This window comes from Pseudomonas sp. FSO-7, assembly GCF_059579345.1.
On the sequence record NZ_CM184193.1, the window covers coordinates 4,075,174 to 4,190,516 of the forward strand.

Sequence of the window (115,343 nt, forward strand, 5' to 3'; positions counted from 1 at the left end):
CAGATCGTGAGGCGCAATGTTGTCGCCCAGTGCATACGCCGACAGCATCTGGCTGGCCTGGCCGGTTTGTGCATTCAGTTGAGTGGCACCCGATTTCAGCAAATCGACAAAGTCGGTGCCCTGAGGCCCCATCGGCCCGTCCGCCAAGGCAGCGGCCGGTGAGAGATCGGGGGTCAATGCAATAGGCGCAATGGCGGCGGTCATGTCACTTTCCAATTTCAAAGGCTTTGAGCGTCATTTCACGCAAGCTGTTGTAGGAACGGATATTGGCTTCATAGGCACGGGTGGCCGAGACCAAGGTCGCCATCTCCCTGGCGGCTTCGATGTTGGGGTAATGCACCATGCCATTCTGGTCAGCCATGGGATGGCTCGGCTCATGGACCAAGCGGCTGTCGCTACGCGCTTGAGCGTGAACCCGCGGCTGCTGCAACCCCAGTTGGCCGGCAAAGCTGGTGGGTGGAGATACGCTGAGCAATGGCGAACGTTCGCCCGGCCCTATTGCCACGTTGGCGATCGCCAGGTTGTAGCTGGCGACTTCCGCCCGAGAACGCTCATACGCCATGCTCCCGCGAACGATCTCGCTGATGTTGTCCAACGGCATGCTCAGCGACCTCCCCGGACAGCCAACTGCATCAATGCGAACTGGCGTGATACGCCGTCTGCCAAGGCCTGGTAGCGACCGCTCGCGGCGGACATCTGCGCCACTTCACCGTCGAGCGCCAATGGCGTGCCCGGGGTATAGCTTTGCAAATACGGCGTCAGCTCGCTGTCCTGCAGCGAACGCAAGGCCTGGCCGAACAACTCAGGGTCGTTGTGCAAACCGCGCAAGGCGGCCATCGGCTCGTAGCCGTTGAGGCGCATCGCCTTGCCCCCCGGAACGTTGGCCATGGCGATATTGTGCGCCGCGACCTTCGCCCGCAGTTGCTCCAGGCTCATGGCAAAGCGCACGGTCTCTATTGCAAGATTCATATCGGTTGACATCAATCTTCCTTATTGAACGATGAGTTCGGCGTGCAAAGCGCCCGCCTGTTTGATGGCTTGCAACACGGTGATGACTTCTCGGGTGCTCAATCGAACCTGATTGAGGGCTTTCACCAGATCCCCCACCGTCGCGCCCTCGGCCAACTTCACCGGGCCGTGTTCTTCTTCATTCACCGTCAGCTCGGTGTCGGGTACAACCACCGTGCCGACGCTCGGCCCGGTGCGGGCCACCCACGAGGGCTGCGATACCTGGAACTTGGTGCTGATCACGACACTCAGCGAACCCTGGGAAATGCTCACCTCGCCCAATCGGACATTGGCGCCCGCCACCACCGTGCCGGTGCGTTCGTTGACCACCACCCGGGCGGCGTAGTCCGGCGCCACGGAAACGTTCTGCACCCGCGAAATCAACCGAGGGACGGTCATGCCGGCGGTCACGGGCACTTCCACTTTGGCGGCATGCACGACACGCACACCGGGCACGCCCAACTCACGGCTCAAGGCATCGGCGATACGTTGCGCGGTGGTGTAGTCCGGCTCATTGAGAATCAGCACCAGTTTTTTCGAGACCTCGTCGTTTTCCGAAAAGGCCGAACGCTCGACGCTGGCGCCCCGAGGGATGCGCCCCACGGTCGGATGGTTCTTCTGCACGGAATTTTGGTTGGCCTCGAAGACGTACCCGCCCACCGACATCGGCCCTTGGGCCAGGGCGTAGAGTTTTTCGTCCGGGCCATACAGGGGGGTCATCAGCAAGGTGCCGCCGAGCAGACTGCGGGCATCGCCCAGGGAAGAGACCTCGACGTCCAGCTTGTCCCCCGACTCGCTGAATGAACGCAGGTTACCGGTGACCATCACCGCCGCCGTGTTGCGGGTATTGAGGTCTCCATCAGCGACATTCACGTTGAAGTTCTTCAGGGTGTTGACCAACGACTGGCGAGTGGCCCGATTGCGGTCGGTATCGCCAGTGCCGGCCAAACCCACTACCAAGCCGTAGCCGATAATGGAGTAGTCCCGCACGCCTTGAATGCGTGTGAGTTCTTTGATCCGCACATCAGCCAACGTCGGCTGCAGCCAAAGGGCAAGCAGCAGGCCCGCAAGCAGTCGAGCAACTATTTTCATAAGATTCGCAGCCACTTGAGCACCCGAAAAACGATGTTCTGCTTCTGCGCGTCGGTCACCACACCGTCACCGACGATGTCGATTTGTGCGTCTGCCAGGCGATAGGAAAGCACCGTGTTGTTGTAGGCGATGTCATCGGGCCGAACGAGACCGGTGATCCGCACCTGCTGTTTTTCATCGTTGACCGTCACCCGTTGCTCGCCGCTGACACGCAACAAACCCTCGGGCAGTTGTTCAATGATCCGTACCGAAACGTTGGTACGAATCTGTCCGCTGCGGTTGGTCTGGCCATTGCCGTTGGTATCGCCTCTCAAGCCCAGGTTCGCTTGATGGGTGTTGCTGTCCAGGCCCGTGCGCGCGGAAATGTCGGTATTGCTCTCGGCCCCGGTGCCGGCCGCACTCTGCGCCGTGGTCGACTCCACCACCAGCACCGTCAGGGTGTCGCCCAGATGGTAACCACGGCGGTCCCCGGTCAGGGAGCGATAGCCATCGGGGTTGATCAGGCTCTGCGCGCCAGCCATACCCGGCAGCAACAGCATCAGCAGTGCTGCCTTGCGAACGTTACTGGTCCACATGAACCTCTCCTTTACCGGCGACCACCGCCAACAGGCTCGATTCGGCGCCGTCCAGCATCACCGGTACCCGCTCTCCCAACACACCCGGACGCAGCGCCTTGCCTTCGGTGCGCAGCATCAGGCCCGGGCCATAAACCACCACGGTCACCGGCGCATCGCGGTACACCAACGGCTCGGCCTTGAGGTGACGCTTGAGCACCGGCATGCCGGCATTGACCGACTGCGTCAGCCACTGCCCTGCAAGGTCGTTGGGTAAATCACCGAGCGCCAGTTGCGCCGCCGCCAGGTCCACCCGCTCCAGGCGCGGTTGAGCATCGGCCACGGCCTGGTCGGCACGCCCATTGCGACCGTAGACCCACGCCTGCTTCCAGGCCTGGACCTTGAACCACACGGTCACCACGCTGGGCCGCTCGTGACCGCACAGCGTGCCACTCAACGCAACCGACATCCGGCTGCGAATGCCCTGGCTCAACAGCCTGATCTGCGGATGCGCCATGGCCGGCAGCTCACCCATGGGCGTGAGCTGCAACTCAACCTCAGGCATGGCCAACTGCGTCTGGATACGTTGGGTAGCCATGTCCAAGGCATGACTTGCCGCCGCTGCATCGCAACTGGCAGCGGGCGCCGCTTGGGCATACCCCGCACTGGCGAGCCACAGCCCGAGTCCGGCCAACCAATGGCTATTCATCAGGATCAACGGCGCAGGTTATTGATGGTTTCCAGAATCTGATCACTGGCTTGCAGCAATCGCGCATTCATCTGGTAGGCACGTTGGGCCAGCACCAGCCCGCTCATTTCGTCGATCAGGTTGACGTTGGACATCTCGACATAGCCTTGCAGCAACACGCCCTGACCATCCCGACCCGGCTCGGCATAAATGGCTTCGCCGCTGGCCTGTGTCGGTCGATAGAGGCCGTCGCTGAGTTTGCTCAATGCTTCGGCGCTGGCGAACTTCGCCAGTTGCACCTGACCAACGCTGATGATCTCGCCAGTCTCGGTGATGGTCGCCTGGACCTCCCCGTTCTGCTTGATCACCAGGTTGCGTGCGTCCGGCGGTACGCGCAGATCGGCCGTCAGCGTCTGTCCATCCGGCATTGCCAGTTGACCTTCGCTGTCGAGGTGAAAACGCCCCGCGCGGGTGTACGCCAACTCACCCGTCGGCAACGCCACTTCGAAGAACCCGTCGCCCTGGATGGCCAGGTCCAGCGCGTTGCCGCTTTCGCGGACGGTGCCTGGGCTGAAGACCTGGCTCGGCTGCGAAGCCTGGATGCCCGCACCGGTCAGCAGGCTCTCGGTCATGCCACCGCCATCGTCGCGTGTCCCGACTTCGCGAACCATGTCGTGAAAGTCCACCTGGCTGCGCTTGTAGCCGATGGTCTGCATGTTCGCGACGTTGTTCGAAATGCTGTCGATCCATGCCTGGTTCGCGGTCAGCCCGGAGCTGGCAATACTTAATGAGTCAATCACAAGCACATTCCTTGGTCAGTTCTTGCCAATTTGGTTGATACCGCTGTTGAGCATGCCGTCGTAGGCCGACAGCGCTCGCTGCATGGTTTCGACATGCCGCGACACTTCCATCATCTTCACCATGTCGGTGCCCATGGCCGCATTCGAGCGTTCCAACAGCCCTTGATGCACCACGAAACTTTTGGCGGGGGTGATCCCGGTACTGGCCGCATACAGTCCATCGCCAACGGCGAGTAACTGCTGCGGATTGTCCACGCGGACAATGCTCAGGCGCCCTACCGGTCGATCATCGACACTGACTTCGCCACTCTCATCGATCTTGAGTACCCCATCCGCCACCTGCAGCGGACCGTCGTCGGCCAATACCGGGTATCCAGCCCTGCTGACCAGATAACCGGCCTTGTCGACCTGGAAACGGCCATCGCGACTCAACAACACGCCGCCCGGTGTCTTGATCGCAAACCAGGCATCCCCCGCCAGCGCCAGGTCCGTGGCCCGCCCGGTGTGTTGCAACGCACCGCCGTCGGTGCTGATCCAGGTCTGCGCCTGGATGTCATCCAGCCCGCCGGCGACACCAGGGCCGGCCACGTTGGAAGCCATGACGTTGAAGGTGCGCTCGGCCTTGTAGCCAACGGTATTGGCGTTGGCGACGTTCTGCGACACCGCTTTCAGATTGTCGATATCACGCTGGATAACCCCAGCCAGTTGCATGATCAAATCGCTCATGGGGACTCCAGGCTGGGGAAACCGGGCAGGTCAATCATGCCCGCCGAGGTGACGCGGGCGTGCTGCCCCACCTCATTGACCGACAACACCGCCATGTGCGGCACCGCACGCGACATGAAGGCCCGCAAGACCCGGCGCAACGGTGCCGCGCACAACAGCACCGGCTGCTTGTTGCCACTGAGTTGCCGTTCGGCTTCCCGGGCGACGGTGGTGACGAAACGCTCCAGTTCCTGGGCCGGCAACAACGCCGATTGCAGGCCTTCGCGAGGACGCGAGGCCGCCAGCATGTAGCCTTCCAGTTGCGGTGCGATCGTCAACACGTTGAGCTCGCCGTTCTTATCCACCAGACGCTCATACAGGGCCGCCCCCAGGCGCTCACGCACCCGCTCGGCAAGGTCTTCGGCGTTCTTGTTGCTGCGTCCCGCATCCACCAGCACTTCGAGAATCGTCTCAAGATTGCGGATAGACACCTGCTCGCGCAGCAACAGTTGCAGCACCCGCTGGATGTCCGAGTAGCTGAGGACCTGAGGTACCAGTTCATCCACCAGGCTGCCCAAGCCCGCGCGTTTTTTCTCGATCAGTCGCTCGGTCTCGGCACGGGTCAGAAACTCCGGCGCATAGCGGCGGGCCAGCTCGGACAAATGGGTCAGCAACACGGTGTCGGGCTCGACCAGGGTGTACCCCGCCGTGCGCGCCTGGGCCCGTTGCGCCACTTCGATCCAGAGCGCCTTGAGCCCGTAGGTAGGTTCCTTGGTGGCCCGCCCTTCGAGCACCAGCGTTGCGCCGCCGGGGTTGATCGCCAGTAACTTATCGAACTCCAACTCGCCCGCGGCAATCACCGCGCCCTGTACACAGACCTGGTAGGTGCCGTTGGCCAGCTTCTTGTCGGCGTGCACGTTGAGCGATGGCAAGGCAAAGCCATAATCCTTAGCGAACTGCTTGCGCAGGTTTTCGATGCGCAGGCTCAAGGTGCTGGTAGCGGCGAGGACGTGAGCCGCGAGGTCGGCACTCAAACGCAGTTCAAACGCATCGGTGTTCATCAATGCGTAGACGTCGCTGGATTCGCTGTCTTGCCCGGACAGCAGGTCCTGCTCCGGGCCCTCGCCTGCGTTGGCCTTGCCCCGTAACTTGCGGTAGGAAAACCACGCCGCCGCGGCAAACGCGCAAAACAGCATCATCAGTGGAACCAAGGGCAACCCTGGCATCATCGCCAGGAACAGCGTGACCAGCGCCACCACCACCAGGGTCTTGGGATAAGCCGACACCTGGCGCCCCAGCTCTGGCCCCAGCCGAGCATCGGTCGCGGCGCGGGTGATGATGATGCCCGCCGCCACGGCGATAATCAGCGACGGAATCTGCGTCACAATGCCGTCGCCAACCGTCAGCAACGTGTAGTGATGCAACGCATCGCCCCAGCTCTGGCCCTTTTGCAGAATGCCGACCGAGAGGCCGCCGATGATGTTGATCGCGATGATCACGATGCCGGCAATCGCGTCGCCCTTGACGAACTTGGAGGCGCCATCCATGGCTCCATAGAAGTTCGACTCACGCTCCAACTGGCTGCGCCGGCGCTTGGCTTCTTCCTGGTCGATGATGCCCATGTTCAGGTCAGCATCGATGCTCATCTGCTTACCCGGCAACGAATCCAGGGTGAAACGAGCGGCGACCTCGGCCACGCGCTGGGCACCGCTGGTGACCACCACGTATTGCACCACCACCAGGATCAGGAAAATCACAAAGCCGATCACATAGTTGCCGCCCACCACGTGGGTGCCCACCGCCGCGATGACCAGCCCGGCATCGCCATCGGTGAGGATCAGCCGCGTCGCGGAGATATTCAGGGCCAGGCGAAACAATGTGGTCATCAACAACAGCGACGGAAAGGTCGAGAAGCTCAACGGCTTATTGATGTCGAACGTCACCAGCAGCACCATCAGCGCGACGGCAAAGTTGGTCAGCAACAGCAGATCCAACAACCATGTTGGAATAGGCGTGAACAACACCAGCAAAATGCCAATGACCGCCACGGCCAGCAGCAGATCGCTGCCCTCGGAAAGCAGGCGCGACAACAGTGGCTTCATGGCGCAAGCACCTTATTGCCTGGCAGCGCGATCACCCAGCGATAGATACGCGCGACATCGGCCTGAGTCGAATCCGGAATCGCCGAATCGACCCGCGCCAGGGCGTGCAGCGCCCGCGCCAAGGGCGGACGACGCAAAATCGGCACCTGGTGCTTCCGCGCAACATGACAGATACGCCGTGCATGCAAGCCACGCCCCATAGCCAGCACCTTGGGTGCGAGCATGCTGGACGGCCGATACTGCAAAGCCACCGCGTAATGCGTCGGGTTGGTGATGATGACGTCAGCATCCTTGACTTGGCCCAGCGCGGCAGCCTTTTTCAGCAGCGCCTGCTGGATGCCTTTGCGCTTGGCGCGCACTTCAGGATCGCCCTCGCGGCGGCGATGTTCATCCTTGGTTTCCCGACGACTCATGCGCATCTGCCGCCCAAACTCGCGTCGCGAATACCAGATATCAAACAGCGCCGCTGCGGCCATCACCGCCAGCACAGTAAAGCCCAACTGCATCAGCAATTGCTTGCCGGCCTGGGGCAACTCCAGGGGCGATATCGTCGCCATGCCCAACAGCTGCGGCAGCACGCTTTGGAACAGGTAATACAAGACCAACGAAAACAGCGCGCCCTTGACCAGCACCTTGATCAGCTCGACGAACATGCGTCGCGAAAAGAGTTTCTTGAGGCCCTGGATCGGATGGAGTCGCTTGAAGTCGGGCTTCAAGGCCGTCATTGAAAACACCGGACCGCTGAACAGCAGATTCGTCAGGATCGCCATCAACACCAGCGCACCAATCAACGGCAACAACCCGTACACCACCTGTCGCAGGCTATAGCCGCCCTGCTCGCCCAGGTAACCAAAGCCTTGCCCCAATTGCCCGGCATTGCCCAGCCACCAGTGGGTGTGAGCGGCAATGACACTCGCCAAGGGATAAGCAATGGCCGAAAAAACCATCAGGAACGTCAACAACATGATGAAGGACAACAGATCGGGGCTGCGAGGCACCTGCCCTTTCTTGCGGGCCTCTTCGAGTTTGTAGGGCGTGGCCTCTTCGCTCTTGTCCTGCTGATCGCTCATTGAACACCCGCCGGCGACAGGGCAAACCGCAAGGCGTTTTCAATCAGCAGCGGCAAACGCTGGACGATCATCGGCAAGGTCAGGATAAAAATGAACATGCCCACGCCCAACTTGAGGGGCAAGGACAGGAAATAGACATTGGCCTGGGGCATGGAACGGGACAAAAACGCAAACGCCACATCGATCAGCCACAACCCGAGGATCACCGGCACGACAATCATGAACGCCAGCAAAAACTGCTGCGTCATGACCGTCGCCAAAGACACGGACAACGTGGTCAGCGACACACTGCCGGGCGGAACCGCCACCAGCAACTGAGCGAACACCCTGAGCAAGTCGTGATGCAAATTGAGCACGACAAACAGCGCTCCCAACGACCAGCTGAGTAAATCAGCCATCAAACCAGTCATGTTGGAAGTACCCGGGTCAAAGACGCCCGCGGCATTCAAGCCGATTTGAGTGTCGATCAACTTGCCGGCCATATCGACACCGGCATGGGCGGCATGAAAACCGAACGCCATCAATACACCCAGCAACAACTCGCCCAACACCACCGGCAGCGTGAAGACGGGGGCCTGGGTGAGCGTCACGCTGCCGACCAACACGGCGGACAACGCCAATGCCAGGATCAACCGGACGGTCAATGGAATGCGCGAAAAAAACAGGATCGGCGAAACCACCACGAGCGGAATCAACCTGACCGACACGAGAAGCGCATTGAGGAAGAAGGACGTCAGCACACACTCACACCAAAAAACGCGGCTAGAAGCTAGCGGCCTGAGTTAATGCACTGAGTGCGAATTGTTTGAGGACCGTCAACATCCAGCCACCAAAAACCAGCAGCATGACGACGGTCACGATCAGCTTGGGGATGAAGGTCAGGGTCATTTCCTGGATCTGGGTCGCGACTTGCAGGATGCTGACTAAAAGGCCAACGATCAGGATGGCCAGAAGTAACGGAGCAGCCACCATCGCCGAGGTCAGCAGCGCTTCTTTGAGCGCGTAGAGCATGAAATCCTGCGTCATCCATAACCCCAACTGGACTAGATCCTAAGGTGCGCCTTGGGCGCGCTATAGCCTAAATGGCAGATCGCCATTGTTTTGCCATGGTAGCTATATAGTGTCAGGGGATGCAACAGGATGTTACGGGGTGGGGACGAATGGTGGTGGCGGCTTGGATATCGAGGGAAACCCCGGGAAGAGAACCGGGGACAGACCACGACTGAGTTCCTGTAATCGGTCCGCCCCATAATCGTGTTCTACCCCGTTTTTTACCCGTTCCGGCGACTCGAATGTTTGCTGTCTCGGTGAGTCGTTAGCTATTGGAGTGTTTTGATCCCTCAGGTCTAACCGTCATGACTTTCACTACATCGTCAATCACAGCTTTGCTCATCTCCATTAAATAGTGAGCGGCCCAGGCATGGCGGTCCGTTTTCCTTTCGAAGGTTGCGTCCTCTGCAAGTCGGTAGGCGAGATGCAAGAGATCTGATGCTTGTTGCAACGCTTCATTCAACGGGACACCGCCATTAACACGGAACAGCGGACGATCGGAGCAATAATGGAATGGGGTGTAGCCGATGGTTTTTGCTTCTGCTCGTTCGGTCATTTGCGATCTCCACTGACTGAGATGCAGCAGGACCGCGATACAGAGCGGCGGAGCAGATGAGGCCGTTTTCTTGATCTATTGATATGCATTGTTCAACTCCCTTGATTCGAAGAGCTGCCGCATCCGTTACCAAGCGAATGGGTGGCAGCTGTGCGCAGGTTGGTAAACCGGGGAATCAAGGAAACCGGCACGTCAGAAGACGTCCCACGCACAGCTGCCATAAAACAAAATCGCAGGCCTGAAAGCCTGCAATCCTGTCTGTGCACTGTTACGCCTTATTCCACCGGGTTACCAAGCCCGGTCGCTGAATGTGCAGCGACATCCAGAGCGTAACGCGACAGAAAACCTCCGGCGAGAGGCTTAGGGGCAGAATAGTGCTTTTGGTGGGATTTTCAGAAGTTTCCTACGTGAGGACCCGATGCGCGCAGATCCCTCCGGGACAGACACGTTTTGCGGACGCAACTCAAATTCTCGAAGAACCTTGGAGAGACTTGAGCGCGCGTTGTGAGCAGAGGTACAACAAGAGGTGCGGGTATTGGAGTAGATTTGTGGGGATCCCTCAGGGTCTGTCCCCGTTTCTCCCTGCCAAGGGGGCTTCAGGCTTTTCCCATAGGGTGTATTCTTGACCCATCATGCACGAAGCGACGATCCGCTCCCCATTGCGCCCCCCATAACAGCGCCTTGCAGGCCGGATGACTTACAGCGAGAGAAAAGCAATGAATCAAAACGCGCTCCACCAAATTCGCGCTGTTTATGACGATAAAACCATTCGCGTTTATCAAGCCTATTCCGATGCTATTGCCGACAGCGCGTTAACACGCGGAACATTTGTTTCGCCGCCCTTTAAAATGGAGCGCATGACGTGGATTAAGCCATCATTTTTGTGGATGATGTATCGGGCCGGATGGGGATTTAAAGACACTGGACAAAACCGAATTCTCGCTATCGACATTACGCGTAAAGGATTTGAATGGGCGCTCTCCCATAGTATCCCGAGCCACCGCCCGACTATGAGCGATGAAGAATGGAGACTGCTAAAAAATAATTCGCCGGTACGGATTCAATGGGACCCTGAGCGCGATTTATTTTTACAACCACTTGAGTATCGAACAATTCAAATCGGCCTCAGTGGCGAGGCCGTTGATCTGTATGTAAATGAGTGGATTCAGCGAGTAACCGATGTGACGCCACTAGCGCATGAGGTGCATGACCTCATGCAAAATAAAAAAATTAATGAAGCGCATGAAAAATTACCAACGGAACTAATCCTCACTATATAACAGCCTGCAATGAAACAGCCATCTCCAATGCGACCTTCGAGTAATTCACGCCACCATCAAAAGCCGGCTGCTGCTTCAACTCATCTAACGCATACACCACACTAGCTTTGCAACCAGGCTGAAAGAGCTGAGCATCGCTCTTGTTATTCACATAAATACCGACAGCGCGCACCGAGCCATCCTCCAACTTTAAATCAACCATATTATTCACTTGACGCTTATCTTGACCGCCAACATAAGCCCGCAAAATCACTCCAGAAATAAATAACAATGGCATTTGCCCCTGATAGATGCTTCGCCACCAGTCTGATGATCCAAAAAGCCCATAAGTTCCTTTAAGCCCTAGAAGCGGACGAGCCTTATCCAACGTTAAACTTTGAGTCAGAGACATTCTTTCACGATTCGCTTCCAAGTCATCCTGAAGGCGATAAACCAGTTTCATTGGTATATTATCTTCGCTTAGGTTTATAATAACCGGAAAACTCATTTAGGCAACCTCTCAAAACGCACAAGATTCTGGTTAAATATATCTAATGCAACGCCTTTGCCAAGCTGAGTATTCATAACACCACTTCCATTATTGATACTCTTAACATTCAGAGCTTCTACCTTGAAGCGTGCATTTGTAAGGTTCCACTTTCCTATTTGAGTGGACATTTCGGGAAATGCTAAAGACGCTGGCTTATTGGCCGCAATTCCTATTCCTTGAAGATTCGTCGATGTTCCTGGCTGCGTTGTCAGCCTTACCAAAACCCCATCATATTCTCTTGAATACGCTTCAAACGGAGATAGGGATGTCTCTCCAGTACCAGGCAAGCGACCTGTTTGCTGCAACATTTCAAAATGTTCTTCCGACATAGTTCGATAAAGAATTTCATTACCATGGACATCAAAGTCTAATACCGGACTCAAGGAATCCGTAGATCTTACATATGGAATGCCAATTCCAACATCCGAACCAATTTTTCCACTAATTTGCGTAACACTTGGAACTGGCGCGCCCAGAATATCAGCTATAGGTACATCATCATCAATCAATTGAAAATTTGACAAGGTAGTGAAGCGACTACTGCCTCCACTCAAGGCTTCCGACTGTACCACCCGAGAAAGCGCGAAATCTACCCTGCTGGACAACCAAGACGACGGCGCAAGCAGCCGGCCCGCGAACATTCCGCCTGGAACCGCCATTGAGGCCGCCAGCACGTCCTGGTTCGCCTGCTCAAACGTTCGTCCGCTCAACTCAGCCCATCCAATAGGAATGGCATTCGCTCCAGCCCAGATACCGTTGACCCCAAGCGCAACACCGTTATGAATAACGGAGTTAATCCCGTACACCATGTCTAGCGCTACGTTACCCGTATCGAAACGGGTGGGGGTGGTACCCATCAGATCCGTATCGGCATACACACTAGCTGAGAACAACGGCTCAGCCACATCGAAGACAGCTCGCCGCAGGTTATCAGGCAATACTCCACCGTTCTTTTCAGCTTCACGAGCGAGATGAGTAGCCTCCGCCCTCGTCAATGTGTCGGGTAATTGCCCGCTATCCAACATCTCTTGGAACTGGTTGGTAGCAAGCGACGCTGAAAAATCATTGGAGGGAATATCGCTGTTTTTTTCTGTAGAGCGCGCCTGCTCCCATCTCTGGAAAGCACCATTAACAATTTTTTGCCGCTCACTGTCACCCGATCTTGGACCAAAGAAATTGCCCTCCGGCAGCGAAGCTTCAATCAAACCATTCCCTATCGCATTACCAAAGGCATCTGCCGCTACTTCTGCGTAGTCCAGCTTACCCCCTCTACCAATCAAGGCCTGCACGCTGGAACTGACCTGGGCGCCAATGACCCCGTTCGTGAAGTTGGATTTGAAGTTATCGGTAGTCAGGCCCAACCCTTTGCTGATCCGAGCGGTGGCCACCGAAGCCAGCGCCGACGTGGCAATTGAGCGCCAACTGAAGCTGGTGTCCAGGCCGACAATTTTGCTGGCCCCGTAGTTACCGAAAGAGTTCAGCACGGCGGCAGTGGCGATTTTTCCATAGCTGCCCGTTTGCGCCAGTTGCTGGGCCGTCTGGCCGCCCGAGACCAGATTACCAACTCCAGCGCCAATGCCTGCGGCGAGCCCTCCCATGGCAACTTGCCCCCAGGAAAAACCGTCGGTCACCCCCATGGCATTACCGGCAAGTTGGGCGGCAGCGCTGCCGGCCATGCCACCCACCACCGCGGCACCGAAACCAGCCCAACCTGCCGCACCGCTGAGCGCGGCGACCCCGGCCCCAGCAATAGTCGCACCTCCAGCAGCCCCCACTGCCACCAACGCCGCCCCTGCCGTAAACACCGTCGCCACCACAGCCACCACCACCATGACGACACTGGCGAGCCCTTTACTCTTCTTTTTCTTCGGCTTTGGCGGTTGGTAGATCGGCACCGGCGTAAGATCGCCAGTCACTTCGTTTTGATCATAGGCCTTGAAGGTGTCGGCGTTGTTGGCATTACTGCCGGCAACGTTGGGGATGATCAAGCTTGTGCCGCGATCCAAAGCATCACCGACGCCTAATCCATTAGCGTCGGCGATGAGGTACCACATGCTCGAATCGCCCCAAGTCTTCTGGGCGATGCCCTGCAGGGTGTCGCCCTCAACGATTACATAATTACCAGGCGTGCGCGGTACTTCATCGGGCGAGACAGATGCGATGGTGTCGTAAATCTCCGGTGCACTGTTATTGCCGACACTTGCTAGTACGTTGCCATTATGAAGAACATAACGTTGGGAAGTGTAATCGTAACCGTCCATGCGCGTAGTCAATTGACCATTTCGATCCGCAGTAAAATATCGAAGGAAAGTCGCTTTCCCGCTCGCATACGCCGTAAGCAGTTCGCCGCGAGCGCTGTAGGTCATGGTCGTCAGGCCATTGGTTCCTCTATTAACAGTTGCCTGGATCTCGCTTTCCTTCCATGTCTCAAACCCTGTAAGAGTCGTGAAATTCTCCCCCCACATGGTCCGACTACCATTCTTGTCGTATACGCTATAGCGATAGTGAACAGAACGTCCCGCAGCGTTATATCCCACGAGAGAATCACGTTCCACGCCATCAGAACCGATCTTTCGTGTCTCGTTGAAGAACGTGTATTGAGAGGCCGTCCAGCTGCTACCGCTCCAGCGGGTTACCAACTGATTATTGAGCTGCCCATCCCCACGATAGGTGTAGGTGGTACGGGTGCGCTCACTGCCATTGACATCCTCTTGGGAAATGCGGTTATTGCGTACGTCATACTGGGCACTGAATATCTGGCTGGCCTCGCCGAGCAGCGCCCCATAGGACGTATCGGGGTTAGTCGACAGGTTTCGGATCGAGGCCCGCTTGGTGGTGGTGAGCAGCGAACCAAGGTCATTATAGGTGTAGTTATTCAGCACATATTCGTGACTGGGATAACCAAAGAAATCGATAGTTTTTACATACTCCTCAGAAGACGCTCGATTGCCTGCAGCGTCGTATGTATAAACCTTACCCTTCCCTTTACCGCCTATGACACCGGCGGCCACTTGCCCGCCACTGTTGAGAAAGCCGTCCTCAACCAACACCCGGCCTTCCAGGTCATATTTAAACCAATTGTCAATTACCGTGCGTACGCCGGCCTGGTTGGTGGTATCCATTGCGACACGACGCCGATTGCCCAACCCGTCATAGCTATAATCAATACGGGCGGTTATAGGGCTCGCGAGGTCAGTACCGGCAGGCGCTCTTACCCCTGCCAACCTGCCCAATGCATCATATTTGTAGAGCGTTTCAGCGTTGGTATTGAAGGTACTCGAGTTCAACGCGAAGCTGGCGGAGTTGAATTCACGTACTTTATTCCCGGCCAGATCATATTCCGATCCCGTAGCCGACCAGTTATCTGTGGGACCCTCGGTCACTAACTTGGTCAAGCCATTGGCAAAGTATTGGTAGATTTTGTCAGGGCCTCCGGCGACCTGCTCTTTAGCCACCTCACCAAAAGCATTGTAGGTATAGGTATAGGTGTGTCCGCCCCAATCCTTATGCCCAACCAGCCGAGAAACATCCCCGACCGAGTATGTCCAAGTCTTGGTGCTTCCCATCTCGTCCTGTTCAAGGGTCTTGCGATTGAGCGCATCGTATTCATAGCTGAACATCACCCCTGACTCGTTATTGCTATGGGTGATATTGCCGCGCTCATTATAAACCGTGTATCGGGTATTCCCCGCCACACCGGACATATAGGACGCCCCTTGCCTACCGTCTTCCACGTTTTTCAGGGTTTCCGCTGTCTCCGCTGTGCCGCTGATTTCCGCATACAACCGCCCAGCCTGGTCGTATTTGTTGGTCAGCAAGGTGACCTTGGCACCGCCACGAATGATGCCGTGGTTGATCTGCCGGTCCATGGCATCGTAGCTGTCGACCAGCACGGTGCCCAAGGCATCCTGGGTAGCGACGCGGTTGCCATTGGCGTCATAGCGATATTGTCGCGAAGTGCCGAGAGAGTCGACGTCGCGAGTCAGTTGGCCGGCCTGGTTGTAGACGTGCTGGCGAGCACGTAGCAAGGTGTTGGTGGCCACGCCTGCATAAGGCCCGACCAGATCGACTTCCTGAATCAGTCGACCGAGGGCGTCGTAGCGCTTCTCGTGAATCGGGTTGGCGGTGTAGCTGGTACCGTTCTCCCGCAGGTTAGTGGTCATCGGCAGGGTTTCGGTGAGCACCTGGTTGGCGTGGTTATAGGTGTAGCTGGTGACGTAGCCCCGGGCATCGGTACGACTGAGCACATTGCCCCAGCGATCAACGGTCTGCCGGATGATCGGGGTGCTCAGGGTCAGGGTGGCGCTGTTCAAGGTGTCGGCGCCGAGGTTGGCCTCGAACGCCGGCAGGTGTTGCTCGAAGGTGCGACCAAGCACGTCGTTACGCATGTAGGTGATGCGGTCGTCGGTGGTGATGCTCCAGTCGCCCAGTACCGTGCTTTTGCTGACTTTTTCGGAAAGGTCATACTTGAACGCGGTGACATTAGTCGCGTTGCTGTAGGATTCGAGCCGACCGACCTGGTCATAGTTGAAGATTTCTACGGTGCCGCCATTGACCTGCTTGCGGGTGACCTCACCGAAGCGGTTATAGAGCGCACTTTCGCGTGCAGACATCTGCGTCCCCAACCCCACCGTGTACCAATCCACCGTGGCAGTCTGCTGGCCGAGCGCGTCGTACTCGAAGGTACGGCGAATAGTGTGATTCATTGGCATTGGCACGCCAAACGGCGTCATCCAGGCACTCATGGTGACATCGATCTGACGACTTTCCTCAATGCGCCGGCCAGCCACATCAACCTTGTAGTTCTGCGCAGAACCCGCCGCGTCGATCTCAAAAATCTCATGCCCGGCGGCGTCGTAACGAGTGCGGGTGATCTGGCCCAGGCCGGCCTGTACATTGCCGGCACTGTCGGTGCCTGCCGCGCGAATCTCGCGGATTTGCTGCCCGAAGGCGTTGAGCAGGAGCGTGGTGGTCGGGGACGCGATGACGTCGGCATTGGCAAAAGGGTCGACCACACCGTTCTTGGCGGTGGCCCGTGCGGGCTCGGTGACCTTGATCACCTGGCCAAGGGCGTTGTAGTCCGTGCTGACGACGTTGCCTTGGGCGTCAGTGACCGTCTTGACGTTACCCACACCATCGTAGGTGTTACGGCTGAGCGACAGATCAGCGGTCACCAACGTGGCACTGACCGCTCCCGTGGTGGCGTTGATGCTCTGCTGCCAGAAACGCGCGCCCTCTATGGTGGTCTGAGTGAGACGGCCCATGGCGTCGTAGCTGAAGCGAACGCTGCGGTCGTTAACGCTGGCCGTCGGCGCCGCCGGCAGCGCATTCTCGTTCCAACTGGCGAGCCTGGTCGCGTAGTCGGTCTGCCGGGTCAATTGACCGAGGGCGTCGTACTCCATACGGGTGTAGTAGCCAAGGGCATCCACACTGCCGATGCGCTGGCCGCCCACGTCGTAGTAGTACACTGTGCTGGCGCCGGTCTGCACGGTGGCGCCGCTGGCGTTGCGCGCCACCTGGGTCTCGCGCACCAGTTGCCCGAAAGCGTCATAGCTGTAAAGCGTGGTAGGCGCCAGGTTGGTCAGGGTTGAGGTGGCGACATTACCGGTGAAGGTAAACAGGCTGACGACATTCTTCTGCACCGCGGTCTTGCGCCCGAGGGCGTCGTAGCTGGTGATCAGCGTACGGTCCTGGGTGGCGTCGGGGATCAGCGTGGTGGCGGTGACATCGGTCGCGAGGTAATAACCCCTGGCCGGCGCAGCCTGGGTCAACGCATTGGCGTAGCGGACGGTACGAGTGGTCTGGCCCAGGCCATCGTAGGCATAGGCGGTTACGCCCTTGAGCCCATCGATGTCGTAACTGACCCGCCCCAGCGCATCGTAGACCTTGTAGCTGTCGACGAAATCGGTGGCGGCCACCCCGCTGTTGTTGACCCTCACGCGGTTGCGCACCGCGTTGCCGAGGCCGTCGTAGGTAACCTCCGTGCTGACCTGGAAGGTGTTGGCGGTGCCGTCCGAGGTCTGCTGGTAGCGGCCGCTGAGCTTGTTGTACCAGCCTGGGCTGGTGGTGCGGATCTGTCGGCCGACGCTGTCGTAGGCGTAGGTGGTGGTACGCGCCTCAGTCAGTTCGTCCAGTGCCGGATCGGCGGTGACACTGGCCCGCAGGCGGCCCTCGGTACGGCTGGTGACATTGCCCAGGGCATCGTAGGTATTGCGGGTGACCAGGTAACGACTCACCGCCGACACCACGCCGGCCTCGGTGATGCTCGCCACCGCCACCGCTGGTGTGATCTCTTCCACCAGGCGGTTGAGCGCGTCGTAGTTGTAGGTCCAGACGTGGCCGTTTTTGTTAGTCAGGGTCTTGCGATTGCCCACCGCATCGTAGGTGTAGGACTCGACCTTGCCGGCGGCGTCGGTCACGGTTTTTTGTTGACCGGCGGCGTCGTAGGTGTAGGTGGTGGTGCGGTCGCTGGTGCTCTCGGGGCGCAGCAGCGTTTGCAGACGTTCAACGCTGAGGGTATCACCGGCGGAATTCGCACCAGTAAGACCGGCCGAGGTCCAGTTGGTCAGTCCAGCGCCCGCGTTTGCATTGACGTTAAGGACCTGTCCGGTCGCGGTATCGATCAGTTCCAGCGAATCGACTTCGACCAGGCGGCTAGGATCGCCGCTGCTGTCAGCGTCGTAGTTGTACAGCAGCAGAGGCACCGCGCTGACACTGCCCTCGAAGAATTTGTTCGGACTGGCACTCGCATTGATCGGGTTCGTGCCACTGATGGTGCCTTCGAAGGTCCGCCAACCCATCTCCGGCGTCAGCTTCACCCCACCCACTGCGCTATAGGCATAGGTACCGCCGTAGGGGTTGGCGATCGCGTTCCCGGCACTGTCGTAACTCACCACGCCGGCGTAGATGCTGCCTTCTCCCGTCACCTGACGGAGCCTGACACGTACGGTGTAGGTCTTGGCCGGATTGATGGCGATTTTTTCCAGCGCGGTCAGCCCGCGAGTGTTACCTGTCAGGGAAAGCGTCCGGCCGTCGCTGCTGCCGTCCGTTGGAAGCTGAACCCGCGTGGCGTACTGGACTGTCTTGGTAAGCCGGCCGTTGGCGTCGTAAACATTTTCGGTAACAGCACCCTGGGCGTCGATCACGTAGCGCTGACGACCCACCGCGTCGTAGACAAACTGAGTACGGCGGTCTGCGCTGTCAGGACGCAGCAGCGTTTGCAGACGTTCAACGCTGAGGGTATCACCGGCGGAATTCGCGCCAGTAAGACCGGCCGAGGTCCAGTTGGCCAGACCGGCACCTGCGTTTGCATTGACGTTAAGGACCTGTCCGGTCGCGGTATCGATCAGTTCCAGCGAATCGACTTCAACCAGGCGGCTGGGATCGCCGCTGCTGTCAGCGTCGTAGTTGTACAGCAGCAGAGGCACCGCGCTGACACTGCCCTCGAAGAACTTGTTACGGCTGGCGCTTGCGTTGATCGGGTTTGTGCCACTGATGGTACCTTCAAAGGTCCGCCAACCCATCTCCGGCGTCAGCTTCACGGCTGCGGCTGCGTTATAAACGTAGGTACCGCCGGAGGGGTTGGCGATCGCGTTCCCGGCACTGTCGTAACTCACCACGCCGGCGTAGATGCTGCCTTCTCCCGTCACCTGACGGAGCCTGACACGTACGGTGTAGGTCTTGGCCGGATTGATGGCGATTTTTTCCAGCGCGGTCAGCCCGCGAGTGTTACCTGTCAGGGAAAGCGTCCGGCCGTCGCTACTGCCGTCCGTTGGAAGCTGAACCCGCGTGGCGTACTGGACTGTCTTGGTAAGCCGGCCGTTGGCGTCGTAAACATTTTCGGTAACAGCACCCTGGGCGTCGATCACGTAGCGCTGACGACCCACCGCGTCGTAGACAAACTGAGTACGGCGGTCTGCGCTGTCAGGACGCAGCAGCGTTTGCAGACGTTCAACGCTGAGGGTATCACCGGCGGAATTCGCACCAGTAAGACCGGCCGAGGTCCAGTTGGCCAGACCGGCACCTGCGTTTGCATTGACGTTAAGGACCTGTCCGGTCGCGGTATCGATCAGTTCCAGCGAATCGACTTCAACCAGGCGGCTGGGATCGCCGCTGCTGTCAGCGTCGTAGTTGTACAGCAGCAGAGGCACCGCGCTGACACTGCCCTCGAAGAACTTGTTACGGCTGGCGCTTGCGTTGATCGGGTTTGTGCCACTGATGGTACCTTCAAAGGTCCGCCAACCCATCTCCGGCGTCAGCTTCACGGCTGCGGCTGCGTTATAAACGTAGGTACCGCCGGAGGGGTTGGCGATCGCGTTCCCGGCACTGTCGTAACTCACCACGCCGGCGTAGATGCTACCTTCCCCGGTCACCTGACGCAGCCTGACACGCACGGTGTAGGTCTTGGCCGGATCAATGGCGATTTTGCCCTGCGCGGTTATTGCACGAGTATTACCTGTCAGGGTCAGCGTGCGACCATCACTACTGCCAACCGTCGGCACCTGAATCGGCTTGGCATAACGTACCGTCTCGACCACCCGGCCATTGGCGTCGTACTTGTTCTCGCTGACATACCCCAGGGCGTCGACAGTGGCACTCACACGACCGGCATCATCATAGACATACCAGGTGCTGTTCCCCGCCGCATCGATCTTGCGCGTGACCTGATCGTTGTCGTCGTAAGTGTATCGGGTAGTCAGGTTCAGCCCGCTTGGGTCTTGGCGCTCACTGATGCGCCGGCCCAGCTTGTCGAATGCGTACAGGGTAACCTGCTGGCTGGGACTGGCCGCCGTGCCGCGCATCACCTGCACTTGTTGGCCAACACCGTCGTAACTGTAACTGGTGGTGAGCTTCAGGCCGTTGGGATCCTGGGTCACCCTCAGCAATTGACCTTTGAGGTCATAGGCGTAGTCGGTGACGCGTTGCTCGACTTTCCCTTCGGCGTCAACGACCCGCACCTGGCGCCCCTGGCCGTCAAAGCTATAACGGGTCACCGCGTTGTTGGCATCGGTACGGGTCAGCACGCGGTTGGCGGCGTCATAGCCGTAACGGCTGATCCCGCCCAAGGCGTCGGTCACGGTGAGCAGCCGCCCAGCCTCGTCATATGCATTGGTGGTGGAGCGGTTCAGGGCGTCCTGGGTGGTGACGAGCTGACCTTCCTTGTTGTAGCTATAGCGGGTCACCGCACCGGTGCCATTGGTGATCGTCAGGGTCTGGCCATGACGGTTCTTGAGGGTCACCACACGGACGCCGTCGGGAGTGGTTACGGTCAGGCTGCGCGCGCTGTCGTTGTAGGCGTAGGTGGTGACCTTGCCCAGTGCATCCGTTTGCTTGAACACTCGACCGAAGGCGTCGTATTCGCTGGTCTGCCCCTGGTTGAGTGGATTCTTTAGGGTGATGACTCGACCATTACTGGCATAGGTCGTGGTACTGACCAACCCACGACCATCGATTTGGCTAATCACACGGCCAAAGGCGTCATAAACAGTAGCGCTGCTACGCGCCAAACCACCAACATCGTCGATACGGCTTATCTGCTCGCCACGCTTGTTGTAGGTGATGCTGCTGGCGACCGTGTTCCCCGTGGAGATCGTGCGGGTGACGGACGTCTGATTGCCGTAGGCGTTATAGCCATAACGGGTCACGTAGCCCAGGGCATCGGTCGTGGACGTCAACAGGCCACGGTTGTCGTAGTCATACACACGCCGATTGTCATTGGCCGCGTTGCGGATCGCTTGCACCAATGTTTTCAACTGTGCATTCAATACACCGCCCGACAGGGCGGCAGTGTCCGCCGCACCCAACCGACCTGTGAAATCAGTCCGCTCACGGACATCGCCAAAGGCGCTATAGACCGTTTCGCTGACCTCGCCCATTGCGTTGACAACGTGAGTCAGGCGCCCTGCCGCGTCGTAGTAGGACGACGTCCGGTTACCTACCGCATCAGTGACGCTGGCTACCCGACCGGCAGCGTCATATTGATAGGTCAAACCGTACTGCGCATAGATCGCAGCCACTTCGGTGGTGCTCATGCCAGTCGTGATGCGCGCCGACGCTTCACCGAGCAGCTTGCCAATGGTTTGGCCAAAGGCGTCATAACGGGTGCGGGTGCTGCGCTCTTCGGTGGTGCCCTGGGCTTGGGTTTCACGCACCAGGCGCCCGGCCGAATCGTATTCATACGCCGTGGCCGTGCCATCGGTGGCGACACGCAGGGCTACGCGTCCTTGATCGTCAAACGTCGTGGTCGCGGTTTGTGCCGCACCCGCCACCACGCCGCTCTTGATTGTCGCAAAGGTCGTCGCAGCGGAAATCGCGGCGATATAGGCCGTGGCATAACGAATGGTTTTCTGGGTATTGCCCGCTTCGTCGTACACCGTTTCAGTGACGAACTGTTTCTCATCGACACTGCCGATCTGCCGACCGGCCGTGTCGTAGAAATACCAACTCGTCAGATCACCCGCGGAAGGTGGGCGCAAACCAACGAGGGTGCCGGTGGCCCGATTCGCGAGCGCCGTCGCGTTCGCATAACGAATGCTCTGTGTCAGCCGACCTGCGGCGTCATGACGGTCTTCACGCAGATAACCTTCAGCATCCAACTGACCAATCTGATGCCCGCTGGCGTCATAGAACAATCGTGTGGTGCGATCACCGGTCTGCTGTGTGATCAGTCGGCCTTTGCCGTCATAAGTGAAGGTGGTCAGCGTCCCGCTGGCATCCGTGCTGGTGCTCAGCCGACCGGCATTGTCATAAGACAAAGTGGTAAGACGATCCGCAGAAGCGCTCTCCGGACGAACGTCATCGACCTGCTTTTTGAGCACCTCGGTGCCGTTGTACCAAGCCGAGGTGTCGACCAGGGTTGCGTAGCGTTTTTCCTGGACCCGCTGCCCGGCGGCGTTATAACTGTACTCAGTCACCGCGCCGAGGCCATCCACCAGGGCACTGACCCGCCCGGCCTCGTCGTAGAACGTATAGCTGCGCACACCCGTCGCGTCCTGGACCATGATCTGCCGGCCGGCATCATCATAGACATACGAAGTGGAGCGCGATGCCAGGCCGGCTGCCGTCTGCGTCAGGCCAAGCAGTTGGCCTCGGTCGTTGTAGGTCTGCGTAAGGGTCATGCCGGCGCTATTGGTCACTGCCACGGTACGGCCGGTACCGTTATAGGCGGTCGTCCGGGTGCCAGCCGAGTCGGTCTGGCTGATCACGCGCCCCAGGCCATCGTAGACAACCGAGCTGAGGATAATTTTCCGGCTACGGTCTGCTGCGCGGACTACGAGCGTTTGCAACAGCTGGCCATGCTGGTTGTAAACGTACTCGGTTACGCTGGTGCTGCTCTCCTGAATACCGGCGCCGGCGGCACTGACCGAGCCGTAAGCGACACGACGACTCAAATTGCCGCGGTAGTCATAACTCAGCTCGGTGAGGGTCGAACGGGTGCGATCTCGCGAACCGGCCCAGGTCACCAGTTGCGACTCGGTCAACACATCCTGCGGTGCAAGCCCGGTCAACACGAACAAGGCATCACCGTAGGCGATTTCCTGGGTTCTCAACCCCTGGGCGTTGTAGCGGTACTCCGTGACCTGGCCACGCCCATCGACCATGAAGCGCACCCTATTATTACTGTCGTAGGCCAGTCGGGTGACCTGGGCGGTGCTGGCCGGCGGCTCTGTCCAAACCCCGGTAGTGGTGTTCAGGGTTGCTGTCGCGGTGTAGCGGATTTCATTGAGCAACTGGTTACCAGCGCTGTAAGTACGCGCAACGGTGGCACCCGTCGCATCGCGCTCCAACAGCACATTACCGTTCACATCGTACTGGTAGGTAACGGCGTTGCCGCGCCCATCCGTGACCTTGATGACATTGCTGTCCGAATCATAGACATAACGCGTGGACAGGCGCTGCCCATCCACCGCCGGGGTTTGCACTTCAATCAAGCGGTCGTTGGTATCGTAAAAGTAGCTCCACTGCTGGCCTGAGCCATTGAGCACATCCGTACGGTTACTGGCGAGGTCGTAGCTGAAGGTGGTGGTCCCCGAACTGTCGGAAACCGTCTTGACACGGTACTCGCCATCCAGCAACTGATAAGTGAAGCTGGCCGAAGTGCCGTCACTTTGCGCGACACTGGCGATACGGAAGCTGGCCCCGTCGTAGGTATAGTCAGTACGGTAGACGTTGCCATCGGCAATGCTGTTGTCTTCCGGACTCAGATCGGTACTGACATTGATCAGCCGTCCCTGGGCGTCATAGCCGTAATACACCTGCTGGGTCAACGCACCGCCCGCAGCGTTGCGCGTGTCGACGCGCGCCAGCTTGCCGGACGCGTTGTAATTCAGGACCAACTCTTGACCGGAACTGTCCTTGACCGAGTTCAAGCGTCCATTGGCATCGTAACCGTAGCTGATTTGCGTGCCGTTGGCGTCGGTGACCGACAACAGCCTGCCATTGGCGTCGTAACGTTCGACGGTCCGTCGAGAGCCGTCCGTCCAGACCATCTGACCGGCACCCGCGTCCCAGGTAACGGTGTCATGGGCACCATCGCCCTCGGTCGATTGATAACGACTGCCGTTCCATTGATAGACCGTCTGATGCCCGTCGCCCGTCGTACGCGTCACCTGGCTGCCGGAAGTGTTCACTGTGCCGGTCAACAGCAGGCTGCGTTCGCCGTCCCAGCGCCAGCCATCGGCATCGCCATCGCTCAGGCCGCCCTGGGTGTTGTAGGTGCGGGTGTGCAGCAAATCCTGGCCCAGGCCGGACAGTTGCTCGTCGGTAAAGCGCAGCACCAGGTTGCCGTTGCTGACGTTGACCAACGCCTGCCCCCCGGCCTGTCCCAGGTTGCCTTGGCCGCCAACACCGCTGCCCCCCAACGAATTCACCGAAGCATTGAACAGCCCTAATCCATTACCGGCGACGATGGCGACCATGATTCCCTTAACTCCCCGACGAAGCTGAGCCGCCCACGCGGCTGAAACTTAGCTGTCGGCCCAACGGCCAAGCAGCGCTACTGTCAGTGCTTATGCTCGGCTTTCGGAAAAAGTTTAGGGGGGAGGAAAAATATTTTATGCAGCATTGAAATCGGCTGTTTAGCGCATGACAGGCCGCAGCCATCAAGGCAATAATCGCTCGGGAGAACCGCCTCCCCCGTCTTCCGATCGCCAAAAAAGAATCCATTCATGAGCACTGATAACACGTCTGCTGAACAGAACCGCTTGGCGCGCCTGCTCACCTTTCTGGGGCATGATCCAACCAACCTGACGCTTTTGGCCGACGCGTTGGCACTGGCCATCGATCTTGGCGACGTCATTCATGGCCAACAATTGGTCGACCATATGAAGAGCCAGGCGATCGAAGAACCTAACGTCTGTGCGCTGGCGGCCCATGTGTCCTTGCAGGTCGGCCAATATGCGTCAGCGGGCGCGTTTGGTGATAAGGCAATCGCAGGTGGAATCAAGCATCCAGCCGTTATCTTCAACACCGCCCAGGGCCATTTTTACAGCGGCGATTATGCGGCCGCCCATGCATTGCTTTCACGCCTGAGCGAGGAATCGCAAAGCCCCGCACCGCTACTGATGATGCATGCACGCGCATTGCATCAGTTGGAGGAAACCGAACAGGCCGAGGTCTTGGTTGCGCGAGCGTTGCTGCTGGAGCCGGAAAACATCGACATTCGTGGTCTGCTCGCCCTGCTGCAATACGAGAATGACAACTACTCTCCGGCGTTGATCACTGCCCACGAGACGCTGGCGGAGAACCCCGATCAACTCGACGCGTTGATCGCCTGCGCCTCAGTCCACTTCCACCAAAACAACATCAGCGCATCACGCAACACTTGGCTTCATACAGTCGCCGCGCATCCCGAATGTGGCCGGGCATGGTCCGGGCTGGCTCGACTGGAATTCAACGAACTGGAATTCGACGCGGCTGAAGAACACCTCAAAACGGCGGTCCAGTTCATGCCGGACCACATCGGCACCTGGCACCTTCTGGCCTGGATCTACATCTTGCGCGAGGACAGCATTCAAGCCCGCCAAGCGCTCGACCGCTCTTATGCCCTGGACCGTAACTTTGGCGAGACCCATGGTGGACTGGCGATCGTCGACATCATGGACGGGATGACGGAACGCGCCCAAAAAGGTATTCGTCGCGCACTCAAACTCAAGCCGGACGGCCTGTCGGCTCACTACGCCGAGGCCCTCCTGCTTCGGCAAGCCGGATATCCAGAAAAGGCAGCTCAGCTAATCGATCAGGTTCTTGACCGGACGAGACCCGATAGCAGCGACACCGGCAGGGTCTTGATGGAGAACTGGTTGCAAACACACCAGAACAAAATCCCCGACCGTCATCCAGATCAACACTAAGCCATCGCACACGGAGCCCAATATGCTGGACGCATCGGAATATTTGCACCTGGCGATCAACGCCAGCCAGAACGGCGACCATCACGCCGCCCTGAATTATTTGAACGCAGCACTTGAACTAGAGCCGAAAAACGCAGCGGTTCATTACTTTCGCGCCGCCGAACATGCTGAACTTGGCCTGCTGGGACGTGCCCACGCGGAGATGATCGAGGCACTTGAGCTAGATCCCGAGATGGACATAGCGCGCTTTCAATTGGGCTTGCTCAGTCTTCAGCTATCGAAATTGGACGACGCCCGCAACGCCTTCAACTCACTGCAGAACACATCGCAGGATATGAGTTTGAGGGAGTTTTCCGGTGCCTATCTGGAATTGCTCGACGAACGCATACCGAACGCCATCACCCGGCTGACTCAGGGCCTGACAGACTGTCCCAACCCGGCATTAAAGGCTGATATGGAGCGAGTGCTGGCCAGTCTTGCAGACACCGCCTCCCTCAAAAGTCCTGAGACTGCCGAACCGGCGGTATTTCTGGGTGCCTACCGCAACACCTTCGAGACGTCCTGATGAGCAAGATCGATTCGACTCGCCTTTCCCAGGTCCTGGCTGCGCTGGCCAAACCCAAGGAACGAGTAACATCGAGCGCAACAAGCAACGCCAGCGCCGCCAAGGTCAAAAAGGGCGAAAAAGACCTCGAAGTACTGCGTGTACATCTGCAAAGTCGTCTTCGAGATCTTAAGAAAAATACTGAAGACTTCCACGAGGCGGCTCCAGTCATTACGGTGCAGGAAATCCTGCGCTGGGAGTTTGGCGAAAGCATTCTTGAACATCCCGAATTCGGCAACATCTCAAGAAAAGTCGCTGAAACCATGATGGAAGATCAGGCGCTGGAGAAAGCCATCTACGGGATTGTTGATCGGATGGTTTCGCCTGAATCCTGAAGGGAAGCGAGATTGATCGACCACCGCAGATCCCTTTGTGGGAGCGAGCTTGCTCGCGATAGCAATGGATCAGTTTGCAGTGATGTCGGCTGTACCGCCGTCATCGCGAGCAAGCACGCTCCCACAGGGATTTGTGCACACAGGGAAATTTGTGGTTGTTCGCAGGCGTCCCTGTCAGGGAATCAACATCTGCACCTGCCCCGGCACGACGATCTTGATCACCCCGGCCCAGGTGCACATCAAGGTGCTGCATGTTGCCCAGCAACAGCGTCGGTGCGCCGCCGGGGATCCCCGGGGTCGCGGTGGCCGGGATGCAGGGCATGGGGGGCAGCACGCCCAGGGCAGCCACGGTGGGGTTCGCCAGGCTCATGTACATGCCGAAAGTGGTGATGTGCGGTGCCACAGACTTGCGGGCATCCCATCGCAGTGGCTCCTTTGAAAGCGACAAACCCCAAAACCTTAGCTCGCCCCGCATCCGATGCGCACGCCGCCATGCATCAAGCCCGCTGATTATCCTGCAACACGCTAACCTATAAGACCCTGGCGTGCTTGTGACGCCTCCCACGCGCCATTAGATTAGCCAATGATCGATGGCCTCCAAAATAAGCAGAAGGGATAAGCATGGCGTTTACTGATCAGTCCACCCGCGTGCGCGACGGTGAAGAACTCGATGCCAACCTGATCGACCCGTACCTCAAAGCCCACATTCCCGGGCTGACCGGCCTGCCACGGATCAGCCAGTTTCCCGGGGGCGCGTCGAACCTGACCTACCTGCTGGAATACCCCGAACAGGAATTCGTCCTGCGCCGGCCGCCGTTCGGCCACAAGGCCAAGTCCGCCCACGACATGGGCCGTGAGTTCCGCATCCTCAACCAATTGCGCGAAGGTTTCCCCTACTGCCCCAAAGCCTACGTGCATTGCACCGACGAGTCGGTGATGGGCGCTGAGTTCTACGTGATGGAACGGGTCAAGGGCATCATCCTGCGCTCCGACCTGCCGCCGGAACTGGGTTTCGATGCGGCCCGCACCGAAGTGCTGTGCAAGAGCTTCATCGACCGGCTCGTCGAGCTGCACCGCGTCGATTACAACGCTTGCGGCCTGGCCGACCTGGGCAAGCCCGAAGGCTACGTGGCCCGGCAGATCCGTGGCTGGAGCGACCGCTACGAAAAAGCCCTGACCCCCGATGCGCCGAAATGGGAGGCGGTCAAGGCCTGGCTCAACGACAAGATGCCCGCCGATCACCCGACGTCGAGCATCGTCCACAACGACTACCGCTTCGACAACGTGATCCTCGACCCGGACAACCCGATGCAAATCATCGGCGTGCTGGACTGGGAGCTGACCACCCTCGGCGACCCGTTGATGGACCTGGGCAACAGCCTCGCCTACTGGATCGAGGCGAACGACCCAGCACCGGTGCAACTGATGCGCCGCCAGCCGAGCCACGCCCCCGGCATGCTGACCCGCCGCGAGTTCGTCGATTACTACGCCGAGCGCGCCGGGATCCGCATCGACAATTTCGACTTCTACTACACCTACGGCCTGTTCCGCCTGGCCGGGATCGTCCAGCAGATCTACTACCGCTTCTTCCACGGCCAGACCCAGGACAAACGCTTCGCGCAGTTCGTTCAGATGAACAAACTGCTGGAGCAGATGAGCCTGCAGGTCATCGGTAAATCCACGCTCTGAGCGCCCTATAACAAGGAAACAGCATGTCCAAGACTCAGTTGTTCGACCTCGACGGTAAAATCGCCTTCGTTTCCGGCGCCAGCCGTGGCATCGGCGAGGCCATCGCCAAACTGCTGGCCCAGCAAGGCGCCCACGTGATCGTTTCCAGCCGCAAGCTCGACGGTTGCCAGCACGTGGCCGATGCGATCATCGCCGCCGGCGGCAAGGCCACCGCCATCGCCTGCCACATCGGTGAAATGGAGCAGATCAGCCAGGTATTCTCCGGTATCCGCGAGCAGTTCGGGCGCCTGGACATCCTGGTGAACAACGCCGCCACCAACCCGCAATTCTGCAACGTGCTGGACACCGACCTGGGTGCCTTCCAGAAAACCGTGGACGTGAACATCCGCGGCTATTTCTTCATGTCGGTGGAAGCCGGCAAGTTGATGCGCGAAAACGGCGGCGGCAGCGTCATCAACGTGGCGTCGATCAACGGCATCTCGCCGGGGATCTTCCAGGGCATCTATTCGGTGACCAAGGCTGCGGTGATCAACATGACCAAGGTCTTCGCCAAGGAATGCGCGCAGTTCGGCATCCGCTGCAACGCCCTGTTGCCGGGCCTGACCGACACCAAGTTCGCCTCGGCGCTGGTCAAGAACGACGCCATCCTGAAAACCGCCCTGGCGCAGATCCCCCTCAAGCGCGTGGCCGACCCGAGCGAAATGGCCGGCGCGGTGTTGTACCTGGCCAGCGATGCATCGAGCTATACCACGGGTGTGGCGTTGAATGTGGATGGTGGGTTCCTGTCCTGACGGCGAGCCCTATGAATTTCCTGTGAAATCTCCTGTGGGAGCGAGCTTGCTCGCGATAGCGTTTCATCAGTCATACAGGTACTGGCTGACCCACCGCTATCGCGAGCAAGCTCGCTCCCACAATGGATTCTCTGGAATCGCATAACTGAATATTTATTCCAACATTTGCAATTAGCGAATATTTATTCCATAAAGAGCCCTCCTGAAAACAAAAATTCAAAGGGCTTTTTCTCATGCGCGAACTCGGCATCGGTCTAATTGGCACCGGCTTCATGGGCCGTGCCCATGCCTTGGCGTTTCACAACGCCAAGGCGGTGTTCGACCTCCCCCTGAACCTGACACTGGCGGCCCTGGCCGACGCCGATCCACAGCGTGCCCGGCAATGCGCCCAAAGCTGGGGGTTCGAGACGGCTCACAGCGACTGGCAGCAGCTGATCGATGACCCGAAGGTTCATCTGGTCGCCATCACCACGCCCAACCACCTGCACTTCCCGATGGCCATGGCGGCGCTGGCGGCGGGCAAGCCGGTCTATTGTGAAAAGCCCCTGGCGGTGTCCCTGGAGCAGGCCGAGCAGATGCGCCAGGCGGCCAAGGCCGCCGGGGTGGTGACGCGGGTCGGCTACAACTACCAGCACAACCCGATCATCCAACGGGCGCGGGACCTGATCCAGCGCGGGGAACTGGGGCGGATCATCAGTTTCCAGGGCGAGTTCAGCGAAGACTTCATGGCCGATCCGGCCTCACCGTGGTCATGGCGTTGCGAAGCGGCCCACGCCGGTGGCGCCCTGGCGGACCTGGGCAGCCACTTGCTGGCCATGGCCCGGCACTTGTTGGGCGATGTCGAGGCCGTGTGCGCCGACAGCCAGACCGTGCACAACCAACGCCCCGCCAGCGTCGGCGGCAGTGCCGAACAACGGACCATCGCCGTGGATGACCAGGTTCACGGGCTGCTGCGTTTCGCCAATGGCGCCCGAGGCACGGTGAGCAGCAGTTGGCTCAAGCACGGCTACAAGAACCACCTGAGCTTCGAGATCAGCGGCACCCTCGGCACCCTGGCGTTCGATCAGGAACGGCTCAATGAACTGCGCCTGTGTCGCGCCGGCCAGCCAGGCTTCCAGCGCCTGCTGGCGGGCCCGGATTTGCCCGGCTATGCCGCGTTCAGCCCGGCTGCCGGGCACCAGTTGGGCTACAACGAATTGAAAACGCTGGAGGTGCAGGAACTGATCATGGCCCTCGCCGGCCAGGGTGGCAGCGGGACGGATTTCGACGAGGCCTGGGAAGTGGAGCGACTGGCGGCAGCGATCCGCATCGCGGCGCGGGAGGAGCGGTGGGTGAACATCAGCGAGCAATGACATGCTGACCAAGCCGTTTAGGGGGACGGCTCTTGTGGCGAGGGGGCTTGCTCCCGTCGGATTGCGCAGCAACCCCAAAGAGGTTGGGCGCAATCGATCTGACAACCGGAGTGAAGGGTTTTTGGGGCTACTTCGTAGCCCAGCGGGAGCAAGCTCCCTCGCCACAGGGTGCTTTGTTCAGTGTCGATGTGGGGTGTGCAGTTCAACCAACCGTCCCGCAAGTGCCTTGGCCTGACTCGCCACATCCGTCACCGCCGTGCTTTCCCACCACATCCCCCGCAGTGGCGGGCCCATGGCGAACAGCCGGTCGGCAGGCACGCCCCGAGCATCCAGCACCGCCCCATCGGCACGCGCGGCGATGCCCAGGGCCAGCGGCCCCGGCTGGATCAGCCCTCGGGCCAGCAGTTGTTGCGGCAACGGTCGCGCAACACGACGCCAGTCATATTCGATGCCGCTGGAGTTGATCAGCGCGGCGCCCTGCACCACCTCCAGTCCAGCCTCGCCCCGTCGACGAACGTTAATGGCCACCAAGCCTTCGGCAGACGTTGCCAGCCCCATGAACGACGCCGCGTGAATCCGCAGCCGCCCTTCCCCGTGCAGACGCGCCACCAGCTCCGCACTCAACGGTGGCGAGCGATGATGATGGCTCTCCCACCAGGGCCGCACGTGCCGCACGAACTGCCGGCGCTGCACATCGCTGGCCTGGTTCCACAAACGCCCGATGTGCGCGCGCACGGTGTCCAGCGGCGCTTGCCAATCGATGCCCTGGGCTTGGGCCTGGCGGCATTGCTCGCGCAGGGCTCGCATCAGTTGGCGTGGCGAACGCAGGCTGTGATCCTCGGCGAGGAAATCCACCCAGGCCGGCGGTTGGCGGCGTACATGGGGCAGCAGGCCGTGGCGGGAAAACACGTCGATCGGCCCGCGATGCCCGGCCTGTTCCAGCGACACGACGGCATCGACCATGGTCAGCCCCGAGCCGATGATCAGCACCGTGGACTGCGGGTCGAGCTGACGCATTGCAGCCACATCCCAGGGATCCAGGGCCGCGGCATTCAAGCCGCTGGATTTGGTTTGCGGGGTGCGCGCCGCCGGGAACATGCCGGTGGCCAGTACCGCGAAACGACCACGCAAGACCTGACCGTCGTCCAACGTCAGCATCACGGCGTCGTCGGCAAGCCGCAGGTCCACGGCTTCCCCGCGCACATGCTCGGCGGTCGAACCGTTTTGTGCGCCCAACTCACGAGCCTCGGCCAGGCGTTGCTGCACATAGAGCCCGAATATCCCCCGGGGTGGGAACAACTCGCTGATCGGCACGTGCTGTTGATCCGACTCGGGCCAGCCGCCGGCTTCGATGAACGCGGTGAGCCATTGGGTCAGGTCATCGGCGTTGTCCGGGTCGACGCTCATGCGCGCCGCGTTGCCGTTCAAGGTGTGGCCCAGTTCCACGGCACTGTAGGCTTCGCCCCGGCCCAATTCACTGCGCGGCTCGATGATCAGTACCTCGCGCCGGCCCGGCAGGCGCAGCAACTGCGCGGCCAGCATGGCACCGCTCAGGCCGCCGCCGATGATCAGGATATCGGCTTCGCGGATGAGCCCGCTGCCCTGTCGCTCCAGCGCTGTATCCATACCGCTCTCCCCAGGCATCAAATCACCACGTTGCGTACGAATCTCGCCGCCACCGGGCCATCGTTGCGATAGGCATGGGGCTGGTTGCTGGCGAACATGAAGAACTCACCGACGCCTATGCAGCGCTCTTCGCTGCCCAGCAGCAACGTCAGGCAGCCTTCGAATACATAAAGTTGTTCGCTCCATCCATCTGCGTCGCACTCGGAATGGTAATGCTCGCCCGGCTCCAGCCGCCATTCCCAAAGTTCTACCTCACGGCTGGCCGTGGCCTTGGCGAGCAACACAGCTTTGCTGCCCGGGATCACACCGGTCCAGACCAGTTCGTTGATGCGGCTCGGGTCGCGGGCGTCGGGGGCCTGGATCAAGTCGCTGAAGGCGACATCGAGGGCTTCGGCGACCCGGTCAAGCGTCGTCAGGCTGACGTTCTTTTCGCCGGCCTCGATGGCCACCAGCATCCGCCGGCTGACTCCCGACAGCTCGGCCAGCGCCGTCTGGCTGAGCTCGGCGGCATGCCGCAGACGACGGACGTTCTGGCTGACGTGTTGCAGGACGGAGGCCCGCTGGCCGGATTCTTTGTGCACTATATTGCTCACATGGCTGGGTTGCGCATTATACTGCCCAACTTCGGACGCATTGTGCGTCCGCCTCAAGTGGCGCGCAAGGTCATGGTATCGGTGAACTCCCCCAAAGCTTCCTCCCGTTTCCCAAGGTTCAGCAAGGCCGAATGCGTGCTGGTGCTGATCACCATGATCTGGGGCGGGACGTTCCTGTTGGTGCAGCATGCCATGACGGTCAGCGGACCGATGTTTTTCGTTGGCCTGCGCTTCGCCGCCGCCGCCGCGTTTGTCGCGCTGTTTTCCTGGCGGCAGCTGCGGGACCTGACGCTGTTCGAACTCAAGGCCGGGTGCTTCATCGGCGTGGCGATCATGCTCGGTTACGGCCTGCAGACCGTCGGCCTGCAAACCATCCCCAGCAGCCAATCGGCGTTCATCACCGCGCTCTACGTGCCGTTCGTGCCCTTGTTGCAATGGCTGGTGCTGGGCCGTCGACCGGGCTTGATGCCCAGCCTCGGCATCATGCTGGCGTTCACCGGGCTGATGCTGGTATCGGGCCCGGCCGGGGCCTCGCTGAACTTCAGCCCCGGTGAAATCGCCACGTTGATCAGTGCCATCGCGATTGCCGCCGAGATCATCCTGATCAGTGCCTATGCCGGCCAGGTCGATGTGCGCCGGGTGACCGTGGTGCAACTGGCGAGCACGGCGGTGCTGGCGTTCCTGATGGTGGTACCGACCCAGGAAGCGATCCCGGATTTTTCCATGTTGCTGCTGTTCAGCGCCGTGGGCCTGGGGGCCGCCAGCGCAGCGATCCAGGTGGCGATGAACTGGGCCCAGAAAAGCGTCTCGCCCACTCGCGCCACGCTGATCTATGCCGGCGAACCGGTGTGGGCCGGCATTGCCGGGCGCCTGGCCGGTGAGCGGCTGCCAGCGATCGCGTTGTTCGGCGCGGCGCTGATCGTGGCGGCGGTGATTGTGAGTGAGTTGAAGACCCGCAGCAAAAGTGTTGTTGAGGTGGATGAGGTGGATGAGGTGCTTGAGCGCGAGCAGTGAGGCCGGTCACCTGCAATGGTGATTGACCCTGTGGCGAGGGAGCTTGCTCCCGCTGGAGCGCGCAGCGGTCCTAAATCAGTTGACTCGATCTACCTGGCACACCGAGTCGGCTGGTTTGGGGGGCTGCTGCGCAGCCCAGCGGGAGCAAGCTCCCTCGCCACGGGTGATGCGCATGGCGCGCTATTGCGTTACCTCCAACCATCGGCCCAGCGGCCCCAGTACCGTGGCGGATTCTGATGCTGCCTCCCCCTCACCCACACAACGCAAAGACAGAAAACTCAACCAGCTTTGTAGGATTCTGCGACACCCTCACGGTTGGTGATCGGGAATACGCCACGTATGATCCCTCACAACCTTCCGCCGAATAGAAGCCTATGTCACTGATAGTTCTATTGCTTTTGCCCTTCATCGGCAGCTGTGTCGCGGCGCTGCTGCCGCATAACGCCCGTAACGCCGAATCGCTGCTGGCCGGCCTCGTAGCCCTGGCCGGCACGGTTCAGGTGGCCTTGCTGTACCCGCAGATCGCCGACGGCGGCGTGATCCGCGAGCACTATGAGTGGTTGCCCAGCCTGGGCCTGGACTTCGTGCTGCGCCTGGACGGTTTCGCCTGGCTGTTTTCGTTGCTGGTGCTAGGCATCGGCACGCTGGTGTCGCTGTACGCCCGCTACTACATGTCGCCGGACGACCCGGTGCCGCGTTTCTTCGCCTTTTTCCTGGCGTTCATGGGCGCCATGCTCGGGCTGGTGATTTCCGGCAACCTGATCCAGATAGTGTTCTTCTGGGAGCTGACCAGCCTGTTCTCGTTCCTGCTGATCGGCTACTGGCACCACCGCGCCGACGCTCGACGCGGTGCCTACATGGCCTTGATGGTGACCGGGGCCGGCGGGCTTTGCCTGTTGGCCGGGGTGATGCTGCTCGGCCATGTGGTGGGCAGCTATGAACTGGACAAGGTCCTGGCCGCCGGCGACCTGATCCGTGCCCATGCCCTCTACCCCATTCTGTTGCCACTGATCCTGATCGGCGCCCTGAGCAAAAGCGCCCAGTTTCCCTTCCACTTCTGGCTGCCCCACGCCATGGCCGCCCCCACGCCGGTGTCGGCGTACCTGCACTCGGCGACCATGGTCAAGGCCGGGGTGTTCCTGCTGGCGCGGTTATGGCCGTCGCTGTCGGGCAGTGAAGAATGGTTCTACATCGTCAGCGGCGCGGGGGCCTGTACGTTGTTGCTGGGCGCCTACTGCGCGATGTTCCAGAACGACCTCAAGGGCCTGCTGGCCTACTCCACCATCAGCCACCTCGGGCTGATCACCCTGCTGCTGGGCCTGAACAGTCCGCTGGCGGCCGTGGCGGCGGTGTTTCATATCCTCAACCACGCCACGTTCAAGGCCTCGCTGTTCATGGCCGCCGGGATCATCGACCACGAAAGCGGCACCCGCGACATTCGCAAGCTCAGCGGCCTGGTGCGGCTGATACCGTTCACCGCGACCCTGGCCATGGTGGCGAGCGCGGCCATGGCCGGGGTGCCGCTGCTCAATGGCTTCCTGTCCAAGGAAATGTTCTTCGCCGAGACGGTGTTCATCTCCGCCACGGCCTGGGTCGAGCTGGCGTTGCCGATCATTGCCACCATTGCCGGGACCTTCAGCGTCGCCTATTCCCTGCGTTTTACCGTGGACGTGTTCTTCGGCCCCACCGCCACCGACCTGCCCCATACCCCTCACGAACCACCGCGCTGGATGCGTGCGCCGGTGGAGTTGCTGGTGTTCACCTGTCTGTTGGTGGGGATTTTTCCGGCCCAGGTGGTCGGCTCATTGCTCGCGGCCGCCGCGTTGCCGGTGGTGGGCGGCACGCTGCCCGACTACAGCCTGGCGATCTGGCACGGCCTGAATGCGCCGATGATCATGAGCCTGGTGGCGATGTCCGGCGGTATCGTGCTGTACCTGCTGTTGCGCAATCAATTCAGGCAAGGGCACATCAAGCACCCACCGTTCATTGGCCGGCTCAGCGGCAAGCGGCTGTTCGAGCGCTGCCTGGTGCTGATGATGCGCCAGGGCCGGCGCCTGGAACGGCGGATCAGCACCCGCCGCCTTCAAGCGCAGTTGTTCTGGCTGGTCCTCGCTGCCGTGCTCGCCGGGCTGATCCCGATGCTGCACAGCACGCTGGTCTGGGGCGACCGGCCGAAGATCCCCGGCTCCATCGTGTTCGTCACCCTGTGGCTGCTGGCGATCGCCTGTGCCCTGGGCGCCGCCTGGCAGGCCAAGTATCACCGGCTCGCGGCCCTGACCATGGTCAGCGTCTGCGGCTTGATGACCTGCGTGACTTTCGTCTGGTTCTCCGCGCCCGACCTGGCCTTGACGCAACTGGTGGTGGAAGTGGTGACCACGGTGCTGATCCTGCTGGGCCTGCGCTGGCTGCCACGGCGGATCGAGGATGTATCGCCGCTGCCCAATAGCGAGCGCCGCGCGCGCATCCGCCGCCTGCGGGACTTGCTGCTGTCCATCGCGGTGGGCGGCGGCATGGCGCTGTTGTCCTATGCGATGCTGACGCGACAGACGCCCAACGACATTTCGTCGTTCTACTTGAGCCGCGCCCTGCCCGAAGGCGGCGGCAGCAACGTGGTGAACGTGATGCTGGTGGACTTCCGTGGCTTCGACACCCTGGGGGAAATCACCGTGCTGGTGGCGGTGGCCCTGGCGGTGTTCGCCCTGCTGCGACGGTTTCGCCCGCCGAAGGAAAGCATGCAGCTACCGGCGCAACAGCGCCTGCTGGCGCCGGACGTGGTCACCGACCTGGTCAACCCACGCCATGCCAGCGACACCGCCCTGGGTTTCATGATGGTGCCGTCGGTGCTGGTGCGCTTGCTGCTGCCGATTGCCCTGGTGGTGTCGTTCTACCTGTTCATGCGCGGCCACAACCAACCCGGTGGCGGCTTCGTGGCCGGGTTGGTGATGTCCGTGGCGTTCATCCTGCAATACATGGTCGCCGGCACCCAGTGGGTCGAGGCGCAAATGAGCCTGCGACCGCTGCGCTGGATGGGCACCGGGCTGTTGTTCGCCACCGCCACCGGCCTGGGGGCGATGGCCGTGGGTTACCCGTTCCTGACCACCCACACCTGGCATTTCGAATTACCGCTGCTGGGGGATATTCATCTGGCCAGCGCGCTGTTCTTCGATATCGGCGTGTACGCCGTGGTCGTCGGTTCCACCCTGTTGATCCTCACCGCCCTGGCTCACCAGTCGGTGCGGGCCCATAAGCCGGGCCTGCAAGCCAAACCCGTCGCCCCCGTCAAAGGAGCCACCGCCTGATGGAAGAAGTCATCGCAATCGCAATCGGCGTACTGGCCGCCTCCGGTGTCTGGCTGGTGCTGCGGCCACGGACCTTCCAGGTGGTCATGGGCCTGTGCCTGTTGTCCTACGGCGTCAACCTGTTCATCTTCAGCATGGGCAGCCTGTTCATCGGCAAGGAGCCGATCATCAAGGACGGCGTGCCCCAGGACCTGCTGCACTACACCGACCCGCTGCCCCAGGCACTGGTGCTGACCGCCATCGTGATCAGCTTCGCCATGACCGCGCTATTCCTGGTGGTGCTGCTGGCGTCCCGGGGCCTGACCGGTACCGATCATGTAGACGGTCGGGAGCCCAAGGAATGATCTTGACGCCCCATCTGATCGCCGCGCCCATCCTGCTGCCGCTGCTGACCGCCGCGTTGATGCTGATGCTGGGCGAGAAACACCGCCCGCTCAAGGCCCGGATCAATCTGTTTTCCAGCCTGCTGGGCCTGGGCATCGCCGTGCTGTTGCTGTACTGGACCCAGGACCAGGCCCTGCCCGCCTCCATTGGCGTGTACCTGCCCGGCAATTGGCAGGCGCCGTTCGGCATCGTCCTGGTGGTCGATCGCCTGTCGGCGCTGATGCTGGTCCTGACCGGCATCATCGGCGTTAGCGCCCTGCTGTTCGCCACCGCTCGTTGGGACCGCGCCGGTGCCAGTTTCCATGCGCTGTTCCAGATCCAGCTGATGGGCCTCTACGGCGCCTTCCTGACGGCGGACCTGTTCAACCTGTTCGTGTTCTTCGAGGTACTGCTGGCAGCTTCCTACGGTTTGATGCTGCACGGGTCAGGTCGGGCGCGGGTATCGTCGGGGCTGCATTACATTTCCATCAACCTGCTGGCCTCGTCGTTGTTCCTGATCGGCGCGGCGCTGATCTATGGCGTCACCGGCACGTTGAACATGGCCGACCTGGCCCTGAAAATCCCGCTGGTGCCGGAGGCCGACCGCGGCTTGCTGCACGCCGGGGCAGGCATTCTCGCGGTGGCGTTCCTGGCCAAGGCCGGCATGTGGCCGCTGAACTTCTGGCTGGTGCCGGCCTACAGCGCCGCCAGCGCACCGGTGGCGGCACTGTTTACGATCATGACCAAGGTCGGCGTCTACACGATCCTGCGCCTGTGGACGTTGCTGTTCTCCGGCCAGGCCGGCGCCTCGGCGTATTTCGGCGCCGACTGGCTGGTCTACGGCGGCATGGCGACCATCGTCTGCGCCGCCATCGCCATTCTCGCGGCCCAACGCCTGGAGCGCATGGCGAGCCTGAGCATCCTGGTCTCGGCCGGGATCCTGTTATCGGCCATCGGCTTCGCTCAACCGAACCTGGTGGGTGCGGCGCTGTTTTACCTGGTGAGTTCGACCCTGGCGCTCTGCGCGCTGTTCTTGCTGGCCGAGCTGATCGAACGTTCGCGCTCGGCCAACGAGCTGTCCCTGGACGACGACTTCGACACCTTGCCGCGACCGCTGGAATCCTTGCAGCCGCCCAAGGGCATCAACCTCGATGACGAGCAGAAAGCCGTGGTCGGGCAAGTGATTCCCTGGACCATGGCTTTCCTTGGCTTGAGCTTTATCTTTTGTGCGCTGTTGATCATCGGCATGCCGCCGCTCTCGGGGTTCATCGGCAAGCTGAGCCTGTTGAGCGCCTTGCTCAATCCCCAGGGGCTCGAGGCCAGTGCCGGGGCGCCGGTGTCAAACCAGGCGTGGGGCCTGTTGGCGTTGCTGATCCTGTCGGGGCTGGCCTCGTTGATCGCCTTCTCGCGCCTGGGCATCCAGCGCTTCTGGACGCCGCAAGAGCGACCGTCACCGTTGCTGCGGCCGTTCGAATGCCTGCCGATCATCGTGCTGCTGGGCCTGGGCATCGCCCTGGCCTTCAAGGCCGAGCCGTTGCTGCGCTATACCCAATCCGCCGCCGATGCGCTGAACAACCCGGAACATTACGTGATGTCGGTACTCGCCACCCGCGCCGTACCCAACCCCGAAGCCCGCGCCGCGTTGCGGGAGGTGCAGCCATGAAGCACCTGTTTCCCGCCCCGTGGTTGTCCCTGGCGCTGTGCGTGCTGTGGCTGGTATTGAACGTGTCCCTCAGCGCCGGCCATCTGCTGCTGGGCGCCGCACTGGGCTTCCTCGCCCCGTTGATGATGCGCCCGTTGCGACCACGCCCCATCCGTATCCGCCGACCGTGGGTGGTGTTGCGCTTGTTCCTGCTGGTGGGCCGCGACGTGCTGGTGTCCAACCTGGCGGTGGCCTGGGGTGTGCTGAACGCTGGGCGTCGCCCGCCTCGCTCACGGTTCATCAAGGTGCCGTTGGACCTGCGCGATGCCAACGGCCTGGCCGCGCTGTCGATGATCACCACGGTGATTCCGGGGACCGTCTGGTCGGAACTGGCCCTGGATCGCAGCATCCTGTTGATGCACGTGTTCGACCTGGCAGACGAGGCGTCATTCATCGCGCATTTCAAGGCCACCTACGAGCGCCCGTTGATGGAGATTTTCGAATGAGCCCGTTGCTGTCCAATGCGATCCTGTTGAGCCTGTTCCTGTTCTCCCTGGCGATGGTGTTGACCCTGTGGCGGCTGTTCAAGGGCCCGTCGGCCCAGGATCGGGTACTGGCTCTGGACTACCTGTACATCGTGGCGATGCTGATGATGTTGGTGCTGGGCATCCGTTATGCCAGTGACACCTATTTCGAGGCGGCGCTGCTGATCGCCCTGTTCGGCTTTGTCGGCTCGTTCGCCCTGGCCAAGTTCCTGCTGCGTGGCGAGGTGATCGAATGACCGGCGAACTGTCGATGTGGGTGGAAATCCCGGTGGCGATCCTGCTGGTGCTCGGCGGCCTCTTCGCCCTGGCCGGAGCGATCGGCCTGGTGCGTTTGAAGGACTATTTCCAGCGCATGCACCCACCGGCCCTGGCCTCTACACTGGGTGCCTGGAGCGTGGCACTGGCCTCGATCATTTATTTCTCGGCGCTCAAGTCCGGGCCGGTGTTGCATGCCTGGCTGATCCCGATCCTGCTGTCGATCACCGTACCGGTAACCACCCTGCTGCTGGCCCGAGCGGCATTGTTCCGCAAGCGCATGGCCGGGGATGATGTGCCCGCGGAAGTGAGCAGCCGCCGAACCGACTGACAGGTATCTCGAGCCGGTACAGCTTTTGTGGCGAGGGAGCTTGCTCCCGCTGGGGTGCGCAGCAGCCCCGAGACCTGCCACCTCGGTGTGTCAGGCTGACATGTGTTCAGCAATTCTGAGCTGCCGGGTTTGGTCGATAGCTGACCGCCAGAACCTCCGTTACTTATATGAGTTGAGTCAGCGACAACACTCGAAACGGTAACAATGGAACGCTTAATATTGGGCGGCAAATATTTGTGCCAAATACATCCGCTCAGGTCATACCCATCAGGCAAACTGGAGCACTCGGCCAATAACAGGTCCGCCTATGAGAACTTCTTTTTTAACGAGGATGATTGTTTGGCTGACATATGGGCTGGCCCTGAGCGGTTGCAGCCAACTCGAGCCACATTCACGAGCAAGCTGGGAGACAGATTCACGAGTGTCGACCGAAGAAGTTATGTCATGCGCGCAAAAAACCATTCAAGCTTTATCAGTTATGAATCCCAAATGGGAAACGACTGTGACTCGACTGGACATTCATGACGGGACACTGGAAACAGGCGACTATCCAAACACTAATGCAACTGGATTAAGAACCCGTGTCACTTTCCAGCCCGAAGCACATCAACTCATAGTGGACATTAAAGGTAGCGGCCCCTACTACATGGATCTTGGGGCCAAAGAGGGCGCATTCCACTTCAGGCGCAGCATGGAAAATTGCCTAGCAAGATAGTCTCTCAGAGGAAGAGCAATGAAGAAAAAATCATTCTTTTTGGTTGCTTTTTTGATGCTTTCAGGGTTTTCCACTGGCGTTTTTTCTCGCGAAATCGAGTGGAAGGAGAATGCGTCGGTTGTGAGGACTATAGAAGATCCAAAAGTAATGATCGAGCGCACAGAAGCATTCAATAAAAGCTTGAAGCGCAAAGGCTACTCAGGCGCCATAAAAGACTGCTCTGACATCTATGACTTCCCTGTTGGGGTTGCAAGAGGAAACCATAGTTTTGGCAGCATTTGCACTTACCAGCATGATCAATCCATAAAAAAGGTTTTTGTTTGCAACGATCTGATGGTGGGACATTTTGCGATGCTGAATGAATTTACGGATACGGACCGGTGGAAAGCCAAAGCCGTTTATGAGAACTGTTATGGCGGATAGGCTGACTTGTGTTCGGCCTTTTTGAGGCTGCTGCGCAGCCCAGCGGGAGCAAGCTCCCTGGCCACAAAGATTGCGGTTGGCTGGGTTTGTCTGCAATTACATGCAGCCCTGGGTGAGTTGGAAACTCAAGCCCACGCCACCGTCAGCAACCCAGCCCCAAGCACCACGCACAACGGTGAATAGACCCAGGTGTCGAGCCTGGCGAAGGTCGAGCCTTTGACCTCCTTGAAGAAACCCACCAGCTCCGACTCGCCAATGGCCCGGGCGAACATCAGCAAGGCAATCGCACTGATCAGCCATTGCAAGGCCCGGTGGGTGACCGGCTGCGCCAGCAGGCCGACCCGCAGGCACACCAGCAGTGCAATCATCAGCAGCGCCAGGGCCACCAGCAAAGTCAGCCAGCCCGAGGGGTCGAACGCCGGTCGCAGCGCCTCCCCCTGCTTCACCGGCACCTGGGGCACCACCGCCAGGGCCGCCCATCGCCCGCCGAGGGCCCAATACAAATGAATCAAGCTGATGGTCGCAAACACTGCGACCAGCGACCGAGCCAAGAAAAGCGTCATTCGCCAGCCTCCTGAAAAAGGTTGAACAATCATCCTAGCTCGAATTTGGCATTTTGCTGGACGGGCGCAGGTTGCCAGTTTCCAGTGAATGATTCATTGCCCAGGATCAAGCGTTCAACCCGCTGGCATGCGTGCCGCCCTACACCCTACAGGCCGGCGGACACCTTGTCGGCGACCTCCTTGGGCAACCAGGCCTGCCAGACCTCAGGGTGGGCCTTGAGGAACGCCTCGGCGGCTTCACGGGGTGGCGTGCGCTTCTCGCTCATGTCGGCCAGGGCCTTGTTCAACGGTTCGATGGGCAAGTCGACCTTGCTGAAGAACTCGGCAATCTCCGGGTATTGCTTCTGGAACGGCACGGAGACACCGATCGACAACTTCGAGGCCAGTGAGCGGGTCGGCTTCGGGTTGGGGTTATCGGCGTCGGTCAGGGTCTTCCAGGCCTCGGCATCGAACGGCGGTTCTTGCAACTGCACCAGCTTGAAGCGCCCAAGCAGCGGCGTGGGCGACCAGTAGTAAAACAGGATCGGCTTGCCCCGGCGGATCGTCGAGCTGATTTCCGCATCCAGCGCCGCCCCCGAGCCGCTGCGAAAATTCACGTAGCTGTCAGACAAGCCATACGCCTTGAGCTTCTGTTTGTTGACCACCTCGGAGGTCCAGCCGATAGGGCTGTTGAGGAAGCGGCCCTTGTCGGGGCTCTCCGGGTCCTTGAACACGTGCTTGTAGCGCGCCAGGTCCTCGACACTGCGCAGGTCCGGCGCCAAGGGCTTGATGCCCTTGGCCGGATCGCCCTTGATGACGTACTCGGGCACCCACCAGCCTTCGGTCGCGCCTTTGACCGTATCGCCCAAGGCGACCACCTTGCCTTCGGCCTCGGCCTTGACCCACACCGGGCTGCGGCCGGCCCATTCCTCACCGATCACCTGGATGTCGTTATTGGCCAGGGCGGTTTCCAGGGTAATGGTGGTCCCGGGCAAGGTATCGGTCTGCAATCCATAGCCCTTTTCGACGATGACTCGCAGGATATCGGTGATCAGGCTGCCACTTTCCCAGTTCAAGTCGGCAAAGTGGATCGGCGCTGTGGCGGCCGACGCCGGAAGGGGTGAAACCAACACAGCGAAGGTGGCCCAGGCAGCCAGCCACTGTCGAACTCGTTTCATGCTTTGCACCTCATGCCAGATACAGCAATCGCTGAACGGCCCTGCGTAACCGAACGCAAGCCTTGAATAATTCAGTCAATTGACTGTAGCCGAGGTTCCAGCGAGATCTTGCGAAACTGTCAGCAGTTGGGGCGTAGAGGCTCTGAAACGATCACTCACTGGCCTTGAACGTCACCAGCTCGCCCTTGCGCCACTTGGCGGCCTTGGCGGTGACCGCCTTCAAGGTCTTGGTCAAGCCTTCCTGCAACTGTTCGTTGGCCGCAAACACGGTCACAACGCTGTGGCCTTCCTTGAACAGGATTGCCTGACCACCGGGGGTCGTGACGAACGCATAATCGCCAAGGCCATAGACCGTCAGCTTGATTTCGCGAAAGCGGATTTCAAACTTGCCACCTTCGCGACTGGGCAATACCGCTGCACGAAAATGATCACCGACCTTGAGCTCGAGCCTGGGCTTGTCATCGACCACCAGGGCCGACTCGGTGTCGATTTCGGCGACATAAATACCTTCGGCGGTCTGCTCGGTGATGTAGACGAAACGTGACTGGAATTGCTTGACCAGTTTTGCCCGCAGGTCACCAAGTACAAATAACGCATGCATGTCGAGATTACTTACTGCCAAGGAAACATCCCCATTTTTAAAAAAGACCCGCCCTGCGCAAAGGACGGACCACGAGAACCCGTACCGACTGTAGTGTCGTAATGGACCTGTCACTGAAATTCGAAATGAACGGCGCGCCCTGTCCCGGGCCGAGAGCAGACTAAAGGTTGCCGCGCTCGCCGTCTTTCCCGGGGGGTCGCCAGAGGCTGAAGGAAAACGCCACTCTGAGCATCGGAAAAGATGGGACTACTAACTTTAGGGAAATTTCTCACTTAAAAAAGCATTTTTCTGACATCGAGCCCAAAAAAAATTGCTTTAGATAGGCGCAACCGTCCACACGACGCTGCCGATTCTAGAGCAGCCGAAGGCGTGGAGACTACTCGAAGTACCCGGCAATTCGTCGGTAAACCATGAAAAGGAATTCAAAATGGTCACTTTCACCACCCAAGCCCTCCCCGCCGCCTCTTGCATCGTTGAAACGGCCAACGGCATTGACGGGGTCGATTGCCTGCCAATTTCGTTGATTCAACCGCGTTATCGAGTCGTCTTGGCCGGCAAGTGTTTTTTTCACATAGAAGAAACATCGACTGGACGTGTAAGAGGATTCCGAACCGACCATAACGAGGCCTGCTACTTGGCCAGGCGTCTGGAACACAGCGCCTGACCGCCTATTTGCCCGTCCATGACTTAACTCAGCCACCGACGGGCAACTGCTGCCATACTGCCCGCCCAGCGAAGTCCGTCGTTCATCGGCGGATCGCGCACCCACAATGGTTTCGAGGAGCAGGCGCGACGTGACGGAATTTGATATTGGCGAGTTTTTTATCCGGGGCGAGGCCAGAGAAGTCGAAGGCGAGTTCCAGGCCGTCATCGTGATGCGTGCCAAGCCACCGTTGACCACCGTCACTTGCCACCAGGTGGAGAAGGATCGCTGGTTCAAGACTTCGCAGCTCGCGTCCGAGGCCGCCAGGGAAGCGGCCAAGGCGCTGAAGACCGCCGTGGATGAAGGGGCCTTGAAAGCCTGATTCCAATCGAACTCCTGACGAGCGCTTGCCTCAGATGAAGGGAGGCAACCGAGGCGCCATGACGGCGCCCGCTCAAAGGAGTCCCCCATGGAACAGCCATCCTACGAACTCACTACCCTTTTCGACCAACTGGGCCTGCCCTCGGACGACAAAGCCATCGACGACTTCATCATGGCCCACCCGCTGGCGCCGGAGATCAAGCTGGTGGATGCCGATTTTTGGGAGGAACACCAGAGGCTCCTGCTCAAGGAATGGATGCGCGCCGACGGCGAAGAAGCGGTGGTGGTGGATCAACTGAACGTGCGCCTGCACGGCGGTAAGTAACCCCAAGAGCGATCACAGCTTTTTGTGGCGAGGGAGCTTGCTCCCTCGCCACAGAGGCGCGCTTGTCGCAAAAGCGCGCTTGTCATATGGCCTAGCGCGGTTTCTCGGGTTTATAGCCCAAGCGCAAACCACCCCAATGCCGCCCCTTGAGCATGATCGGTACGGAAAGGTCGTGCATCAACTCCCCCGTATCCCGGGTGTAGGTCTGGAGCAGCACCGGCTGCTGGTGGCTGCCGCAGCGGATCCCGGTACGATCGGAAAATTTGCGCTTGGTGCGATTATTCAACGTGTCCACTTGGGGATCGCCGGTCAGCGGCTGGCTGAAGACCTTATTGTGGGTCGGCACATAACCCTGCTGGGTGCAGGCAATCGCAAACACCAGGCCCTCGTGGCGGGCCAGCAACGGTTCCTGGATCGCCGGCAGGACCTGGTCGGTGTAGCGGTCGAAACGGGTCTGGTATTTGGCCGGTTGGGTATTGGGGATCGGTTGGTAGTTACGGTCGAACAGGTCCTCCAGACTGACACGGCCCTGGTCGATGTCGGCCTCGAACTGCGCGGCGATCTGGCTCGCCCCTTCCCGCGCCAGGTCGTAGACCCGTTGGTGATAATCGTCGAGCCCTACTTCGGCCAGGCGTTCGCTGATGGTTTCGGCCTGGCCTTCCATCTGCACCGCCGCCTCGGCCAGGCGCTGGGTCTGCTGGTCGCTGATGGACAAGTCGCTGCGCATCTGCTCGATCGCGTGGAACAGGCTGTCGAGTTGTTCGCGATTGGTGTCGGTGCCTTGGGCGATGGCGCTGACCTGGGTTTCGACGCCGGCGGCGAGCCGGGCAATGTTTTCCAGGTGCTGGCCGGTGTGCTCGACCTGCTGCACGCCGCTGTCCAGGTCAGCGGCCAGCTGACGGATCTGCTCCACCACCTGGGCGGTGCGCTGCTGGATGTCGGCCACCATCACCCCGACCTCGCCGGTTGCCGCAGCCGTGCGCCCGGCCAGGCCGCGCACTTCATCGGCCACCACCGCGAACCCGCGACCATGCTCACCGGCCCGGGCCGCCTCGATGGCCGCGTTCAGCGCCAGCAGGTTGGTCTGGCTGGCAATCGATTGGATCACCAGGCTGACCCGCTGGATTTCATCACTGCGCACGCTCAAGGCCTCGATCAACTCACGGCTGTCGTTGGCGCGCTGACTGAGCTGGTGCATGCGGCTGATGGACTCCACCAGTTCGCTGCGCCCGGCCACGCTGCTGAGGTGGGCCTCGCTGGCGGCGCCCAGGGCCTGCTGGCTGAGTTGCGAAGTGGCCTGTTCGGTGGCGATCATCGATTCGGCATTGCTGACAATCTGCGCCGCCGCATCGAGTTGGGACTGGACCTTGCCGGCCAATTGCTTGACCGAATAAGCGACGCCGGCCGCCGACAGCGCGTTATGGCTGGTGGTGTAGGACAGGTCGCGGGTCAGTTCGGCCAACGTGTCGGTCGTGGAGGTGGGTGCCGCGGCCACGCGCGAACGCAGGCGCGGCAACCAGACGATGAGCATGACCAGCGGCAGGCCCAGGTACAGCGACCAACCGCCCAGGGCCATGCCGCACAGCAGCAAGGCCAGGGTGAGACTCTGCAAGGTCGGCGTCAGCCAGCGCGCCGCGCCTTTTGTTTCGGGTACCGAGGCCGGCACCGCACCCGCCAGCGTTCCGTCTGTCGCCATGTTCGTCACCCACACTCTCGTTGTTATGACCGCATTAAACGCCACTACGGAGCCATTATCCATGGTCCATTAGTCGTGTTATTGCAGCAGATCAACGGGAGCAGACGAACGCGCACGGGCGAAAGCAAAAGATCGCGGCCTTCATTAAAAGGTCGCGATCTTTTTTCGGAAAACGCGAATCAGGCCTGACGCTGGTGCTTGTCGATCTGTTCGTGACGTTCCTGGGCTTCGATGCAGTACTTGGTGGTCGGGCTGATCAGCAGGCGCTTGAGGCCGATCGGCTCGCCGCTGTCGTCGCACCAGCCGAAGCTGTCGTCGTTGATGCGGTCCAGGGCCTGCTCCAGTTGAGGCAGCATGCGCTGGTCGCGATCGATGGCGTTGACCAGCCAGGTACGCTCTTCTTCTACGGAAGCAGCGTCCGCCGGGTCGGCCGGGGTGTCCAGGCTCTCAATGGCGATTCGGTTCTGTTCGATGCGCTCGTGGGTTTCGACCTTCATGTTCTGCAACAGCTTGGTGAAGAAAGCCAGCTGCTCGGCATTCATGTAGTCATCCGCCGGCATGGCCAGCAACTTTTCCTTTGTCATTGATTTCTCTATAAAAAAACGTGCATTAAGGCGAATTATGGAGCGTCCCGCAGCGCAGCTGCCACGCTCATCGGGAAAGGCGCCGTCTATTGCAAGCGCCACCCGGCACTCAATTTACGAGGGGCGGCAGTCTAAGGCCGAGTCGAGGCCTCAGCAACTGAAAACATAGGGAAAATGTCCGACAACCCCCTCAAATGTTCTCTGACAGGCTTTTGGCCGTCATCGGAGTGCGTTTATAACAAGAAATTCGGTGCAATAGCTGTATTAAGAAGACAAATGGCAACGCCACGCGGGTCAGGCGTGGCGCTTTGTCGCAACCCTTCGAGTATCAGCGCTTGAGTTTGCGCTTGTTGCGGTACTGGTCGATGACCACCGCCACCACGATGATCAAGCCCTTGATGATGTCCTGGATGTAGGCATCGACACCGACGAAGGTAAAGCCGCTGGCCATCACCCCGAGGATCAGCGCGCCGATCACGGTCCCGGTGATACGCCCCACCCCGCCCGCCAGGCTGGTGCCGCCGATCACCGCCGCCGCGATCGCGTCCAGCTCATAGGACATGCCCATGCCCGCTTGCCCGGTCGCCGCCCGCGCCGAGGCCACCACGCCGGCCAACCCCGCCAGCAACCCGGCGATGCTGTAGACGATCACCAGGTGGCGCTTGACGTTGATGCCCGATGTGCGCGCCGCCTGCATGTTGCCACCGATGGCGTAGGTGTACTTGCCGTACTTGGTGTAGCGCAGGGCGATGTGGAAGATCACCGCCACCACCAGGAAGATGATCACCGGCATCGCGCCATGGCCGATGGCGGTGTAGGAATCGGACAACATGCTCACCGGCTGGCCTTCGGTGTAGTAGCGCGCCAGGCCACGGGCCGAGACCATCATGCCGAGGGTGGCGATGAACGGCGGGATGCCGGTAATGGCAATGATACTGCCGTTGATCGCCCCGGCCAGCAGCCCTACGCCGAGCCCCGCCACCACCGGTATCCACACCGGCAAATCCGTCAGCGAGGGAAACACCGCCCGGGCGAAGTCGGAGGTCTGGGCCAGGCTGGCGGCAATCATCGCCGACAGCGCCAGCACCGAGCCGGACGACAGGTCGATACCGGTGGTGATGATCACCTGGGTCACGCCGATGGCCAGCAGGCCGATGATCGACACTTGCAGGATCATCAGCACCAGGCGCTGGGAGTTCATCAGGAAACTCTGGTCACGCATGATCCAGCCGAACATCTCGAACACCAGGCCGATGCCAATCAGCACCAGGAAGATGCTCAGCTCCGTCGGCAGCCGCCGCCGGGACCTGGTCGGTGCTGCTGCGGGTTTGTTTTCCAATATCGCGTTCATAGCCACTTACCTTTTTTATCTGGACTGACGGGCATCAGGACAGGCCCGAGGCCAGTTGCATCACTCGTTCCTGGGTCGCTTCGCTGCGGTCGAGGGTGCCCATCAGGTCACCTTCGTGCATCACCATGACCCGGTCGCTCATGCCCAACACTTCCGGCAGCTCCGAGGAAATCATGATCACCGCCATGCCTTCGCTGGCGAGGTAGGCGATCAGCCGATAGATCTCGGCCTTGGCGCCGACGTCGATACCACGGGTCGGCTCGTCGAGAATCAGGATGCGCGGGTTGGTCATCAACCAGCGCGCCAGCAGCGCTTTCTGCTGGTTGCCGCCGGACAAGGTGTCGATGCACTGTTCCAGCGACGGGGTCTTGACCCGCAGCTTCTTGCACATGTCCTCACACAGGGCGCGCAAGGCTTTCTGCTGGATGAAGCCGTTGCCGACGTAATGGGGCAGCACGGCCATCTCCATGTTTTCCAACACCGACAGGCAGGGGAACAGGCCACTGAGCTTGCGGTCCTCGGTCAACAGGGCGAAGCCTTTCTCGATGGCCATGTGCGGATCGGTGATGCGCACCGGTTGGCCGTCCAGCAGGATCTCGCCGCCGGTGCTCGGGGTCACGCCGAAAATCGCCTCGGCCACGTTGGTCCGGCCCGAGCCCATCAACCCGGCGATGCCGAGGATTTCCCCGGCATGCAGGTCGAAGGACACGCCTTTGAAGATGCCGTCCAGGCTCAGGTCGCGCACCGACAGCACCAATTCACCGATGGGTTGCTCCCGCACCGGGAACAACTGGCTCAGTTCGCGCCCGACCATCATCGAAATCAGGCTGTCGCCGTCCATGCTGTCGGCCCGTTGCAGGCCGATGTAGGCGCCGTCGCGAAACACCGCCACTTCATCGGCGATGGCGAACACTTCGTTCATTTTATGAGTGATGTAGATGATGCCCTTACCCTGGGACTTGAGGTCGGCAATGATCGAAAACAGGTGGGCGACTTCGGTCTCGGTGATGGCCGAGGTCGGTTCGTCCATGATCAGGATGTCGGAGTCATACGAAACAGCCTTGGCAATCTCCACCATCTGCCGTTCGGCGATGCTCAGGTTGCCTACCTGCTCCTCGGGATCGAGCTTGATGCGCAGGCGCTCCAGCAGCCGGGCGGTGCAGCGGTGCATCTCGCCATGGTCGACCATGTGCAGGCCGTTGAGTTGCTCGCGGCCGATCCAGATGTTTTCGGCGATGCTCATGTGGGGCATCAGGTTCAGTTCCTGATGGATCATCGCGATGCCGGCCTGCAACGCCGCCAGCGGCGTGTCGAACGTCACCGGCTTGCCGCGCAGGCGCAGTTCGCCGGCGTCCGGCTGGTAGATGCCGGCGATGATCTTCATCAAGGTGGATTTGCCCGCACCGTTTTCACCCATCAGGGCCAGTACGGAGCCGGGGCGTACCCGCAGTTGGACATCGGACAGGGCCACCACACCGGGAAAGCCCTTGCTGACGTTGACGACTTCCAGCAGGTACGGCTCATCAAGTGATACATCCGGCTGGAAAGTCATCGCCGGGGCGCTCGAAGCAGTCGCTGAAGCGAACATGATCAGGTACTCCCTCGGCAAGGTCGGCGTGGCAACCTTGCCTGCTTATTGTTGTGGTGGGACCGGGTTGAACGTCATTTGAACTGATTGACGTTTTCCGGCGTGATCAGGCGGTATGGCACCCAGACGGCCTGCTCGACCGGCTGCTTCTTGACCATTTTCACCGCTGTGTCGATCGAGCCATCGGCCTGGCCCTTGGCGTCCTGGAACACCGAGACCGCCATTTGGCCTTTCTTGATGGCGTTCAAGCCGTCCGGCGTGCCATCGACCCCGGCAATCAATACGCTGCCTTTCTTGGTGCCCGCTTGCTTGAGGGCCATGGCGGCGCCGATGGCCATCTCGTCGTTGTTGGACACCACGGCCTGGAAGTCGCGGCCCTGGGTCAGCCAGTCGTTGACCAGGGTCATGCCCTTGTCCCGCGACCAGGTGCCGGTCTGTTCCTGTTCGATCTTGATGCCCGGGTACTTGGCCAGCACTTCCTTGACGCCCTTGGTGCGGTTGGTGGTGGAGTTGTTGGCCAGGTCACCTAGCAGAATCACGATGTCGCCCTTGCCGCCCATCTTGTCGGCCAGGTATTGCATCTGCATGCGCCCGGCCTCGAGGTCATCGGAGGCCACGGTAACTACGCCTTCCGGCAACTTCGGATCGTCCGGGCGGCGGTTGACGTACACCAGCGGAATGCCGGCCGCCACCGCAGCCTTGGTGATGCGTTGGGTCGCGGCGGTGTCCACCGGGTTGACGATGAGCGCATCGACCTTCTGGCTGATGAAGCTTTCCACCTGGCTCAACTGCTTGACCACGTCACTGCGCGCATCTTCGAACTGCAGGGTGACGCCGTCCGGCAGGGACTTGGCTTTCTTGTCCATGGATTCGCGCAGGTAGGTCAACCAGGTGTCATCGAACTGGGACATGCTGACACCGATCTTCAGGTCCGCCAGGGCAGCGCCGCTGGTGAGCATCAACGACAGGGCCAGCGAGGCGATACGGGTCTTGGTCTTCATGAACGGTCTTTCTCCACTTTTTTGTTGGTTTTATGGATAAGGCGTGACGGATCAGGAACGGGGCAAGCGCACGATGGGCGCGCCGGGCATGCAACAGACCACGGCGCCGTTGCGCTGGATACACAGGGATTCGAACAGGGGAAGGACTGCAGACAGATGCAGCAGACGTGGCAGGTGAAACGCAGAACGGCTGAAGGTTTTCATCGACGGTACCTAGCTGTGTTTCTTGTTTTTGTTTCGTCTGTCGTCCGTTCAAGGCTGGCTTGGCGGGAGGCAGACAGGGTTGTCGGTAACCTGGAATCGACTTTATTGGAAAATATTTTCCATATCAACTCATTTTAGAATTTTATTCGTTTTTTATTCCATGCCCTACAGGCACGGTTAAACACACCACCTCGCCCTGCTCGGCACTCTGCCTGGCCGCGTCGAGGATGCGCGTGGTCGCCAGTGCATCACGGGCCTCCACCGGCAGGGGGCCTGCGCCCTGCAACGCGGTTTGCAGCTGTTGGTAGAACGCCAGCCAGCAGCCACGTTCGGAAGTCACCCGCTCGCGCTCGGTGCCGTGTTCGAACCAGCCCCAACGCCGATGTTCTTCAGCCCCCCAGCGTTCGCCCTCGGTCGCCGGGCTCAAGCCGGCCAGTGCCTGGGCCTCTTGCCCATCCAGGCCTTCGACGGTGTAGCAGCCCTGGGTGCCGTTGACCCGAAAGCGCGGGCGCGCTGCGTTTTGCACGCAATTGCCGCTCAGGTGGGAGATTACGCCGCTGGCATGGGTCAAGGACATGAAGAAGCCGTTGTCGAACACCTGGCCCGGCTGCCGGTAGTCCAACTCGGCGTAGACCCTGGTCACCGGCCCGAACAATTGCAGCGCCTGGTCCACCAGATGGCTGCCGAGGTCGCGCAGGAATCCCCCACCGCTGCCCTTGCCCACCGAGGTCGGCGAATAACGCTCGACACTCGATTCAAAACGAATGACTTGCCCGAGAGCACCGGAGGCCAGCAATTTGCGCAGGGTCAGGAAATCCGAATCCCAGCGACGATTCTGGTACACGCTCAAGGGTACGTTGCGACGCTCGGCGGCCACCACCATCGCCTCGGCCTGCGCGGCGTCAGGGGCGAACGGTTTGTCGCTGACCACCGCCACGCCGAGTTCGATGGCCTGCATCACAATGGCCGGGCGCCCCTGCAAAGGCGTGGACACCACCACCGCATCGACACCGGCCGCCACCAGTTGTTCGAGGGTGTCGAAGGCCTGGGCATCCGGGTGATCGCTGGCCAGTTGCTGGCGGCGCTCGGCGGACCGGGTCACCACACCGACGAACGTAGCGCCTGGCAGGCTGCTGATCAGCGGCGCATGAAAGAACCGCCCACCCTTGCCGTAGCCCACTAGTCCGATTCGCATGAAAGCTCCTTATTTGGATATAACACCGCCCTGTGGGAGCGAGCTTGCTCGCGATGACACCAGGCCTGCCAGCATCGATGTCGCCTGACCCACCGCTATCGCGAGCAAGCTCGCTCCCACATTTGACTGCATACCCACAGGGGGAATGCATTTAACCGTAGAAACGCGGCCGCTCGGGCAGTTCGACCTTGACGATCTGCCCGCGCTGCTGCGCTGCCACACAGGCATCCGCCGCCACCGCCGCGGCAAAACCATCCCAGGCCGACGGCCCGCCCACTTGCCCGGCACGCACGCCGTCGATGAAGGCCTGCAATTCGACGTCGTAGGCGGCGATGAAGCGATCCTTCCAATCCATCAGGATCGCGTTGGACAGCTTGGCGCCGCTGCGCAGTTGCACCTGGGACGGTTCCGGCAGCTTGGCGATGCCGGTCTCCCCCACCACTTCGCACTGGATGTCATAGCCGTACTGGCAATTGACGAACACCTCGACGTCGATACGCGTGCCCCGGGCGGTTTCCAACAGGACAATCTGCGGGTCCCGCAAGTGCGCCAGGGCCTTGCTGGTCTTGCGCGGAAAGACCACCTGCACCGACACGTAGTCATCGGCCAGCAACCAGCGCAACACATCCAGCTCATGGATCAAGGTGTCGGTGATCGCCATGTCGGTCTTGTAGTTTTCGCCCACGCTCGGGTTGCGGTGGGCGCAGTGCAGCATCAGCGGCTCACCGATCTGGCCGCTGTCGATCACCGCCTTGAGCGCCCGATAGCCTTCATCGTAGGGGCGCATGAAGCCGACTTGCACCAGGCGCTTGCCGTGGGCCACTTCGGCGTCGACGATCTTGCGGCAGCCTTCGGCCGTGACCGCCAGGGGCTTTTCACAGAACACCGGTTTGCCCGCCGCAATCGCCGCCAGCACGAATTCTTCATGGCTCGGGCCCCAGGAGGTGACCAGGATCGCCTCCACGTCCGGCGCCTTGATCAACGCATGACCGTCGGGGTAGACCTCGGCGGTCAGCTTGAGATCGGCAACGACCTTGGCCGCTTGTTGCAGGTTGATGTCGGTCACCGCCACCACCTGGCTGTTGAGCAAGGTCTGGCTGCAACGACGGATATGGTCCTGGCCGATGGCCCCGGTGCCGATGACGCCCAGCTTCAAAGACATTTGGAACTCCTTTCGTAGGGTTGGGGCAATCAGTATTGACGGGCCTTGGCCAGTCGTTCGTTGAGGGTCTTGGCGACGGCATCGGTGCGGGCGCTGGTGGACACTTGCGCCACGCCGACCCGCCACCACGACAGGTATTTGTGGATCATGGTCTTGGGCAAAACCTTGATGTCGATCAGCGTCGAGACGCTCTGGCGCCGCGCATCGGCCAGGGCCGCGTGCAGTTCGTCGAGGGTCTTGACCTTGTAGGTCTTGCAGCCATAGGCCGCGGCACTCATGGCGAAATCCACCGGCACGAAGGCGCCGTCGAGCTTGCCGGTCTCGGGGTTGCGAAAACGGAACTCGGTGCCGAAGCTGTCCATGCCGTGTTCCATTTGCAGGTTGTTGATGCAACCGAACGTCATGTTGTCCAACAGCACCACGTTGATCTTGCGCCGCTCCTGGATCGAAGTCGCCAGTTCCGAGTGCAGCATCATGTAGGAGCCATCGCCGACCAACGCGTAGACCTCTTTGTCCGGCGCGGCGAGTTTCACCCCCAGTGCCGCATTCACCTCGTAGCCCATGCACGAATAACCGTACTCGACGTGATAGGTGTCCACGCCCTTGCTGCGCCAGCTGCGCTGCAAGTCGCCGGGCAGGCTGCCGGCGGCGGCGACGATGATGGCGTCATCCGCCAGGGCTTGGTTGAGCGTGCCCAGCACCCGGCTCTGGGTCAGGCAGGAACCGGTGAGTTCGATGAATTCGCGAAACACCGCCGGGTCCATGTGGTCGTTGATTTCCGGGACGAAGTCCTCGGCCTGGAAGTCCGCCTGGTAGACCCGGTCCACTTCCGCGTCCAGTTGCGCCTTGGCGTCGGCGATCTGCCCGGCCCATTCGGCGCGATAGTCGCCCATCGCGGCCGACAAGGCCTCCAGGCCCGAACGGGCGTCGGCCAACAGTTGCACGCCATCGAGCTTCAAGGCATCGCATGGGCTGATGTTGAGGTTGAGGAACTGCACGTCGGGGTGCTGGAACAGCCATTTCGACGCGGTGGTGAAATCACTGTAGCGGGTGCCGATGCCGATGATCAGGTCCGCTTCCTTGGCCAGCAGGTTCGCCGCCAGGCAGCCGGTTTCGCCGACGCCGCCAACGTTCAACGGGTGACTGGACACCACCGCACTCTTGCCGGCCTGGGTCTCGGCGAAAGGAATGTCGAAGCGCTCGGCAAACGCCTGCAACGCCGCGTTGGCGCCGGAGTAGCGCACGCCGCCGCCACAGATGATCAGCGGCTTGCGCTTGCCCTTGAGCAGCGCCAGGGCATCGCCGAGCATCGCTTCGGTGGCCGGGCGGCGGTCGATGCGGTGCACGCGCTTTTGCAGGAAGTAATCCGGGTAATCGTAGGCTTCAGCTTGCACGTCCTGGGGCAGCGCCAGGGTCACCGTGCCGGTTTCGGCCGGGTCGGTCAGCACCCGCATCGCATGGATCGCGGCGGTCATCAGTTGCTCGGGGCGGTTGATGCGGTCCCAGTATTTGCTCACGGCCTTGAAGGCATCGTTGGTGCTGATGCTCAAGTCGTGGAACTGCTCGATCTGTTGCAGCACCGGATCTGGCTGGCGACTGGCGTAGACATCGCCGGGCAACAGCAGCAACGGAATGCGATTGGCCGTGGCGGTGGCCGCGGCGGTCAGCATGTTCGCCGCACCGGGGCCGACCGACGAGCTGCAGGCGTAGATCTTGCGCCGCAGGTGCTGCTTGGCAAACCCGATGGCGGCATGGGCCATGCCCTGCTCGTTACGGCCCTGGTGGACCACCAGGTCGCCGCTGTCCTGCTCCAGCGCCTGGCCCAGGCCCAGCACGTTGCCGTGGCCAAAAATGGTAAAGACCCCGGCGACGAATTTGCTCTGGACGCCATCGACCTCGATGTACTGGTTATCGAGGAATTTCACCAGGGCCTGGGCCATGGTCAGTCGTGTTGTGGTCATGCTTGCACCTTTTCAAACGCAACTCGGTCAAGTGTGGGAGCGGGCTTGCTCGCGAAAGCGGTGTGTCAGGCGACATCAATGTTGGATGTGCGACCGCTTTCGCGAGCAAGCCCGCTCCCACATTGGGATCTTCATCGGGTCAACGATCAGGTCAGGCCTGGGAGCTTTGCAGATGATTCATGCTCGCCCCCAACGCCTGGCGGATGTCGGCCAGTTCATGGACACTTTCGGCAAACGGTTCGAAAGACAGATAGCCCGCATAACCACCGGCCCGCAGCGCCTCGATCTGCGCAGCGTTGCCGAGGATGTCGGCCTCGCCCACCAGCACCCGATGACCATCACGGATAGTGGCCAAGGGGGCCTGGGCATCCTCGACACCAGAGATGTGCACCAGCCCGGTCAGGTCGGGGAAAAATTCCTGCTCGCCCGCCAGATGATGGTGAAAGGTGTCGTGCACCAGGCGGAATACATCCAGCCCGCCAATGCTCTTGATCGCTTCCACCGCCGTGCGCTTGCGCCGCAGCGAGCACTCTTCGAACCCCAGGGGCTCGATGAACCCGTAGATGCCAAAGGCCCGCAGGATCGGCGCCAGTTCACTGAGGGCGGTACGCAGCCCCGCCGCCCGTTCAGCCTCGCTGCGCGGGTCGGCGCGGTCGTTGAGCGGGCACATCACCAGCCCCTCGGCGCCGCATTCGCGGGCGTAATCGGCCAATCGCACGGCCTGGGCGCGGCGCTCCTCGTTCCATACGTCAAAGGGGTACAGGGCGTTGATCGACAGCACCTTGATCCCGCGCGCCTCGCATAACGCTCGCACTTGGGCCGGCGGCATGCCGTCTTCGATCTCGACGCCCTTGAGGTCGTTGCGGATCTCGATGGCATCGGTTTTCAACGCCAGGGCCAAGTCGATGAACGCGGGCAGTGACAGGCGTGGAGCAACCATTCGGTTCAAAGCAAAACGCAGGGGCTTGTTCATTGTTGTTCTCCCTCCGGCAGTCATTCGAAAATACGTTATTGGGCAGTCGGCATGCTGAATTCAGGCCCCTTCGCGATGCTGTCGGGCCAGCGCTGCATCACACTTTTGTAGCGGCTGTAGAAGCGCAGCCCTTCTTCGCCGTAGGCATGGTGATCGCCGAACAGCGAACGCTTCCAACCGCCAAAGGAATGCCAGGCCATGGGCACCGGAATCGGCACGTTGATGCCGACCATGCCGACCTTGATGCTGCGGGCAAACGCCCGGGCGATGCCGCCGTCACGGGTAAAGCAAGACACGCCGTTGCCGAATTCATGGGCGTTGATCAGTGCCACTGCCGTGGCGAAGTCCGGTACACGGACGATCCCCAGCACCGGGCCGAAAATCTCTTGCTGGTAGATGCTCATCTCGGCGGTGACCTGGTCGAACAGCGTCGCCCCGACAAAGAACCCCTGCTCGGCCCCCGGCACCTTGAAGCCACGGCCATCGACGATCAGGCGCGCGCCTTCGGCCACGCCGGCGTCGATGAAACCTTCCACCTTGGCCTTGTGCTCGGCGGTGACCAGCGGCCCCATGTCGGTGCCGGGCTGCTGGCCGTTACCGATCTTCAACTGGTCAATGCGGGGCAACAGTTTGGCAATCAATTCATCGCCCACATCACCCACCGCCACGGCGATGGAAATCGCCATGCAGCGTTCGCCGGCCGAGCCGTAGGCCGCACCGATCAACGCATCCGCCGCCTGGTCGAGGTCGGCATCGGGCATGACGATCATGTGGTTCTTCGCCCCGCCCAGGGCCTGGACGCGCTTGCCGTGCGCCGTACCCTGCTGGTGGATGTACTCGGCGATGGGCGTGGAGCCGACAAAGGAAATCGCTTCGATGTCCGGGTGCTGCAACAGCGCATCCACCGCCACCTTGTCGCCTTGGACGACGTTGAACACACCGTCCGGCAGGCCGGCTTCCGTCAGCAAGCGGGCCATCAGCAAACTGGCGGAAGGGTCACGCTCCGAAGGCTTGAGGATGAAGCAGTTGCCGGCGACCAGCGCCAGGGGAATCATCCACAACGGCACCATCACCGGGAAGTTGAACGGCGTGACCCCGGCGCAAACGCCCAAAGGCTGGCGCAGGTTCCAGTTGTCGATGCCACCGCCGATGTTGTCGCTGAAATCGGTCTTGAGCAGGTTCGGCGCACCGCAGGCGTACTCGACGATCTCGATGCCACGGGTGACTTCACCGTGAGCGTCGGACAGCACCTTGCCGTGTTCACGACTGATGATCTGCGCCAGTTCGTCGTGGTGACGATCGAGCAGCTCCTTGAACTTGAACATCACCCGCGAACGGCGCAATGACGACTGCTCGGACCAGGCCGGGAACGCCGCCAGCGCCGAAGCCACCGCCGCGTCGACGGTACTCGGTTCGGCCAGGGCCACCCGGGCCTGCACCGCCCCGGTGGCCGGGTTGAAGACCTTGCTGAACCGCGCACCGTCGCTGTCCTGCACTCGACCGTTGATGTAATGGCCTACTACCGGGGCGTCACTCATTGTGCTTGTCTCCGTGCGAAAAGTGGAATTCAGAGGTCGAGCAGCCAGCTGTGCTGCGGGTCGTTATGGAACTGCCAGACCCGCTTCGGGCCGGCCATGACGTTCAGGTAATACGACTCGTACCCGTAGGGCACGCTGACCGGGTGATACCCCTTGGGCACCACCACCAGGTCGCTGTTTTCCACGGCCATGGCCTGGTCGATGCTGCGGTCGTCGGTGTAGACCCGCTGGAATACGAAGCCTTGGGACGGGTTGATCTGGTGGTAATAGGTCTCTTCGAGAAAGCTCTGGTGCGGCAGGTCGTCGGTGTCGTGCTTGTGGGGTGGGTAACTCGACGAATGCCCCGACGGCGTGCGCACTTCCACCACCAGCAGTGAATGGGCCGGTTCGCTGTCCGGCAGAATGTCGCAGACATAGCGGGTGTTGGCGCCCTTGCCGCGCACGCTGCGCTTCATGCTGTCCGGGCGAATCAGCCGTGGGCCGTATTCGTTACCCGCCGAACCCGGCGCGGCACACACTGCGAGCTGCACATCGCTCAGGGCAGTGACCTGGGCCTGGCTGCCGGGCGGTAGGTAAGCGGCATAAGGTGACTTGTCTTCGAACACCGATTGGCGGTCACCGAGGTTGTCCCAATCGAAGGCGCCCTGCCCCGGCGCCTCCCCCTTGAGGCTGATGCGACCACTGAGCAGCACCAGGCACAATTCCTTGTCTGCGGCGGCCACCGGCAGGGTTTCCCCCAGGCTCAGGCGGTAGGCGGTGAACCCGACGTATTCCAGCTCACCCGCTGGCAACTGGACCATGGTTTGGCCGCTGGAATGGCTCTTGATCAACAGGCTCATGCCAGACTCCTTTCTTGCAGCAAGGCACGCAGGGTGTCGTAGCCCTTCTTGGCGTAGGCATAACTCGGCGCTACGGCAGGGTCCTGCTCGGCTTCCACCACCAGCCAGCCTTGATAGTCGGCGGCCAGCAGTACATCGAGCAACGCGGCGAAGTCGATGTCGCCATCCCCCGGCACGGTGAAGGTGCCGTTGATGATGCAGTCGGGGAAGCTCCAGAGGTTATTGCGCGCCAGTTGCACCACCGGTTTGCGCACATCCTTGAAGTGCACATGACACACGCGCTCGATGTGTTTGCGCAGCACCTGCAACGGTTCGCCACCGCCCATGTAGCAGTGGCCCGAGTCGAACAACAGGCCCACTTCGCTGCCGGTCAGGGCCATCAGCTTGTCGATGTCCGCGGGCGATTCGACGTAGGCGCCCATGTGGTGGTGATAGGCCAGGCGCACGCCGTGGGACAAGGTGAAGCGTGCCAGTTCGGTGAGTTTGTCGGCGTAGGCTTGCCAGGCGTCATCCGTATGGAAGCGCGGCCGCTCGACCAATGGAATCCGCTGGCCCTGGATCGAGTCGGCGACTTCGCCGTAGACCAGCACCGTCGCACCGTTCTGCGCCAGCAGCTCGACGTGGCTGGCGATGGCGTCGATTTCCTCCGCCGCCGATCGCCGGGCCAGCCGACTGGAATACCAGCCGGAGACCAGCGCCAGGTCATAGGGCCGCAGCACATCGCCGACGCCCTTGGCGTCCTTGGGGAACTTGCCGTTGAGCTCAAAACCTTCGTAGCCGATTTCCTTGCCTTCGCTCAGCGCCGTACTCAACGGCGTCTCGCCGCCCAACGACGGCAAGTCATCGTTGCTCCAGGAAATCGGGTTGATGCCAATTCGAATAGCGGGCATGGCTGCACCTTTTATTGTTGTCTCTAATGTTCAACCGATCACCTGTGGCGAGGGAGCTTGCTCCCGCTCGGCTGCGAAGCAGTCGCAAACCTATGGATGCGGTTTGCCTGTCGAATCGGGGTGGCTGACGTTGGGACTGCTTCGCAGTCCAGCGGGAGCAAGCTCCCTCGCCACAAAAGCCCTGTCCATCAAGCACGGGCACTGCGCCACGCCTCGATCAATTCCACAAACGTCCCCTGCACCTGCCGGATCAGCGTTTCATCATCGATTTCCCCGGCCAGCCAGGCCCGGCTCGGTTCCTGGAAGATCGTGCGGCCCACGGCGAAACCGCGGCAGGTGGTGCTCTTGCTGGCCTGACGAAACCCTTCGGCCAACGCGGCGGCCGGGGCATTGAGGCCCAGCAGCACCACGCCACGGCAATATGGGTCGCGCTGTTGGATCAGCTCATCGAGCTGCTGCCATTCATCCGCGCCCTGGGCTTCGATCTTCCACCACGCCGGGAAGATGCCCAGGTTGTAGAGGCGCTTGAGGGCGCGATAAAGCACGTCCGGGTGCGGTGACGGATGATCCTTGGGCGGAATGACTTCCAGCAGCAATTCATGGCCGCTGACTTGGGAGGCCTTGTACAACCCCATCAGTTGCGCCTCTTGCTCCAGGCGCAGCAGCGGTTCGTCGTCAGGGTGAAATTGCACCAGGCACTTGATGATCTGCTCCTGTGGCCAGGCGATCAGGTTGCTGCCGATGGAGCGCCCGTGCTCGAACACCAGTGGCCGCGAACCTTGCACTTCCACCGGCCGCGCCACCCACCAACCACGTCCGGTGGCCGCGTTCAGCGAATCCTGGCCGAAGCGCTGGTCGGCCAGCAGACCGACGTCGGCCTCGATGCCCTGGCGCCGCAAGTCAGCTTCGACCCGCGCCACCGCCTGGATGAACAACTGCTTGAGTTCGCCGATGCTGCTCAACTCGCGGCCGCCCTTCTGGGCCAGTTCCACCAGTTGCCCGCGATGGTCGAAGGCGAAGATGAACAGCTGTTTCCAGGTCTTGCGGGGCACGCTGACCTGGTGCAGCCGTTGCAGCACGACATCCTGGTCCGGCCGAGTGATCGGCACCGGGCTCTTGAATAAATAGTCGAGTTCGGCCCGGGTCGGCATCGCCGGGGCGCAGGCGTGGCGCGACACCACCAGCCCCCCGCAGGCATTGGCCAACTGGCAGCAGCGTTCATCGCTGGCATCCTCCAGCCAGCCGGCGAGAAATCCCGACATGAACGCATCGCCGGCACCCAGTACATTCAAGACTTCGACCCGTACGCCAGGGTATATGGCCCCCTCTTCGAGGCGGGCCGGGATGGCGCCATGGATCACCGTGCAACCTTGCGGGCCGAGCTTGACCACCAGGGTCGCCGCCGTCAGCGAACGCACGGTGCGCAGGGCCGTCAGCAGGTCTTCGCTGCCGCCAGCGATGAGAAATTCTTCTTCGGTGCCGACGATCAGGTCGAAACGCGGCAGGATACTCTGCACGTGCTGGCTGACTTTCTGGTCGGCCACAAACCGCGTTTCTCCATCGGCCTTGCCCGCCAGGCCCCAAAGCACCGGCCGATAATCAATGTCGAGGACGCGCTTGACCTGATGTTTTTGCGCATAGTCCAGCGCCTGGATACTGGCTTTGTAGACGCCGTCGGTGGAGAAATGCGTGCCGGTGATCAACAAGGCCTTGCTGGAAGCAATGAAGGTTTCGTCGATGTCTTCGGCGCGCAGCGCCATGTCGGCGCAGTTTTCCCGGTAGAACACCAGGGGAAAGGTTTCCCGGTCCTTGATCCCGAGCAGGACCATGGCCGTCAGGCGTTCGGGATCGACCTTGATGCCACTGACATCGCAGCCTTCGCGGGCCAGGGACTCCACCAGAAAGCGGCCCATGTGATCGTCCCCGACCCGGCTCAGCATCGCCGACCTGAGCCCCAGGCGCGCCGTGCCGAAGGCGATGTTGGCCGAGGAACCGCCCAGGTACTTGGCGAAGCTCGAAACATCTTCCAGGCGCGCGCCGATTTGCTGCGCGTAGAGGTCGACGCCCAGGCGTCCCAGGCAGATCACATCCAATTGACGCCCACTGGCAAAACGAGTCTGGCCCATGCTGGCTCCTGTTATTTTTATCAGCCTGCGCTTGTCGCCGACACCGGCGCCAACGCTGTTGGTGAATGCAGACTAAAACGAGCAGTGCGCAATAATCAATAATTATTCTATAAATTTTTTACGTGGAATATTTTTTCCAATACGCTATGGCCGAAGCCAACCAGACGCAGTGCATCGTTTCAGCACCTGCTGCAACATTTGTCCGCCCATGATTTTCCCTGCGCCTACGCTGTAGACTGCGACCAGCCAACCTATTGTCGAGGGCCGGCCTTTTTTCGGGCCGCCCTATAAGAACAAGCCAGAAGGATTTTCTATGACCCGCCCCGATGATCTGCCGGCGCCGTCCGAGAGCGCGTCCGAACCCGCCCTCCCGAGCCCACCGATCAATGCCGAGCGCCTGCTGCAACTGATCACCGACGAATACGAAAGCCTGCCGCGCCAGCTCAAACGCATTGCCAGCTACATGAGCCAACAGAGCGACCGGATCATGGTCGACCGCATCAGCGACATCGCCCGGGAATGCGAAGTGCACCCCTCGGCCATCGTCAGGTTCTCCCAGCGCTTCGGCTTCAGCGGCTTCAGTGAAATGCAGGCGTTGTTCCGCGAGGCCTACACCCACAAGACCACCCCGGTACAGAACTACCAGCAGCGCATCCGCAGCATGATCGCCAACAAGTCGCAGAAAGCCAGCGGCGGCGACCTGGCCCGCGAGTGCGTCAATGCAACCCTGTCGGGCATCGAGCGCCTGGGACTGGAGCTGGACGACCAGGCGTTCGAAAAGGCCGTGGACCTGGTGGTCAACGCCGACAACATCTATGTGGTGGGCGTGCGCCGCTCGTTCGCGGTCGCCGACTACCTGGTCTACAACCTGCAACACACCAACAAGCGCATTCACCTGGTGTCCGGCCTGGGGGGCAGTTACCGCGAGCAGATGCGCAGCGTGCGGGCCAACGACCTGGTGATTGCCATCAGCTTTACGCCCTACGGCAAGGAAACCCAGCACTGCCTGCGCATTGCCCAGCATCACCAGGCCAAGACCCTGATCATCACCGACAGCAACCTCTCGCCCCTGGCCAAGCGGGCCAACGCGGTGCTGCTGGTGAACGAAGGCAGTTCGTTCGCCTTCCGTTCGTTGAGCGCCACGTTGTGCCTGTGCCAGGCGTTGTTCATCGCCGTGGCTTATCGGCTGGAACTCAAAGTCGATGAAATCCATGAACAGGTCGGGTTCGAGGATTAACCCCCGTTCCCATGAATCGCTGAAGGAGAAACCATGAAACTGATCGGCATGCTGGACTCGCCCTACGTACGACGCGTCGCTATTTCCGCCAAGTGCCTGGGGGTTGCCCTGGAGCACGAGTCGGTTTCGGTGTTCAGGCATTTCGAACAATTCCAACGCATCAACCCGACGGTCAAAGCCCCTTCCCTGGTGCTGGACGACGGCACCGTGCTGATGGACTCCACGTTGATCATTGACTACCTGGAGGCCTTGGCCGCGCCTGGGAAAAGCTTGATGCCGGCCGACATTGGGCAACGAGTGCGCTCACTGCGCCTGCTCGGCCTGGCCTTGGCGGCGTGCGAGAAATCGGTGCAGATTTACTATGAGCGCAACCTGCGGCCGGCGGAAATTCAGCATGCGCCGTGGGTTGAACGGGTGGAAGGCCAACTGGCGGCGGCCTATGGAATGCTGGAGCAGGAACTGGAGAAACAACCGTTGAGTACCGACGGCTCGATTGATCAGGCCGGCATCACGGTGGCAGTGGCGTGGAGTTTCACCAACCTCGTGGTGCCGGACCAGGTGCAGGGCAAGGCTTTCCCGTTGATCAGCGCGTTTACGGCCTATGCCGAAGGGCTGGAGGCGTTTGTCAGCACGCCGATGGAATAACGGACGAGCGCGACTTGTGTGGGAGCGGGCTTGCTCGCGAAGGCGGTAGCACATTCAACATCACCGTCTCAGATGGACCGCTTTCGCGAGCAAGCCCGCTCCCACAGGGGATTTGGGGTGAAGGCCAGATTTGTGAACATCCAGAACAGTGTGGGAGCTGAGCTTGCTCGCGATAGCGGTGGGTCAGCTTGCATGGATGCTGAATGTGCCGTCGTCATCGCGAGCAAGCTCGGCTCCCACAGGGTTCACTACAAATCTCCGTAGGTAGAGAAGGCTTATTCTCAGGCCAGTTCCACTTCCTTTGTTTCAACGGCCTTCGGCGCCACCTCGAAGCGATCTTCCAAGAACGGCGTGATGTCCAGCGGCAAGGGCTCATTGTTCACCAGTTTGTCCAGCAACACGCCTGTGATGGCCGAGGTGAGGATGCCGGTGCGGAAATGCCCGCAGGCGTTGAGATAGCCCTGCACCCCGCGCATCGGCCCCAGGATCGGCAGTTCATCGGGCGACCCCGGGCGCAGGCCGGCCCAGGTGCGTTTCAGGTTGATGTCGAGCAATTGCGGAATGCAGCGCACCGCGCCTTGCACCAGCCCTTCGATCTCCGGATAAGTCGTGGTCACGTCGAAGCCTTTGTCTTCGGTGGTGCTGCCGATGAGGATTTCACCGTTGTCTTTCTGCGCCACGTAGCAGTCGCTGGTGGTCAGGCAGCCGTTGAGGATTTTCGGCATGCGCTCGGTCAGCAGGATCTGGCCCTTGACCGGCTTGACCGGAATCCGCACGCCAGTGGCCTGCTCGCTCAGGTCCGCCGCCCAGGCGCCGGCCGCGTTGATCAGGGTCCGGCAATGGAAAGTCCCCGCCTCGGCGGTTTGCACCCCGGTCACCCGCGTGCCGCTGCGCAACACCTCGGTCACGCTGGTGTTGAAGAACATATCGACGCCGTTCTGCCGGGCGCCTTCGGTGTAGGCGTCGGCCAGGCGGAACGGGCTGACCTGGTGGTCGCAGAGAAACTCCAGCGCGCCCAAGGCTTCATGGCTGACATTCGGCTCCGACTCGCGCAAGGCCGCCTGGTCAAGCCAGCGCACCTGGTCTGCCAGGTGGGGAATGCACGCGACGATATGCTCGGCGTACAAACGGTCTTCGTCGTCGTAGATCACGAACTTGAGCCCGGTCTCCTCGAACTTGAAATCCATGCCGTGGCGGTCGATCAATTCGCGGTGCAACTGCGGATACATCGCGTTGGACTGCAAGGCGAAATCGAAGAACGACTGCGGCAGGATGTGCGGCGTGCTGGCATCCACCGCCACGGCGGCGCCCTGGGTCTGGCGCTTGCGATTGGCCGACATCATGCGAAAGAAGATCACCCCGCACCCCAGGCCCACCGATTCACCGATGGCCCATAGCCCACCCGCCGAGGCGCGGGTCGCGTTGCCGGGACGCTTGGCGTCGATCAGGGCGATCTTCAGGTGTTTGCGCTTGGACAGTTGATAGGCGCACGAGGCCCCGATCACACCGCCACCGGCGATGACCACGTCATAGTCCTTAATCATGGGAAACGGCCTCCGTGCCGACGTTCTGGAACGCTGAAAAGGGAATCGGATCGATGGGGAAACGCGGCCGCAGCCAACCCACGTCGGCGCGCCCGGTGGCTTCGCGCAAGCGGTCGCTGCAGTAGCCGACGCACATCCGCCCCTGGCAATCGCCCATGCTCACGCGGGTGCGCATCTTCAGGCTGGCCATGTCTTGCACGCCTTGCTCCAGCGCCCGGTCGATGTCGGCGCGGGTGGCGTGCTCGCAACGGCAGATCACCGTGTCGGCGGCCGGCAATGCGGTCTGCCCGGCACCACGCTGGGTGTAGCGATCCACGGCGGCGCGAAAGCGAATGATCCGCTGCAGTTGCGCCTGGTAGCGCTCGCGGTGGGCCAGGGCCGTGGACGGATCCAGCACATTGCGTTGCATGAGGATCGACAACGCCGCGATGCGCCCGCTGAGCATGGCCGCTTCACCGCCACGGATCCCGCCCATGTCGCCGGCCAGGTGAATGTGCGCTTCACTGCTTTGTTGCCAGGCATCGGACACGGCCCGCAAATAGCCGTCCTCGCTGAAACCGTGCTCCAGGCCCATCTGCTGGCTCAATTGCGTGCGCGGGATAAACCCGTAGCCAACCGCCAGGGTCTGGGCCGGCACCTGTTCAGCGCGTTTGAGGTCGGGTTCCCAAGTCGCGGAATAAGGCGCGACGGTGACGTGGCTCAACTCACCCTCGCCGTCCGCCTGCACCACGCCCCAGCCATAGCGCACAGGAATGCCCTTGAGCTTGAGGTAGGTCAACATGCTCAGGCCGTCGAGGAACAGTTGCGGCTTGTTCAGCAACGCCAGGCTTTCCTTGGCGATCCGGCCGAACGCACAGGCTTCGAAGACACCCGCCACCGCCACGCCCGAAGCGTGCAGCTGGCAGGCCACCAGCGGCAGCAACGGCCCCGTGCCGGCGATCACCACCGGGCTCGGCGGCTTGACCACGCCGCTCTTGATCTGCAATTGCAGGCCGCCGAGCATCATCACCCCCGGCAGCGTCCAGCCAGGAAACGGCACGCTGCGTTCGTGACAACCGGCCGCCAGAACCAGATGGGAATAGGCGACCTCGCCCAGGCGCTCGTCGGCATCCAGCAGCATCAGCGCGCGGAAGCCTTCGGCACCGATGACACGGTTGCCCAAGCGCACGTCGATCAACCCGGCGTGGCGCTGGTATTCTCCGTGGAGTTTTTCCAGGGCTTCGCTGTAGCGCGGCCCCAGGTAATCCAGGCTGACGCCATCGCGCAACGGCCCGCGGTACACCACGCCACCGAGGCGCGGCGCTTCTTCGAGCACGGTGCAACGCACCCCGTGGGTGGCCAGCTCGATGGCCGCCGCCATGCCCGCCGGCCCACCGCCGACAATCACCGGATCAAGGCTCATGGCGCCTCCGTTTCGGTCATGCGGTTGGCCCGGGTTTCGATCTGCATGCCCGGGCGTACCAGGGTCTGGCAGGCGCGGCGCTTGTGGCGACCGTCGATCTTGACCAGGCAGCACTGGCACACGCCCATGCCGCAGTAGGCGCCGCTGATCTGGTCGTGGTCGTTGCGGGCGACCTGGCGTTGGCCCAGGGACTGGATAACGGTGAGGACGGTTTCCCCGTGGGCGGCGTTGACGACTTGCCCGTCCAGGCGCACCGTCATGTCGGTGCGGGTCAACGGCTGGATATCGAATGTTCGGTGTAGAACGTCTTGAGGTTGCATCATGCTGCTCTTCCTTGAAGATTCAGTGAGGTTTCGGCTCCTTGCGGCACACATCCACCGGTTCGCGTCGGCCCCCGGCAACAGCGCACCGAAGTGGGGCAACAGACGCGACATGATAGTGCGCACGAAATTCATGTTAGGGATAATTTGTGACCAAGTGTTGATCCAGGCCAGCGAATCGGTGTGCCGGTCCATGAACTTTTTTTCAGAAAGCCGACAGGTAATTTTTGGCAGAATGCTGCGTAATCGCTCCAACTTCCCCACACGGTACCGCCCATGAACCGCATCCTGACCATCGAAGACGACGCCGTGACCGCCCGTGAAATCGTTGCCGAGCTGACCCGCAACGGCCTGGACGTCGATTGGGTCGACAACGGCCGCGAAGGCCTGGAACGGGCGGTCAGCGGCGACTACGACCTGATCACCCTCGACCGCATGCTGCCTGAGCTCGACGGCCTGGTGATCGTCACCACCCTGCGGACCATGGGCGTGGCCACGCCAATCCTGATGATCAGTGCCCTTTCCGATGTGGACGAACGCGTGCGTGGCCTGCGGGCCGGCGGCGACGATTACCTGACCAAGCCGTTCGCCACCGACGAAATGGCCGCCCGGGTCGAAGTGCTGCTACGGCGCAACAACGGCACCCGCGAGCCGGAAACCGCGCTGCGGGTGGCCGACCTGGAACTGAACCTGATCAGCCGCGAGGCCAGCCGCAACGGGCAACTGCTGAGCCTGTTGCCCACCGAATACAAGCTGCTGGAATTCCTGATGCGCAACAGCGGGCAGATCCTCTCGCGCATGATGATTTTCGAGGAAGTCTGGGGCTATCACTTCGACCCCGGCACCAACCTGATCGACGTCCACATTGGCCGCCTGCGCAAGAAAATCGACCCACCGGGCCTGGAACCGCTGATTCGCACGGTACGGGGTTCCGGCTATGTCATTGCTGAACCCCGCTAAGGGCTGGCGCTCCTCCAGCAGCCGCCTGCTGGCGCTGTACAGTTCGCTGTTCGTGATCTGGAGCGCGATCCTGATGGGGGTGATGTATTACGAAGTGTTTGGCTACCTCGACAGCCTGGCCAAGCACTCCCTGATGCAGCGCCAGCACCTGTTCGCCCGGATCCACGGCGACCAACTGGAAGATGCGCTCATGGCCAGCCTGACACTGGACGAGCGCGGCGTCGACGCCTACGGTCTGTTCGATCCGCAATTGCGCCATTTGAGCGGGCCGATCCTGCGCGTGCCCGCCGACCTGCCGCTGGACGGCAAGATCCACATGCTCGGCGGCTGCGTGGACTCCGATGAACCGGGTGTGCCTTCCGACAGTTGCGACGCGGTGGCGACCCGGACCCAGGACGGCCGCTGGCTGGTGCTCGCCCGGGACAATGGTTCGCTGTTCGCGGTGACGCGGATCATCTTGCACGCGCTGTTCTGGGGGGTATCACTGACCATCCTGCCGGGCATCGCTGGCTGGCACCTGTTGCGCCGCCGACCGCTGCGTCGGATTCGCCAGTTGCAGGCCAGCGCCGAAGCCATCGTCGCCGGTGACCTGACCCATCGCCTGCCGCTGTCGAGCCGACGCGATGAACTGGACATGCTGGCGGCGATCGTCAATGCCATGCTCGAGCGCATCGAACGCTTGATGAATGAGGTCAAGGGCGTGTGCGACAACATCGCCCATGACCTGCGCACCCCGCTGACGCGCCTGCGTGCCCAGCTTTATCGCATCCAGCAGCAAGCGCCGGACGGCTCCGACGAGGCCCTGCAGATGGACCAGGTGCTTGCCGAGACCGACACCCTGATGGCGCGGTTTCGCGGTTTGTTGCGGATTTCCGAACTGGAAGACCAGCAACGGCGCTCGGGCTTCGTGCGCCTCGATCCGTTGCAGTTATTGCAGGAGCTGCATGACTTTTACCTGCCCCTGGCCGAGGAAGGCGAACTGACCTTCATCCTGGAAGCACCCGACACCCTGCCCCTGCTCAACGGCGACCGGGCCTTGCTGTTCGAGGCCGTGTCGAACCTGCTGAGCAATTCCATCAAGTTCACTCCGCCGGGGGGCACCGTGATCCTGCGTGGGGTCGATCAGGGCGACAGCACGCGCATCGAAGTCCTCGACTCCGGCCCGGGCATCCCCGAGGCGGAGCGCAAGGCCGTGTTCCGCCGTTTCTATCGCGCCGAAGGCAGCAGCCAGCACGGTGGATTCGGCCTGGGCCTGTCGATCGTCGCGGCGATCGTCAATCTGCATGGGTTCACGTTGGAGGTGGGCAGCAGCGAACACGGCGGCGCGCGGTTGGTGCTCGATTGCCGGGGGACGTTGTTGTAGGGAAACCGCACCTGTGTTGCTGCCGGGAACCGCCTCTGCACTGCTGAGGTAAAACTGCACCGGCAGTGCGGTAGGAAAACTGCATTTGTGGCGAGGGAGCTTGTTCCCGCTCGGCTGCGAAGCAGTCGCAAAACCGGTGGACATGGTTTGGTTGGCGTGCGCGTCCGGCAGTTTTTGGGGTCGCTACGCGACCCAGCGGGAGCAAGCTCCCTCGCCACAGGGTGTGGTGTGCTTGATCTTTATCTATCAGGCATCACTGCGATGCAGCGGGGTGTTATGCAGCTCATAGCGCAACTCATCGATCAACTTGGCGATGCTGTCTTCCGAGCGGACGCTGTCGAGACTCATGCCGCTCACCACCAGGTCCACCTCACCGCTTTCACGGTGATACAGGCGCACGGTGAGGGTACCGTCGCCATTGAGGCTGCATTCGCAGGCCAGCGGCGTAAAGCTTTCTTCGAGGCGGGCACGCAACGGGGCCAGATGGGTCATACGATGCACCTCAGCCCCGAGAGGATAAATGAACGATGGACAGCGCCGACCTCTTGGTCTGCGTAGATATCCTGTCGCGCTCGTATCGGCTTCGTTCACAGCACATTGTGGCATATTCCTTGAGTATTTCGTGAGGGACGCGACATCACGGACGATATCGCACCCTGACAGCCTAAGGAACCGCTCCCCCATACAAAACCCGAATTTGCACCAACGCACCCGGTGCATTTGCACTGGCTATCATGGTGCCTTCATCCGCCATTCATTGGCGAACAACCCCCGCGCCCGCGCCCAGACAATCGCCTCGCTGCGGCTATGGACATCCAGTTTCGAATACAGGGTCGCCACGTGATTGCGCACGGTATTGGGCGCAAGCTTCAGCCGTGCGGCGATTTCCTTGTCGGCCAGGCCTTCGCAAATAAGCCCCAGCACGTCCCGCTCCCGGGCCGTCAGTTCGGTGAATGACACACTGGGCGCCTGGGCGTTGATGCTTTTCACGTTAGCCAATTTTTCAATCAGGGTCCGGCTGAACCAGGACGCGTCTTTCATCACCTCTTCGATCGCCGCCACCAGCTCCAGCTCCGAGCGCTTGCGTTCGGTGATGTTCATCAGCACCAGCAGGTAACAGGGCTTGTCCTGAATGAGCACCGTGTCGGCGGCGACCTCACAGTCGATGAGTTCGCCGCCCTTCTTATGCACCTTGACGTCGATACGTGAGACTGCGGCAGCCTTTTCCAGCCGGGCAAACAGCGCGGCGCCGGCGTTCTTGTCGAGAAAGCCGATTTCCTCCACGGTTTTACCCAGCAACTCTTCGCTGGCGTAACCGGTGGTCTGGAGAAACGCTTCGTTGATTTCCAGCAATTGTTGTTCGGCGCTGCACACCAGGGTGGGCACGGGCGACAGGCGGAACGACTTGGCAAAGCGCTCCTCGCTCTGGCGCAGCGCCGTTTCTGCCTTGCGGCGCGGCTCCATGTCCATGAAGGAAAACAGCATGCATTCTTCATCATGCAAGTCCAGGGGCTGGCCGGCGACGATGACCTGCTTGATGGTGCCATCGGGCAACTTCAACTCGGCCTGCATTTGCGGAATGGTCGCGCCCTGCCCCAGCCGCTCGATGGCCAGGTCGCGTTTTTCGGCGGCTTCGAGTACATCCAGTTCATACACCGAACGCCCGATCACCTGTTCGCGGCTGTAGCCGGTCATCTCCAGGAACCCCGGATTGACCTTGATGTAGCGCAGGTCGCTGAGGCGGCAGATCACCGCCGGCGCCGGGTTGGCCCCGAAGGTTTTCTCGAAGCGCTGCTCGGCACTGGCCCATTCGGTGGCATCGCTGAGGATCAACACGAGCAATTCCGGCTCGCCGTTGCGGTCGGCCAGGACCATGCTGCGGATCCGGTGCACCCAGGTGCGATCCGGGTCGGCCTGGGGCGTGACCTCCACCAGCACATCGCTGAACTCATCGCCACGGGCAACCCGGGCGATGGGGTAGTTGTCTTCGGTCAGCGGATGGTTGTTGCGATAACGCAGATTGAAGCGCCGGGCGTATTGCCGGGCCGTGGTGCCCAGCTCACTGAGGTCCTTGACCCCGTGCATGGTCAAGGCCGCTGCGTTGGCCCAGGCAATGGTCTGGTCGACCTCGATCAACATCACCCCGTCGGACAGTCCGGCAATGATCTGCAGCAATTGGCGACGGTTGGTATCGGTGGTCGGGACTTGCTGATTCATTGGGTCTCCATGTGGTCAGTAGGGTTCAAGCATGGATGCGTTGAAAGTTACGACCACCTGGATTTGCAATAGTGCATCGTGCCTTCACGCCGCCATGCGCCCCTCGGCAATCGCCTGGGAGGCAGCCAGCATCGCCCGCAGCAGCACCGCGCAGCCGGCGGCGAGGTCATCCGGGGCGGCGTTTTCGATTTCGTTGTGGCTGATGCCGCCTTCGCAGGGCACGAAGATCATCCCGGCCGGGCCGAGTTCGGCGAGGAAGATCGCGTCATGGCCAGCCCCGCTGACGATGTCCAGGTGGGACAAGCCCAACCCTTGGGCCGCGCCGCGTACGGCGTCGACGCAGCCCTGGTCGAAATACAGCGGCGGGAAGTCGGCGGTGGGTTTCAAATCGAAGGTCAGACCATGCTGGCGGCAGGTGTCTTCGATCACTTGCTTGACCTCGGCGATCATCGAATCCAGGCGCGCCGGTTCCAGGTGACGGAAATCCAGGGTCATGCGCACTTCGCCGGGGATGACGTTGCGCGAGCCCGGATAGGCTTGCAGGCAACCGACCGTGCCGCAGGCATGGGGCTGATGACCGAGGGCGGCGCGGTTGACGGCGCCGACAATGATCGAGGCGCCCACCAGGGCATCCTTGCGCAGGTGCATCGGGGTCGGGCCGGCGTGGGCTTCCACACCGCGCAAGGTCAGGTCGAACCACTTCTGCCCCAGGGCGCCCATCACCACGCCGATGGTCTTGCCCTCGTCTTCGAGGATCGGCCCCTGCTCGATGTGCGCCTCGAAATACGCCCCCACCGGATGCCCACTGACCGGGCGCGGGCCAGCATAGCCGATGGCGTTGAGGGCCTGGCCCACGCTGATGCCCTCGGCGTCGGTCTTGGCGAGGGTTTCTTCGAGGGTGAATTTTTCGGCGAACACCCCGGAGCCCATCATGCACGGGGCGAAGCGCGAGCCTTCTTCGTTGGTCCAGACCACCACCTCCAACGGTGCTTCGGTTTCGATGTTCAGGTCGTTGAGGGTGCGCAGCACCTCCAGCCCGGACAGTACGCCAAAGCAGCCGTCGAACTTGCCACCGGTGGGTTGGGTGTCGATGTGGCTGCCGGTCATGACCGGTGGCAGGTTCGGATTGCGCCCTGGCCGCCGGGCGAAGATATTGCCCACCCCATCGATGCTGACGGTGCAGCCCGCCGCCTGGGTCCATTGCACGAACAAGTCGCGGGCCTGGCGGTCGAGGTCGGTCAGGGCCAGCCGGCACACCCCCCCCTTGACCGTGGCTCCGAGCTGGGCCAGGTCCATGAGCGATTGCCACAGGCGGTCGCGGTTGATGTGCTGATGGGTGGATTGCAGGACATCGAGGGCTGCGTTCATGGGGATCTCCTTCAGGCAGTTATCTCATTTCGACGCGGTCCGGTGTGGGAGCGGGCTTGCTCGCGAAAGCGTTGTATCAGCCAGCATTGATGTTGATTGACCCACCGCCTTCGCGAGCAAGCCCGCTCCCACAGGAACCGCATTCATCTGTTACTGCAGCGGTGACTTGACGACCGCCGGACTGGCCCCCTGCAGGCTGCACAACCCGTAGTAAATCACCCCACCCAGCGCCGAGCCGGTGAACCAGCCATAGCTGTAGAACCAACTGAACGCATCGCTGCCCAGGGACAACAGCGTCAGCACCACCGGCACGCCAAAAGCGATGAAGCCGTTCCAGTTCCAGGCCGGGTAAATGTCGTCGCGGTACAACCCGGCCAGGTCCAGTTGCTGTTTCTTGATCAGGAAATAATCCACCACCATGATCCCAGCAATCGGCCCCAGCAGGCTTGAATAACCCAGCAGCCAGTTGGAATAGACCGACTCGAGGCTGACCTCGGAGACGATCAGGCCGAGCTTCTTCAACAACTCGTGGGCCATCAGCGCCAGTCCCACCAAACCGGTGAGCATCACGGCCTTGGTGCGGCCGATCAGTTTCGGCGCCAGGTTCTGGAAGTCGTTAGTGGGCGAAACGATGTTGGCGGCGGTGTTGGTCGAGAGCGTGGCGACGATGATCAGCACCATGGCCAGCGCCACCCACACCGGGCTCTGGATGTGCCCGATCAAGGTCACCGGGTCGGAAACGGTCACCCCCACCAGTTTTTCCGAGGCGGCGGTCATGACCACGCCGAGGGAGGCGAACAGGAACATGGTCAACGGCAGGCCAATGATCTGTCCGACTATCTGGTCTTTCTGGCTCTTGGCATAACGGCTGAAGTCCGGAATGTTCAACGACAAGGTGGCCCAGAAACCGACCATGGCCGTCAGCCCGGCAAGGAAGTAGCCAGTCACGCTGGCGCCCTCGGGGCGTTTGGCCGGGACCGCCATCAGCTCAGTCAGCGAGACGTTGGGCAACGCCCACACCAACAGGCCAACGCCCACCAGCACCAGCAGCGGCGCGGACAAGGTTTCCAGCCACTTGATCGACTCGGCACCGCGCAACACCACCCACAGGTTCATGACCCAGAACACCATGAAACCGATCACTTCGCCGGTGCCACCCAGGCTCTTCCAGCCGTCGAACACCGAGCCGAGAAACAGGTGGATCGCCAGCCCACCGAACATCGTCTGGATCCCGAACCAACCGCACGCCACCAGGGCGCGGATCAGGCAGGGCACGTTGGAGCCGATGACGCCAAAGGACGAGCGCAACAGCACCGGAAACGGAATGCCGTACTTGGTCCCGGCAAAGGCATTCAGGGTCAGGGGGATCAGCACGATGATGTTGGCGAACAGAATCGCCAGCAGCGCCTCGCCCACCGTCAAGCCGAAATAGGCGGTGAGCACGCCGCCGAGGGTGTAGGTCGGCACGCAGATCGCCATGCCCACCCACAATGCGGTGATGTGCCATTTGTTCCAGGTTCGCTCGTTCACCTTGGTCGGCGCGATGTCGTGGTTATAACGGGGGCTGTCGAGGACGTCGCTGCCGGCTTCAAGCTCGAACAATCCGTCGCGCTCGGTCACTGTTGATCTGGTCATGTCCGCTCCACTGTTTTCATTATTTTTGCTCATCGACAGGCGATGGCCGGAGTACTTGCACGCATGCCACCGACCACCCCGCCAGACCCACGACGGCACTCAATAACCGTGCCGGATAATGCGCCGAGCTGACCGGATGATCGATATAACCCTTTCAACCTTTTGATGTTTAACGTTTTAAAGCCACGTGATTGCCTTGTTTCACTCCCTGCTTACCGCCCTTGAGGCTAGATGACCTTCACGCCTTGTCGAGGGGGAGATTCAAAGTGGTGCACCCCGGATCAACGCGAGGTGTCTAGACCGCACTTCCAACACTTTCAAGCCGCTGATTTACCATGACAAATCTCGCTCAAATAACGATCCTGTCAAGTGCGTCAAAATGGTGAGCAGGCTCACCATTTTGGTGAATTAATAAATTAATTGTTTAACTTCAATAGTTTAATTAACGCATAAGCTTATAAAAAATAATCTTGCTCATTTCAATAACTCCAGCTAGCGTCTAATCCTGACAGTCGTGACAAGAATATAAACCGCCACGACTTTACCCACCGTGATGGATAAAACATAAAGAACCGGCAACAGCCGGTCATGCCTGCGAGGAACTCGGAATGTCTCTGTTGATCCGTGGCGCCACCGTTATTACCCATGATGAAAGTTATCGCGCCGATGTGTTTTGCGCCGACGGCGTGATCAAGGCCATTGGTGACAACCTGGATGTTCCGACCGCTGCCGAAGTGCTCGATGGCAGCGGTCAATACCTGATGCCCGGCGGTATCGATCCCCATACGCACATGCAGTTGCCGTTCATGGGCACCGTCGCCAGTGAAGACTTCTTCAGCGGCACGGCGGCGGGCCTCGCCGGGGGCACCACGTCAATCATCGACTTCGTGATTCCCAACCCTCAGCAGTCGCTGATGGAAGCCTTCCGTCAATGGCGGGGCTGGGCCGAGAAAAGCGCCAGCGACTACGGTTTCCACGTAGCGATCACCTGGTGGAGCGAACAGGTCCGCGAAGAAATGGCCGAGCTGGTCAGCCATCACGGGGTGAACAGCTTCAAGCATTTCATGGCCTACAAGAACGCGATCATGGCCGCCGACGACACCTTGGTCGCGAGCTTCGAGCGCTGCCTGGAATTGGGCGCGGTGCCCACCGTGCACGCCGAGAACGGCGAACTGGTCTACCACCTGCAACGCAAGCTGCTGGCCCAGGGCATCACCGGGCCGGAAGCCCATCCACTGTCGCGGCCCTCGCAAGTGGAAGGCGAAGCCGCGAGCCGCGCCATCCGCATCGCCGAAACCCTGGGCACGCCGCTGTACCTGGTGCACGTGTCCACCAAAGAAGCCCTGGACGAAATCACCTACGCCCGCAGCAAGGGCCAACCGGTCTACGGTGAAGTGCTGGCCGGGCACCTGCTGCTGGACGACAGCGTCTATCGCCACCCGGACTGGCAGACCGCCGCCGGCTACGTGATGAGCCCGCCCTTCCGCCCACGCGGGCATCAGGAAGCCCTCTGGCACGGCTTGCAGTCTGGCAACCTGCACACCACCGCCACCGACCACTGCTGTTTCTGCGCCGAACAGAAAGCCGCCGGGCGTGATGACTTCAGCAAGATCCCCAACGGCACCGCCGGGATCGAAGACCGCATGGCCGTGCTCTGGGACGAAGGGGTCAACAGCGGCAAATTGTCGATGCAAGACTTCGTCGCCCTCACCTCCACCAACACCGCGAAGATCTTCAACCTCTACCCACGCAAGGGCGCGATCCGCGTCGGCGCCGACGCGGACCTGGTGCTCTGGGATCCCCAGGGCAGCCGCACGATCTCAGCCAAGACCCACCACCAGCAGGTGGACTTCAACATCTTCGAAGGCAAGACCGTGCGCGGCGTGCCCAGCCACACCATCAGCCAGGGTCGGCTGGTGTGGGCCGACGGCGACCTGCGCGCCGAGCGCGGTGCCGGGCGCTACATCGAACGGCCGGCGTACCCGGCGGTGTTTGATTTGCTGAGTAAGCGGGCGGAGCTACAGCGCCCGATTGCAGTGGAGCGCTGACCCCAGGCCTTCGGCCTATCGCGAGCAAGCTCGCTCCCACACTGGGTTTTGGGTGAATGCAAAATCCATGTGCACAGCAGATCCCCTGTGGGAGCGAGCCTGCTCGCGATGAGGCCAGCCCAGACACCGAAAAACCACTGCCCACCAGAGGCAGCACCTCAAACACCGTGAGGCCCATTCCCATGATCCAGCCCTTGAGTCACCTCCCCCATTCCCAGGAAGACCCGGCCACCCTCGCCGCCCGCTTCAGCGACCTGGCGCCGCCGCTCAACGCGCGCCAGGCCCACCTGGAAGCCTCCCGCTGCCTGTATTGCTACGACGCGCCCTGCGTGAACGCCTGCCCGAGCGAGATCGATATTCCTTCGTTCATTCGCAACATCCATCAGGACAACGTCCAAGGCGCGGCGCAGAAAATCCTCTCGGCCAACATCCTCGGCGGCAGTTGCGCCCGGGTCTGCCCCACTGAGGTCCTGTGCCAGCAAGCCTGCGTGCGCAACAACGCCCATGAATGCGCGCCGGTGCTGATCGGCTCGCTGCAACGCTACGCGGTGGACAACGCCCACTTCAGCGAACACCCGTTCCAACGGGCCGCCGCCACCGGCAAGCGCATCGCCGTGGTCGGGGCCGGGCCAGCGGGGTTGTCGTGTGCGCACCGCAGCGCGATGCACGGCCATGACGTGGTGATTTTCGAAGCCCGGGACAAGGCCGGCGGCCTCAACGAATACGGGATCGCCAAGTACAAACTGGTGGACGATTACGCCCAACGTGAACTGGATTTCCTGCTGGGCATCGGCGGCATCGAAATCCGCCATGGCCAGAAACTCGGTGAGAACCTGAGCCTGAGCGACCTGCATCAGCAATTCGACGCGGTGTTCCTCGGCCTCGGCCTGGCCGCCAGCAAACAACTGGGCCTGAGCGACGAACAGGCACCGGGGCTGCTGCCCGCCACCGAGTACATCCGCGAACTGCGCCAGGCCGACGACCTCAGCCAATTGCCCCTGGCCGACCGTTGCATCGTGCTCGGTGCCGGCAACACCGCCATCGACATGGCCGTGCAGATGGCCCGCCTCGGCGCCCGGGACGTCAACCTGGTCTACCGTCGCGGCCTCGAGGACATGGGCGCGACTTTGCACGAGCAAGACATCGCCAAGGCCAACCAGGTGCGTTTGCTGACCTGGGCCCAACCGCAACAGGTGCTGCTCGATGACGCCGGCCGTGTGCGCGGCATGCGCTTTTCCCGGACCCATCTGGAAAACGGGCGGCTGGTCATCGGTGCCGAGACCTTCGACTTGCCTGCCGACGCCATCTTCAAAGCCATCGGCCAAGCCTTCGATGACAACGCACTGGTGGACCCACTGGCCCGTGAGCTCAAGCGCCAGGACGGGCGGATTCTGGTGGACGAACACCTGCGCACCAGCGTCCCCGGTGTCTATGCCGGCGGCGATTGCACCAGCCTGGACCAGGACCTCACAGTGCAGGCCGTGCAGCACGGCAAGCTCGCCGCCGAAGCGATCAACGCTCAACTGATGCTCAATGTGGAGGCTGCGTAAATGGCCGATCTGTCGATTGTCTTCGCCGGCATCAAAGCCCCCAACCCGTTCTGGCTGGCCTCCGCGCCGCCCACCGACAAGGCCTACAACGTCGTCCGCGCCTTTGAGGCCGGCTGGGGCGGCGTGGTCTGGAAAACCCTCGGTGAGGATCCAGCAGCCGTAAACGTGTCCTCGCGCTATTCGGCCCATTACGGGGCCAATCGCGAGGTACTGGGCATCAACAACATCGAGCTGATCACCGACCGTTCCCTGGAGATCAACCTGCGGGAAATCACCCAGGTGAAAAAGGACTGGCCGGACCGGGCGTTGATCGTGTCGCTGATGGTGCCCTGCGTCGAAGAGTCCTGGAAACGCATCCTGCCCCTGGTGGAAGCCACCGGCGCCGACGGCATCGAGCTGAACTTCGGTTGCCCCCACGGCATGCCCGAACGGGGCATGGGCGCGGCGGTCGGCCAGGTGCCGGAGTACGTCGAGCAAGTGACCCGCTGGTGCAAGACCTATTGCTCGCTGCCGGTGATCGTCAAGCTCACGCCGAACATCACCGACATCCGTGTCGCCGCCCGCGCAGCCCACCGCGGCGGCGCGGACGCGGTGTCGTTGATCAACACCATCAACTCCATCACCAGCGTCGACCTGGAGCGCATGGTCGCCCTGCCCAGCGTCGGCAGCCAGAGCACCCACGGCGGTTACTGCGGTTCGGCGGTCAAACCCATCGCCCTGAACATGGTGGCCGAAATCGCCCGCGACCCGCAGACCCACGGTTTGCCGATCTGCGGCATTGGCGGCATCGGCAGTTGGCGCGACGCCGCCGAATTCATCGCCCTGGGCAGCGGCGCGGTGCAGGTCTGCACGGCGGCGATGCTGCATGGGTTTCGCATCGTCGAAGAGATGAAGGACGGGTTGTCACGTTGGATGGACAGCCAGGGCCACGCCAACCTGCAGGCGTTCTCCGGTCGCGCGGTGGGCAACACCACCGACTGGAAGTACCTGGACATCAACTACCAGGTCATCGCCAAGATCGACCAAGAAGCCTGCATCGGTTGTGGACGCTGCCACATCGCCTGCGAAGACACCTCACACCAGGCCATCGCCAGCCTCAAGCAGGCTGACGGCACGCATGTGTATGAGGTGATCGACGAGGAGTGCGTGGGCTGCAACCTGTGCCAGATCACCTGCCCGGTCCAGGACTGCATCGAGATGGTGACGGTGGACACCGGCAAGCCGTTTCTGGATTGGAACCATGATCCGCGTAATCCCTACCATGTAACGGCTTGAATTTGTGGTGTCTGGACTGGCGCCATCGCGAGCAGGCTCGCTCCCACAGTGGATCGTGTCGTTCACAGATGTTGTGTACGCCAGAGATCCAGTGTGGGAGCGAGCTTGCTCGCGAAGGGGCCATCAGCTTCACCACAAAACCTCAAGGCTCCAACCCAATCCCCCGCAATATCACACTGGTCACTGTCTGCACTGCCCGCTCGAACTGCATGTCCGACAGCGGCTGATGGTCGTTGAGAATGTTGATCTGGTGATCGAAGTCGGCGTAGTGCTGGGTCGAGGCCCAGATCATGTAGAGCAGGCTTGAAGGCTCCACCGGCAGGATGCGCTTGTCCTCCACCCACTGGCGGATTTTCGCTTCCTTCATCTTGGCCCAGTCATAGAGGCTGGCGTCCAGCGCCTGGCCCAGGGTCGGGGCGCCGTGGATGATTTCGTTGGCCCAGACCTTGGAGCCGTAGGGCCGGCTGCGGGAGTGGTTCATCTTGGCGCGGATGTAGCTGCTGAGCACCACCCGGGGGTCGTCGAACATCTCGAAGCACAAGGCGTCCTGCTTCCACACTTCCAGCAGGTCGAACAGCACGGCGCTGTACAGCTCGCTCTTGGTGCTGAAGTAGTAGTGCAGGTTGGATCGCGGCAATTGCACTTCGGCGGCGATGTCGGCCATGGCGGTGCTGCCGAAGCCTTTCTCGGCAAACACCTTCTCGGCGGCCAACAGGATTTTCTCGACGTTACTGCGACGAATCTCGATCTTGTGATTGCCCATGAGGGCTCCCTGGCTACAGCGTTGATCAAGACTAGCATTCGCCCACTCTTGAAAACACTGGGGATCCCTGTGGGAGCGAGCTTGCTCGCGATGGCGGTGGGTCAGTTGCACTGTGATTGACTGAACCAGCGCTATCGCGAGCAAGCTCGCTCCCACAATGTGACGGTGGTTCTGTTCAGATAAATGTTTACACCGAGCTCTTGTGGCGAGGGAGCTTGCTCCCGCTCGGCTGCGCGGCAGTCGTAAAACCGGCTGATGCGGTGTGACTGGAATAGCGCGTCAGCTCATTTTGGGGCTGCTGCGCAGCCGAGCGGGAGCAAGCTCCCTCGCCACAAAAGCAGGTTCGGGTTGGCCTCTGGAGGTGTTCTTCAGAGGCCAGTTTCAAGGGGTGAGTCGGCTAGTGCGCTGCGACGTTATCCAGCGCGCGGTTCGCCAGCAGTCCGCTCAGTTCGATCAGTTGCTGGATGCCCAGGGCAATGTGGCGCCTGGGCCCCTCCAGGTCGAAGGCCAGGTCATTGACCATGGCGTTGGCCGAGGCCAGGTTTTCGCTGAGGTTGGCGAGCAGGGTTTCGGTGTCGACGCCGTTGGCGACGGTGAACAGTTGGCCGGGGTCGGCCTCGGGCTTGCTGGGTTTGGGCTTGAGGTAGTGGTCGAGAATGCGGTCGGCGGCTTTGTCGAACGCTTTTGAGTTGGCTGGATCGGTGTCCGGCGGGTTGGGTGTTGGTTTGAACATAGATAAAGCTCCGATGCTGTAGATGGGAGCCAACACCCTGTCGCTACCAAACGAATTAGGGTGGCGGCCATACGAAGGTTGGTAGACCGGGCATCGGAGCCGGCGCCTCCGAAGAGACCCTGCGCATGGCCACCAAAAAGCGAAGTGCATGATTGCACTTGCAAGAGATGACGCTATGCACCGACACCAGGGCTACCAAACCCGATCACTGATTCAATCAGCGACCCGGAAACGATAGAGCCCTGGCTCCCTGGCGCACAAGCCGGCGGATTCTGGCGCAGTTGTAGGGAATGGCGCAAGACAACGTAGCCCGAACCCGAACGATCCTACATCTGGATAAACACAGCCCCCCCGTTGGACTGAGAACCTGGCTTAACAACACACCTGTGGCGAGGGAGCTTGCTCCCGCTGGGTGGCGAAGCCGCCCAAGAAATTCTGCGTTGAAACAAAAAACGGGGGCCTGCTTCGCAGTCCAGCGGGAGCAAGCTCCCTCGCCACAAGAGCCCGCTTAAGCCTTCTGATCGTCGACATGCGACTAATGTCTTAGACCAGTCATCGCACAACCAAGCACCCTCACCGCTATCCTCAAGTCTCGTATCTACCCGGCGCCACGGCCTGCGATCTTGACCTCGGCCAGCGACAGTCATTGAAACACCTCATTTTGAAGCACAGCCGAGTTGGATAATTCCGATAATGGCCAGTTGACAATGAGCAACAGCTTCCAAATAATCCATGGAATGTTGTACGACGACGTATGACAAATAAAAACAACAAAAAAAGTAGGGAGCGCCATAGTGAGCACACGTGTCCGTTTTTCGCCCAACCTCCGTCCAAACCGCCGTACCCTTCTCAACGCCAGCCCCACCCTGGTCCTGCTCGGTTGCAGCAGCCTTGCCGCGTTTTTGCCAACGGCCGCCAGCGCCGCTGGCTTCGTCGATGACGCCAAGGCCACGCTGAATTTGCGTAACGCCTATTTCAACCGCAACTTCGTCAACGACAACGCCGCCCAGGGCAAAGCCGAAGAGTGGACCCAGAACTTCATCCTCGACGCCAAGTCCGGTTTCACCCAAGGCACCGTCGGTTTCGGCGTGGACATCCTGGGCATGTACTCGGTCAAGCTCGACGGCGGTCGCGGCACCGCCGGCACCCAGTTGCTGCCGGTGCATGACGATGGTCGGCCCGCCGACGATTTCGGCCGTTTGGGCGTGGCCCTGAAGGCCAAGGTATCGAAGACCGAGTTGAAGGTCGGCGAATGGATGCCGGTGCTGCCGATCCTGCGTTCCGACGACGGTCGCTCCCTGCCGCAAACCTTCCGTGGCGGTCAGGTGACCTCCACCGAAATCAACGGCCTGACCCTCTACGGCGGCCAGTTCCGCGGCAACAGCCCGCGCAACGACGCCAGCATGGAAGACATGTCGATGAACGGCCGCGGCGCGTTCACCTCCGACCGTTTCAATTTCGGTGGCGGCGAATACGCCTTCAACGAGAAACGCACCCAGGTCGGCGTGTGGTACGCGGAACTGTCCGACATCTACCAGCAGCAATATTTCAACCTGACCCACAGCCAGCCCATCGGCGACTGGACCCTGGGCGCCAACCTCGGCTACTTCACCGGCAAGGAAAATGGCAGTGCGTTGGCCGGCGACCTGGACAACAAAACCGCGTTCGCCATGCTCTCGGCCAAATACGGCGGCAACACCTTCTACGTCGGCCTGCAGAAAGTCGGCGGCGATGATGCCTGGATGCGCGTCAATGGCACCAGTGGCGGCACCCTGGCGAACGACAGCTATAACTCCAGCTATGACAACGCCAAGGAAAAATCCTGGCAACTGCGCCACGACTTCAACTTCGCCGCCGTCGGCGTGCCGGGCCTGACCCTGATGAACCGCTACATCAGCGGTGACAACGTGCACACCGCCACCGTCGACGATGGCAAGGAATGGGGCCGCGAGACCGAACTGGCCTACACCGTGCAGAGCGGCGCGCTCAAGAACCTCAACGTGAAATGGCGTAACGCATCGATTCGTCGCGACTTCAGCACCAACGAATTCGACGAGAACCGTATCTTCATCAGCTATCCGCTGTCGCTTCTGTAAGACCAGGACCCATAGCCATGAGCGCATCCCATGGCAACCTGCGGCAAGGACGCCGATCCAGAGCGGTTCGTCGATCAAACGTTGACAAGGTAGCGGAAGGATAAGGATATTCCCTCTCGGTCGTACGACAACTTATAACAACTGTACCTCTCATTGTTTGCTCAGGTAATGCCATGACCACGACACAGATTCGCCACCCCTTCAATCGCCTGCTCTTGACCGGCGCCGCCGGCGGCCTTGGCAAAGTCTTGCGCGAGCGCCTCAAGCCTTTCGCCCGCCATATTCGCCTGTCGGACATCGCCAACATGGCCCCGGCCATCGACGAAAGCGAGGAAGTGGTGCCATGCGACCTGTCGGATAAACAGGCCGTGCACCAACTGGTGGAAGGTGTCGATGCCATCCTGCACTTCGGCGGTGTCTCGGTGGAGCGCCCGTTCGAAGAGATCCTCGGCGCCAACATCAGTGGTGTATTCCACATCTATGAAGCCGCGCGCAAACACGGCGTCAAGCGGGTGATCTTCGCCAGCTCCAACCACGTCATCGGCTTCTACAAACAAGACCAGACCCTCGACGCCCTCTCCCCTCGCCGCCCGGATGGCTACTACGGCCTGTCCAAGTCCTACGGCGAAGACATGGCCAGTTTCTATTTCGATCGCTACGGCATCGAGACCGTGAGCATCCGCATCGGCTCGTCGTTCCCGGAACCGCAGAACCGCCGGATGATGAGCACCTGGCTGAGCTTCGACGACCTCACCCAACTGCTCGAATGCTCGCTCTACACGCCGAAAGTCGGCCACACCGTGGTCTACGGCATGTCCGCCAACCGCGACGTCTGGTGGGACAACAGCCACGCCGCGCACCTGGGCTACCAGCCCAAGGACACCTCAGAAATTTTCCGCGACAAGATCGAAGCGCAGCCAATGCCGGCCGCCGATGATCCGGCCAGGATCTACCAGGGCGGTGCCTTTGTCGCAGCCGGCCCGTTCGACGATTGATTCGCCTGTTGTTCATGGGATACGAACGAACCAAGGAATCGCCATGCAAGCCGAATTGATTGTCGATGCACGCAACGCCGTCGGGGAAAGCCCGGTGTGGGTCCCCGAAGAGAACGCCCTGTATTGGGTGAACATCCCCAGCGGCGGCCTGCAACGCTGGAACGCCAGCAGCGGAAAAATCCAGGGCTGGGAAGCCCCCGAAATGCTCGCCTGCATTGCCCGCCACCAGGACGGTGGCTGGGTCGCGGGCATGGAAAGCGGTTTCTTCCGCCTGCACCCCCATGATGACGGCAGCCTCGACAGCGAACTGTGTGCAAGCGTCGAGCACAGCCGCGCCGACATGCGCCTCAACGATGGCCGTTGCGACCGCCAGGGCCGCTTCTGGGCCGGCAGCATGGTGCTGAACATGGGCGCCAACGTCGACGAAGGCCGGATGTACCGGTATGAAGCCGGGCAACACAGCCCGGTCGAGGCGCAACTGAGCGGCTTCATCGTGCCCAACGGCCTGGGTTTCAGCCCGGACGGCCGCACGATGTACCTCTCCGACTCGCACCCGTTGGTGCAGCAGATCTGGGCCTTCGACTACGACATCGACAGCGGCACCCCCTCCAACCGGCGCCTGTTCGTCGACATGCTGCCATTGGCCGGTCGCCCGGATGGCGCCGCGGTGGATGCCGACGGTTGCTACTGGATCTGCGCCAACGACGCCGGGCTGATTCACCGTTTCACCCCGGATGGACGTCTCGACCGTTCGCTGGAAGTGCCGGTGAAAAAACCGACCATGTGCGCCTTTGGCGGCAGTCGCCTGGACACCCTCTTCGTCACCTCGATCCGTCCGGGCGACGACAACGACCCACAGTCCCTGGCCGGTGGCGTGTTCGCCCTCACCCCCGGCGTCAAGGGCTTGGCCGAACCCGCTTTCGGAGGACGGAAACCCTCCGCGAACTGATCTGCTGCACCGCTTCACTGGATGAGCCATTAAAAAAACAACAAGACTGGAGATTGACCATGAATTTCAAACGCACGCTTTTGATCGCCGCTTTGCCCCTGGCCTTCCTGGCGCAGGTGGCCCATGCCCTGGACATCAAGATCGCCGATATCCATCCCAAGGGCTACCCGACCGTGGTCGCCGAGGAATCCATGGGTAAAGCCCTGGAAGCGCAGAGCAAGGGCGAACTGAAGTTCAAGTATTTCCCGGGTGGCGTACTGGGCTCTGAAAAAGAAGTCATCGAGCAGATGCAAGCCGGCGCGATCCAGATGTCTCGCGTCAGCCTGGGGATCGTCGGCCCTGTGGTGCCGGACGTGAACGTGTTCAACATGCCGTTCATCTTCCGCGACCAGGCCCACATGCGCGCCGTCATCGACGGTGACGTGGGCGATGCGATCCTCGACCGGATCACCAACTCCGAGTTTGGCCTGGTGGCGCTGGCCTGGATGGACGGCGGCACGCGCAACATCTACACCAAGAAACCGGTGCGCAAGCTCGAAGACCTCAAGGGCATGAAAATCCGTGTGCAAGGCAACCCGATGTTCATTGAGATGATGAACGCCATGGGCGCCAACGGCATCGCGATGGACACCGGCGAAATCTTCAGCGCCCTGCAGACCGGCGTGATCGACGGCGCGGAAAACAACCCGCCGACCCTGCTCGAACACAACCACTACCAAAACGCCAAGTACTACAGCCTCACCGGTCACCTGATCCTGCCTGAGCCGATCGTGATGTCGAAAATCACCTGGAACAAGCTCACGCCAGAACAACAGGACATGGTGAAAAAAGCCGCCAAGGCGGCCCAGGCTGAAGAACGCGATCTGTGGGACAAGAAGTCCGCCGCCAGTGAAGAAAAACTCAAGGCCGCCGGCGTCGAGTTCATCACCGTCGACAAGAAACCTTTCTATGACGCCACCGCTCCGGTCCGGGCCAAATACGGTGCGCCGTATGCCGACCTGATCAAGCGTATCGAAGCCGTTAAGTAAGGTCCCTCAATCTGTATTCATGAAACGGCTGGGCGCGCCTGCGGTTAAAAGGCGCGCCCGGTTACGGTGGAACCCGATGAAGAATTTGCTGCTGCGTATCAACGACACGATTTACATGACTTGCATCTGGGTGGCCGGCCTTTCTGTCCTCGCCGTTGCGCTGATGATTCCATGGGGCGTGTTCGCCCGCTACGTACTCGGTTCCGGCTCAAGCTGGCCGGAGCCCACCGCTATCTTGCTGATGATCGTGTTTACCTTCATCGGTGCCGCTGCCAGCTATCGCTCCGGCTCGCACATGGCCGTGGACATGGTCACCAGCCGCATGCCCCCGCACTGGCAAACCCTGGCGTCGGTCTTCACCCAGCTCTTGATGGCGGCGGTGTGCATTTTCATGACCATCTGGGGCACCAAGCTGTGCATGACCACCTGGAATCAATTCATGAGCGCCATCCCCACCCTGCGCGTCGGCATCACCTACATGCCGATCCCGATCGGTGGGTTCCTGACGCTGATTTTTGTTCTGGAAAAACTCTTGCTGGGTGATCAAAGCAAGCGTCGGGTCGTGCAGTTCGACCTGGTTGAAGAAAACGAAGGTGCCGCTTAATGGACGCGCTGATTCTGCTGGGCAGTTTTTTGTTGTTGATCCTGATCGGCATGCCGGTCGCCTACGCGCTGGGCGCCGCCGCCCTGATCGGGGCGTGGTGGATCGATATTCCATTCCAGGCCATGATGATCCAGGTAACGGGCGGTGTGAACAAATTCTCGCTGCTGGCCATCCCCTTCTTCGTCCTGGCCGGTGCGATCATGGCCGAGGGCGGCATGTCCCGCCGCCTGGTGGCATTCGCCAGTGTGCTGGTGGGGTTCGTGCGCGGTGGCCTCTCCTTGGTCAACCTCGTGGCCTCGAGTTTTTTTGGCGCGATCTCCGGTTCCTCGGTAGCCGATACGGCCTCGGTCGGCTCGGTGCTGATCCCGGAAATGACACGCCGCGGCTATCCGCGTGATTACGCCACCGCCGTCACCGTCAGTGGCTCGGTGCAAGCGCTGCTGACACCGCCCAGCCATAACGCGGTGCTGTACTCCCTCGCCGCTGGCGGCACCGTCTCCATCGGTTCGCTGTTCATGGCCGGTATCGTGCCCGGCATCATGATGAACCTCTGCCTGATGGCGCTGTGCCTGGTCTTCGCGAAAAAGCGCAATTACCCCAAGGGCGAAGTGATTCCCCTCAAGCAAGCGTTGAAGATCTGCCGGGAAGCCATGTGGGGCATGATGACCCTGTTCATCATCCTTGGCGGCATTCTCTCGGGTGTTTTCACCGCCACCGAATCGGCCGCCATTGCCGTGGTGTGGGCGTTCTTCGTGACCATGTGCATCTATCGCGACTACAAATGGAGCGAGTTGCCGAAACTGATGCACCGTACGGTACGCACCATCTCCATCGTGATGATCCTGATCGGCTTCGCCGCCAGCTTCGGCTACATCATGACGCTGATGGAAATTCCAGCGAAGATCACCACCGCGTTCCTGACGCTGTCGGACAACCGTTACGTGATCCTGATGTGCATCAACGTCATGTTGCTGCTGTTGGGCACCGTGATGGACATGGCGCCACTGATCCTGATCCTGACGCCGATCCTGATGCCGGTGATCGTGGGCATCGGTGTGGACCCGGTGCAGTTCGGCATGATCATGCTGGTGAACCTGGGTATCGGGTTGATCACGCCACCGGTGGGCGCGGTGTTGTTCGTCGGTTCCGCCATCGGCAAGGTCAGCATCGAAAGCACCGTCAAGGCGCTGCTGCCGTTCTACGCCATGCTGTTCCTGGTGCTGATGCTCGTGACCTACATTCCCGCCATTTCGCTGTGGTTGCCGCATCTGGTGTTGTAACCCGGTAAGCGAGCAAGCCCCCTTGTGGCGAGGGAGCTTGCTCCCGCTGGACTGCGCAGCAGGCCCATCCGATTTGGACTCGGGCGTCTGCTTCGCAGCCGAGCGGGAGCACGCTCCCTCGCCATAAAAGCTATCTGCCCTTCCCAAATAGCTATCCGCCCTTCCCAATAGACGCGACCGCCATGACGCAGCCCCTGCTCCATCTCGAAGACGACCTCACCCGCCTCACCCTGGCCCCGCACCTGGGCGCCAGTCTGGTTGAATGGACATTGCGCAGCACCGGCGCTCCCCTGCTACGCCCGCCCGCGCCGCAAGCGCTGGAAAACGGCCTGCCGGGCAAACTCGGCTGCTTTCCGTTGATCCCGTGGTCGAACCGGATCGCCCAAGGCGGTTTCGACTGCCCCGGCGGCTGGCTGGCCTTGGACGCCAACAGCCCCAACGACCCGTTCCCGATCCATGGCAGTGCCTGGCAACAACCGTGGCAAGTGATCGAACAAAGCGCCCAGGAAGTGCTGCTGCAACTCGACAGCCAATCCCCGTTCGCCTACTGCGCCAGCCTGCGGATTCGCCTCAGCGGCGGCCAACTGCAAATCGCAATGCTCGTCACCCACACGGCAACACAACCCGCCTGGCATGGGCTGGGCTTGCATCCGTATTTTCCACGCACCGCCCGCACGCGCCTGCAAACCCGGGCGAGGGAAGTCTGGAAATGCGATGCCAGCAAGCTGCCTACGGAGCTGAGTGCTATTCCGGCCGAGTGGGATTTCCAGGAGCCCCGGGCGCTGCCCGATACACTGGTGGACAATGGCTTCGGCGGCTGGGACGGCGATTGCCTGATCCAGCAACCGGACCTGGGATATGAACTGCAATGCCGCGCCAGCGGGAGCACGTACTTCCTGCTGTACTGCCCCGTGGGCCTGGATTTCTTCTGCATCGAACCGGTCAGCCACCCGGTCAATGCCCATCACCTGCCTGGACGACCAGGGTTGCGTTTGCTGGAGCAAGGGCAGTCAGTGGCGTTGGGGTTTTCGATGCAGTGTCGGGAGTTGTAAGCGGCACGCGATCCGTTGTGGCGAGGGAGCTTGCTCCCGCTGGCCTGCGCAGCAGGCCCATACGGTTTTGAAGCAGGACGTCTGCTGCGCAGCCGAGCGGGAGCAAGCTCCCTCGCCACAAAGGCAATGTGCAATCCTGATTCGTCGCAGCTACGCCCGCAGCAGCATAAACACCGCCACCCCCAGGCACACCCCGGCAAACCCCACCTGCAACGCCCGGGCCGGAACCTTGGCCGACACTCGCCGGCCGAGCACCATCCCGACGATGCTCGCCGCAATGAACGCCGCCCCGACCCGGTCGATGCTCACCCCGGCATGAAACGCGCCCACCACGCCAATCAACGAAATCAGACTGATGACCATCAAGGACGTGGCGACGATGCCGCGCATCTGCACGTCGGTCAGTTGCTTGAACGCCGGCACGATCAGGAAGCCACCGCCCACGCCCAACAACCCCGAGACCATACCCGTCACCGCGCCCAATGCCGACAGCGTGGCGGTGCAACGGGCGGTCCAGGCCAGGCGGCCGGTTTCGCGGTCGAGCATGCAATTCTTCTGGCCCCAACTGGCCGCGCCGTGATCGCTGGGCCCCGCTTGTGGCGTTTCTCGCCGCAACATGCGCGCCGCCACCAGCACCATCAACAGGCTGAACAGCATCATCAGGATTTTTTCCGAGAGCTGATGGGCGAGGTAAATGCCCAGCGGCGAAAACACCGCGCCCAGCAGCGCAATCAGCAGGGCCGCACGGTAACGCACCAGGCCATGGCGCAGCCCATCGATGGCCCCCACCACCGCCGCGCTGCCCACCGCGAACAACGCCACCGGCGCGGCCTGGGTCATGCTCCAACCCAGGCCCAACACCAACGCCGGCACCGCCAGGATGCCGCCGCCCGCCCCCGTCAGGCCAAGGACCAGGCCCATGACCACACCAAAAAAACTTGCCAGTAACATTCAGGTTCTCTCAAGCCGCGCACACCTGTTGGCAGGTACGATCGCATTTGCAGGACGCCTTGGCCCTCACTAAGCTGCGGACCATATGTTGTAAACCTCAAGCGTAGCAACCGCTTCTTCCCGTACAGGTCCGCTGTCATGCCCGCGCAGATCCAAAGTTTTCTCGACCCCGCCTCCAAGACCTATACCCACGTCGTGTATGAACACGACGGCGGGCAATGCGCGGTGGTCGACCCAGTGCTCGACTACGACCCGGCTTCGGGCCGCAGCGGCACTGCCCAGGCGGATCAGGTGATCGCTTTCGTGAGGGAGCATCAACTGACGGTGCAATGGCTGCTGGAAACCCACGCCCATGCCGATCACCTGTCCGCCGCGCCTTATCTGCGTCGGGAACTGGGAGGCCAGATCGCCATTGGCGAGTCCATCGGCCAGGTGCAGAACGTGTTCAAGACCTTGTTCAACCTGGAGCCGCATTTCGCCGTCGACGGTTCGCAATTCGACCGCCTGTTCGCGCCCGACGAGTCCTTCCGGATCGGCAACCTCAAGGCCACCGCCCTGCACGTGCCCGGCCACACCCCGGCGGACATGGCCTACTTGATAGATGGCGACGTGATCCTGGTGGGCGATACGCTGTTCATGCCCGACGTAGGCACGGCCCGTTGCGACTTCCCCGGCGGCAATGCCCATCAGCTCTACGCCTCGATCCGCAAGTTGCTGGCCTTCCCTGCCGGGGTGCGGCTGTATGTGTGCCACGACTATCCACCGGAGGAGCGCGAGCCCCACTGCGTGAGTACCGTGGGTGAGCAGCGCCAGCACAACATCCACGTCCGCGATGGCATCGATGAAGCCTCGTTCGTGGCCATGCGTACCCAGCGCGACAAGACGCTGGGCATGCCGACCCTGCTGTTACCGGCGATCCAGGTGAATGTGCGGGCGGGCCACCTGCCGCCGGCCGAGGACAATGGCGTGACCTACCTGAAGATTCCGATCAACCAGCTCTAGATGCTCAACAGATCACCACATATCCAATGTGGGAGCGAGCTTGCTCGCGATGGCGGTGGGTCAGTTTGCATCAGTGTTGAATGACAGGTCGCTATCGCGAGCAGGCTCGCTCCCACAGGGGATCGGCGGCGGGACACACCATCAGGCATCACCACAGACCCCATGTGGGAGCGAGCCTGCTCGCGATGGCGGTGGGTCTGCCTGCATCATTGTTGAATGGCAGCTAGCTCCCACAGGGATTGCTGCGGTCTTTTGATTCAGGTACCCAAGGTCAACCCATTGGCCGGCAACGGCAGCGCGGTCTTGTAGCGCACCTGCTTGAGGGCAAAGCTTGAGCGGATGTTCGCCACGCCCGGGACCTTGGTCAAAAAGTCCATCATGAACCGCTCCAGCGACTGGATGGTCGGCACCAGCACGCGGATCAGGTAATCCGGATCGCCGGCCATCAGGTAGCACTCCATCACCTCCGGCCGGTCGGAGATGGCCTCTTCGAAGTGCTGCAGCGCCTCCTCCACCTGTTTCTCCAGGCTCACATGAATGAACACGTTGACATGCAACCCCAGCAGGTCGGCGTCCAGCAGCGTGACCTGCTCGCGGATCACCCCCAGCTCCTCCATGGCCCGGACGCGGTTGAAGCACGGCGTCGGCGACAGATTGACCGAACGGGCGAGATCGGCGTTGGTGATGCGGGCGTTTTCCTGAAGGCTGTTCAGAATGCCGATGTCGGTGCGATCCAATTTACGCATGAGACAAATAATCCAGTTTTTTATCGTTGTGCAGATTTTTTATCTGCAAATGATCTGAACAGCAAGCTAACAGAGAAAAATATTCTTCTTCGTCGAGCCTATGATTGTTGTAGGACAATTTCCCTTACCTAGGGAAATTCGTCAGCTAGCGCGCCCACTACAAGAAATTCACAAGATCGAGCGTAGAAAGCCATGAACCCAGCGTACGAACCGCTACGCCTGCACGTCCCCGAACCTTCGGGCCGTCCCGGCTGCAAGACCGACTTTTCCTACCTGCATCTGTCCGATGCCGGCACGGTGCGCAAACCACCCATCGACGTCGAACCCGCCGACACCGCCGACCTGGCCCGCAGCCTGATCCGCGTGCTCGACGACCAGGGCAATGCCTTGGGCGACTGGGCCGCGGACATCCCTGTCGAGATCCTGCGCAAAGGCATGCGGGCCATGCTCAAGACGCGCATCTACGACAACCGCATGGTGGTCGCCCAGCGTCAGAAAAAGATGTCGTTCTACATGCAAAGCCTTGGCGAAGAAGCCATCGGCAGCGCCCAGGCCCTGGCCTTGAACATCGACGACATGTGCTTCCCCACCTACCGCCAGCAAAGCATCCTGATGGCCCGCGAGGTGCCGCTGGTAGACCTGATCTGCCAACTGCTGTCCAACGAGCGCGATCCGCTCAAGGGCCGGCAATTGCCGATCATGTACTCGGTCAAGGACGCCGGTTTCTTCACCATCTCCGGCAACCTCGCCACGCAGTTCATCCAGGGCGTGGGCTGGGGCATGGCCTCGGCGATCAAGGGCGACACCAAGATCGCCTCGGCCTGGATCGGTGACGGCGCCACCGCCGAATCGGACTTCCACACCGCCCTCACCTTCGCCCACGTCTACCGGGCGCCGGTGATCCTCAACGTGGTCAACAACCAGTGGGCGATTTCCACCTTCCAGGCCATCGCCGGCGGTGAAGCCACGACGTTCGCCGGACGCGGCGTCGGTTGCGGCATCGCCTCCCTGCGTGTCGATGGCAACGATTTCATGGCGGTCTACGCCGCCTCGCGCTGGGCCGCCGAACGCGCCCGCCGCAACCTCGGCCCGGCGCTGATCGAATGGGTCACTTACCGCGCCGGCCCGCACTCCACCTCGGACGATCCCTCCAAATACCGCCCCGCCGACGATTGGAGTCACTTCCCTCTGGGCGATCCGATCGCACGCCTCAAGCAGCACATGGTGAAAATCGGCCAGTGGTCCGAAGAGGAACATGCCGCGGTCAGCGCCGAACTCGAAGCCGAGGTGATCGCCGCGCAGAAGGAAGCCGAACAGTACGGCACCCTCGCTGGCGGGCAGATTCCAAGCGCCGCGACCATGTTCGAAGACGTCTACAAAGAGATGCCGGAGCACTTGAAGCGCCAGCGTCAGCAGTTGGGGATCTGACATGAACGATCACAACAACAATATTGCGTTGGACACCGCCATGACCACTACCACCATGACCATGATCCAGGCCCTGCGCTCGGCCATGGACGTGATGCTCGAGCGCGACGACAACGTCGTGGTGTTCGGCCAGGACGTGGGCTACTTCGGTGGCGTGTTCCGCTGCACCGAAGGCCTGCAGAACAAATACGGCACCTCGCGGGTGTTCGACGCACCGATTTCCGAAAGCGGCATCGTCGGCGTGGCGGTGGGCATGGGCGCCTACGGGCTGCGCCCCGTGGCCGAGATCCAGTTCGCCGACTACGTCTACCCGGCATCGGACCAGATCATTTCCGAGGCGGCGCGCCTGCGTTATCGCTCGGCCGGCGAGTTCACCGCGCCGATGACCCTGCGCATGCCCTGCGGCGGCGGCATCTATGGCGGCCAGACCCACAGCCAGAGCATCGAGGCGATGTTCACTCAGGTCTGCGGGCTGCGCACCGTGATGCCGTCCAACCCCTACGACGCCAAGGGCCTGTTGATCGCCTCCATCGAAAACGATGACCCGGTGATCTTCCTCGAACCCAAGCGCCTGTATAACGGCCCGTTCGACGGCCATCACGACCGCCCGGTAACACCATGGTCGAAACACCCCTCGGCACAGGTACCGGACGGTTACTACACCGTGCCGCTGGACGTCGCCGCCATCACCCGTCCGGGCAAGGACGTGACGGTGCTCACCTACGGCACCACGGTCTACGTCTCCCAAGTGGCGGCCGAAGAGACCGGCATCGACGCCGAAGTCATCGACCTGCGCAGCCTCTGGCCGCTGGACCTTGAGACCATCGTCAAATCCGTGAAGAAGACCGGCCGCTGCGTGGTCGTCCACGAAGCCACCCGCACCTGCGGTTTCGGCGCCGAACTGGTGTCGTTGGTACAAGAACATTGCTTCCACCACCTGGAAGCGCCCATCGAGCGTGTCACCGGTTGGGACACCCCCTACCCGCACGCGCAGGAGTGGGCGTATTTCCCAAAGCCGTCCCGTGTGGGCGCGGCGTTGAAACGGGTCATGGAGGTCTGAATGGGCACGCACGTTATCAAGATGCCGGACATCGGCGAAGGCATCGCGGAAGTGGAACTGTCGGTGTGGCACGTCAAGGTCGGCGACATGGTGGTCGAAGACCAGGTGCTGGCCGATGTCATGACCGACAAGGCGATGGTGGACATCCCCTCGCCCGTGCATGGCCGGGTCATCGCCCTGGGCGGCGAGCCCGGTGAAGTCATGGCGGTGGGCAGCGAACTGATCCGCATTGAAGTCGAAGGTGCGGGTAACTTGAAAGAATCGGTACAATCGGCCCCGACTGCGGCGCCTATGCAGGCACCGAAGCCGGCGCCAGTGTCGACACCTGAACCTGTGCTGGAAAGAACCGCTACACCACGCCCGGCTCCGCAAGCCCCCGTGGCCCGCGACCCCGACGAGCGTCCACTGGCCTCGCCGGCCGTGCGCAAACACGCGCTGGACCTGGGCATTCAATTGCGCCTGGTCCAGGGCAGCGGCCCCGCCGGACGGGTCCTGCACGAAGACCTCGAAGCCTACCTGGCCCAAGGTTCGTCGCCCCTGGCCAAGGGCGGTTCGGGTTATGCCGAACGCCACGATGAGCAGCAGATCCCGGTGATCGGCATGCGCCGCAAGATCGCCCAGCGCATGCAGGAAGCGACTCAACGCGCCGCCCATTTCAGCTACGTCGAGGAAATCGACGTCACAGCCCTGGAAGAGCTGCGGGTTCACCTGAATGAAAAACATGGCGACAGCCGAGGCAAGCTGACCTTGCTGCCGTTCCTGGTCCGTGCCCTGGTCGTAGCCCTGCGGGACTTCCCACAAATGAACGCCCGCTACGACGATGAAGCCCAGGTCATCCACCGCTCAGGCGCGGTGCACGTGGGCGTCGCCACCCAGAGTGACGTCGGCCTGATGGTGCCGGTGGTGCGTCACGCCGAAGCCCGCACCTTGTGGGACAGCGCGGCGGAGATCTCACGCCTGGCCACGGCGGCGCGCAATGGCAAGGCCAGCCGCGATGAGCTGTCCGGCTCGACCATCACCCTGACCAGCCTCGGCGCACTCGGCGGCATCGTCAGCACGCCGGTGCTGAACCTGCCGGAAGTGGCGATTGTCGGCGTGAACAAAATCGTCGAGCGGCCCATGGTGATCAAGGGTCAGATCGTGATCCGCAAGATGATGAACCTCTCCAGTTCCTTCGATCACCGGGTGGTCGACGGCATGGACGCGGCGCAATTCATCCAGGCCCTGCGTGGCTTGCTCGAACAACCCGCCACCTTGTTTGTGGAGTAAGCCATGCAGACTTTGAACACCACACTGCTGATCATCGGCGGCGGTCCTGGCGGTTACGTGGCGGCGATCCGCGCCGGCCAGTTGGGCATCCCGACCATCCTGGTGGAAGGCCAGGCGCTGGGCGGCACTTGCCTGAATATCGGCTGCATCCCGTCCAAGGCATTGATCCATGTGGCCGAGCAGTTCCACCAGACCCGGCACCACAGCCAGGGTTCGGCCTTGGGCATCACGGTCTCGGCGCCAACGCTGGACATCGGAAAGAGCGTGGAATGGAAGGACGGCATCGTCGATCGACTGACCACCGGCGTCACGGCATTGCTGAAAAAGCACAAGGTCCAGGTCATTCAGGGCTGGGCCAGGGTGATCGATGGCAAGACGGTCGAGGTCGGCGATACCCGCATCCAGTGCGAACACCTGCTGCTGGCCACCGGTTCGAAAAGCGTCAACCTGCCGATGCTGCCCGTGGGCGGGCCGATCATTTCCTCCACCGAAGCCCTCGCCCCCACCTCGGTGCCCAAGCACCTGGTGGTGGTCGGCGGCGGTTACATCGGCCTGGAGTTGGGCATCGCCTACCGCAAGCTTGGCGCCGAGGTCAGCGTGGTCGAGGCCCAGGAACGGATCCTGCCAGCCTATGACGGCGAGCTGACCCAACCGGTGCACGAGGCGCTCAAGCAACTGGGCGTGAAGCTGTACCTCAAGCACAGCGTCGAAGGTTTCGATGCCCAGGCCAGCACCTTGCAGGTGCGTGACCCCAATGGCGACACGCTGAACCTGGACACCGACCGGGTGCTGGTGGCCGTCGGGCGCAAACCCAACACCCAGGGCTGGAACCTTGAAGCGCTGGACCTGGCGATGAACGGTTCGGCGGTGAAAATCGACAGCCGTTGCCAGACCAGCATGCGCAATGTCTGGGCCATCGGTGACCTGAGCGGCGAACCGATGCTCGCCCACCGGGCCATGGCCCAGGGCGAGATGGTCGCCGAGCTGATCGCCGGCCAGCATCGGGAATTCAACCCGACCGCCATCGCCGCGGTGTGCTTCACCGATCCGGAACTGGTGGTGGTCGGCAAGACACCGGACGAGGCCAAGGCTGCCGGGCTGGACTGCATTATGTCGAGCTTCCCGTTCGCCGCCAACGGCCGGGCCATGACCCTGGAATCGAAAAGCGGTTTCGTCCGGGTCGTGGCGCGCCGGGACAATCACCTGATCGTTGGCTGGCAAGCGGTTGGCGTCGGCGTGTCGGAGCTGTCCACCGCATTCGGCCAGTCCCTGGAAATGGGCGCACGCCTGGAGGACATCGCCGGCACCATCCACGCCCATCCGACGCTAGGCGAAGCCGTGCAGGAAGCGGCGTTGCGGGCGTTGGGGCATGCGTTGCATCTATAGACGTGCAGCGCATCTGTAGGCGTGGGTTTCACCTGTGGCGAGGGAGCGTGCTCCCGCTGGGCTGCGAAGCGGCCCCAATCCGGGCACCAGGATCGTTCAGCTACACCGCGTTGAGCGGGTTACGACTGCTTCGCAGCCGAGCGGGAGCAAGCTCCCTCGCCACGGGAAAGTCGGCAGAAAATCTGCCTGTCACCTATCGAGCGGGCTGCGAAACACCCCCGGAATGAAGTATTGTTGTCCCCATCCAAAAAACGTCAGAAGCCTTGAACCGTTTCGACGGTTGTTAAGAAATAGAGGGTGTCATGGGTAACGAGAGCATCAATTGGGACAAACTGGGCTTTGACTACATCAAGACCGACAAGCGCTACCTGTCGCACTGGCGCGACGGCGCCTGGGACGCGGGCACCCTGACCGACGACAACGTGCTGCACATCAGCGAGGGCTCCACCGCCCTGCACTACGGTCAGCAGTGCTTCGAAGGCCTGAAGGCCTATCGCTGCAAGGACGGTTCGATCAACCTGTTCCGCCCGGACCAGAACGCCGCCCGCATGCAGCGCAGCTGCGCCCGCCTGCTGATGCCGCACGTCGACACCGAGCAGTTCGTCGAAGCCTGCAAGCAAGTGGTCCGCGCCAACGAGCGCTTCATCCCGCCGTATGGCACCGGCGGCGCGCTGTACCTGCGTCCGTTCGTGATCGGCGTGGGTGACAACATCGGCGTGCGCACCGCACCCGAGTTCATCTTCTCGATTTTCTGCATCCCCGTTGGCGCCTACTTCAAGGGCGGCCTGACCCCGCACAACTTCCTGATCTCCAGCTTCGACCGCGCCGCCCCACAAGGCACCGGCGCGGCCAAGGTCGGTGGCAACTACGCCGCCAGCCTGATGCCCGGCTCCCAGGCCAAGAAGGCCAGCTTCGCCGACTGCATCTACCTGGACCCGATGACCCATTCGAAAATCGAGGAAGTCGGCTCGGCCAACTTCTTCGGCATCACCCACGACAACAAATTCGTCACCCCAAAATCCCCTTCGGTCCTGCCAGGCATCACCCGCCTGTCGCTGATCGAACTGGCCAAATCGCGCCTCGGCCTGGAAGTGATCGAAGGCGACGTGTTCATCGACAAACTGTCGGAGTTCAAGGAAGCCGGCGCCTGCGGTACCGCTGCGGTCATCACCCCGATTGGCGGCATCAGCTACAAGGACAAGCTGCACGTGTTCCACAGCGAGACCGAAGTCGGCCCGATCACCCAGAAGCTCTACAAAGAGCTGACCGGCGTGCAGACCGGCGACGTGGAAGCGCCGGCGGGTTGGATCGTCAAGGTCTGATCCAAGCTTTTAGCGCTGAAGAGCTTTTGTGGCGAGGGAGCTTGCTCCCGCTCGACGGCGCAGCAGTCGCAACCCGGGCAATGCGGTCTACCTGAATGATCGCGTTGCCTGGCTTTGGGGCTGCTGCGCAGCCCAGCGGGAGCAAGCTCCCTCGCCACATGGATCTGCCCCCATTACTCGCGCCGCAACACCAGCCATCGCCCCCAACGCTGGCGAAACCATCCGTAACCGCTGACCAGCAGAATTCCACTCAATACCAAAGCCGCGCCAACGATGAAGTTCGGCTCCAGCGGCTCATCCAGCAACCAGACACCAAAACCGATGCCGAACAACGGCGTCATGAACGACAGCACCCCCAATTGCGACGCGAGGTAGCGGCGCAGCAGGGAAAACCAGATCAGGAAACTGGCGAAGGACACCAGCAACACCTGGAACGCCAGGCTGGCAATGAGCTGTGGCGTGGGGTTGATCGTCGTTTGTCCCAGAGCCACCGACATTCCGATCAGCAGCCCCCCGGCGCCCACCAGTTGATAAAGCAGTGTCTGGCTGGCCGGCACGTCGGTCAGCCGCGAACAGCGTACCGTCACCGTGGTTGCGCCCCACAGCGCACCGGCCAGCAAGCCCATGCCGTCACCCAGCAACGAGCTGCCATTCGCCGCACCCGAGCCTCCACTGAAGGCCATGACGATCCCACCGAATGCAACCGCGATCCCCAGCCACTGCGCCGGTTTGAGGCGTTCGTTCGGCAGTTTCCAGTGCAAGCCAAGAGCGGCGAACATCGGCGCGGTGTACAGGAAAATCACCATGTGCGAAGCCGTCGTATGGCGCAGGCCTTCGCCCACCATCACGAACTCCAAGGCAAACAACAACCCCACCAACAAGCCCGGGCGCCAACTGCCATCGGCCAGGGACAGGCGTTCACCGCGCGCCAGCACCAACAGCCAGACCAGCACCGCGGCGATGGCCGAGCGCACGCCCAGTTGCAGCATCGGCGCCATATCGGCGGCGCTGGCCTTGATCGCGACTTGCTGGAAACCCCAGATGGCACAGAGGCCGGTCATCAGGGCACAGACCTGGCCATCCAGGGCGCGGCGGGTGGTCATGGGAAAGTCCTTGGGCAGAAATATAGAGGAAAGGATTGTCTGCCTGACACCTTTGCTGGATATAGTGATTACCCGACAAGCCATCCCGGTAATCCGCCATTGCGGTCGATATGCAGCCCCCAGCCCAACACCTGAAGATTCCTCCGTTCGACGCGGCCCTGCCCTCGCCGATTTTCTTTCGCAGCGCCTGCATGCCGGCCCACGCCACTTACCCCCGGCACCGGCATGCCTGGGGAGAGTTCGTCTACTCCTACAGTGGGGTGATGGAAATCGAGATCGCCCAGCACCATTACCTGGCGCCACCGCAATATGGCATCTGGCTGCCGCCGGACATGGAACACGTTGGGTTCAATCGGCATGAGGCCTGCCATTGTTCGTTGTACCTGGCGGCCGAATTGTGCGCTGCGCTGCCGGCCGTACCTTGTGCGCTGACCTTGAGCCCGCTGATCCGCGCGTTGCTGGAGGAGCTGCGCAGCGACCCGCCGAGCCAACCGCAGACGCCCGAGCAGCAGCGCTTGTTGCAGGTGCTGGTGGACAAGCTGACGCAGGCGCCCCATGCCGGCAGCTACCTGCCCTCCTCGGATGATCCACTGCTGGGCCCGGTGTTGCGGGCCCTGGAGGCGAACCCCAGCGACCCACGCTCCTTGCCGCAACTGGCCCGCGCCGCCAACACCACCGAACGCACACTGATGCGCCGGGCCCAGCGGGACCTGGGCATGTCCCTGGTGGAATGGCGCCAGCGCCTGAAAGTCATCGAGGCCCTGGCCCTGCTCGAACGTGGCCAGAGCGTGGAAACCATCGGCCTGGACCTGGGTTACAGCAGCGCCTCGGCGTTCATCAGCATGTTTCGCAAAATGATGGGCACCACGCCGGATGAGTATCGGCGCAGGCATATGGCTGGATGATGTGGGTGGTGAAATGGCTATCGCGAGCAAGGGGATTCATGAGCCTTGCGTTCACCCGCAGGTCCCACAGGGATTCTGGTTGTTCATGAGTCTTGTGTTCACCACAGCCCAATTGTGGGAGCGAGCTTGCTCGCGATAGCGGTGGGTCAGGTTGCATAAGTATTGAATGTTCCACCGTCATCGCGAGCAGGCTCGCTCCCACAGGGGGTCTGGGGTGTTCATGGGTTTTGTGTTCAGCGCAGGCCCATTGTGGGAGCGAGCCTGCTCGCGATAGCGCCAGTGGGTTTGACGTCGATCTCGGCACTGACCCCAAACCGCCCCGCCATCGCCTTGCGGCCACTGGCCGTCAGCCCCAGCGCCCGGCTATCCAAATCCTGGATCACCCATTTGCGCTTGATCGCCACTTGCAGCAACGCCGCGCCCAAGGCTCCGCCCAGGTGGGGGCGGCGCATGCTCCAGTCCAGGCAGGGACAGGCGAATCGGCGGCGTTGCGTGGCCAGACGCTGGACATCGATGCCCAATCCCTCGAACACCGCCTCACCGGACTCGCTCAGCCGATAGCCCTCGCCCTCCACGTCCACCAGCCACCCGGCCTCGCGCATGCGGTCATGCAGGCGCACCGCCAAGGTGCCGGCCATGTGGTCGTAACAGGTGCGGGCAAATTGCAGGCGATCCGGTGTGCGCGGCGTGAACGTCGGCGTGGCGCTCTGGCCGATCACCATCAGCGCCTCAAGCGCCTGGGCGACGCGTGGATCGGCCAGGCTGTAATAACGATGGCGGCCCTGGACATGCAGGCGCACCAGGGCCATTTGCTTGAGTTTCGCCAGATGGGCGCTGGCGGTAGAGGCGCTGACCTCGGCGATACTCGCCAATTCGGTACTGGTGCGGGCATGGCCGTCCATCAGCGCACACAGCATCCGGGTGCGGGCCGGCTCGGCGATGGCTGCGGCCACGTGGGACACGCCCAGATCATGCTGTTCTGCGTTCATATTTCGCTCCCCGACGAATCAAGCCATGCATCGACTGGAGATAGTAGCAACACTTTCTCCCCCACGAACAAGGCCGCGCTTCATGGACCCGATCACCGCCGCGACGCATCCCGCCCCTTACCCTTTCTACGCCACCCTGCGCGCCGCCGGCGGGCTGGCCTTCGACCCTGTGTTGAACCTTTGGATCACCAGCAGCGCCGAGGCCGTGTGCGCGGTACTGCATCACCCCGATTGCCAGGTGCGCCCGGCCCATGAGCCGGTGCCCAAGGCCATTGCCGAGGGCCCTGCCGGCCAGGTGTTCGGGCACCTGATGCGCATGAACGAAGGTGAACGGCAGCGTTGCACGAGGGCGGCGATTGCGCCGGTGTTGCAAGACATCGACCCCTGGCAGGTCGAAGCGCTGGTCAGGGCTCGTCTCCTCCAGGACGGCGTCGAAGGCCTGCACCAGGCCCAATTCATCGGGCCGGCCAGCGTGGTCGCGGCATTGCTGGGTTTCAACCCGACGGACTGTCACCTGATCAGCGTATTGACCGGGGACTTCGTCGCCTGCCTGTCGCCCCTGAGCCAGGCGCCGCACCTGGACGCGGCGCACCGGGCCAGCGAGCAACTGACCAGGTTATTCCAGGAGCGGATCAAGGCACAGGACAACCCTTTATTGATGCGCATGAGCCAAGGCTTCGAAGGCGCGGACCCGGCCAGCAAAATCGCCAACCTGATCGGCCTGCTCTCGCAAACCTATGAAGCCACCGCTGGCCTGATCGGCAACGCGCTGCTGGCACTGATCGGCGATCCGGCGCTGCGCCAGGTGATGCGGGACGATCCGGCACAGGTCGGCCCGTTACTGGCCGAAGTCCAGCGTTTCGACCCGCCCGTGCAGAACACCCGCCGCTTCGTCGCCGCCCCTTGCGAACTCCTCGGCACCGCACTGAACCCTGGAGAGACGATCCTGGTGCTGCTGGCCTCAGCCAACCGCGACCCACAGCTCAACCCACAGCCAGACGTCCTGCTGCTCGACCGCCCGAACCGCCGCAGTCTCAGCTTCGGCAGCGGGCGCCATGAATGCCCAGGCCAGAGCTTGGCCATGGGCATCGCCCGCGTCACCCTGGCGATGATCCTTGAGGGCGAACCGCCACTGGAGCGGTTGACCTGGCGCTACCGCCCTTCGGTCAACGCACGCATCCCGCTGTTCAGCGAGCGGTCATGACCCGCTCCAGCCCCATCAATCGTCCCGCGTCAGGACTTCCAGCAGCTCGATTTCAAAGATGAGGTTGGCGTTGGGCTTGATATGGGCGCCCATGGACCGCTCACCGTAGGCCAGGTGGGCCGGCACCCACAACTTGCGCTTGCCACCGACTTGCATGCCCATCAGGCCCAGGTCCCAGCCCTTGATGACGCGACCGGTGCCAATCACGCATTGGAAGGGTTTGCCGCGACTGTAGGACGAATCGAATTCGGTGCCGTCTTCGAGGGTGCCGCGGTACTGAGTGGTGATCAGCGCACCTTTGACTACGCTTTTGCCGTCGCCCTGTTGCAGGTCGATGATTTGCAGTGCTTCATTCATGGCATATCCCTCGTGTGATCCTGGCGCGGGGTTTTCGCAGAAATCAGGCCCCATGGCAAACGTTGTCTGCCACGGTCAGGGAACCGCAACGGCGTCTTCGGTTCACATGGGTATCGACCCTGCAGTTCAGATAAGGATTTTCTGATGATCGACTCTCGTCCGCTCCACGGTTTCATTCCGCCGTACATCCTCAATCGCATCATCGCCCACGGTTCCGAACAGCAACGCTCCAGCGCCCTCGGCACCTTGACCCACGTGCGCAATCTGCGCCATAACCCTGGCCCGCCCAGCACCCCGCCCGTCGCGGCGGCACTGCCCAAGCCCGGTAAGGCCGGACACCCGCAACGCAGCGTGCATGACGCCCAGAACAGCATGGAACTGCCCGGCCAGCCGGTGCGTCTGGAAGGCCAGCGGGCCAGTGGGGACCCGGCCGTGGACGAGGCCTACGATGCCCTCGGCGCCACCTATGATTTTTTCTGGAAGGTCCTGGGGCGCGACTCCATCGACAACAAAGGCTTCGCCCTGGTGGGCAGCGTGCATTACGGCCAGGGCTATGAAAACGCCTTCTGGAACGGCGCGCAAATGGTGTTCGGCGACGGCGATGGCGAAATTTTCCAGCGCTTCACCCGCTCCCTCGACGTGGTTGCCCACGAACTGGCCCATGGTGTCACTGAAAGCGAAGCCGGGTTGATCTACGCCAACCAGTCCGGTGCGTTGAACGAGTCCATCTCCGATGTGTTCGGTGTGCTGGTCAAGCAGTTCGTGCTCGAACAGACCGCCGACCAGGCCGACTGGCTGATCGGCGCCGACCTGCTCACCGACAAGATCAACGGCGACGGCCTGCGCAGCATGTCCAACCCCGGCAGCGCCTACGATGACCCGCTGCTGGGCAAGGACCCGCAACCGGCGCACATGCGCGAATTCGTGATTACCCGGGAAGACAACGGCGGCGTGCACATCAACTCCGGCATCCCCAACCGGGCCTTTTATCTGGTGGCGACCACGCTGGGCGGATTTGCCTGGGAAAAGGCCGGCCGGATCTGGTATGAAACCTTGTGCGACCGAAGACTGGCCAATGACGCGACCTTCAGCGCCTTCGCCCGCCTGACCGTCGAGCACGCCCGCCAACGCTTCGGCACGCGGGAAGTGCAGGCGGTACAGAACGGCTGGGCGCAGGTCGGCGTCGACCTGACACAGGAGAGCTGATGAAAACCCTTCCAGACCTCGACGACAAGGCCGTGGTACGGCTGTCGCGCCAAGGCGGCGTGGCCGCTATCCATGCGCTGACCCGGCCACGGGAAATCGAGTTCGCCCAGTGCGACCTCGACCAGCGCACCCGCATCTGTTCGGTCCTGGAGGGCTGCCTGCCGCTGACCTCCTCCACGCCCGGGCGCGGCGACCAGCGATTTTTCCAGATCGAGGTGCGTTATCGCACCAACGACCAGGATGATGAGATGGTGCTGCAGGTGCCCGAGGACCGGGCACCCGGCGAGCTGGTTCACCTGTGGGACAAAGGTGAAGTGCTCTGAGATTTACCGTGTGGCCGGCACGATCTTGACGATGGCGCCGGACACGGTTTCGATCAGCAGGTACTTGTCGTCGATATGCACCCATTGCTGCTCGTTTGTCGGCTGTTCGAGCTTCTTCTGTTTCCAGTCTTTCATGGCCCGGTCCGCGCGCTGGTAATCCGCCGGTACCCGGTCGTTCTCCACCAGCCTGCGGCCATTGCTCGGCGAATGCTCCAGGGCGTCTCCGGTTTTCTCGACCGCTTGCGCAACAGGCCCGAGGGCTCCGAGGCCGGCGATCAGGACCAGGCTGGCGATCAGGGTGGGTTTGCGCATAGAAAAACTCCAGTTATTCGAGGGACTGAAACTGGGACTTCGCGGGCGGCAAATCATTCCCTTTACTGCAACGACCGGAAGCTGGGAGCCCGCCATCCCCCGTGGCGAGGGAGCTTGCTCCCGCTGGGCTGCGCAGCAGCCCCAATCCAGGCGACGCGGTCATCCCGTGATATGGCATTCACCGGGTTTACGACTGCTGCGCAGACGAGCGGGAGCAAGCTCCCTCGCCACGGGTCGCGCATGGCATAGTGACAAGCTTGGAACTACAACACTCGCCGGACGCCCCTCTATGAGCACCACCACCTCTTCCCCTGCCCTCAAGGAAATCTTCAACAACGCCCGCCTGGAGCACATCGCCGGCGAAATGCGTGCGGTGTACCCCGCATTCGACGCCAAGGCGTTCTTGCACATGGCCAACGACGGCCTGGCCGAGTTGTCGGTGATGCAGCGCATGGCCCGGGTCAGTGAGTGCCTGCACGCGGTGCTGCCCTTCGATTATGAAGCGTCGCTGGAGGTGCTGCGTGCCCTGGCCCCGCGTCTGAACAGCATGTTTGTCAGCATGTTCCTGCCGCACTACGTGGCGTCTTACGGTCGACATCACTTCGACGTGTCGTTGGACGCGCTCCAGTATTTCACCCGGTTCGGCTCGTCGGAGTTCGCCGTGCGGCACTTCCTGCGCGACGACCTGGAGCGCACCCTCAAGGTCATGCACGGCTGGGCCCTGGACGCCAACGAGCACGTGCGCCGCCTGGCCAGCGAAGGCAGCCGGCCCCGCCTGCCGTGGTCCTTTCACCTGGAGCCGATCCAGGCCAACCCCGACCTGGCCGCCGCGATCCTGGACACGCTCAAGGCCGACGACAGCCTTTATGTGCGCAAATCCGTGGCCAACCACCTCAACGATGTCACCAAGCAGCATCCCGAGTGGGTGCTGGACCAGATCGAAGGCTGGCCACTGCAAAACCGCCACACCGCATGGATTGCCCGGCATGCGCTGCGTAGCCTGATCAAACAAGGCAACCCCAGGGCACTGGGGGTCATCGGCGCCGGTGGCAAGGCGCAGGTCCAGGTGCTGGGTTTGCAAGTGACGCCGGCGGTGATTCGCTTGGGGGAACAGGTCACGCTGTCCTTCACGGTGCTATCAACCCTCGAGCAGAGCCAGCGCCTGGTGATCGACTACGCCATCGACTACGTGAAAGCCTCAGGCGGCACCTCGGCCAAGGTCTTCAAGCTCAAGACCTTCGACCTGCCCGCCCTGGGTTGCGTCAACCTCAGCCGTTCCCAATACATTCGCGAGCTGACCACCCGCAAACACTACGCGGGCCGGCATGCCGTGCACCTGCTGGTCAACGGCGAGCGGCTGGGGAGCACGGCGTTCGATATCGTCCCCTGAGGGCGTGTCAGGCCAGCGCCACGGCTTTCGTCTTGCGAATTTCCTGCAGAAAGCGCTCGGCCGGCAGCGGATGGCCCAACAGATAGCCCTGCAGTGAATCGCAGCCCAATTGGGTCAGGAAGTCTTGTTGCACGTCGGTCTCCACGCCTTCGGCGACGATCCGCAGGCCCAGGGCCTGGCCGAGGGCGACGATGGCCGAGACAATGGCCGCATCATCGCTGTCGTGCTCCAGGTCACGCACGAAGCCGCGATCGATCTTCAGCTCGTTGGCCGGCAGGCGCTTGAGGTACATCAGGCTCGAATAGCCGGTGCCGAAGTCGTCGATGGACAAATCCACGCCCATGTCCGAGAGCTGTTGCAGCACCGTCATGCTCGCGTCCGCATCGCTCATGGCGGTGGTTTCGGTGATTTCCAGGGTCAGGCTGTTGGCCGGCAGCTTATGCGTCTCCAGCGCCTTGGCCACGCTCTGCACCAAACCGGTGTGGCAGAACTGCAAGGCCGAGAGGTTCACCGCGATGCGCCAGTCGGTATAACCGAGCACGTACCATTCGCGCATCTGCCGACAGGCTTCGTTCAACACCCATTCGCCGATGGGAATGATCAACCCGGTCTTTTCCGCCAGGTCGATGAACGTGTCGGGCATCAACAGGCCCTGGGTCGGATGGGTCCAGCGCAACAAGGCTTCGGCTCCCACCGGACGGCCATTGGCCGCGTCGAACTTGGGCTGGTAATGCAGGCTGAATTGCCGCTGTTCGACGGCCATGCGCAAGTCTTGCAGCAACTGCAATTGCTTGCGGGCGTTGCTGTTCATCGAGGCGTCGAAAAAGCTGTAGCCGTTTTTGCCGGCGCCCTTGGCGTGGTACATCGCCGCGTCAGCGTTCATCAGCAGCTCTTCGGCGCTCTGGCCGTTGCCAGGGTACAGGGCGATGCCGACGCTGGCGGAGATCTGCAAGTCATGCTCCGTCACCCGGAACGTGCGCCCGATCAAGCCGACCTGGCGTGCCGCCAATCGCAGGGCATCGTCGGGCTCGGCCAGTTGCACCAACAGCACGAACTCATCACCGCCGATCCGCGCCAGGGTGTCCTGGCTGCGCAGGTCTTCGCGCAGGCGCAGGGCCACGTCCCGCAGCAACAAGTCGCCCATGTGATGACCAAAGGCATCATTGACCGGCTTGAAACCATCGAGGTCGATGAACATCAAGGCGAAACAGCCGCCCTGCTCTTGCACCCGATGCATGGCCTGGTCGATCCGATCGGCCAGCAGCACACGGTTGGGCAGCCCGGTGAGAGGGTCGTGCAGGGCCAACTGGGTCAATTCCCGGTTGGCCCGGGTCAGGGATTGGGCCAGCTCGGCGGTGCGGGCTTCCAGGCGCGCATCGAGAATCGAGGTCAGCAAGGCAATGGCCAGCACCGCCAGGGTGGTGATCAACACCAGATTGTCCAGGCCCTTGTCGCTCAAGCCGTCCAGCGAACCACAGAAACTGCCCTCGCTGAACCGCGCTCCGGCCATGCCGGTGTAGTGCATGCCGACGATGGCGATGCCCATGACCACCGCGGCGCCCGCACGAGCCAGCCGCACGTGGGGGGTGTTCTGGCGCAGGCGAAAGGCAATCCACAGCGCCGCCGCCGACGCGCCGACGGCAATCACCAACGAAGCCCCGAACAGCGTCGGGTCGTAATCGATGCCCGGCTGCATCCGCAGCGCGGCCATGCCGGTGTAATGCATGGCGCTGATCCCGGCGCCCATGATCAGCGCACCGAAGGCCAGTTGCCACGCCGGCAATCGCGGCTGGCTGACCAGCCACAGGGCAAAACCGCTGGAAAGAATGGCGCTCAGCAGCGACAGCGCAGTGATCGAGACATCGTAGCCAAGCTCTATCGGCAAGGTGAACGCCAGCATGCCGATGAAGTGCATGGACCAGATGCCCACCCCCATCGCCAGCGCGCCCCCGGTCATCCAAAGATGCGCGGCGCGCCCCTGAGCGGTGGCGATACGCCCGGCCAGATCCAGCGCGGTGTAGGAAGCCAGTACGGCAACAAACAAGGAAATCGAAACAAGGGCGGGGGAATAACTGCCGATGAGCATGGTTTTTTCTCGTAACGGGAGAACCGAACTGCTTCCATGCCCGGTGGAGGCCGGCGATTGTACTGAATCCTGAGAGGGACGCACGAACCAAATATCAAAAAGCCATCAAACCTGGAATGTTTTCGACGAAAGACACTACGCCTAGCAGGGTGAATATTTTTTCTGGGAGCCATCAATCCTGTGTTCACTGAGGATCCACTGTGGGAGCGAGCTTGCTCGCGATGGCGGTGGGTCAGCTTGCATCCGTGTTGAATGGGCCGCCGTCATCGCGAGCAAGCTCGCTCCCACATTGGATCTCCTGTGAATATAAAACTTGTGCCCGACCCAATTCCCCCTGTGGGAGCGGGCTTGCTCGCGATGGCGGCGGGTCAGCTTGCATCAGTGTTGGATGAGCCGCCGTCATCGCGAGCAGGCTCGCTCCCACACTGGATCTCCTGTGAATATAAAACTTGTGCCCAACCCAAATCCCCTGTGGGAGCGGGCTTGCTCGCGATGGCGGCGGGTCAGCTTGCATCAGTGTTGGATGAGCCGCCGTCATCGCGAGCAGGCTCGCTCCCACACTGGATCTCCTGTGAATATAAAACTTGTGCCCGACCCAATTTCCCCTGTGGGAGCGAGCCTGCTCGCGATGGCGGCGGGTCAGTCTGCCACTGGCCCCGGGCCGTTCAGCTACTATCGAAGAACCATTCCAAGGAGGATTCCACTCATGAGCGTTCCAGCCAACCGGGCTTTGACCACCGCACTCGTAGTGATCGATGTACAGAACGACTTCATCCCCGGCGGCCAACTGGCCGTGCCTGGGGGTGATGAGATCGTGCCGTTGATCAACCAGCTCGGCCAATCCTTCAGGCACGTCGTCCTCGCGCAAGACTGGCACCCGGCCGGGCACGCCTCGTTTGCCTCCAGTCATCCGGGCAAGCAAGCATTCGGCACCGTCCAATTGCCCTACGGCGAGCAGACTCTCTGGCCCGACCACTGCCTACAGGGCAGCCACGGCGCCGCGCTGCATCCGGCACTCAGGCTGGACCATGCCAAGCTGATCATTCGCAAAGGCTGCAACCCGGACATCGACAGCTACTCAGCTTTCATGGAAGCGGACCACCAGACCCCGACCGGTTTGACCGGCTACCTCAAGGAACGCGGCATCGACACCGTGTACCTGGTGGGCCTGGCCCTGGATTTTTGCGTGATGTTTTCGGCGCTGGATGCCCGGCTGGCCGGGTTCAACGCGTTTGTGGTGCTGGACGCCTGCCGGGGCATTGATCGGGAGGGCTCGGTGCAGGCGGCGATCCGGCGGATGCAGGAAGCCGGCGTGCAATTGATCGAGTCCAGCGCGATAGACGGTCGCCCCTTCGCTTGATGGCTCATACTAGCCATCTCTTTTCTGGACAGTGAGCTTCCATGCCCTTCCTCGCCCGCACCCACCCGCGTCTTTCCAGCGCCACGGTCCTTGGCCTGGCGGTGGGTATCCTGGTTCCCGTGGACTCGATCATCAGCAAAACCCTGATCGGCTGGAATGCCGGGGTCTGGACCTACCTGGTGCTGATGTTCTGGCTGACCGTGCGGGCCAAGGCACCCGATGTGAAGCGCATCGCCGAAATCGAAGATGAAAATGCCGGGCTGGTGCTGCTGATGGTCTGTGTCGCGGCATTGGCCAGCCTGGCGACCATCACCTTCGAGCTGGCCGGCAGCCGCGACCTGCAAGCCGCCGGCAAGCTGTTGCATTACGGCTTCACGGCAATGACCGTGATCGGTTCCTGGTTGCTGATCGGGGTGATTTTCAGCGTTCACTACGCGCGGTTGTATTACACCTGGGAGGGCAAGGAGCCGGCGCTGCGGTTTGCAGAGGGGCTGACCACGCCCAACTATTGGGATTTCCTGTATTTTTCTTTCACCATCGGCGTGGCGGTACAGACCTCGGACGTGGGCGTTGCCACGCGGCAGTTGCGCAAGATCGTACTGGCGCAATCGCTGATCGGGTTTGTGTTCAATACGGCGATCCTGGGGTTTTCGATCAATATTGCGGCGGGGTTGTTTGGGTGAGATCCATTGGGGCCGCTTCGCGGCCCAGCGGGAGCAAGCTCCCTCGCCACAGGGTCAGCTTCGAGCAATAGAGAGTGGGCAACCTCAGGACGGTGTGGGCAGCCACAGCCTGAAGCGCGCGCCGCCCAGTGGCGAGGCCTCGACGGTCAGTGTGCCGCCCTGGGCTTCCAGGGCCCGGCGGCTGATGGCCAAGCCGAGGCCGAAGCCGCCCGTGGCGCGATCGCGGCTGCGGTCCAGGCGGTAGAACGGTTCGAACACGCGCTCGCGTTCGCTGTCGGGAATACCGATGCCGTCGTCGTCGACCCAGATCTCACAACCTTGATCACCCACCAACACGCCAACCTGGATGCGCTTTTCGCAATAACGCATGGCATTGCGCAACAGGTTCTGCAGCGCCCGTGCGGTCAGGCGTGGGTCCAGCACGAAACGCTCCAGTGCCCCATGCAACAGCACGTCGATCACCACGTCCGGTGCCGCCAGGTCCTCGTCGATGCTGCCCAGGATGCTGTCGATGAACTCGTCCAGCGCCACTTCAACCCGTTCGGGCAAGCGTTGCGGGTTTTGCAAACGGCTATAGGACAGCAGTTCCAACACCAACTCATCCAGCTCGCGAATGTGCGCCACCAGCCCTTGCAGGCGCTCGCGACTGGGTGCCGGCAGGTCATCGGACAGCGCCAGGGCCAGGCCGAAGTCGAGCCGCGTCAGGGGCGTGCGCAGTTCGTGGGACACGGCGTTGAGCAAATCCCGCTGTTGGTTGAGCAGGTTCTCGATGTCCCCCGCCATCGTGTCGAACACGTGGGCCAGGCTGCCGATGTTCGAACTGGAGGCGATGTGCGTACGCTCCCCCAGATGACCTTTGCCGAAACGCTCAGCGGTGCGTCGCAGGCGTTCCAGGTCGCGCCAGTGGGGCCGCAACCAGAGCAACAGGCAGGCCAGCATCGTCGCGCCGATCAACACGTTGATGCTCCAGTACAACCAGCTGACATCGGCCGGGTCCGGCGGCACGACCATCTTCACCGCCGTGCGCTCATCCAGCGGCGCGGCCGCCAGGGTCCGCCAGGCCCAGTCGCCGAGGCGCACCACATTCTCGCCACGCTTGAGCCGCGCCTGTTCATCGGCGCTGAAACCTTCGTCATCGACAGCGGCCAGTTCGATGCGCAGCGGCTCGAACTCCTTGTCCATCTGCGCCGCCAGCGCCGGCCACTGTTCGCTGGGCACGGTGTGGAACTGCTTGACCAGCAAGGTTTGCAGGCCCCGGGAATAGTCGAGGTTGTAGGTCAGGAAACGCTCCTGGAACAGACGGATCACCAGTTCCGGCATCAGGTAGATCGCCGCGCTGTAGGACACGATGGTGACAAGGTACAGGCGAATCAGCAGCTTCCACATCGGCTCAGCATTCCCACTCGGAACGACTGAACAGATAGCCCTTGCCCCACACGGTCTTGATCTTGCGGGCTTCGTCGGCGTTGTCGTCGAACTTGCGCCGCAACTTGGAAATCGCCACGTCCACCGAACGGTCGGTGCCGTTGAATTCGATGCCCCGCAAGCGCTGCAGGATCTGGTCGCGGCTCAGCACTTCCCCGGAATGCCGGGCCAGCACCACCAACAGATTGTATTCGCCACTGGACAATTCCACCGGCTGTCCGCGCCAGGTCACGGTGCGCTCGGACAGATCGATGCACAGGTTGCCCATGAGGATGCGATCGTTCGCCGTCTGCGGCTCAGTGAGACTGCTGCGGCGCAGCAAGGTGCGCACCCGCGCCAGTAACACCCGGGGTTCGCAAGGCTTGGTGACGTAGTCATCGGCCCCCATTTCCAGGCCCAGGACCTGATCGTGGCTGTCGTCCCGGGCGGTGAGCATCAGGATCGGCAAGGTCGCCGAGTCGGCCCGCAGCAAGCGGCAGACCTGCAAGCCGTCCAGCCCCGGCAGCATCAGGTCGAGGATCACCAGGTCCGGCGGATCGACCCGCGCCCGTTCACGCACATGATCGCCACGGCTGAGCACGCTGACCTGATAGCCGTTGCGTTCCAGGTAGCTGGCGATCAGTTCGGAGAGTGCGGTGTCGTCTTCGACCAGGAGGATGTTGGGCATGGGTGTTTCCAGAAAAGTGCTGTGGCGCCTGGCGGGGCCTCATCGCGAGCAAGCTCGCTCCCACAGGGATGTTCGGTACGACACAAAACCACCATGGGAGCGAGCTTGCTCGCGATGGCGATGTCACAGGCGCAGAGAATCTCAAGCTGCCAAGGATATACGCCCTCACCCACCCACGAGCAAACCCCTTACACAATTTCACACACCGCCTACAAAGCTTTACCGCTGCCCGGCAGTTTTGGGTTGCAAGGACACGAAACAGGCACCAAGCACAAAAACCGCGCCTTGTATAGTTGTAATGTCTGACAGTATACAGCGGAAGAATATGGGTCTTATATGAACTGTCCACGCATACGACACCGCAGGATGTCCGCTGGATATTCCGTCGAACAGTATGGAGATTTTACTTATGAGCAGCGCAGCCACAAACTTAGATTTTGCCCCCCTTGAGGCCGAGGTGGATTTCACTGCCAACCTTGAAGACAATTCGAATTTCAGCGCCGCCATTACCTCACTAAGATCATCGACCACCCCTTCCCGGGGTGATGTGTGGGTGGTGATAGCAACTGAATGGAGCAATGGCAAGCCAAGAACCTTCACGATCACTTTTTCCAAAGACATCAAGGACGCCATAGGCGCAGAAATTACCGACATTGATCGACACGTCAACATGATCTACAACAACTACGAAGATCCGGACAATCCGACACTGCAGAAAGCAAGAAGCGGGACCATCACTTACGCAATGGGCCCGTCTGGAAGCTTCGCTGGATCATTCGAAGCGCAAATTGACAAAGCCGATGGGAACGGCAGTTATTTGTGCAGAGGCCGCTTTGATACAGTGCTCAGCTCATTAATGTGAGCCATAAAAAAGCCCTGACTTTTAGCCAGGGCTTTTTTATTTACGGATCAACCATTTAACGAATATTCCATGGGTGGCGTCTTACCCTACCATTTGAACTGCACGCCGACGGTGCCGGCTATCGGCATCTCAATGCCTTTACCGTTCATGTATTCAACTTCAGCGTGAGCCTGCCACCGTTGCGACAGGTTGATGGCAATACCCGCCCCCAACTCGGCACGCGACCCGGAAAGATCGTTATTGAAGACATTGTTATTCACTTTGACTTCGTTGTTTTTAGAGAACTCGTGGGCCAACGCTGCACGAACATAAGGTTGGACCATCGCACCATTGTCCAATTGCATGTTGCGGCCTACCGTCACACCGGCCTTACCCAACAATGAATAAGTACGATCACCCTCAGCCTGCAAGCCATTGTCCAGGTGATAATCCTTGCCCTGAATCGCCACAGCGGACCACTGGGTAAACGGTTCGATGAAATAACCATCATCAAGCTTGATATGGCGACCGACTTCTACCGAACCGCCGAGACCATTGTTGTCATAGTCGCCCTTGGATCGTTTGCCATCACTCATCCCAACCTTGGCTTCATTGCGAAAGCGGTTAAGCTTGAGCACGCTGTCGACATAGTAACCACTGGCCTCGTCCATCCATGTCAGGTACGTACCGAGGTAGTAACTTTTAATCGTGCCTGAGGTGCCGTAATGCAGATCCAGGTCCGAAGCGCTATGACCGGCCATGACCCCCAGCAACCATTGCCCATCACCCAAAGGCAACGGCGCATCGGCACCCAATGAGAACCCTTGTTGGGTCTGGCGATATCCTGCGCCGTAGCTGTCCGACACGTTGTACTTATTGCCGTAGGCACGGATCCAGGCGCCGGATTTTTCCGGATTGAAGCGCAACTCCCCCATACGGCTGCGCAACGAGGCCTGCTCGCCGTACCATACCGTCACTGCGGTATTGAACAATGCCATGACGGCGCGAGTGGAAGGGCTGACGCCGCGAGCCGTGGGATCGAGGAACCAGTCACCCGTATCGCCTTTCTGCAAACCATAGGTAAATGCGCCGAACTCCACTTCTCCACCGGTATTGGCCAGGGAGAAAACAGCATCCCCTCCGGCGGTCTGGACCACCTGAACGGGCTGACCGCTACTACCCACCAGCTCGTTGCCACTGGCAGCAACCAAGAGTTGGTGGTTCCCCGTGGCAGTGCCCGTGACATTGAGGAAGTCCGTCTGGTTGGTCGTAAAATCCGTGCCGATTGCAAATAGACCGTTACCGGACAGGTTTTCCACGTTCAATCGATAAAAAGCACTGTCGGCGCCCATTCTCACCGTACCGCCATTGAGCACCAGGTCACCGACCTGACTGTCGCCCGTCATGGTCCAACTCGATTGAGCATCGATGCCGGCCGTCGCGACATTGGTCATGACGCCGGTCAAGTGTGAGCCTTGCTGCAACGCCACTGTCGCGGTGCTGCCCGCCTCTGCCGTTATGTCACCGTTCAATGAGCCCTGGGTAAACGTCAATGCGGCGGCGCTGTTATCGGAAACCAGGACATTCCCCGTCAGGTCGCTACGCCCGACATTCATCGCGGCGTCACCTGCACCCAGCACTTCAAGGATCGTCCCGTTGCTGCCGGTCAACGTCGAACCATTGAGCACATTGATCTGCGAAACCGGGGCGGTCCCGCCCGCGTAATCCACGACAATGGCCGAACCGTTTTTACCCTCGACGCTCGATCCATCCAGCTGTAGCTGGCTGGCAACTGGGACACCACCTTCAAGTCCCATTGTGACGCCATTTTGACCGCCGATAATGCGCGAGCCATTAGTGGCCGATGCCGAGCCACTCAACAGCGAAAGACCAAAACTTGTGGCGCCCGTACCTTCAACTGTGGAGTTGGAGAGCGCCAGGGAACTGAAGGCCGTCACACGAGCACCACCGGTGCCCCCGGTGAAGCTGCTGTCCGTGGCCGTTACCGTTGAGCCGGTAGTCGTGCCGGTGACGTGCACGGCCGACAAGCCCAACCGATCTCCGGTGACGGTGCTGCCGTTGATGGTGCCGACACTATTGGATAGTTCCAGCCCGGCGAGCCCG

Annotated in this window: 99 protein-coding genes and 1 pseudogene (2 of these 100 only partly in view); 46 read left to right on the forward strand and 54 right to left on the reverse strand. The window is 61.4% G+C overall.

All coding sequences use genetic code 11. The features are described 5' to 3' along the window. From fliE to AC515T_RS17645, 13 genes are all read right to left on the reverse strand, one after another. Nucleotides 1-204, reverse strand: partial view of a flagellar hook-basal body complex protein FliE gene (gene fliE / locus AC515T_RS17585; protein ID WP_496529383.1) — the 5' portion only. The gene continues 102 nt to the left of window position 1, outside the view; only the first 204 of its 306 coding nucleotides appear in the window; the start codon lies at nt 202-204; its stop codon lies beyond the left edge, outside the window. 1 nt (nt 205) lies between these two features. Continuing rightward, on the reverse strand, nt 206-601 hold the full coding sequence (locus tag AC515T_RS17590; RefSeq protein WP_013693091.1) for a flagellar basal body rod protein FlgC: 396 nt from the start codon (nt 599-601) through the stop codon (nt 206-208). A gap of 2 nt (nt 602-603) precedes the next feature. Further along, entirely contained in the window at nt 604-981 is a 378-nt protein-coding gene (locus tag AC515T_RS17595; RefSeq protein WP_212801027.1) for a hypothetical protein, read from the reverse strand. A gap of 9 nt (nt 982-990) precedes the next feature. After that, a complete protein-coding gene (locus AC515T_RS17600; RefSeq protein ID WP_496529384.1) occupies nt 991-2,100 on the reverse strand; it encodes a flagellar basal body P-ring protein FlgI in 1,110 nt (369 codons plus the stop codon). Beyond that, complete coding sequence (locus AC515T_RS17605) at nt 2,097-2,675, reverse strand: flagellar basal body L-ring protein FlgH (RefSeq protein ID WP_212801029.1); 579 nt, start codon at nt 2,673-2,675, stop codon at nt 2,097-2,099. The genes AC515T_RS17600 and AC515T_RS17605 overlap by 4 nt, the downstream gene beginning before the upstream one ends. Then, nucleotides 2,662-3,363: a flagellar basal body P-ring formation chaperone FlgA gene (flgA, locus tag AC515T_RS17610; RefSeq protein ID WP_496529385.1), complete on the reverse strand. Its 702-nt coding sequence runs from the start codon at nt 3,361-3,363 to the stop codon at nt 2,662-2,664. The genes AC515T_RS17605 and flgA overlap by 14 nt, the downstream gene beginning before the upstream one ends. 5 nt (nt 3,364-3,368) lie before the next feature. Continuing rightward, complete coding sequence (locus AC515T_RS17615) at nt 3,369-4,142, reverse strand: flagellar hook-basal body protein (protein ID WP_310662845.1); 774 nt, start codon at nt 4,140-4,142, stop codon at nt 3,369-3,371. 15 nt (nt 4,143-4,157) lie between these two features. Beyond that, complete coding sequence (locus tag AC515T_RS17620) at nt 4,158-4,868, reverse strand: flagellar hook-basal body protein (RefSeq protein WP_496529386.1); 711 nt, start codon at nt 4,866-4,868, stop codon at nt 4,158-4,160. Continuing rightward, nucleotides 4,865-6,949 carry a flagellar biosynthesis protein FlhA gene (locus AC515T_RS17625; RefSeq protein ID WP_496529387.1) on the reverse strand — a complete coding sequence of 695 codons (2,085 nt, stop codon included), beginning with the start codon at nt 6,947-6,949 and terminating at the stop codon, nt 4,865-4,867. The genes AC515T_RS17620 and AC515T_RS17625 overlap by 4 nt, the downstream gene beginning before the upstream one ends. After that, nucleotides 6,946-8,019, reverse strand: coding sequence for an EscU/YscU/HrcU family type III secretion system export apparatus switch protein (locus AC515T_RS17630; protein ID WP_027912328.1), 1,074 nt, complete (start codon nt 8,017-8,019; stop codon nt 6,946-6,948). Before AC515T_RS17630 ends, AC515T_RS17625 begins: the two co-directional genes overlap by 4 nt. Then, nucleotides 8,016-8,759: a flagellar biosynthetic protein FliR gene (locus tag AC515T_RS17635; protein WP_496529388.1), complete on the reverse strand. Its 744-nt coding sequence runs from the start codon at nt 8,757-8,759 to the stop codon at nt 8,016-8,018. Before AC515T_RS17635 ends, AC515T_RS17630 begins: the two co-directional genes overlap by 4 nt. Before the next feature lie 22 nt (nt 8,760-8,781). Further along, nucleotides 8,782-9,045 carry a flagellar biosynthetic protein FliQ gene (locus AC515T_RS17640; RefSeq protein ID WP_013693081.1) on the reverse strand — a complete coding sequence of 88 codons (264 nt, stop codon included), beginning with the start codon at nt 9,043-9,045 and terminating at the stop codon, nt 8,782-8,784. Between the two features lie 289 nt (nt 9,046-9,334). Continuing rightward, nucleotides 9,335-9,625, reverse strand: coding sequence for a DUF3077 domain-containing protein (locus AC515T_RS17645; RefSeq protein WP_496529389.1), 291 nt, complete (start codon nt 9,623-9,625; stop codon nt 9,335-9,337). A gap of 716 nt (nt 9,626-10,341) precedes the next feature. On the opposite strand from AC515T_RS17645, the gene AC515T_RS17650 reads away from it, so the two are divergent. Continuing rightward, entirely contained in the window at nt 10,342-10,905 is a 564-nt protein-coding gene (locus AC515T_RS17650) for a DUF4291 domain-containing protein (protein WP_496529390.1), read from the forward strand. On the opposite strand, the gene AC515T_RS17655 is transcribed toward AC515T_RS17650, so the two are convergent. Together AC515T_RS17655 and AC515T_RS17660 are read right to left on the reverse strand one after the other, a co-directional pair. Beyond that, nucleotides 10,898-11,392: an immunity protein RhsI2 family protein gene (locus AC515T_RS17655; RefSeq protein ID WP_496529391.1), complete on the reverse strand. Its 495-nt coding sequence runs from the start codon at nt 11,390-11,392 to the stop codon at nt 10,898-10,900. The genes AC515T_RS17650 and AC515T_RS17655 overlap by 8 nt on opposite strands. Then, nucleotides 11,389-24,351 carry a hypothetical protein gene (locus AC515T_RS17660; protein ID WP_496529392.1) on the reverse strand — a complete coding sequence of 4,321 codons (12,963 nt, stop codon included), beginning with the start codon at nt 24,349-24,351 and terminating at the stop codon, nt 11,389-11,391. Before AC515T_RS17660 ends, AC515T_RS17655 begins: the two co-directional genes overlap by 4 nt. Nucleotides 24,352-24,600: 249 nt before the next feature. On the opposite strand from AC515T_RS17660, the gene AC515T_RS17665 reads away from it, so the two are divergent. The 3 genes from AC515T_RS17665 to AC515T_RS17675 are packed head-to-tail and all read left to right on the forward strand — an operon-like array spanning nt 24,601 to nt 26,724. Continuing rightward, entirely contained in the window at nt 24,601-25,785 is a 1,185-nt protein-coding gene (locus tag AC515T_RS17665) for a tetratricopeptide repeat protein (protein WP_496529393.1), read from the forward strand. Between the two features lie 22 nt (nt 25,786-25,807). Then, nucleotides 25,808-26,350 (forward strand): tetratricopeptide repeat protein, encoded by a 543-nt coding sequence (locus tag AC515T_RS17670; protein WP_496529394.1) that lies wholly within the window; start codon nt 25,808-25,810, stop codon nt 26,348-26,350. After that, nucleotides 26,350-26,724 (forward strand): hypothetical protein, encoded by a 375-nt coding sequence (locus tag AC515T_RS17675; RefSeq protein WP_496529395.1) that lies wholly within the window; start codon nt 26,350-26,352, stop codon nt 26,722-26,724. Before AC515T_RS17670 ends, AC515T_RS17675 begins: the two co-directional genes overlap by 1 nt. A gap of 174 nt (nt 26,725-26,898) precedes the next feature. On the opposite strand, the pseudogene AC515T_RS17680 reads toward AC515T_RS17675, so the two are convergent. Continuing rightward, nucleotides 26,899-27,118: pseudogene (locus tag AC515T_RS17680) on the reverse strand (PAAR-like protein); the annotation flags it as partial. Between the two features lie 227 nt (nt 27,119-27,345). Here AC515T_RS17680 and AC515T_RS17685 point away from each other — a divergent pair. The 3 genes from AC515T_RS17685 to AC515T_RS17695 all read left to right on the forward strand — a co-directional run bounded on the left by AC515T_RS17685 (nt 27,346) and on the right by AC515T_RS17695 (nt 30,556). Then, nucleotides 27,346-28,413: a phosphotransferase family protein gene (locus AC515T_RS17685; RefSeq protein WP_496529396.1), complete on the forward strand. Its 1,068-nt coding sequence runs from the start codon at nt 27,346-27,348 to the stop codon at nt 28,411-28,413. Between the two features lie 23 nt (nt 28,414-28,436). Next, nucleotides 28,437-29,204 carry an SDR family oxidoreductase gene (locus tag AC515T_RS17690; protein ID WP_496529397.1) on the forward strand — a complete coding sequence of 256 codons (768 nt, stop codon included), beginning with the start codon at nt 28,437-28,439 and terminating at the stop codon, nt 29,202-29,204. Nucleotides 29,205-29,437: 233 nt separating this feature from the next. Beyond that, the gene (locus AC515T_RS17695; RefSeq protein WP_496529398.1) at nt 29,438-30,556 is read left to right on the forward strand and encodes a Gfo/Idh/MocA family protein; all 1,119 of its coding nucleotides are present in this window, start codon (nt 29,438-29,440) and stop codon (nt 30,554-30,556) included. Between the two features lie 177 nt (nt 30,557-30,733). Here AC515T_RS17695 and AC515T_RS17700 read toward each other — a convergent pair whose 3' ends face one another. After that, entirely contained in the window at nt 30,734-32,182 is a 1,449-nt protein-coding gene (locus tag AC515T_RS17700; protein WP_496529399.1) for an FAD/NAD(P)-binding protein, read from the reverse strand. Between the two features lie 17 nt (nt 32,183-32,199). Beyond that, a complete protein-coding gene (locus AC515T_RS17705; RefSeq protein ID WP_496529400.1) occupies nt 32,200-32,763 on the reverse strand; it encodes a helix-turn-helix domain-containing protein in 564 nt (187 codons plus the stop codon). Nucleotides 32,764-32,775: 12 nt separating this feature from the next. On the opposite strand from AC515T_RS17705, the gene AC515T_RS17710 reads away from it, so the two are divergent. The 8 genes from AC515T_RS17710 (at nt 32,776) to AC515T_RS17745 (ending at nt 41,362) form a co-directional block, all read left to right on the forward strand. Further along, nucleotides 32,776-33,789, forward strand: coding sequence for a DMT family transporter (locus tag AC515T_RS17710; RefSeq protein ID WP_496533157.1), 1,014 nt, complete (start codon nt 32,776-32,778; stop codon nt 33,787-33,789). Between the two features lie 374 nt (nt 33,790-34,163). Next, entirely contained in the window at nt 34,164-37,088 is a 2,925-nt protein-coding gene (locus AC515T_RS17715; RefSeq protein ID WP_496529401.1) for a monovalent cation/H+ antiporter subunit A, read from the forward strand. After that, nucleotides 37,088-37,432, forward strand: a complete 345-nt coding sequence (locus AC515T_RS17720; protein WP_003202835.1) for a Na+/H+ antiporter subunit C — start codon at nt 37,088-37,090, stop codon at nt 37,430-37,432. The genes AC515T_RS17715 and AC515T_RS17720 overlap by 1 nt, the downstream gene beginning before the upstream one ends. After that, nucleotides 37,429-39,114, forward strand: coding sequence for a monovalent cation/H+ antiporter subunit D (locus AC515T_RS17725; protein WP_496529402.1), 1,686 nt, complete (start codon nt 37,429-37,431; stop codon nt 39,112-39,114). Before AC515T_RS17720 ends, AC515T_RS17725 begins: the two co-directional genes overlap by 4 nt. Next, on the forward strand, nt 39,111-39,599 hold the full coding sequence (locus AC515T_RS17730; protein ID WP_496529403.1) for a Na+/H+ antiporter subunit E: 489 nt from the start codon (nt 39,111-39,113) through the stop codon (nt 39,597-39,599). Before AC515T_RS17725 ends, AC515T_RS17730 begins: the two co-directional genes overlap by 4 nt. Continuing rightward, a complete protein-coding gene (locus tag AC515T_RS17735; RefSeq protein ID WP_003202841.1) occupies nt 39,596-39,874 on the forward strand; it encodes a K+/H+ antiporter subunit F in 279 nt (92 codons plus the stop codon). The genes AC515T_RS17730 and AC515T_RS17735 overlap by 4 nt, the downstream gene beginning before the upstream one ends. After that, nucleotides 39,871-40,224 (forward strand): Na+/H+ antiporter subunit G, encoded by a 354-nt coding sequence (locus AC515T_RS17740; protein WP_496529404.1) that lies wholly within the window; start codon nt 39,871-39,873, stop codon nt 40,222-40,224. The genes AC515T_RS17735 and AC515T_RS17740 overlap by 4 nt, the downstream gene beginning before the upstream one ends. A 733-nt stretch (nt 40,225-40,957) precedes the next feature. Continuing rightward, on the forward strand, nt 40,958-41,362 hold the full coding sequence (locus AC515T_RS17745) for a hypothetical protein (RefSeq protein WP_496529405.1): 405 nt from the start codon (nt 40,958-40,960) through the stop codon (nt 41,360-41,362). Between the two features lie 125 nt (nt 41,363-41,487). Here the strand turns inward: AC515T_RS17745 and AC515T_RS17750 are convergent, their stop codons facing one another. The 3 genes from AC515T_RS17750 to AC515T_RS17760 all read right to left on the reverse strand — a co-directional run bounded on the left by AC515T_RS17750 (nt 41,488) and on the right by AC515T_RS17760 (nt 43,683). Continuing rightward, the gene (locus AC515T_RS17750) at nt 41,488-41,925 is read right to left on the reverse strand and encodes a DUF3995 domain-containing protein (protein WP_122565845.1); all 438 of its coding nucleotides are present in this window, start codon (nt 41,923-41,925) and stop codon (nt 41,488-41,490) included. A gap of 146 nt (nt 41,926-42,071) precedes the next feature. Then, nucleotides 42,072-43,082 carry an ABC transporter substrate-binding protein gene (locus AC515T_RS17755; RefSeq protein WP_496529406.1) on the reverse strand — a complete coding sequence of 337 codons (1,011 nt, stop codon included), beginning with the start codon at nt 43,080-43,082 and terminating at the stop codon, nt 42,072-42,074. Between the two features lie 151 nt (nt 43,083-43,233). Beyond that, on the reverse strand, nt 43,234-43,683 hold the full coding sequence (locus tag AC515T_RS17760) for a hypothetical protein (protein ID WP_053122788.1): 450 nt from the start codon (nt 43,681-43,683) through the stop codon (nt 43,234-43,236). Between the two features lie 427 nt (nt 43,684-44,110). Here AC515T_RS17760 and AC515T_RS17765 point away from each other — a divergent pair, with 427 nt between their 5' ends. The 3 genes from AC515T_RS17765 (at nt 44,111) to AC515T_RS17775 (ending at nt 45,032) form a co-directional block, all read left to right on the forward strand. After that, nucleotides 44,111-44,347 (forward strand): hypothetical protein, encoded by a 237-nt coding sequence (locus AC515T_RS17765; RefSeq protein WP_496529407.1) that lies wholly within the window; start codon nt 44,111-44,113, stop codon nt 44,345-44,347. Nucleotides 44,348-44,477: 130 nt separating this feature from the next. Next, entirely contained in the window at nt 44,478-44,708 is a 231-nt protein-coding gene (locus AC515T_RS17770; RefSeq protein WP_496529408.1) for a hypothetical protein, read from the forward strand. A gap of 87 nt (nt 44,709-44,795) precedes the next feature. Further along, the gene (locus AC515T_RS17775; RefSeq protein ID WP_496529409.1) at nt 44,796-45,032 is read left to right on the forward strand and encodes a DUF2789 family protein; all 237 of its coding nucleotides are present in this window, start codon (nt 44,796-44,798) and stop codon (nt 45,030-45,032) included. 91 nt (nt 45,033-45,123) lie between these two features. On the opposite strand, the gene AC515T_RS17780 is transcribed toward AC515T_RS17775, so the two are convergent. The 14 genes from AC515T_RS17780 to AC515T_RS17845 form a co-directional block, all read right to left on the reverse strand. After that, on the reverse strand, nt 45,124-46,791 hold the full coding sequence (locus AC515T_RS17780) for a methyl-accepting chemotaxis protein (protein WP_496529410.1): 1,668 nt from the start codon (nt 46,789-46,791) through the stop codon (nt 45,124-45,126). Between the two features lie 116 nt (nt 46,792-46,907). Continuing rightward, nucleotides 46,908-47,312: a TraR/DksA family transcriptional regulator gene (locus AC515T_RS17785; protein WP_003202859.1), complete on the reverse strand. Its 405-nt coding sequence runs from the start codon at nt 47,310-47,312 to the stop codon at nt 46,908-46,910. Nucleotides 47,313-47,640: 328 nt separating this feature from the next. Then, on the reverse strand, nt 47,641-48,663 hold the full coding sequence (locus tag AC515T_RS17790; RefSeq protein WP_060741741.1) for an ABC transporter permease: 1,023 nt from the start codon (nt 48,661-48,663) through the stop codon (nt 47,641-47,643). 34 nt (nt 48,664-48,697) lie between these two features. Next, the gene (locus tag AC515T_RS17795; RefSeq protein ID WP_496529411.1) at nt 48,698-50,251 is read right to left on the reverse strand and encodes a sugar ABC transporter ATP-binding protein; all 1,554 of its coding nucleotides are present in this window, start codon (nt 50,249-50,251) and stop codon (nt 48,698-48,700) included. A gap of 74 nt (nt 50,252-50,325) precedes the next feature. Further along, entirely contained in the window at nt 50,326-51,252 is a 927-nt protein-coding gene (locus AC515T_RS17800) for a sugar ABC transporter substrate-binding protein (RefSeq protein WP_496529412.1), read from the reverse strand. 51 nt (nt 51,253-51,303) lie between these two features. Continuing rightward, nucleotides 51,304-51,456: a hypothetical protein gene (locus tag AC515T_RS17805; protein ID WP_496529413.1), complete on the reverse strand. Its 153-nt coding sequence runs from the start codon at nt 51,454-51,456 to the stop codon at nt 51,304-51,306. Nucleotides 51,457-51,598: 142 nt separating this feature from the next. Further along, the gene (locus tag AC515T_RS17810) at nt 51,599-52,651 is read right to left on the reverse strand and encodes a Gfo/Idh/MocA family protein (RefSeq protein ID WP_496529414.1); all 1,053 of its coding nucleotides are present in this window, start codon (nt 52,649-52,651) and stop codon (nt 51,599-51,601) included. A 151-nt stretch (nt 52,652-52,802) separates the two neighbouring features. Further along, a complete protein-coding gene (gene iolG / locus AC515T_RS17815; protein WP_496529415.1) occupies nt 52,803-53,813 on the reverse strand; it encodes a bifunctional inositol 2-dehydrogenase/D-chiro-inositol 1-dehydrogenase in 1,011 nt (336 codons plus the stop codon). Nucleotides 53,814-53,842: 29 nt separating this feature from the next. Continuing rightward, entirely contained in the window at nt 53,843-55,774 is a 1,932-nt protein-coding gene (iolD, locus tag AC515T_RS17820) for a 3D-(3,5/4)-trihydroxycyclohexane-1,2-dione acylhydrolase (decyclizing) (protein ID WP_496529416.1), read from the reverse strand. 151 nt (nt 55,775-55,925) lie between these two features. Continuing rightward, nucleotides 55,926-56,747, reverse strand: coding sequence for a TIM barrel protein (locus AC515T_RS17825; protein WP_496529417.1), 822 nt, complete (start codon nt 56,745-56,747; stop codon nt 55,926-55,928). A 35-nt stretch (nt 56,748-56,782) separates the two neighbouring features. Continuing rightward, a complete protein-coding gene (locus tag AC515T_RS17830) occupies nt 56,783-58,285 on the reverse strand; it encodes a CoA-acylating methylmalonate-semialdehyde dehydrogenase (protein WP_496529418.1) in 1,503 nt (500 codons plus the stop codon). Between the two features lie 29 nt (nt 58,286-58,314). Further along, nucleotides 58,315-59,124 (reverse strand): 5-deoxy-glucuronate isomerase, encoded by an 810-nt coding sequence (iolB, locus tag AC515T_RS17835; protein WP_496529419.1) that lies wholly within the window; start codon nt 59,122-59,124, stop codon nt 58,315-58,317. Then, complete coding sequence (gene iolE / locus AC515T_RS17840; protein WP_496529420.1) at nt 59,121-60,014, reverse strand: myo-inosose-2 dehydratase; 894 nt, start codon at nt 60,012-60,014, stop codon at nt 59,121-59,123. Before iolE ends, iolB begins: the two co-directional genes overlap by 4 nt. 188 nt (nt 60,015-60,202) lie before the next feature. Continuing rightward, the gene (locus tag AC515T_RS17845; RefSeq protein ID WP_496529421.1) at nt 60,203-62,140 is read right to left on the reverse strand and encodes a bifunctional 5-dehydro-2-deoxygluconokinase/5-dehydro-2-deoxyphosphogluconate aldolase; all 1,938 of its coding nucleotides are present in this window, start codon (nt 62,138-62,140) and stop codon (nt 60,203-60,205) included. 313 nt (nt 62,141-62,453) lie between these two features. On the opposite strand from AC515T_RS17845, the gene AC515T_RS17850 reads away from it, so the two are divergent. Both AC515T_RS17850 and AC515T_RS17855 read left to right on the forward strand, forming a co-directional pair. Then, complete coding sequence (locus AC515T_RS17850; protein WP_003202885.1) at nt 62,454-63,377, forward strand: MurR/RpiR family transcriptional regulator; 924 nt, start codon at nt 62,454-62,456, stop codon at nt 63,375-63,377. A gap of 33 nt (nt 63,378-63,410) precedes the next feature. Next, nucleotides 63,411-64,022: a glutathione S-transferase family protein gene (locus AC515T_RS17855; RefSeq protein WP_163854049.1), complete on the forward strand. Its 612-nt coding sequence runs from the start codon at nt 63,411-63,413 to the stop codon at nt 64,020-64,022. 281 nt (nt 64,023-64,303) lie between these two features. Here the strand turns inward: AC515T_RS17855 and hcnC are convergent, their stop codons facing one another. From hcnC to hcnA, 3 genes are read right to left on the reverse strand one after another with little or no spacing between them, the layout of a single operon-like run. Continuing rightward, nucleotides 64,304-65,566 (reverse strand): cyanide-forming glycine dehydrogenase subunit HcnC, encoded by a 1,263-nt coding sequence (hcnC, locus tag AC515T_RS17860; RefSeq protein WP_496529422.1) that lies wholly within the window; start codon nt 65,564-65,566, stop codon nt 64,304-64,306. Then, a complete protein-coding gene (hcnB, locus tag AC515T_RS17865; RefSeq protein ID WP_496529423.1) occupies nt 65,559-66,968 on the reverse strand; it encodes a cyanide-forming glycine dehydrogenase subunit HcnB in 1,410 nt (469 codons plus the stop codon). The genes hcnC and hcnB overlap by 8 nt, the downstream gene beginning before the upstream one ends. Beyond that, nucleotides 66,965-67,288: a cyanide-forming glycine dehydrogenase subunit HcnA gene (hcnA, locus tag AC515T_RS17870; RefSeq protein ID WP_496533158.1), complete on the reverse strand. Its 324-nt coding sequence runs from the start codon at nt 67,286-67,288 to the stop codon at nt 66,965-66,967. Before hcnA ends, hcnB begins: the two co-directional genes overlap by 4 nt. A gap of 276 nt (nt 67,289-67,564) precedes the next feature. Between hcnA and AC515T_RS17875 the strand changes: the two genes are divergently transcribed. Further along, the gene (locus tag AC515T_RS17875; protein WP_053122824.1) at nt 67,565-68,248 is read left to right on the forward strand and encodes a response regulator transcription factor; all 684 of its coding nucleotides are present in this window, start codon (nt 67,565-67,567) and stop codon (nt 68,246-68,248) included. Next, nucleotides 68,226-69,611, forward strand: coding sequence for a sensor histidine kinase (locus AC515T_RS17880; protein ID WP_496529424.1), 1,386 nt, complete (start codon nt 68,226-68,228; stop codon nt 69,609-69,611). The genes AC515T_RS17875 and AC515T_RS17880 overlap by 23 nt, the downstream gene beginning before the upstream one ends. Before the next feature lie 246 nt (nt 69,612-69,857). On the opposite strand, the gene AC515T_RS17885 is transcribed toward AC515T_RS17880, so the two are convergent. From AC515T_RS17885 to AC515T_RS17900, 4 genes are all read right to left on the reverse strand, one after another. After that, entirely contained in the window at nt 69,858-70,103 is a 246-nt protein-coding gene (locus AC515T_RS17885) for a DUF1652 domain-containing protein (RefSeq protein WP_496529425.1), read from the reverse strand. 240 nt (nt 70,104-70,343) lie between these two features. Next, nucleotides 70,344-71,828, reverse strand: coding sequence for a PAS domain S-box protein (locus AC515T_RS17890; protein WP_496529426.1), 1,485 nt, complete (start codon nt 71,826-71,828; stop codon nt 70,344-70,346). 84 nt (nt 71,829-71,912) lie between these two features. Continuing rightward, nucleotides 71,913-73,196: a Zn-dependent hydrolase gene (locus AC515T_RS17895; protein WP_496529427.1), complete on the reverse strand. Its 1,284-nt coding sequence runs from the start codon at nt 73,194-73,196 to the stop codon at nt 71,913-71,915. A gap of 150 nt (nt 73,197-73,346) precedes the next feature. Next, on the reverse strand, nt 73,347-74,831 hold the full coding sequence (locus tag AC515T_RS17900) for an NCS1 family nucleobase:cation symporter-1 (protein WP_496529428.1): 1,485 nt from the start codon (nt 74,829-74,831) through the stop codon (nt 73,347-73,349). A 608-nt stretch (nt 74,832-75,439) separates the two neighbouring features. On the opposite strand from AC515T_RS17900, the gene hydA reads away from it, so the two are divergent. The 3 genes from hydA to preA all read left to right on the forward strand — a co-directional run bounded on the left by hydA (nt 75,440) and on the right by preA (nt 79,704). Then, entirely contained in the window at nt 75,440-76,879 is a 1,440-nt protein-coding gene (hydA, locus tag AC515T_RS17905; protein WP_496529429.1) for a dihydropyrimidinase, read from the forward strand. Nucleotides 76,880-77,061: 182 nt separating this feature from the next. Continuing rightward, nucleotides 77,062-78,429, forward strand: coding sequence for an NAD(P)-dependent oxidoreductase (locus tag AC515T_RS17910; protein ID WP_496529430.1), 1,368 nt, complete (start codon nt 77,062-77,064; stop codon nt 78,427-78,429). Further along, complete coding sequence (preA, locus tag AC515T_RS17915) at nt 78,430-79,704, forward strand: NAD-dependent dihydropyrimidine dehydrogenase subunit PreA (protein WP_496529431.1); 1,275 nt, start codon at nt 78,430-78,432, stop codon at nt 79,702-79,704. 142 nt (nt 79,705-79,846) lie between these two features. On the opposite strand, the gene AC515T_RS17920 is transcribed toward preA, so the two are convergent. Both AC515T_RS17920 and AC515T_RS17925 read right to left on the reverse strand, forming a co-directional pair. Next, a complete protein-coding gene (locus AC515T_RS17920; protein ID WP_003202912.1) occupies nt 79,847-80,467 on the reverse strand; it encodes a TetR/AcrR family transcriptional regulator in 621 nt (206 codons plus the stop codon). A 397-nt stretch (nt 80,468-80,864) separates the two neighbouring features. Continuing rightward, nucleotides 80,865-81,200 (reverse strand): DUF6124 family protein, encoded by a 336-nt coding sequence (locus AC515T_RS17925; RefSeq protein ID WP_496529432.1) that lies wholly within the window; start codon nt 81,198-81,200, stop codon nt 80,865-80,867. Between the two features lie 794 nt (nt 81,201-81,994). Between AC515T_RS17925 and AC515T_RS17930 the strand changes: the two genes are divergently transcribed. The 7 genes from AC515T_RS17930 to AC515T_RS17960 all read left to right on the forward strand — a co-directional run bounded on the left by AC515T_RS17930 (nt 81,995) and on the right by AC515T_RS17960 (nt 89,204). Beyond that, nucleotides 81,995-83,296, forward strand: coding sequence for an OprD family porin (locus tag AC515T_RS17930; RefSeq protein ID WP_496529433.1), 1,302 nt, complete (start codon nt 81,995-81,997; stop codon nt 83,294-83,296). A 173-nt stretch (nt 83,297-83,469) separates the two neighbouring features. Then, nucleotides 83,470-84,291: an NAD-dependent epimerase/dehydratase family protein gene (locus AC515T_RS17935; RefSeq protein WP_496529434.1), complete on the forward strand. Its 822-nt coding sequence runs from the start codon at nt 83,470-83,472 to the stop codon at nt 84,289-84,291. Nucleotides 84,292-84,334: 43 nt separating this feature from the next. Beyond that, nucleotides 84,335-85,240, forward strand: coding sequence for an SMP-30/gluconolactonase/LRE family protein (locus tag AC515T_RS17940; RefSeq protein ID WP_496529435.1), 906 nt, complete (start codon nt 84,335-84,337; stop codon nt 85,238-85,240). Between the two features lie 59 nt (nt 85,241-85,299). Continuing rightward, nucleotides 85,300-86,268, forward strand: a complete 969-nt coding sequence (locus tag AC515T_RS17945) for a TRAP transporter substrate-binding protein (protein ID WP_496529436.1) — start codon at nt 85,300-85,302, stop codon at nt 86,266-86,268. Nucleotides 86,269-86,344: 76 nt separating this feature from the next. Continuing rightward, nucleotides 86,345-86,872, forward strand: coding sequence for a TRAP transporter small permease (locus AC515T_RS17950; RefSeq protein ID WP_496529437.1), 528 nt, complete (start codon nt 86,345-86,347; stop codon nt 86,870-86,872). Continuing rightward, a complete protein-coding gene (locus AC515T_RS17955; RefSeq protein WP_496529438.1) occupies nt 86,872-88,152 on the forward strand; it encodes a TRAP transporter large permease in 1,281 nt (426 codons plus the stop codon). The genes AC515T_RS17950 and AC515T_RS17955 overlap by 1 nt, the downstream gene beginning before the upstream one ends. Before the next feature lie 182 nt (nt 88,153-88,334). Further along, nucleotides 88,335-89,204 (forward strand): aldose 1-epimerase, encoded by an 870-nt coding sequence (locus AC515T_RS17960; RefSeq protein WP_496529439.1) that lies wholly within the window; start codon nt 88,335-88,337, stop codon nt 89,202-89,204. A gap of 150 nt (nt 89,205-89,354) precedes the next feature. On the opposite strand, the gene AC515T_RS17965 is transcribed toward AC515T_RS17960, so the two are convergent. Next, on the reverse strand, nt 89,355-90,155 hold the full coding sequence (locus AC515T_RS17965) for a sulfite exporter TauE/SafE family protein (RefSeq protein ID WP_496529440.1): 801 nt from the start codon (nt 90,153-90,155) through the stop codon (nt 89,355-89,357). A 138-nt stretch (nt 90,156-90,293) separates the two neighbouring features. Here AC515T_RS17965 and AC515T_RS17970 point away from each other — a divergent pair, with 138 nt between their 5' ends. Beyond that, nucleotides 90,294-91,157 (forward strand): MBL fold metallo-hydrolase, encoded by an 864-nt coding sequence (locus AC515T_RS17970; RefSeq protein ID WP_496529441.1) that lies wholly within the window; start codon nt 90,294-90,296, stop codon nt 91,155-91,157. A gap of 257 nt (nt 91,158-91,414) precedes the next feature. Here the strand turns inward: AC515T_RS17970 and bkdR are convergent, their stop codons facing one another. Then, a complete protein-coding gene (gene bkdR / locus AC515T_RS17975) occupies nt 91,415-91,903 on the reverse strand; it encodes a Bkd operon transcriptional regulator BkdR (protein ID WP_003202929.1) in 489 nt (162 codons plus the stop codon). Between the two features lie 192 nt (nt 91,904-92,095). On the opposite strand from bkdR, the gene AC515T_RS17980 reads away from it, so the two are divergent. The 5 genes from AC515T_RS17980 (at nt 92,096) to AC515T_RS18000 (ending at nt 98,368) form a co-directional block, all read left to right on the forward strand. Then, complete coding sequence (locus AC515T_RS17980; RefSeq protein ID WP_060741704.1) at nt 92,096-93,331, forward strand: 3-methyl-2-oxobutanoate dehydrogenase (2-methylpropanoyl-transferring) subunit alpha; 1,236 nt, start codon at nt 92,096-92,098, stop codon at nt 93,329-93,331. 1 nt (nt 93,332) lies between these two features. Then, nucleotides 93,333-94,391 (forward strand): alpha-ketoacid dehydrogenase subunit beta, encoded by a 1,059-nt coding sequence (locus AC515T_RS17985; RefSeq protein ID WP_496529442.1) that lies wholly within the window; start codon nt 93,333-93,335, stop codon nt 94,389-94,391. Next, nucleotides 94,392-95,660: a dihydrolipoamide acetyltransferase family protein gene (locus AC515T_RS17990; protein WP_496529443.1), complete on the forward strand. Its 1,269-nt coding sequence runs from the start codon at nt 94,392-94,394 to the stop codon at nt 95,658-95,660. A gap of 3 nt (nt 95,661-95,663) precedes the next feature. Further along, on the forward strand, nt 95,664-97,046 hold the full coding sequence (gene lpdA / locus AC515T_RS17995) for a dihydrolipoyl dehydrogenase (protein ID WP_496529444.1): 1,383 nt from the start codon (nt 95,664-95,666) through the stop codon (nt 97,044-97,046). A gap of 302 nt (nt 97,047-97,348) precedes the next feature. Beyond that, nucleotides 97,349-98,368 (forward strand): branched-chain amino acid aminotransferase, encoded by a 1,020-nt coding sequence (locus AC515T_RS18000; RefSeq protein WP_496529445.1) that lies wholly within the window; start codon nt 97,349-97,351, stop codon nt 98,366-98,368. A 173-nt stretch (nt 98,369-98,541) separates the two neighbouring features. Here AC515T_RS18000 and AC515T_RS18005 read toward each other — a convergent pair whose 3' ends face one another. Continuing rightward, complete coding sequence (locus AC515T_RS18005; RefSeq protein WP_496529446.1) at nt 98,542-99,471, reverse strand: DMT family transporter; 930 nt, start codon at nt 99,469-99,471, stop codon at nt 98,542-98,544. Nucleotides 99,472-99,581: 110 nt separating this feature from the next. Between AC515T_RS18005 and AC515T_RS18010 the strand changes: the two genes are divergently transcribed. Further along, nucleotides 99,582-100,376 carry an AraC family ligand binding domain-containing protein gene (locus AC515T_RS18010; protein ID WP_496529447.1) on the forward strand — a complete coding sequence of 265 codons (795 nt, stop codon included), beginning with the start codon at nt 99,582-99,584 and terminating at the stop codon, nt 100,374-100,376. A gap of 233 nt (nt 100,377-100,609) precedes the next feature. On the opposite strand, the gene AC515T_RS18015 is transcribed toward AC515T_RS18010, so the two are convergent. Then, a complete protein-coding gene (locus AC515T_RS18015) occupies nt 100,610-101,365 on the reverse strand; it encodes an ArsR/SmtB family transcription factor (RefSeq protein WP_496529448.1) in 756 nt (251 codons plus the stop codon). 82 nt (nt 101,366-101,447) lie between these two features. On the opposite strand from AC515T_RS18015, the gene AC515T_RS18020 reads away from it, so the two are divergent. After that, the gene (locus tag AC515T_RS18020) at nt 101,448-102,569 is read left to right on the forward strand and encodes a cytochrome P450 (RefSeq protein WP_496529449.1); all 1,122 of its coding nucleotides are present in this window, start codon (nt 101,448-101,450) and stop codon (nt 102,567-102,569) included. Nucleotides 102,570-102,584: 15 nt separating this feature from the next. Here AC515T_RS18020 and AC515T_RS18025 read toward each other — a convergent pair whose 3' ends face one another. Further along, a complete protein-coding gene (locus AC515T_RS18025; protein ID WP_496529450.1) occupies nt 102,585-102,926 on the reverse strand; it encodes an FKBP-type peptidyl-prolyl cis-trans isomerase in 342 nt (113 codons plus the stop codon). Between the two features lie 144 nt (nt 102,927-103,070). Here AC515T_RS18025 and AC515T_RS18030 point away from each other — a divergent pair, with 144 nt between their 5' ends. Further along, nucleotides 103,071-104,132, forward strand: coding sequence for a M4 family metallopeptidase (locus tag AC515T_RS18030; protein ID WP_496529451.1), 1,062 nt, complete (start codon nt 103,071-103,073; stop codon nt 104,130-104,132). Further along, complete coding sequence (locus AC515T_RS18035) at nt 104,132-104,455, forward strand: protealysin inhibitor emfourin (protein ID WP_496529452.1); 324 nt, start codon at nt 104,132-104,134, stop codon at nt 104,453-104,455. The genes AC515T_RS18030 and AC515T_RS18035 overlap by 1 nt, the downstream gene beginning before the upstream one ends. 3 nt (nt 104,456-104,458) lie before the next feature. Here AC515T_RS18035 and AC515T_RS18040 read toward each other — a convergent pair whose 3' ends face one another. Continuing rightward, a complete protein-coding gene (locus tag AC515T_RS18040; RefSeq protein ID WP_122566291.1) occupies nt 104,459-104,767 on the reverse strand; it encodes an RcnB family protein in 309 nt (102 codons plus the stop codon). Nucleotides 104,768-105,056: 289 nt separating this feature from the next. Here AC515T_RS18040 and AC515T_RS18045 point away from each other — a divergent pair, with 289 nt between their 5' ends. Beyond that, nucleotides 105,057-106,157 (forward strand): DNA alkylation repair protein, encoded by a 1,101-nt coding sequence (locus AC515T_RS18045; protein ID WP_496529453.1) that lies wholly within the window; start codon nt 105,057-105,059, stop codon nt 106,155-106,157. A 7-nt stretch (nt 106,158-106,164) separates the two neighbouring features. On the opposite strand, the gene AC515T_RS18050 is transcribed toward AC515T_RS18045, so the two are convergent. Then, the gene (locus tag AC515T_RS18050) at nt 106,165-108,243 is read right to left on the reverse strand and encodes a putative bifunctional diguanylate cyclase/phosphodiesterase (RefSeq protein ID WP_496529454.1); all 2,079 of its coding nucleotides are present in this window, start codon (nt 108,241-108,243) and stop codon (nt 106,165-106,167) included. Nucleotides 108,244-108,949: 706 nt separating this feature from the next. Here AC515T_RS18050 and pncA point away from each other — a divergent pair. Both pncA and AC515T_RS18060 read left to right on the forward strand, forming a co-directional pair. Further along, a complete protein-coding gene (pncA, locus tag AC515T_RS18055) occupies nt 108,950-109,603 on the forward strand; it encodes a bifunctional nicotinamidase/pyrazinamidase (protein WP_496529455.1) in 654 nt (217 codons plus the stop codon). Between the two features lie 41 nt (nt 109,604-109,644). After that, nucleotides 109,645-110,286, forward strand: coding sequence for a DUF1345 domain-containing protein (locus tag AC515T_RS18060; protein WP_496529456.1), 642 nt, complete (start codon nt 109,645-109,647; stop codon nt 110,284-110,286). Between the two features lie 84 nt (nt 110,287-110,370). Here the strand turns inward: AC515T_RS18060 and AC515T_RS18065 are convergent, their stop codons facing one another. Beyond that, entirely contained in the window at nt 110,371-111,672 is a 1,302-nt protein-coding gene (locus AC515T_RS18065; RefSeq protein ID WP_496529457.1) for an ATP-binding protein, read from the reverse strand. Between the two features lie 4 nt (nt 111,673-111,676). Further along, nucleotides 111,677-112,378 (reverse strand): response regulator, encoded by a 702-nt coding sequence (locus AC515T_RS18070; protein ID WP_122566285.1) that lies wholly within the window; start codon nt 112,376-112,378, stop codon nt 111,677-111,679. A gap of 409 nt (nt 112,379-112,787) precedes the next feature. Between AC515T_RS18070 and AC515T_RS18075 the strand changes: the two genes are divergently transcribed. Beyond that, nucleotides 112,788-113,240, forward strand: coding sequence for a hypothetical protein (locus AC515T_RS18075; protein WP_496529458.1), 453 nt, complete (start codon nt 112,788-112,790; stop codon nt 113,238-113,240). An 86-nt stretch (nt 113,241-113,326) separates the two neighbouring features. Here AC515T_RS18075 and AC515T_RS18080 read toward each other — a convergent pair whose 3' ends face one another. Next, nucleotides 113,327-115,343: the 3' portion of an autotransporter outer membrane beta-barrel domain-containing protein gene (locus AC515T_RS18080; RefSeq protein ID WP_496529459.1), read on the reverse strand. The gene runs 272 nt beyond the window's last position; the window shows 2,017 of its 2,289 coding nt (coding positions 273-2,289); its start codon lies beyond the right edge, outside the window; its stop codon occupies nt 113,327-113,329.

Excerpts from the sequence above, each read along its gene's own strand:
- AC515T_RS17590 (WP_013693091.1), bottom strand. The coding sequence starts at position 601 with ATGCCGTTGGACAACATCAGCGAGATCGTTCGCGGGAGCATGGCGTAT.
- AC515T_RS17595 (WP_212801027.1), bottom strand. The coding sequence starts at position 981 with ATGTCAACCGATATGAATCTTGCAATAGAGACCGTGCGCTTTGCCATG.
- AC515T_RS17600 (WP_496529384.1), bottom strand. The coding sequence starts at position 2,100 with ATGAAAATAGTTGCTCGACTGCTTGCGGGCCTGCTGCTTGCCCTTTGG.
- AC515T_RS17605 (WP_212801029.1), bottom strand. The coding sequence starts at position 2,675 with ATGTGGACCAGTAACGTTCGCAAGGCAGCACTGCTGATGCTGTTGCTG.
- flgA (WP_496529385.1), bottom strand. The coding sequence starts at position 3,363 with ATGAATAGCCATTGGTTGGCCGGACTCGGGCTGTGGCTCGCCAGTGCG.
- AC515T_RS17620 (WP_496529386.1), bottom strand. The coding sequence starts at position 4,868 with ATGAGCGATTTGATCATGCAACTGGCTGGGGTTATCCAGCGTGATATC.
- AC515T_RS17625 (WP_496529387.1), bottom strand. The coding sequence starts at position 6,949 with ATGAAGCCACTGTTGTCGCGCCTGCTTTCCGAGGGCAGCGATCTGCTG.
- AC515T_RS17630 (WP_027912328.1), bottom strand. The coding sequence starts at position 8,019 with ATGAGCGATCAGCAGGACAAGAGCGAAGAGGCCACGCCCTACAAACTC.
- AC515T_RS17640 (WP_013693081.1), bottom strand. The coding sequence starts at position 9,045 with ATGACGCAGGATTTCATGCTCTACGCGCTCAAAGAAGCGCTGCTGACC.
- AC515T_RS17645 (WP_496529389.1), bottom strand. The coding sequence starts at position 9,625 with ATGACCGAACGAGCAGAAGCAAAAACCATCGGCTACACCCCATTCCAT.
- AC515T_RS17650 (WP_496529390.1), top strand. The coding sequence starts at position 10,342 with ATGAATCAAAACGCGCTCCACCAAATTCGCGCTGTTTATGACGATAAA.
- AC515T_RS17655 (WP_496529391.1), bottom strand. The coding sequence starts at position 11,392 with ATGAGTTTTCCGGTTATTATAAACCTAAGCGAAGATAATATACCAATG.
- AC515T_RS17660 (WP_496529392.1), bottom strand. The coding sequence starts at position 24,351 with ATGGTCGCCATCGTCGCCGGTAATGGATTAGGGCTGTTCAATGCTTCG.
- AC515T_RS17665 (WP_496529393.1), top strand. The coding sequence starts at position 24,601 with ATGAGCACTGATAACACGTCTGCTGAACAGAACCGCTTGGCGCGCCTG.
- AC515T_RS17670 (WP_496529394.1), top strand. The coding sequence starts at position 25,808 with ATGCTGGACGCATCGGAATATTTGCACCTGGCGATCAACGCCAGCCAG.
- AC515T_RS17675 (WP_496529395.1), top strand. The coding sequence starts at position 26,350 with ATGAGCAAGATCGATTCGACTCGCCTTTCCCAGGTCCTGGCTGCGCTG.
- AC515T_RS17685 (WP_496529396.1), top strand. The coding sequence starts at position 27,346 with ATGGCGTTTACTGATCAGTCCACCCGCGTGCGCGACGGTGAAGAACTC.
- AC515T_RS17690 (WP_496529397.1), top strand. The coding sequence starts at position 28,437 with ATGTCCAAGACTCAGTTGTTCGACCTCGACGGTAAAATCGCCTTCGTT.
- AC515T_RS17695 (WP_496529398.1), top strand. The coding sequence starts at position 29,438 with ATGCGCGAACTCGGCATCGGTCTAATTGGCACCGGCTTCATGGGCCGT.
- AC515T_RS17700 (WP_496529399.1), bottom strand. The coding sequence starts at position 32,182 with ATGGATACAGCGCTGGAGCGACAGGGCAGCGGGCTCATCCGCGAAGCC.
- AC515T_RS17710 (WP_496533157.1), top strand. The coding sequence starts at position 32,776 with ATGGCTGGGTTGCGCATTATACTGCCCAACTTCGGACGCATTGTGCGT.
- AC515T_RS17715 (WP_496529401.1), top strand. The coding sequence starts at position 34,164 with ATGTCACTGATAGTTCTATTGCTTTTGCCCTTCATCGGCAGCTGTGTC.
- AC515T_RS17720 (WP_003202835.1), top strand. The coding sequence starts at position 37,088 with ATGGAAGAAGTCATCGCAATCGCAATCGGCGTACTGGCCGCCTCCGGT.
- AC515T_RS17725 (WP_496529402.1), top strand. The coding sequence starts at position 37,429 with ATGATCTTGACGCCCCATCTGATCGCCGCGCCCATCCTGCTGCCGCTG.
- AC515T_RS17730 (WP_496529403.1), top strand. The coding sequence starts at position 39,111 with ATGAAGCACCTGTTTCCCGCCCCGTGGTTGTCCCTGGCGCTGTGCGTG.
- AC515T_RS17735 (WP_003202841.1), top strand. The coding sequence starts at position 39,596 with ATGAGCCCGTTGCTGTCCAATGCGATCCTGTTGAGCCTGTTCCTGTTC.
- AC515T_RS17740 (WP_496529404.1), top strand. The coding sequence starts at position 39,871 with ATGACCGGCGAACTGTCGATGTGGGTGGAAATCCCGGTGGCGATCCTG.
- AC515T_RS17745 (WP_496529405.1), top strand. The coding sequence starts at position 40,958 with ATGAAGAAAAAATCATTCTTTTTGGTTGCTTTTTTGATGCTTTCAGGG.
- AC515T_RS17750 (WP_122565845.1), bottom strand. The coding sequence starts at position 41,925 with ATGACGCTTTTCTTGGCTCGGTCGCTGGTCGCAGTGTTTGCGACCATC.
- AC515T_RS17755 (WP_496529406.1), bottom strand. The coding sequence starts at position 43,082 with ATGAAACGAGTTCGACAGTGGCTGGCTGCCTGGGCCACCTTCGCTGTG.
- AC515T_RS17760 (WP_053122788.1), bottom strand. The coding sequence starts at position 43,683 with ATGCATGCGTTATTTGTACTTGGTGACCTGCGGGCAAAACTGGTCAAG.
- AC515T_RS17765 (WP_496529407.1), top strand. The coding sequence starts at position 44,111 with ATGGTCACTTTCACCACCCAAGCCCTCCCCGCCGCCTCTTGCATCGTT.
- AC515T_RS17775 (WP_496529409.1), top strand. The coding sequence starts at position 44,796 with ATGGAACAGCCATCCTACGAACTCACTACCCTTTTCGACCAACTGGGC.
- AC515T_RS17780 (WP_496529410.1), bottom strand. The coding sequence starts at position 46,791 with ATGGATAATGGCTCCGTAGTGGCGTTTAATGCGGTCATAACAACGAGA.
- AC515T_RS17785 (WP_003202859.1), bottom strand. The coding sequence starts at position 47,312 with ATGACAAAGGAAAAGTTGCTGGCCATGCCGGCGGATGACTACATGAAT.
- AC515T_RS17790 (WP_060741741.1), bottom strand. The coding sequence starts at position 48,663 with ATGAACGCGATATTGGAAAACAAACCCGCAGCAGCACCGACCAGGTCC.
- AC515T_RS17795 (WP_496529411.1), bottom strand. The coding sequence starts at position 50,251 with ATGTTCGCTTCAGCGACTGCTTCGAGCGCCCCGGCGATGACTTTCCAG.
- AC515T_RS17800 (WP_496529412.1), bottom strand. The coding sequence starts at position 51,252 with ATGAAGACCAAGACCCGTATCGCCTCGCTGGCCCTGTCGTTGATGCTC.
- AC515T_RS17805 (WP_496529413.1), bottom strand. The coding sequence starts at position 51,456 with ATGAAAACCTTCAGCCGTTCTGCGTTTCACCTGCCACGTCTGCTGCAT.
- AC515T_RS17810 (WP_496529414.1), bottom strand. The coding sequence starts at position 52,651 with ATGCGAATCGGACTAGTGGGCTACGGCAAGGGTGGGCGGTTCTTTCAT.
- iolG (WP_496529415.1), bottom strand. The coding sequence starts at position 53,813 with ATGTCTTTGAAGCTGGGCGTCATCGGCACCGGGGCCATCGGCCAGGAC.
- iolD (WP_496529416.1), bottom strand. The coding sequence starts at position 55,774 with ATGACCACAACACGACTGACCATGGCCCAGGCCCTGGTGAAATTCCTC.
- AC515T_RS17825 (WP_496529417.1), bottom strand. The coding sequence starts at position 56,747 with ATGAACAAGCCCCTGCGTTTTGCTTTGAACCGAATGGTTGCTCCACGC.
- AC515T_RS17830 (WP_496529418.1), bottom strand. The coding sequence starts at position 58,285 with ATGAGTGACGCCCCGGTAGTAGGCCATTACATCAACGGTCGAGTGCAG.
- iolB (WP_496529419.1), bottom strand. The coding sequence starts at position 59,124 with ATGAGCCTGTTGATCAAGAGCCATTCCAGCGGCCAAACCATGGTCCAG.
- iolE (WP_496529420.1), bottom strand. The coding sequence starts at position 60,014 with ATGCCCGCTATTCGAATTGGCATCAACCCGATTTCCTGGAGCAACGAT.
- AC515T_RS17845 (WP_496529421.1), bottom strand. The coding sequence starts at position 62,140 with ATGGGCCAGACTCGTTTTGCCAGTGGGCGTCAATTGGATGTGATCTGC.
- AC515T_RS17850 (WP_003202885.1), top strand. The coding sequence starts at position 62,454 with ATGACCCGCCCCGATGATCTGCCGGCGCCGTCCGAGAGCGCGTCCGAA.
- AC515T_RS17855 (WP_163854049.1), top strand. The coding sequence starts at position 63,411 with ATGAAACTGATCGGCATGCTGGACTCGCCCTACGTACGACGCGTCGCT.
- hcnC (WP_496529422.1), bottom strand. The coding sequence starts at position 65,566 with ATGATTAAGGACTATGACGTGGTCATCGCCGGTGGCGGTGTGATCGGG.
- hcnB (WP_496529423.1), bottom strand. The coding sequence starts at position 66,968 with ATGAGCCTTGATCCGGTGATTGTCGGCGGTGGGCCGGCGGGCATGGCG.
- hcnA (WP_496533158.1), bottom strand. The coding sequence starts at position 67,288 with ATGCAACCTCAAGACGTTCTACACCGAACATTCGATATCCAGCCGTTG.
- AC515T_RS17875 (WP_053122824.1), top strand. The coding sequence starts at position 67,565 with ATGAACCGCATCCTGACCATCGAAGACGACGCCGTGACCGCCCGTGAA.
- AC515T_RS17880 (WP_496529424.1), top strand. The coding sequence starts at position 68,226 with ATGTCATTGCTGAACCCCGCTAAGGGCTGGCGCTCCTCCAGCAGCCGC.
- AC515T_RS17885 (WP_496529425.1), bottom strand. The coding sequence starts at position 70,103 with ATGACCCATCTGGCCCCGTTGCGTGCCCGCCTCGAAGAAAGCTTTACG.
- AC515T_RS17890 (WP_496529426.1), bottom strand. The coding sequence starts at position 71,828 with ATGAATCAGCAAGTCCCGACCACCGATACCAACCGTCGCCAATTGCTG.
- AC515T_RS17895 (WP_496529427.1), bottom strand. The coding sequence starts at position 73,196 with ATGAACGCAGCCCTCGATGTCCTGCAATCCACCCATCAGCACATCAAC.
- AC515T_RS17900 (WP_496529428.1), bottom strand. The coding sequence starts at position 74,831 with ATGACCAGATCAACAGTGACCGAGCGCGACGGATTGTTCGAGCTTGAA.
- hydA (WP_496529429.1), top strand. The coding sequence starts at position 75,440 with ATGTCTCTGTTGATCCGTGGCGCCACCGTTATTACCCATGATGAAAGT.
- AC515T_RS17910 (WP_496529430.1), top strand. The coding sequence starts at position 77,062 with ATGATCCAGCCCTTGAGTCACCTCCCCCATTCCCAGGAAGACCCGGCC.
- preA (WP_496529431.1), top strand. The coding sequence starts at position 78,430 with ATGGCCGATCTGTCGATTGTCTTCGCCGGCATCAAAGCCCCCAACCCG.
- AC515T_RS17920 (WP_003202912.1), bottom strand. The coding sequence starts at position 80,467 with ATGGGCAATCACAAGATCGAGATTCGTCGCAGTAACGTCGAGAAAATC.
- AC515T_RS17925 (WP_496529432.1), bottom strand. The coding sequence starts at position 81,200 with ATGTTCAAACCAACACCCAACCCGCCGGACACCGATCCAGCCAACTCA.
- AC515T_RS17935 (WP_496529434.1), top strand. The coding sequence starts at position 83,470 with ATGACCACGACACAGATTCGCCACCCCTTCAATCGCCTGCTCTTGACC.
- AC515T_RS17940 (WP_496529435.1), top strand. The coding sequence starts at position 84,335 with ATGCAAGCCGAATTGATTGTCGATGCACGCAACGCCGTCGGGGAAAGC.
- AC515T_RS17945 (WP_496529436.1), top strand. The coding sequence starts at position 85,300 with ATGAATTTCAAACGCACGCTTTTGATCGCCGCTTTGCCCCTGGCCTTC.
- AC515T_RS17950 (WP_496529437.1), top strand. The coding sequence starts at position 86,345 with ATGAAGAATTTGCTGCTGCGTATCAACGACACGATTTACATGACTTGC.
- AC515T_RS17955 (WP_496529438.1), top strand. The coding sequence starts at position 86,872 with ATGGACGCGCTGATTCTGCTGGGCAGTTTTTTGTTGTTGATCCTGATC.
- AC515T_RS17960 (WP_496529439.1), top strand. The coding sequence starts at position 88,335 with ATGACGCAGCCCCTGCTCCATCTCGAAGACGACCTCACCCGCCTCACC.
- AC515T_RS17965 (WP_496529440.1), bottom strand. The coding sequence starts at position 90,155 with ATGTTACTGGCAAGTTTTTTTGGTGTGGTCATGGGCCTGGTCCTTGGC.
- AC515T_RS17970 (WP_496529441.1), top strand. The coding sequence starts at position 90,294 with ATGCCCGCGCAGATCCAAAGTTTTCTCGACCCCGCCTCCAAGACCTAT.
- bkdR (WP_003202929.1), bottom strand. The coding sequence starts at position 91,903 with ATGCGTAAATTGGATCGCACCGACATCGGCATTCTGAACAGCCTTCAG.
- AC515T_RS17980 (WP_060741704.1), top strand. The coding sequence starts at position 92,096 with ATGAACCCAGCGTACGAACCGCTACGCCTGCACGTCCCCGAACCTTCG.
- AC515T_RS17985 (WP_496529442.1), top strand. The coding sequence starts at position 93,333 with ATGAACGATCACAACAACAATATTGCGTTGGACACCGCCATGACCACT.
- AC515T_RS17990 (WP_496529443.1), top strand. The coding sequence starts at position 94,392 with ATGGGCACGCACGTTATCAAGATGCCGGACATCGGCGAAGGCATCGCG.
- lpdA (WP_496529444.1), top strand. The coding sequence starts at position 95,664 with ATGCAGACTTTGAACACCACACTGCTGATCATCGGCGGCGGTCCTGGC.
- AC515T_RS18000 (WP_496529445.1), top strand. The coding sequence starts at position 97,349 with ATGGGTAACGAGAGCATCAATTGGGACAAACTGGGCTTTGACTACATC.
- AC515T_RS18005 (WP_496529446.1), bottom strand. The coding sequence starts at position 99,471 with ATGACCACCCGCCGCGCCCTGGATGGCCAGGTCTGTGCCCTGATGACC.
- AC515T_RS18010 (WP_496529447.1), top strand. The coding sequence starts at position 99,582 with ATGCAGCCCCCAGCCCAACACCTGAAGATTCCTCCGTTCGACGCGGCC.
- AC515T_RS18015 (WP_496529448.1), bottom strand. The coding sequence starts at position 101,365 with ATGAACGCAGAACAGCATGATCTGGGCGTGTCCCACGTGGCCGCAGCC.
- AC515T_RS18020 (WP_496529449.1), top strand. The coding sequence starts at position 101,448 with ATGGACCCGATCACCGCCGCGACGCATCCCGCCCCTTACCCTTTCTAC.
- AC515T_RS18025 (WP_496529450.1), bottom strand. The coding sequence starts at position 102,926 with ATGAATGAAGCACTGCAAATCATCGACCTGCAACAGGGCGACGGCAAA.
- AC515T_RS18030 (WP_496529451.1), top strand. The coding sequence starts at position 103,071 with ATGATCGACTCTCGTCCGCTCCACGGTTTCATTCCGCCGTACATCCTC.
- AC515T_RS18035 (WP_496529452.1), top strand. The coding sequence starts at position 104,132 with ATGAAAACCCTTCCAGACCTCGACGACAAGGCCGTGGTACGGCTGTCG.
- AC515T_RS18040 (WP_122566291.1), bottom strand. The coding sequence starts at position 104,767 with ATGCGCAAACCCACCCTGATCGCCAGCCTGGTCCTGATCGCCGGCCTC.
- AC515T_RS18045 (WP_496529453.1), top strand. The coding sequence starts at position 105,057 with ATGAGCACCACCACCTCTTCCCCTGCCCTCAAGGAAATCTTCAACAAC.
- AC515T_RS18050 (WP_496529454.1), bottom strand. The coding sequence starts at position 108,243 with ATGCTCATCGGCAGTTATTCCCCCGCCCTTGTTTCGATTTCCTTGTTT.
- pncA (WP_496529455.1), top strand. The coding sequence starts at position 108,950 with ATGAGCGTTCCAGCCAACCGGGCTTTGACCACCGCACTCGTAGTGATC.
- AC515T_RS18060 (WP_496529456.1), top strand. The coding sequence starts at position 109,645 with ATGCCCTTCCTCGCCCGCACCCACCCGCGTCTTTCCAGCGCCACGGTC.
- AC515T_RS18065 (WP_496529457.1), bottom strand. The coding sequence starts at position 111,672 with ATGTGGAAGCTGCTGATTCGCCTGTACCTTGTCACCATCGTGTCCTAC.
- AC515T_RS18070 (WP_122566285.1), bottom strand. The coding sequence starts at position 112,378 with ATGCCCAACATCCTCCTGGTCGAAGACGACACCGCACTCTCCGAACTG.
- AC515T_RS18075 (WP_496529458.1), top strand. The coding sequence starts at position 112,788 with ATGAGCAGCGCAGCCACAAACTTAGATTTTGCCCCCCTTGAGGCCGAG.